Below are 115,343 nucleotides of genomic sequence, written 5' to 3'. Positions count from 1 at the left end.
GGGCATCGCGAACGGTGTCGTATCCATGATGGGCGGACTCGGCGGATTCTTCCCCCCGATCATGCTGGCAGCCATTCACGGCATCACGGGACAGTATTCGATCGGCTTCATGCTGCTGTCGCAGGTCGCCATGGTGAGCATGGTACTGGTATTCTGGATGTACGTTCAGGATAAAAGAACGCTGGATGCGGTCGGCGGCCGAACAGCAACGAAAGCCCAGACCAAAACGATGAGCAAATAATCAACGCATCCAGAACAAGCAAACGAGGAACGGGAGTCTTCCCGTTCCGATACCCAACAGCCGTCCGGGCCACCCGGGCGGCTTCGCATGCAGGAGGGATAGAAGATGGAGACAAGAAGCGGCGAACGCTATTCGCGGCAGACGCTGTTCGGCCCGATCGGCAGCGGCGGGCAGCAAGCGCTGGAACGCGCCTGCGTAGCCGTAATCGGCTGCGGCGCGCTCGGCTCCGCGATCGCCGAGACGCTAACGCGCGCGGGCGTGGGCGAACTGCATCTGGTCGACCGGGATTACGTCGAATGGTCCAATCTACAGCGGCAGCAGCTCTTTACCGAGAGCGACGCGGAGCGGATGATGCCCAAAGTGGAAGCGGCACGAAAGCGGCTGCTGGACATTCGCTCCGATCTCAAGCTGCATACGCATTTTGACGATCTGGACGTGCCGCTGATGCGCAGGCTGGCCTCGACCTGCTCGCTGATCATGGACGCGACCGACAACTTCGAGACGCGGCTGCTGATCGGCGACGCGGCGCTCGAAGCGGGCATTCCGTGGATCTACGGCGCCTGCGTGGGCAGTTCGGGCACGGTGTTTCCTTTTGTGCCCGAACGGTCGGCCTGCTTCCGCTGCCTGCTGCCGACGCTGCCCACGGCAAGCGACACGTGCGACACGGCCGGCATCATCGCGCCCGCCGTGCAGGTGACCGCCGCGATGCAATGCGCGGAAGCGCTGAAATGGCTGAGCGGCAACGCGGATGCGCTGCTGACGAAAGTGCATCATTTCGATCTGTGGTCGGGCACGCGGATAGATGTCGGGATTGCCCGTATTCGCCGCGCGGACTGCCCGTCGTGCGGGCCGAATCCGACTTTCCCGGCGCTTGCGCGCACGGCAAGGCCGGCGTATGCCGCGCTGTGCGGGCGCGATACGGTGCAGGTACTGCCGGACCCCGCGCGGCCGCTGACGCTGGACGACGCGGAGCGGATCGGGCGGCGGATCGGCGAGAACCTGCGCCGCACGCCGCATTTTGTGCAGTTTCACGCGCTTGGCGCGCGCTTTATCCTGTTCGTCAACGGCCGGCTGCTTATTCACGGCACGGGCAGCGTGGACGAAGGACGCAGCCTGCACCGCAAAGTATTCGGATAAAAAACCAGGGGGCCGGGCTGCCGGGCTTCTGCCCGATTCGATTAGATTCGATCCGATCTGGCCCGGCCCCCAGCCAAAGGAGGCGCAGCATGAGCGAATTGGACCCCGCCCAAACCGCCGGGACGGTCGTTCGTCTGGCGGTATTGACCGTCAGCGACACACGCACCAAAGAGACGGACAAAAGCGGACAGAAGATTCTGGAATTGGCCCGGGAAGCGGGCATGCGGATCGTCAAGTATACGCTGTGCGCCGACGACGCGGAAGCGATTCATTCGATCGTCGCCGGCTGGCTGCTGCGGCCGGAGATCGACGCGGTCGTGACGACCGGAGGAACCGGCATCGCGCGGCGCGACGTCACGATCGAAGCCGTACGGCCGCTGTTCGAGAAAGAGATCGACGGCTTTGGCGAGCTGTTCCGGTATTTGAGCTTTGCCGAAGAGATCGGCACGAAGGCCGTGCTTAGCCGCGCTACGGCCGGCACGGCCGGGGAGAAAGCGATTTTTGTGCTGCCCGGCTCGACCGGCGCCGTGACGCTGGCCATGCGCCGCATCATCGTGCCGGAAATCCGGCATATCCGGCACGAGCTGACCAAGCACCGGTAAACGGCAAAAGCCGCGCAGGCTCGACGTGGAAAGGTCGAGTCTGCGCGGCCGGGGTGCGGCGGCAGGGAAGCAGGCAGGCGTGAAGCTAGGATTGGATGCCGGGCGGCGTAACGGATCGCAGGCCGCAAGACCGGGCAGGCAGGAAATCGGGCGCCCGGCGGTCTCTCCCCGGCAATCGGGGGATCTGCGCCCGGCCGGATTACTCCTGCCGGGCGTAATCGCCGGATTTGCCGCCTGTTTTCTCAAGCAGCATCGTCGGTCCGATCACCATGTCTTTGCCGGCGGCTTTGCACATGTCGTAGATCGTCAGCGCGGCGGCGCTGGCCGCGGTGAGGGCTTCCATCTCGACGCCCGTCGGGCCTTTGGTCCGCACGGTCGCGTAGAGGAACACTTCGTACGAAGCCGCGGCTTCGTCGATTTTCCATTCGAATTCGATATCGACCCCGCTGAGCATCAGCGGATGGCACATCGGAATGATCTGCGCCGTATTTTTGGCCGCCATGATTCCCGCGACCTGAGCGACGGCGAGCACATCGCCTTTTTTGCTGCCGCCGCTGCGGATCTGGCGGTAGATCGTCTCGTTTACGCAGACCGAAGTCGCCGCGCGGGCCGTGCGTACCGTTTCGTTTTTCTCCGAGACGTCGACCATGCGCGCGCGTCCCTGTTCGTTAAAATGAGTCAATTCGGACAAAACCATCCATCCCTTCATTGATTGAAGATGAACCCAGTATAGCATGAGAAAAGGAGCGGTCCACCATGGTCGAACCCCGACATCCGATTTCCGTCAGCGAGGCGATCGCCCGCATTCAGGGACATGTCCGCCGGACCGGCAGCGAGAACGTGCCGCTGGAACAGGCTTACGGCCGCATGCTGGCCGAGCCGCTGCGGGCGTCGCACGACGTGCCGTCGTTCGACCGTTCGCCGTACGACGGCTTCGCGATCCGGGCCGAAGATTCGGCCGGCGCGTCGGGTACGAACCGTATCCGGTTCGAAGTGATCGACCGGATCGGCGCCGGCTCCGTGTCGGCCCGCACGCTCGGCCCGGGCGAAGCGATCCGCATCATGACCGGCGCGCAGCTGCCGGCCGGCGCGGACGCGGTCGTCATGCTGGAGCAGACGCAGGAATCGCCGCCGGCGCAGAACGCCGGGGCGCAAGAGCACGCCGCCGATTCGGCGCGGCCAGCCGCGGACCCCGAATCCGCCGCGTCTGCCAACTCCGCAGCGTCTGCCGGTTCCGCCGATTCGGCGGACATGAGCGCCCGGGCGTTCTTCACCGTGCGCAAGCCGTTCCGGGCCGGCGAGAACATTTCGTTTCGCGGCGAGGATATGCGCCTCGGCGAACAGATCCTGCCGGCCGGCAGCCTGATCCATCCCGGCACGATCGCGCTGCTGGCCACGTTCGGCCAGCAGCAGGTGAATGTGTCGAAGCTGCCTCTGGTCGGCATCCTCGCGACCGGCACCGAACTGCTGGAACCGGGAGCGCCGCTTGAGCCCGGCAAGATCCGCAACAGCAACGGGCCGATGATCGCGGCCCAGCTCCAGCGCATGGGCATTCCGTACCGCCTGTACGCGGCGGCGGCCGACCGTCTCGGCGATATGCTCGATACGGTGCGGCAGGCGCTCGGCGAATGCGACTGCCTCATTACGACGGGCGGCGTATCGGTCGGCGATTACGATCTGCTGCCGGCCGTCTACGCCGAACTCGGCGCGGACGTGCTGTTCAACAAGGTCGCCATGCGGCCGGGCAGCGTGACGACGGTCGCCGTATGGGAAGGCCGCTTCCTGTTCGGGCTGTCGGGCAATCCGTCCGCCTGCTACACCGGCTTCGAACTGTTCGCGCGTCCCGCGCTGCTGCGCATGATGGGCGCGGAGCGGATCTATCCGCTGCACACCCGGGCGGCGCTCGGCGAAGACTTCGCCAAGCCGAATCCGTTCACGCGCTTCGTGCGTGCCGTGTACGACGGCGTCTCCGTCACGCCGGCCGGCTTCAACAAATCGAACGCCGTGTCGTCGATCGGACGCGGCAACGCGCTGCTCGTCCTGCCCGGCGGGACGCGCGGCTTCCAGGCCGGCGACGCGGTGGACGTGCTGCTGCCGGGCATGGAAGAAGGTGCGGCCGCATGGAACCTGTAAGCGGCGGGCAGCGCGGCGCGGTCAAGGCGCATGTTCTTCAGATCGTCGGCTTCAAGAACAGCGGCAAAACGACGCTGACCGAGACGCTGCTGCGCCTGGCGAGTCGGCTCGGATCGCGCGTGTCCGTGATCAAGCATCACGGACACGGCGGCGAGCCCGAAGCGCCGCCGGCCGATACGGACGCTTCGCGGCTGTTCGGAGCGGGAGCCGCGAGTTCGATCGTCAGCGGCGGCGGCCTGATGCTGATGCAGGGCCGCCTGCCGGAAAGCGACGACGGCTGCGGCGAGTTGGATGCCCTGATCGCGCTGACCCAAACGTATGCCCGTCCCGACCTGATCCTGATCGAAGGCTTCAAGTCGGAGCCGTATCCGAAGATCGTGCTGCTTCGCTCCGGCGAAGACTGGACGGAGCTTGGCACGCTGACGAATATCGTGCTGATCGTGACGCAAGAAAGCGAACCATCCCCGCATCCGGCGCTCTCCGCGAAGACGCGGCCGCCCGGATTGCCGAACGTACGCCTGCTGCATCGGCAGCAGACGGAAGAGATTGAAGCCTGGTTCGCCCATTGGCTGAGAGGAGTGCAGACTACCGAATGAAACTTTATGAGATCGTAACCGAGCCGATCGATCCGCAGCGCTACGCCGATAGCGTGCTGCGCCCGGAAGCGGGCGCGGTGACGCTGTTTACCGGCCATGTGCGCGAATGGACCCGCGGCATCCGCACGCTGTATCTGGCGTACGAAGCTTACGTGCCGATGGCGGAGAAAATGCTGGCGAAGATCGGCGGAGAAATCGAAGAGAAGTGGCCCGGCACGCGGTGCGCGATCGCGCACCGGATCGGCGAGCTGAAGATCGGCGAGATCGCCGTCGTCATCGCCGTCTCGTCCCCGCACCGCAAAGACGCCTATGCGGCGAACGAATACGCAATCGAACGGATCAAGGAATGGGTCCCGATCTGGAAAAAGGAAATTTGGGAAAACGGCACCGAATGGATCGGCGACCAGCGCGGCCAACCGCTGCCGGAATAGAAGCGGCCGGCCGGCGCGGACGTTCCAAATGGAGCCGCCGCCGATCTGAAGCCGATACGAATCCCATCTTCTAACTTCATTGAATCCTAACGAATTAAATCCTATAGAATCCCATCATCCCATCCCCAAGCGAGGAGAGGACGCCCATGATTACGCTGTACTATTTCGCCGGATTGCGCGAAGCGACCGGCCTCGCCCAGGAACAGGCCGAACTTGAAGGCTATACGGTCGACGAACTGCTGTCCTGGGTAAAAGACAAATATCCGCATCTTGCGCTCGACGCGGTGCGCGTCGCGGTGAACGAAGAGTATGCGCTGCCGGAAGATGTGCTGCGCGGCGGCGATGCCGCCGCGCTGATTCCGCCGGTTAGCGGCGGATGACGCCGCAGGGCGGAGAGCCGATCCCGCCGTATCCGGTCGGCACGGTCGGCCTTCTGCTCGCCGGCGGATTGTCGCGCCGTTACGGCTCGCCCAAAGCGTTCGCCCTTTACGAAGGGCGTCCGTTCCACGAACGCGCGCACGCGGCGCTGTCCGGCGCCTGCGACCAAGTGATTGTCTCGGCCAGCGCAGCGTTGGCCCCGCAATTTCCGGACGCCTGCGAAGTGTGCGTCGATCTGCCGGAACTTGCCGGCCTCGGGCCGCTGGCCGGGCTCGCTTCGGTCATGCGGCGGTATCCCGCGGAGCGCTATATCGCGCTTCCGTGCGATATGCCGCGTGTCGGGCCGCGGGAGATCCGGCGGCTGCGCTCCGCGACGCAAAACGGACCGTCCGCCGACGTCAAGGCGGTGCGCAGCGCGGAAGCGGGAGATCTGCCGCTGCTGAGCGTCTGGCGCGGCGGCTTGGCCGACCGGCTGGAAGAAAGTGTGCGCGGCGGACAGCTCGGCGTCATGAAGCTGCTGGCCGGGCTGGACACCGTCTGGCTGGACGCCGCGCTTCTTCATCCCGATCCGGCGATTTTCCATAACTTTAACGTTCCGCAGCTTTAACGTTTCGTATCCCTTTTCGGCCCAAGCCGAAAACCTGAATCACGAACAACCGAATCGCAATACGCCGGGCGCGAACCGAATCCGAAGCGCCGACGAAGGAGAGGAGAGAGGAGAAGCCATGAACCTGTATACGCCAACGGACCGGCTTCGCCGGCCGATCCGCGATTTGCGCATTTCGGTCACCGACCGCTGCAATTTCCGGTGCACATACTGCATGCCCAAAGAAATTTTCGGCGACGATTTCGCTTTTATGCCCAAAGACGAACTGCTGACGTTCGAAGAGATCGAACGCCTGACGCGGCTGTTCGCTTCGATCGGCGTCAAAAAGATCCGGCTGACGGGAGGCGAACCGCTGCTGCGTCGGGGGATGCCCGACCTCGTGTCGCGCATCCTCAAAGTGGACGGCATCGAAGACGTCGGCCTGACGACCAACGGCGTGCTGCTCGGTACCAACGCCCAGCCGCTGCACGACGCGGGGCTGCGCCGGCTCAACGTCAGCCTCGACGCGCTCGACCCCGAGCTGTTCGGACGGCTGAACGGGCGGGGCATCGATTCGGCGCTCATCCTGCGGCAGATCGAGCAGGCCCGGCAGGTCGGCTTCGACGTCAAAGTCAACATGGTCGTGCAAAAAGACGTCAACGACGCCGAAATTTTGCCGATGGCCGCCTATTTCCGGGAACGGGGCATCACGCTGCGGTTTATCGAATTTATGGACGTCGGCAACGATAACGGCTGGAGCTTCAAGCGCGTCGTTACCAAAAAAGAAATCTACGAGCGCCTGAGCGCCGTGCACGAGCTGGAACCGGTCGAACCGGATTACTTCGGGGAAGTCGCTTCTCGCTATCGATACAAAGGTACGGAGGCCGAAGTCGGCTTTATCACCTCGGTGTCCGAATCGTTCTGTTCGTCCTGTACGAGAGCGCGGCTGTCTTCGAACGGCATTTTCTATACCTGCTTGTTCGCGTCGAGCGGCTTCGATCTGCGGGCTCCACTGCGCGGCGGCGCGAGCGACGAGGAGCTGCTGGCGCAGATCGTCGGCGTCTGGGAAAATCGGGCCGACCGCTACTCCGACGAACGCACCGAGCAGACGGCCAAAAATCGCAAAAAGATCAATATGTCGTATATCGGCGGCTGAGCGGCAGGCTGCGGCAGACGGCTGCAAACCGAGAGGTTCATGCGCGGATTCGCCCTTTTTTCGAAAAAATGCCCTGACTCGATCGTGCTGCCTACGCAAAAGACCCTTTCCCGAAAGTTTCGGAAAAGGGTTTTTTTTACTTTCTGCGTTCAAGCAGGCGCATGGGGCGCATGCACCTCATTTTCCAACATCCCGATATACGCCATCAGCTCGGAAATGGCCGCGTACTGCCGGGCGAGCCGGGCGTTCAGCTTCTCCAGCGCGATCCGGAACGATTGTTCCACCGCCGGCAGGTTCCCGGTATCGAGATCGTCCAGCAGCTGCCGGATCGCTTCGATAAAATAGACGGTCTGGCGCAGGCTGCTGATCACGATGATCCGGCGCAGCTCGCGCGGCGCAAACTGCCGATACCCGCTTTGCGGATGGCGGCGCGGCCGGATCAGCCCTTCTTTTTCCCAATGCCGCACGGCCGACGGGTTGACGCCCGCAATCTGCGACACCTCGCCGATGCTCATGCAATCCGTGATGCGGCGTCCGTTGTACGCGGAGAAATCGGTCCGTTCGATCAGCCGCATCATTTCGGTCAGCCGGCTGTTCTCCGCCTGAATCTGCGCCTGTTCGGCATTGAGCGCCCACAGCGCTTCGCCGATCTGCTGCTCCCGGATCAGGCGCATGACCGAATAAGCGGTCGGAATGCTGTACGCCGCAAGCAGCGCGCGGAGCGAGCGAAAAGCCTGCAGATGGATCTGCCCGTACAGGCGGCGTCCGGCGCCGATCCGCGGCACGTCGGGAATCAGGTGCTGCCGCTCGTAGCTGCGCAGCGTCGTCGTGCTGACGCCCAGCGCTTCGGCCGCCTGTTTGGGCGTCCACCGATCGACGGCGGAACGAGAATCGGTCATGGAGCAGGCTCCTTTCGCTTTTGGGGGATTGGACTTTCGTTTTGGATTTTATTTTCACGTCGGATTCCAATTTCGTTCCCGCGCAACCTTCAACTTCAACCTTCAAGCGCTACGACAACATTTAACCGGAAAAAGCGCCGCGGTGCAAGAGCCCGTTCTCTTTTAACCGAAAGATTGCCTCAATGTTATATGATCGAAGCAAGAACGTTCGCGAAGAAAAGGGAGGAGCATACCCATGAATAGAAACAGGCACACCCCGAACGATGCGATCCAGATCCGGGGAGCCCGGGAAGGTCAGTTGAAGTCGGTCGATCTGGACATTCCGAGAGAACGGCTGGTCGTCTTCACGGGCTTGTCCGGTTCGGGCAAATCGACGCTGGTCGAGACGATTTTCCGGGAAAGCCAGCGGCAGTACCTCGAAGCGGTCGGCTACCAGGGCATTCGCAAACCGAACGTGGACCGGATTCGCTTCCTGTCGTCCGCGATCCGGATCACGCAGAGCGAGTCGAACCGCAATCCCCGCTCCACGGTAGGCACGAAGACGAATATTTACACCGATCTGCGCATGCTGTACGAAAAGCTCGGCGAGCGCGACTGTCCGCACTGCGGAGAGCGGATCTCGGCGGCGGACTGCCGCGAGACGACGACCGTAATCGACGGGGAATTCCGTGTCTATATGGACTGCAGCCGCTGCGGGCAGCGCATGGACAAGCTGACGCGCAGCCATTTCTCTGCCAATACGCGGGAAGGCGCCTGCCCGGACTGCCAGGGACTCGGCAGCCGGCTCAGCCTCGTGCCGGAGCGCTGCATCGACGCATCGCGCTCTCCGCAAGGCGGAGCGGTCGATTATTGGGCGCAGGCGTACCAAGACTACCAGGTCGATCTGCTGCACAAAGCGCTGGCGCATTACGGCGTTCCGGCCGACCGGGAGACGCCGGTCGGCGAATACGGCGAAGCGCAGACGGCGCTGCTGCATTGGGGCGCGGATTCGGCGCAGGTCAAAGCGCTGTTCCCGCAGATCCAGCCGCCCAAAAGCGTCTCCGCCGGGCGCTTCGAAGGCGTGCTGACCACGCTGTGGCGGCGCCTGTCCGAGAAGGAAGGCGACGCCAAAGGGTTGAACCGGTATTTCGATTCGGTACGCTGCGCTTCCTGCGCCGGAGAACGGCTGAATCCTCTGAGCCGCAGCGTTACCGTCGCCGGGCGGAGGCTGCCGGAACTGAGCGTGATGTCGCTGGAAGAACTGGGACAGTGGCTGGCGGCTCTGCAAGGCGGGGAATCGGACAGGGCTTCGGGTGGGAAGCCGGGCGAGGATTTGGGCAGCAATTCGGGCGGACAGTCGGTACGCATCTACCTCGAAGACCTGCGGACGAAGATTAGCCGGTTGGAGCGGATCGGGCTCGGATATCTGTCGATCGACCGGCAGATGATCACGCTGTCCGGCGGCGAGAGCCAGCGGATCAAGCTGGCCGCGGCGCTCGATTCCGACCTGACCGGCATGATGTACCTGCTGGACGAGCCGACGATCGGCCTGCATCCCCGCGACACGGAAGGCGTGATTGCTGTTCTTCAGCGCCTGCGGGACTTGGGCAACAGCGTGCTCGTTATCGAGCACGATCCGGAAGTGATGCGGGCCGCCGATCATATCGTCGATCTGGGGCCGGGCTCCGGCAGGCACGGCGGCCGCGTCGTCGCGCAGGGCACGCTTGCGGAGCTGATGCGGAGCGAAGCTTCCGTGACGGGCGCTTACTTGAAGCGGGAGCAGCCGCCTCTGCGCCGGCTCCGCCAAGGAGACGGCGCGTCGATCGGCATCGCAAGCGCTTCGCTGCACAATTTGCAGGAAGTGAACGTGCGTATCCCGACCGGCTGCCTCGTTGCCGTGACCGGCGTATCCGGTTCGGGCAAGTCTTCGCTGATCTTCGGCGTGCTGGCCGCGGCGGCAGACCCCGGGAGCGCTCCCGATCGGCGCCGCGGCCAGATCACCGGCCTGGAGGCGTTCGACCGGGTCGTCACGATTCGCCAATCGGCGATCACGCGCATGAAGCGCTCCAACGTGGCGACGTATTCCGAAGCCTACGGCGAGATTCGCAAGCTGTATGGCAGCCTCGAAGAAGCGCGGGCGCGCGGGCTGTCGGCCAAAAGCTTCTCGTTCAACACCCCGGGCGGCCGCTGCGAAAACTGCGAAGGACTCGGAACGGTGACGAGCAGCATGCTGTTTTTCGAAAATATCGAGGAGATCTGCCACGTCTGCGGCGGACGCCAGTTCAGCGAAGACGTGCTCGCCGTGACGTACCTCGGCCGCTCGATTCACGAGACGCTGCGGCTGCCGATCGAGGAGGCGGCGACCGTGTTCGAGCGTCTGCCCAAGCTGCGGCGCATCCTGCATCTGCTGAACGAAGTGGGTCTCGGTTATTTGGAACTTGGGCAGACGCTGACCACGCTGTCCGGCGGCGAAGCGCAGCGGCTGAAGCTTGCGTCCGAACTGCTCGGCTCCAAAGCCAAACGCCTCCTGTACCTGATGGACGAGCCGACGACGGGACTGCATCCGGCTGATGTGGACCATTTTCTCAAGCTGCTGCACGCGATGGTCGATTCCGGCAGCACCGTGATAATCGTGGAGCATAATATGCAGGTCGTCGCGGACGCGGATTGGGTCGTCGATCTCGGACCGGAAGGCGGGGTGCGCGGCGGGCAGGTAGGCTTCAGCGGCACGCCGGCAGACCTGCTGTCGTCGGAAAACGGCGCTACGGCGGAACATTTGGGCAGGCATTCTTGAGCAAAAAGAACGTCTTCCTTGAGCAAAAAAGACGTCCTCGCCTCGCAGCCTCGGCATTAGGCCGGGGCGTGGGGGGCGAGGGGCGGAGTAGGAGCGAGACGAAGGGTCGGATGCGGGCGTTCGGGTCCAGGCGTTCGGATGTAGGCGTTTGAGTGCAGACGTTCCGGTTCAAGCATTTGAGTGCAGGCGTTCAGGCTGTACCGTTTCATTGTTAACCTTGTATGAAAATATAAGTTTACAATGAATCTTCGGCACGCTATACTGCTAGCAAGCCGGAACGGTACGCCCGTTCCGGACTTGACAGTATCCTACTCGGAGGTCGATTCCCTTGAAAACAAAAGAAATGGTATACGCGGCTCTGTTCGCCGCGCTGATCGCGGTGCTCGGCATGATTCCGCCGATTCCGCTCGGCTTCATTCCGGTCCCGATCACGCTGCAGACGCTGGGCGTCATGTTGGCGGGCGGTTTTCTGGGCAAAAAAACGGGCGCACTCAGCCTGATCCTGTTTATCGTCTTGGTCGCGATCGGACTGCCGATCCTGGCCGGAGGCTCCGGCGGATTGGCGCCGCTCGTCGGACCGACCGCCGGCTATATCTTCAGCTGGCCGATCGCGGCCTTCTGCATCGGCTGGGCGTCGGAGAAAGTCTGGCCCCGCCTGAAGACCTGGAAGCTGATCGCCATCAACGCCGTGTTCGGCGTGCTGCTGGTCAATCTGATCGGCGCGCCGGTCATGGCGCTTATTACGAACACGCCGATCTGGCCGGGACTCGCCGCTTCCGCCGTCTTCCTGCCGGGCGACCTGATCAAAGCGGTCGTAGCGGCCGTCGTCGTCATTCAGGCCCGCGCGGTCAGCCCGATCGAAGAGAAAGTGTACGGCGCCTGACATGCTGGAATTCGATCAGGTCTCTTACCATTACCGGCGGGGACAGGAAGTGCTGCGCGGCGTCAGCTTCCGTATCCGGGAAGGCGAATTCCTCTCGATCGTCGGCGGCAACGGAAGCGGCAAATCGACGCTGGCCAAGCTTATGAACGGCCTGCTGCTTCCGCGCAGCGGAACGGTCCGGTTCGACGCGCGGCCGACTTCCGACGCCGCCCACCTGCAGGCGGTGCGCCAGGGCGTCGGATTGATTTTCCAAAATCCCGACGACCAGTTCATTACGACCGGCGTAAGCGACGAGATCGTGTTCGGCCTGGAAAATATTCGCGTGCCCGCGGAAGAGATCGGCGAACGGGTGCGGCAGGCGCTTCGGGCAGTGCGGATGGAGCCGTACGCCGATTCGGCGCCGCACGAGCTGTCGGGCGGGCAGAAGCAGCGCGCGGCGATTGCCGCGGTGCTGGCTATGCGCCCCCGGCTGATCCTGTTCGACGAAGCGACGTCGATGCTCGATCCGCGCGGCAGAGCGGATATGCTGCATAGGATGCGCGAGCTGCACCGGCAGGGCCTGACGGTCGTGCAGATCACGCACCATATGGACGAAGTGCCGGCGTCGGACCGGGTGCTGCTGCTCGATCGCGGAGAGATCGCTTTCGACGGTACGCCGGACGATTTCTTCGCTTCGGCCGACCTGGAATCTTACGCGCTGGATACACCGTTCGCCGTGCGCGTTCACGAACATCTCGGCCTGACCGGTTCGCTGTCGGCCGATTGGAAGGAGCGTGTCGCTGACCAATGGAACACTCCACGGAAATAGGCAGTCCGGCCTTCTACGCATTGCGGAACATCGGGGTCGCGCTCGGCGGCCGCCCGGTGCTGCGTGACGTCACGTGCGAACTTCGGCAGGGAAGCTGGACGTCGCTGGTCGGTCCGACCGGCGCCGGCAAATCGACGCTGGCCCGCCTGTTCAAAGGAGTGATCCCCGAGTACACGGGCGACTACCGGATCGGCGGCCGCCCGGCCGCCACGGACCGCAAAGGCCGGGCGCAGGTGCTGCCGGAGATCGGATTCGTGTTCCAATACCCGGAACACCAAATTTTCGAGACGACGGTGGAACGCGAACTCGGTTTTGCGCTGCGGATGCGGGGCGATTCGCCCCGCGAGATCCAAGCGGCCATCGCGGACATCCTGCCGCGCCTCGGCCTCGGCGAAGAGCTGCTCCCGCAGTCGCCGCTGCTGCTCAGCGGCGGGCAGAAGCGGCGCATCGCGATCGCTTCGGTCCTGATTGCGGAGCCGCAGCTGCTCATTCTCGACGAGCCGACGGCCGCGCTCGATCCGCTCAGCCGGCGCGAGCTGCTGGACCTGCTGCGGGAGTGGCAGCGGCGAGCCAATCGCACCGTGCTGTTCATCTCGCACCGGATGGAAGACGTGGCCGAGTATTCGGACCGGGTGCTGCTGCTGAGCGAAGGCCGGTTGGCCGGCGATCTGGCGACGAACGAGCTGTTCCTGCGCCGAAGCGACCTGCTGGAGCAGGCCGGACTTGCACTGCCGGAGAGCGTGGAGCTGCTTAAGCTGATCGAGCGGCTCGCCGGCCGCCGGCTTCAGCCGGCGAACTGCCGCGAAGACGAGATCCTGCGCGTCGTGCGTGAAGCCTGGCAGGATCGGCATCGGGAACGAGGGCAGGAGCAATGGCGGGACGAACGATGGCAGAGAGAGCAGAAAGATCCACAGGAGGAACGAGGGCAGGACCGACAGGAAGGGCACGAGGATCTGCGGCAGGCGCGGCAGGAAGATCGACAGCAGGAACGGCAGCAAGAACAGTCGCAGAATCGGCAGGAAAATCGCAAAGGGAGCGGCGCCCATGGCGAATAGGCTGCTGATCGGTCAATTCGTCGAAGCGGATTCTGCGCTGCACCGGCTCGATCCGCGCACCAAGCTGCTCGGTATGCTGCTGCTGATGATCGTCCTGCTGAATGTCCGCGGCTGGGGCGGGTACGGAGCGGCGGCTTTGTTCGTTCTGGCCGTCCTGCTCGGCTCCCGCGTGCCGCTTCGCCGCTATGCGCGCGGCCTGCTGCCGATTCTGCCCGTGCTGCTGTTCACGCTGCTGTACCATATCCTGTTCGGACGCGGCGACAGCGTGATCGCCTCGTACGGCGTCATCCGGATCACGCGCGAAGGGACGGAAGAAGGGCTGCGCATCTTCGCGCGTATCGCCCTGCTGATCCTGCTTGCGTCCGTATTGACCGCCGCTACCCGTCCGCTGATTCTGGCGCAGGGATTGGAGCGGCTGCTGAAGCCGCTGTCGAAGCTTGGCGTTCCGGTCGAGCAGTTCTCGCTCATGATCGTGATCGCGATTCGCTTTATCCCGACCGTGCTGGAAGAGGTGGACCGTATTCAGCTGGCCCGGCGGGCCCGGGGCTTCGATCCGTCCGGCCTGAATCCGGTCCGCCGCCTGTTCGCGTTCGTGCCTGTGCTCGTCCCGCTGCTCGTCACGACCGTCCGCCGCGCGGACAATCTGACGATGGCGATCGACGCGCGAGCGTACGGAGACGGCCGCGGCCGGACCGTATACCGTCCGCTTGCGCTTCGGCGCCAAGACGCCGCCGCAGGTGCTGTGCTAACGATAGCCGCCGCGGCCATTTTGGCGCTCGACTTTTGGTTCGGGCGTTGAGTTTGTCCGCACCGCCAAACACCTCCCTTGCCGGGCGTTTGGCGGATTGCAGATGGGCCAACCCGCTCCAACGCCGTGGCACGCTTCAACGCCGTCGGCATGCTTCAACAGGAAAGCGATCTGCAGCCATAATGCAATCCGCGCCCGCCCTGCTACAAAGGTTGACTTTTGATCCACATTTTGCGGGCTGCGCCACCTTTTCAAGCCGAATGCTGACTTTTCGTCAGCATTTGGCCTGAAATTTGCTGTTTATACGCGGGACCGAAGCAAAATGCTGACCAATCGTCAACATTTCCTCTAACGGGACGCTTTTTCGGACAAAATGCTGCCTGTAGGTCAACATTAGATTCAAGTCGGCTGTGGCCTCAGGACACCTAACCGCAAAAAAGGAACCTCATTCTCCAAGTGGAGAGTAGGGTTCCTTTTTGCGCTCCGCTTTGAGTGCCGCATACGCGCCTACGTTAGGACGATCGCGCCTTTTGCGACAGCTTGAGCCGAGTTCGTCTGCCGATCTGCCAAATCCCGTTCTTTTGGACTCTGAAGTTTGTGCGTTCTCCCTATCTCCTGCGCCGCGCACAAATCCTAACGAACCTTCATATCGCTATTTGACACTATTTCGTCTTTTCAACTATTTAATGAATCCTCATAACCTTATTGGCTGTAAAAAGTCGATTTAAGGCCGTTTTAAGTCGAATAGCGTGCTGACGATTCGTTACAACAGGAAAAAGCGCACGAATGGGAAAATAGCGTGACCAGGCTTCGTTAGTGTGCCAAGTGGAGTCTACAGCGTTCTGCGAAGTGCCGCGGATTTTCGTGAAGTTTCGCGGAGTACTACCGATTCCTGCGAAGTCTTTTAGCCTCTTGTAAAGTTCGGCAGAGTTTCACAAAATCCCGTGGGGTCCTGTGGAGCTGCGCGGAAGGCTGCAGGGCCCCGCACACTTCAGGACACCAGCCGCAGTACGAGAATGCCCGCCAAAGCCAGCAGAATCCCGAACGCTTCGCGCCGGCTCATGCTTTCTTTGAGATAGAAGCGCGCATACAGCAGCACGATCACGATGTTGAGCGCGATGATCGCGGATACGAGGCCCGTAATGCCGACCTGCAGCGCGTTCAGCATCAGCACCATGCCGGCGATATTGGTCAATCCGACCGTCATGCCCCACAGCAGCGTACGCGGCGCGCTCCAGGCGGGAGGGGAGGCGGCGGCTGTACGAAGCGCCGACGAACCTCCCGGCTCCGCAGCCTGCGCTCCACGCCCAGCCCGTGCCCGGTCCAGCGCGTACATGCCGAGAAACAGCAGCGTGCCGGAAGCGAACATCGCGGTCAACACCGGAAGCATCGAAGCCCCGGACAGCACCGACTGTTTGGAGCTGAGGTCGGTGAAGCTGTAGAGCAGCATCGCAAGCGTGCCCCACTGCCAGCCGCGCAGTTGGCCGCCGCGCAGATCCTGTCCGTAGCGGACGACGACCAGCGCCAGCACCACGATCCCGAAGCCGACGGCCTGCGCGAAGCCGAGCGATTCGCCCCACAGCACGTAAGCGGCCAACACTACAATCACGGGCGTCAGCGCGGAGAAAAAAGCGACCACCGACGCGCGGCCCACTTCATATCCCCGATACAGCGACGCATTGGCGGCAAAAGAAAACAACCCCATCATCAAGCCGAACTGCACGCCGCCGTTCCACGGCTGACGCGCCTGCAGATTCAGCAGCAGCGAGATCAGCGCCCCGGATACGTACACGCCGACGAACAGCAGATTCCGGTCCGCCGGCCGCTGCGACGTCCATTGATACAAAATCCCTCTGACGCCGAAGCAGGCAGCCGCTCCGAGCGCATATAGAAACCACACGTTGACTCCAACCTCCCTGCGGATTCCACCCTTGTGTCGGGGGGAATCCGGAAATTACCGTTCTCTTGCGAGGAAGGCTTTATTTCATCCTTTCGCTTCAGCGCCCGTGGATTCCTTCATTCCCTGTATATTCGCCATCTAACCCAGTCGATCCAGCAGCGGCGCAATGTGGCGGATCTCAGGCAGCGCGGCCGGCTTAAGCGGCAGAGGCAGCCCCGAAGCATCCATCCAGCCCTGCCGGATCGCGATCGCCGCCGCTGCGCGCACGCTGCCGTGGCGCTCGAACAGCGCCCAGATCGGCGCAAGCTCCGCCGAGAGCCGCAGCGCTTTTTCGGCATCGCCGGCCTGCGCGCTGCGCACGATGTCCAGGCAGGCGGTCGGAAACAAGCCGCCGAGGACCGAATACCAGACGTCGCAGCCGGCGAGCAGTCCGGCCGCGCCCAGCCGGTCGCCGCTGACGCCGATCCGCATGGCGTCCGGCAGCAGCGCGCGCAGCGCTTCCACCCGTACGCGGGCCTGCGCCGCGTCGTCAGGCACGCCAGGAAGCTTGACCGAGCGCACCTGCGGCAGCTCGGCGATGCGGGCGTGCAGCTCGTCGCCGAACGCAAAGCGCGTCGTGCGCGGATTGTCGTACACGCACAGCGGGACGGACAGATGACGCGACACCTGCGCGTACAGAGCGTACACTTCCTCGTCCGTCAGCGGCTGGTACGACACCGGCGCCAGCAGCACCGCCGCCGCGCCCGCGCGCTGCGCGTCGTCGGCCAGCCGCAGCACATCCCGCGTGCGCAGCGCGCCGATCCCGGCCATCACGGGAACTCCCTGGGCCTGGCGTACCGCAAGTTCGACGGTGCGTCGGCGTTCTTCCCGGTCCAGGTACATATAGCTGCCGGTCGAGCCGAGCACGCCGATCGAATGTACTTCGGCTGCGGCGAGCCGGTCGATCAGGGCGGCAAACGCTTTTTCGTCAACGGTATCCTGAATCAGCGGCGTCAGGGGAAAAGCGGATAGTCCGGTAAACATAATGGCACGCTCCTTTACTGTTGGCTTTCAAGCTGTCGAACAGCGCGAATCGCATTCAGTATATCGGGTATCGGAAAGATTCGGTAGACTTATCGGCCAACTGAACAAAGGATCTCTTCAAAAAAAGCATGTTTCCCGCTGCGGGAAACATGCTTTTTGTTTCAAAGTAAAGATGGAAATTCTACCTACCCGTCCAAACCCAAACTCGTTTACTCGGCGGACCAGTCGGGAATTTGTTCTTCCCGGTGACGGCCTCCCGCTGCAATACCTTTAGGCGAAATCTCTTCGATACGCGCCATTTCGGAAGGGGTCAGTTGGATTTCGGCGGAAGCTGCATTTTCTTCCAAATACTTGACTCTTTTGGTGCCTGGAATCGGCGTTACGCCTTGCGCGATCATCCAGGCCAAGGCAAGTTGGGAAGCAGATACGCCTTTTTCACCGGCCAAAGATTCAATATGCCGAACCAGATCCACGTTGCGTTGAAAATTCTCGCCCGTGAAGCGGGGCAGATAACGTCGGGCATCGTCTTGTGCGAGATCTTCGAAACGCTTGATCTGGCCGGTCAGAAACCCCCGTCCGAGTGGACTGTACGCGACAAATTCGATCCCAAGCTGCTCACATAACGGGAAAAGCTCATCTTCGGCCTCGCGGCTCCATAGCGAATATTCGGTCTGAAGCGCAGTAATGGGATGGACGTCGTGAGCCCGCTTGATTTGATGGATCGAAGCTTCGGAAAGACCGAGATAACGGACTTTGCCTTCCTTGACCAGTTCACTCATAGCGCCTACCGTTTCTTCGATCGGAACGTTCGGATCAACCCGATGCTGGTAGTACAGATCGATATGATCTGTTCCCAAGCGCTTGAGGCTGGCTTCGCACGCTTCCCTAACATACTCGGGCCGTCCGCTGATTCCGAGAAACGAACCGTCTTCCCCGCGCATGGAGCCAAATTTGGTTGCCAGTACGATCTCGGAACGACGTCCTTTAAACGCTTTTCCAATCAATTCTTCATTGGCGCCCACGCCATACGTATCCGCGGTGTCCAGAAAGTTCACGCCAAGATCGGCGGCACGGTGAAGGGTACGAATCGATTCCGAATCTTCCCGGCCACCATAGTATTCTGACATTCCCATACAGCCAAGACCCAGTACGGAGATTTCAAGTTCACTGTTCTTTAAGCGTTTGGTCTTCATTTAAGCTCACTCCTCGAGTCGATTCAATTAAATGTTTGAAGTTATTGACTTTGTAATTCAGTAAATCGAGAGTCTTCTGCATCTCTTCGATTTCTTTCTCAAACTGCTGCTGCTGATTGTAAAGAATCCGGTAGCAATGTTCGTATTGTCGGGTATCCGAGTAAGTTAAATACTCTTTGATCTCTTGAAGGGTCATGCTTGTTTTTTTGAGCTGCACAATAAACTGAAGCCGATGCAGATCTTTTTCGCTATAAATACGATGTCCGTTTGCCTTTTTGCACGGTGCGGGCATCACTTTCGCTTTCTCATAAAAACGGATGGTATCGGAGGTTACTCCCGTAAGCTCACCCAGCTGTTTGATCGAATAGGTGGGATTTGGATTCATTTTCGTTCACTACTTTCCGGAAAGTATGGAGGGTATAACTCCCTGCGCATCGGGATATCCTCATCCTACTACTTGGAGAACACTCCAAGTCAAGCCGTCTTTTTCGGATTTTTTAAACACTCAAGTTCACGGCATTTCGGTAGCTTTTTGGCGTCAGTCCCGTCAGCGTCTTGAACACCCGGTAGAAATGCGCAGGGGTCTCGTAGCCGCAGCTTCGGGACACTTCTTCGACCGTCAGTTCCGTGGCCCGCAGCAGTTCTTTGGCGCGGATCATCCGTTTGGCATTAACGTATTGGGTCAGATTCATGGTCGTCAGCCGTTTGAATACGCGAGAGAAATGCGGAGCCGATACGTTGGCCTGCTGCGCCAGTGCGGCCAGACCGTTCTGCGCTTCGGGAGATTCGTCGATTCTGCGCAGCACATCGTTCATCCAGACGGGGCCGACGGAAGCTTCGGCGGCGAGATCGAAGTCTTTTTCCGCCCAAATCAAACGATTGATCGCAAGCAGCAGCCGGGAAGTGATCCCTCTGACCGCTTCCCGAAAACCGGGCTGCCGCTCCCGCAGTTCGTTCTCGATCTGCTCCAGTGCCGATTCGACAACAGAAATCAACGACTCGGTCAGCTCGATCCGGTACGTTCTGCGCTGCCGCGCAAACTCGAACGCCAGCAGCGGATCGTACCCGTCTCCAAGCGAAGGTGCCGCAAGCAGCGACGGAGCGAAGAACAGCGCGGACGATACGATCGGATCTTCGTCGCGGGGCAGGGACCGGTGAATCGTATTGCCGGGAATGAGGAACAAGTCCCCGCGCTTTTTCTCATACCAATCCTGATCGATAAAAAACACGCCCTGACCCCGGTGGATATAGACCAACTCATAGCGGTCGTGCAGATGATCGGGCAGTTCGTCGTTTTGCTTTTTGGTAGTGAGATGGATCAATTCGAAAGGAAATAACGGTTCGCCTTCAAAAGGCTTGCGAATAGGCGGCATCGGCAGTTCTCCTCGGCGAAAAAATCAAAAAAGGTTATAAAGATGCGGGAATCGGATATTTTCTAGCTCATTTTCTTACTATACACTGTTTATAGAACGCTTTCATTAGAAAGGGGGAGCCTTGATGCGTATTGACGCCCATCAGCATTATTGGAAAATAACGCGCGGCGATTACGGATGGATTACGCCGGAGCTGCCGATTCTGTACCGCGACTTCCTGCCTGGCGATCTGGAACCGCTGCTGCGGGAAGAAGGATTGGACGGCAGCATTCTGGTGCAGGCGGCGCCGACGCTCGACGAATCGCGCTATCTGCTTGAACTTGCGGATCAGGATCCGTCCGTGCTTGGCGTCGTCGGCTGGCTGGATCTGCTGGACCCCGAGCACCGTATCCATTACGACGAACTGAGCGGGCACGCCAAATTCGCCGGATTCCGCCTGATGATCCAGGACATGCCGGATGTCTCGCGCATTCTGGAACCGGCGTTTATCGAAGCGCTGCGCAGTTATGCCGACGAAGACGTCCCGGTCGATCTGCTGCTGACAGCGGATCAGCTGGACCCGGTGCTTGAGCTGCTGCGGCAGGTGCCGCATCTGCGGGGCGTCGTCGACCATCTGGCCAAGCCGTGCATCCGGCAGCGGCAGTTCGAGCCGTGGGCGAGCCGGTTAAGCGAACTTGCGCTTCTGCCGAATCTGTTCTGCAAAGTGTCCGGAGTCGTGACGGAAGGAGATCATAACGGCTGGAAAACGGAAGACTTCGTGCCGTATCTGCGTCATGCGCTGGAGGTGTTCGGGCCGGAGCGCGTCATGTTCGGCAGCGATTGGCCGGTCTGCCTGCTCGCCGCTTCGTACGAACAGGTGACGGATATTTTGCTTCGCGCGATTCCGCAGGAGTGGGGCGAGCGGGAGCGGGCGCTGCTGTTTGGCGGGAACGCCAAAATCTTTTACAAACTGCAAGCGAAACCATTAACCCGATGAATGACTCCAAGCAGAGAGGAAGATGATGATGCAAACACGTACACTCGGCCGCACCGGACTGGAGGTGTCGGCGTTAAGCTTCGGCGCGTCCTCGCTCGGCTCGGTATTCCGCGAGACGGACGACCGCGAAAGTATCCGCACCGTGCATAGCGCGATTGACGCGGGGATCAATTATATCGACGTGTCGCCCTACTACGGCCTGACCAAAGCCGAGACGGTGCTCGGGCAGGCCATCTCCGGGCTGCCGCGGGACAAGTTCCTGCTCTCTTCCAAAGCCGGCCGCTACGGCGACGCGGAATTCGACTTCACGGCGGAGCGGATCGTGCGCAGCGTCGAAGACAGCCTGAAGCGGCTGCATACGGACTACCTCGATATCCTGTTCCTGCACGATATCGAGTTCGCTTCGGCGGACGTCATCGTCGAAGAAGCGGTTCCGGCCATGCATGCGCTCAAGCGGCAGGGCAAGATCCGCTTCTCCGGCATTAGCGGACTGCCGCTCGCGCTGTTCGAGCAGGTGCTGCCGCGAATCGACGTCGATGCGATTCTGTCGTACTGCCATTATTCGCTCAACGACAATTCGCTGCTGGCGCTGCTGCCCCTGCTCGAAGAACGGGGCGTCGGCGTCGTCAACGCGTCGCCGCTATCGATGGGACTGCTCGGCACCCGCCCGATCGCCGATTGGCATCCCGCGGGCGAGACGTTGAGAGCCGCCTGCCGCAGAGCGGCGGAACACTGTGCGGCGAGAGGCGGCGACATCGCCAAGCTGGCGATCCAGTATTCGACGCGCCATGACAACATTCCGACGACGCTCGTCAGCACGGCGACTCCGGCCAATATCGCCAAGAACGCGGCCTGGGTCGACGAACCGCTCGACGAAGAACTGCTGCTTGAAGTGCTGGACATCCTCAAGCCGGTCCATCGTCTCTCCTGGCCGAGCGGACGCCCGGAGTATAACGTCGCGGCCGACCTATCGGCGGCCGCGACGGAAGAAGGCCGCCCATGACCCGGGGCATCGTCTGCGAAGAGATCGGGCGCCTCGTATGGCGCGAAGACCTGCCGGAGCCGACGATTGCGCCGGGCCGCGCAATCGTCCGCATTCGCCGGATCGGCATCTGCGGCACGGACCTGCACGCGTACCGGGGCCGGCAGCCTTTTTTCGACTATCCGCGTATTCTCGGGCATGAACTGGCGGGCGTCATCGAAGAAGTCGGCGATAACAGCGAGGGGCTCCGCGCCGGTGATCAGGTGAGTCTGATTCCGTATATACACTGCGGCCGATGCGGCGCCTGCCTAAGTGGGAAGACCAACTGCTGCCGGCAGATGCAAGTGTTCGGCGTCCACACGGACGGCGGGATGCGCGAGCGGGTCTCGATGCCGGTCAGCCATCTGATCCGCACCGAAAGACTGACGCTCGACCAGTCGGCGATGCTGGAGCCGCTTGCGATCGGTGCGCACGGCATCCGGCGCGCCGGCGTGCAGGCCGGCGACACGGTGCTCGTTATCGGCGCGGGGCCGATCGGGCTCGGCGTCATGGTCCTCGCCCGGCATGCCGGCGCGAACGTGATCGCGATGGACCTGAACGCGGAGCGGCTGGGATTTTGCCGCTCCTGGGCCGGCGTCGGACAGACGCTGACGGCGTCAGGCGATTCGCTTGCGCAGCTGGAAGCGCTGACGAACGGCGAACTTGTTCCGATCGTGATCGACGCGACAGGCAGCGCGGAATCGATGCAGCAGGCGTTCCGCTTCGTCTCGCACGGCGGCACGCTCGTCTATGTCGGCCTGGTCAAAGGGCAGATCGCGTTCGACGATCCGCATTTTCACAGCCGCGAGCTGACGCTGTCGGCCAGCCGCAACGCCACGCGGCAGGACTTCGATTTTGTGCTGGACGCAATGGCCGCCGGTGTGATCGACGCGGATCGGTATATTACGCACCGGGCGCCTCTGGAAGAAGCGGCGGAACGATTCGAGTCGTGGCTGCGGCCGGAATCGAAAGTGATCAAGGCGATGGTAGAGATCGGCGATTGAGCAAGAGCCGCGAGGCAGAGGAGGAGAAACCGCATGAATCGAAACGGCTATACGCTGCATCGCCCGGCTTCGCGCTGGGAAGAAGGGGCACTGTGCGGCAACGGCACGATAGGTGCCATCGTTATGGGCGAGCCGGAGCGCGAACGGCTTATTTTGTCCCATGAGCGGTTGTTCGTCCCGATGAACCGGGAGGAACGGCCGATCGAAATGGGCGATCGGCTGCCGGAGATCCGGCGGCTGATCGCCGAAGGGCGGGAAGACGAGGCGGCGGAGCTGCCGGTCGGGCTGTTCCGCCAGACGCACGGCGGCGATGACGGCCTGCTGTGGACCGATCCGTTTCTCCCGGCGATCGAGCTGCGGATCGACACCCGGCTGCCGGATCTCGATGTATCCGGCGAAGCGGACGATTACGCGCGGTCGCTCGATTACGCAAGCGGCGAAGCGGCGGTCGGCTTCCGTCTGGACGGCCGGAAGCTGGAACGTCGCGTCTTCGTATCGAGGCGCGACGCCGCCTGCGTCTTGCGGCTGGGCGCCGAAGACGCGCCGGCCGATTACGAATTGTCGGTCGGGCTGCCGCCGGTCACGCCGGAAGGGCGGGACTTTTACGCCGACTATTTCGGCAGGCAGCCCGTCTTCACCGTGCATCCGCACGCTTCGGCGGAAGCGGCGGTGTGCGTATGCGAATTCGGCGGCACGGGCGCCGGGTACGCCGCGATCGTGACGGTCGCTTCCGGCGACGGCGAGGCGTCGATCGCAGGCGGCACGCTCTCGATCCGCTCGGCCGGCTCGGTGACAGCCTTGCTGTCGCTGATCCCGGTCGCGGACGTGCGCGCGTTCTCCGCGGAAGACGAGATCGCGCGGCTGCGGGCGCTGCCCGCTTCGTACGGCGAACTGCTGCAGCGGCACGAAGCCGTGCACGCGCAGCGGTACGGCCGGATCTCGCTGCGCCTCGGCGAAGAGGTCCGCGGCTTGCGGACGCCGTCCGCCGCCGGGGACCGCGAAAGCGGCGGCGGCGAAGCGCTGTGGACCGAAGCGCGCGCGGCGGCCGAAGCGCCGCCCGCTTTTCTCGAGCGTATGTTCCACGCGGGACGTTACGAGACGCTGTCGAGCTGCGGCGAATGGCCGCCGAACCTGCAGGGCGTCTGGGCAGGCAGCCACAACGTGCCGTGGTGCAGCGATTACACGCAGGACGGCAATCTGCCGACCGTGATTTCCGGACTGCTGCCGAGCGGGGATTTCGAGAGCCTGCTCTCGTATTTCGATTACCAGGAAGACATGCTGGACCATTACCGCGAGAACAGCCGGGCACTTTACGGCTGCCGGGGTATCCATATTCCGACCCGATCGAGCGGCAGCGGCTACGATATCCATTTCAGTCCGGAATATCCGATGACGTTCTGGACGGCGGGCGCGGCATGGGCTTCGCGTTTCTACTACGACTATTGGCTGTATACGGGCGACGACGCCTTTTTCCGCGACCGGGCTCTGCCGTTCATGCGGAAATCCGCGCTGTTCTACGCGGATTTCCTGATCGAAGACGGAGACGGACGCTGGCTGTTCAGCCCTTCGTATTCGCCGGAGAATACGCCGCTCGGCAGGAGTAATTCGACGACGCTTAACGCCACGATGGACATCGCCGCGGCCAAAGAACTGCTTCAGCATCTGATCACCGGCTGCCGGACGCTCGGGATCGAAGACGTAGCGCTTCCCGAATGGAGCGCCATGCTCGCGAAAATGCCCGATTACCGGATCAACGCCGACGGCGCGCTGACGGAATGGGCTTCGCCGCGCTATGAAGACTGCTACGACCATCGGCACGCTTCGCATTTGTACATGCTGTATGCCGATATTCCCGAAGAGATCCGGCGCGATCCGGCTCTGTACGCGGCCTGCGAGCAGGCGTACCGCCTGAAGCGCGAGCTCAAGAAGAACGAACAGGGCACGATGTCGTTCGGCCTCGTCCAGACCGGCCTGGCGGCGGCTCATCTGCGCGACGCCGAGATGGTGGAAGCGATGCTCCAGTCGATGGCGCTCAACAATTATTACGTGACGTTCGCGTCTTCGCACGATTACGGTCCGACGCTGTTCAACGCGGACATCAGCGGCGGCATGCCGGCCCTGATGCTCGAAGCGATCGCGCAGTCCAGTCCGCGCACGGACGGGCAGGGGGTCATCCGCAGCTACGAGATTCGTCTGCTGCCCGCCGTTCCCCGCAGCATGCACAGCGGACAGGTCTCAGGGCTGCGGCTGCGCGGCGGCTTCTCGCTGGATATGACGTGGCAGAACGGACAGATGAGCGAATACCGGATTCACAATCCGCTGGAACGCGCATACGAAGTTCGGTAAGCGCGCTTCGCGGAGCGATCCGGTCCGTAGAACCGTACAAATCGGCAAGAAGCCTGGTATTCGCCAGGCTTCTTTTTGATCCATACAAAAAGAAGTTGCACACCAACCGAATCTCGGCTATGATGTTGACATATCAACAGTTGATACATCAACATAACAGAAGGAGCACACTCTCATGACAAAAACGGCATTGGTTACAGGCGCGAACAAAGGAATCGGTTACGAGATCGCCAAGCGGCTGCTGGAAGCGGGCTTCCGCGTATTGGTTGGAGCGCGGGATCGGGAGCGGGGAGAGACGGCCGTGCAGGCGCTGCGCGAATTCGGCGACGCCCACTGGATCTCGCTCGACGTAGCGGACCTTGCGAGCATCGAGCGTGCGGCAGCCGCCGTGAAGCAGCAGTATCCCGATCTCGCGCTGCTCGTCAACAACGCGGGCATCCCGGGCGACATGCACAAGGTCGGCTGGGCGTTTGAAGCGGAGGAGCTGGCGGCGACGCATCAGGTGAACTTCGTCGGCCCTTTCGCATTGTCCAAAGCGCTGCTTCCGCTGCTGATCGCGAATTCCGGCACGATTCAGAACGTCACGATCCCGATCGAGCCGCTGCCTTATTTCAATGCGTTTGCCTACGCGACGTCCAAAGCTCCGCTGAACGTGATGACAAAATCGTGGGCGATGAGCTTTGCTGCCGAGAATATGCCGGTGCAGATCTTCGCGGTCATGCCGGGCGCCGTATCGACCGATCTCAACGGCCGCATGACCGGCGATTTCGTCAAGACGCCGGCTCAAGCGGCGCAGTTCATCGTCGGTTTCCTGCTCGACGGCGAGAACCGTAACGGACAGGTCATCAACGACGACGGTACGCTCGCGGTCTACTGACGCATCCAAGCGCGGCCGCCTGGCGCGGCTCCGACAAGCCTGCGACACGCCAAGCCCTTTCTCCCGCGGAGAGGGCTTGGCTTTTTACATCCTTTTTTCACATAACCTTTTTGCATGCTTAAGATGGACTCCCGCGAAAAAAAGAGTGTACAATGGATAAGGTCCGGTGCGCCGGGAAGCCCCGGCCGTCCAATAACGCCAAGAAAGACGTGATGGTTTTGAGCAAGGATTGGTCGCAGGAGTCCACGTTGTTATACGAGATCTACCGGGTCAACAACGCCATCAACACCACGTTCGACGCGTACATCAGCATCAGCCAATCCCGCTTCGAGATCCTCGCCCTGATTGCCCAGGAGGCCGAGATCCGTCAAAGCGACCTGCAGCGCAAAGTGACGCTCGACAAAGCGGCCGTCGCCCGGCACCTCAAGCAGCTGGAAGAGCACGAGATCGTCGCCCGGCGCAAAAAAGACGGCAACAACCGGGTCACCTGGATTCGGTTAACCGACCGCGGAAGGGCGTTGATCGAGCATTCCCAAACGGAAAAGGAACATTTCGCCAAAGAGCTGTTGACCGATATCGACGAGGCGGAACTCGCGGTGCTGCGCAAGGTATTGGGTCGATTGAATACGAACGTGGAACGGCTCAAAGCCAAAGGGTAACGGAACACGAAGGAGGAACGAACATGGTCATTCCAAGTCTTGAACGCATTAACGAATTGTCGAAAAAAGCAAAAACGGAAGGCTTGACGGAAGCGGAAAAAGAAGAGCAGCTGCGGCTGCGCAAAGAATATCTGCGGCTGTTCCGCGGTTCGGTCAACGAGATTCTGCTGAACTCGACGATCGTCGATCCGAAGGGCGACGACGTCACCCCGGAGAAGCTCAGAGCCAAGCAAAGCGAGCTCGGGAAAAACAAAAATCATTGATCCGTCGGAACTACGGACGGTGACGCATTCTCTCTTTTCGGGATGCGACAAAAACGGTTTTTCGGACAGAAGCGGCAGGAGCCATCCGCTGCTTTTGTCCGGAAACCGTTTTTTTTATTTTTTTACTAAAATCAGGAGAATTGTCAAGAGTATAAATAACGGTTTTTCCCGGTTATTACGATCGGAAAGTTCCTTATTTTCCCTCTTGTGCGAAAGTATTCATTCCTTTACGATGATGGCGTATCCTTGATCCGGGGATCACGAACGGTTCCTTGTCGGACAATCACGGCACGCCCAAGATCCAATTCGAGAGGATGAATCCCATGACTTTGATCGTATCCAACCCGCAGCAAACTCCCGGCAGCAGCGTTCAAGCGTTTATCGACCTCACTTTGCTGAACTGCAAGCTCAAAGGCGTCTACCAGTATCAGGCGACTCCGGCGGCCGGAGACAAGAAGGGACAGACGCGGACGCAAATTCTCGTAATGCCGACCGACACGGAGCCGCAGGGCATGACGCTGACGAGCCTGATTTATGAAGTCAACCAAATCATCACCTCGTTCGGCGGCGGAGAAGAGGTCACCGAAGCCGAGATGAAGCAGACGCTGGATTCGATGGGACTACCGGATTTTTCGAATATCTTCGTCCAGATCCGGCAGCTGTTTATCTACACGGATACGCTCAAGATCGAGGAAGGCACGTCTTCCGGCACGTGCGAATACGCGTTCAACTTCGTGATCACGAATCCCGTCAAGCCCGACGAGAGCCTGAAGCTGTTCCATATCAATCAACTGGGGCTGGCCGTCTACAAGACGAACCGCAAGAAGATCATCGAACGGATGCAGCTTGAAGACATTGCCGAGCTGCTGGCCTGATCCGGGGGAGGCGCCAACCGATGGAAGTCTACGATGACGAATCCGCTCCCTCGTTAACCGTCGCGTTATCCGCCAGGTTCCAGATCAAGGACGCGTTGTTTCAAGTCGTGCTGCTAAGCGGCGAAGCCGGAACCGAAGTGTCGGGGGAATGGGTCAATCGGGACCGCTCTTTCGAGCTGAACGACGCGGCTGCTTACTTCGATATCGTACTGCCCGATTTTTTGAACTTCGACTGGCGGATCGCCAAGATCCGGCTTCGCTATTTCTCTTCCGACAGCCGCCTGAGCTTCCAGGCGGTCATCCGCGACTTCGGCGAACTGCAGTTGGAATCGTCCAAACTGCCCGGCCGGCTGCCGCGCAGGTATGAACTGAACCTGGCTTTTCCCCGCACGCTGGAGCTGTCGGATCTTCCGATCATCGGCAGCTTTTGCGATCCCGGAGACGGCTTCCGCTTCGAGGCCATCGCTCTTCGGTATATGCCGAACGTCGAAGTTGTTTTTTCCCTGCGCTCGAAGCTGGTCATCCAGGGAACGACCGTGCCATTCGACGTGGATTACGTCCAATCGCTCAAGCCGCCGCTCCCGCATGTCTCTTCTTCCGCGCTGACCGGCACGACTTCCCTTCCTGTCCACACCATCCATTGGCTCGATATCGACAAAAGCTTCAGTGTGCTGTACGTATCCAAAATCGGCTTCAGCCTGTTCGAATCGGAGATCGAGCTGTATCTGGACGCCAGCTTTACGATCGCCATGCTGCGTATCGATTTTTACGCGCTCAGCGTCTCCGCCCCGCTCAAAAAGCTGACTGACGTCCGGTTCGAACTGGGCGGCTTGACGGTCAGTGTCGAGCGGCCGAACTTCAGCTTGTCCGGCGGTCTGTATCATTCGCCGACGGACGAGACGCTGTATAACGGTTCGCTCGGCTTGAGAATCGGCGCGTACCGCTTTCAGGCGCTCGGTTCGTACGGCGAGCTGCCCGGCAGCGGAGAGAAAAGTTTTTTCGCTTATCTGATGCTCGGTCTGCCGCTTGGCGGACCGGCTTTCTTCTTCGTCACCGGGCTTGCGTTCGGCTTCGGGGTGAATCGTTCGATCCGGCTGCCCGATCTGCAGGGCGTCCGCGCGTTCCCGCTCGTCTCGGCCGCGATAGGGGATACGTCGCCGCTTGCGCCGGATACGCCGCCGAGGCAGGCGCTCGGCGCGCTGAGCGAATTCGTCGTGCCGGAATCCGGCCAGTATTTCATCTCCGCGGGGCTTCGTTTCCTGACGTTCGGCGTGCTGGACAGTTTTGCTCTGCTCAATATCGAGACGGGCGGCCGAACGGTCATTTCGCTGCTCGGCTTGTCTACCGCTTCCATTCCGCCCAAGCTGGCCGACACGCATCCGATCATGCGGGCCGAACTTGCGATCAAGGCGGTATTCGATCCGGGTCAGGGCGTTTTCATGCTGACGGCCGCTTTGACAGACGCTTCCTTTTTGTTCGATCCGTCCTGCAAGCTAACCGGCGGGTTTGCGATCGGATTCTGGTTCAAAGGCGTTTACAGCGGCGATTTTATCGTCACGCTGGGAGGATGCCATCACCCGAATTTTCAAAACATACATTATCCCGAGATTCCGCCGCTCGGCGTCTCTTGGATCGCGAGCGACCGCGTGTCGGTCAAAGGAGAAGCGTATTTCGCGCTGACGCCGTCCTGCCTCATGGCGGGCGCAAGCCTCAAGCTGCTGTTCGAATGGGGCAATCTCAAAGCGTGGTTGTTCGCGGCCGCCGATTTTATCCTGCAATGGAAACCTTTTTTCTATCAGGCGAGAGCGCAGATCAGCGTCGGCGTATCTTACCGGATCAGCCTGTTCGGCATCGGCAAAACGTTCAAGGTCGAGGTCGGCGCGGGGATCAAGCTCTGGGGACCGGACTTTTCCGCCAAAGTCTACGTGGACTGGTATATCATCTCGTTCACGATCGGCTTCGGGGCGGGCAGCGAGCAGGAACCGCAGGCGATCGGCTGGGACGACTTCGCCGCGAGCTTTTTGCCGGGCGCTTTCGGCGCCGACCAGCGGATGCCGGCAGGGATGCCGACAGGCTTTTCGGCGGCGGATACGGCCTCGGCCCTATCCCCGGAAACGTCTTCGGAACCGGCAAGCCTGAGCAGCATCGGCGTAACCGACGGGCTGCTGGATCGCTACCGGGATCACAACGGCCGCGACGCTTACGTGGTCGACGGATTCCGGGCGGCGTTCCGGATCGAACACAAAGTGCCGTGCACCCGGCTTGCGTTCAACGGCCGATCCTTGCTGAGCCGGGAGTACCGTCTGGATCTGCCGCCGATGAAGCGGGAGCACGTCCGCATGGACGTCGACGTGAATATCCGCGACGCCGCGACCGGCCGGCTCGTCGAGGGAATGGACGCCGCGGCCGAATACCGCAACGTGCCGGCCGCGCTGTGGGGGAGGAATGACGGCGACCACGATCTTCCGCTCATGCCGGTCGGCGGGTCAGTGAGTGTACGGCGCTTCGCTTCTCCGGTGCATCTGCTGCCGGAACGGGGCGCGTACGAAGAGTCGGCGTTAAACGCGAGAGAGTCGATCACGAAGCACGTCGTCACCCGCGTCCCGGTGTTCGCGCCGGCGGTCCCTTACCCGACCGACCGTGCGGCCGCTCTTGAGCAGATCCGCCGCACGCTCGGCGTTTCCGCCGAGCGGGAGCGGCTGCTGACGGAGACCGCGGCCGCGTTCGGCACGTGGGATCAGGCGCGAATCGGCACGTTGGCCAGCGATCCGCAGGCTGTCCTGTTGGCCGTCCCCGCGCTGCGAACGACCGGCTCGGCGGCAGGGACGGTGCATGGATGCAGACCGGGGTAATCCGGTTACCCCGAAAGAGAGGCGAGAAGACGATATGGGAAAATCGATTCGTTTGGCCCAACGGTGCGAACCGGCTCTGACAGCGGGCACGTACGGGATCGAAGTCCAAGCGGTCACCGACCTGACCGCTACCTTAACGGACGCGTTCACGGAATTTACGGTCGCGACCGAGCGGTTCAGCCTGCCGCCCGATCAGGTCTATTCCGTCTACCCGCCTCGCGAAGCGGTCGGCAGCTATACGGAATGCCTGCCGCATATCGTGCTGAACCGCCGCACGCTGCCGTGGGAGAGACAGCTGATTAGCCGGCTGCCATCCATGCCCTGGCTGGCGCTGCTCGTGTTCGACGAGACGGAGAGCTTCACCTTGACCGAGAGCACATGCGAGCAGGCGCTCAAGCCCGAAGCCGGAACTTTCGTCCCGGCTCTTGTGCGCGAAGCGTACGAGAAGCCGGACGCGCCGTGCAGCTATGTGCAGTTGGACGCGAAGCTTGCGGCCGGCGTGCTTCCGTATGCGGAAGCGCTGGCGCTGCTGGCGCACGGCAAAGGCGTGAGCCTGGACCCCAAAGTGACGGACGCTTCCGTGCAGGACGAGTGGTTCGCGACGATCGTGACGAACCGCTTCGGGCTTGAACCCGCAGGCGATCGGGCGGTTCGCCACACCGCCTGCCTCGTCTCGCTCGAAGGCTACGAAGCGTGCCTGGAAAACGAACAAGGCAGACGGCAGGCGCTGGACGGCTGCCGGGAAGTGCGCATGATCGTGCTGGCGAGCTGGACGTTCTCGATAGCCAAATCGCCGTTCGATTTCGCGTCCGCGTTCGCTTCGCTGGATGCCGCGATGCTGGCGACGCCTTACTCCGGCGCCAACGAGACGGTGCGCCAACTGTCCGACCTCGGCTATATGCCAATGAATCATCAGGTGCGCGACGGCAGCCGAACCGTCTCCTGGTACCAGCCGCCGCTTATTCCTTACGCCGAACCAAAAGAGCCGTTGATCTGCGCGCGCTTCGCCGATCAATGGCTGCGTTACGACCCGGAGATCGGCATGATGGATATCCGCTTTGCCGGCGCGTGGCAGGTTGGCAGGTCGATGGCGCTGGCGGATCAATCGTATGCGCAGCGCTTGTACGCCTGGCGGCAGAGCAACGTGCGGGCGGCCCGCAGCGCGGTGTACCGCGGGCTGCTCGGCGCGCATCTGTCGGCGCCTTCGGACGAAGCGACGCTTGCGCCGGGACCGGGCGACGATTCGATCGGACATGAATTCGTCCTTGCGGCAGGCCGCGATCGGCGAACCGGAGGTTCGGACAGCGGCCGGGAGCGGCTGCGGCAGCAGCTGAACGAGCGGTATCGCTCCCTGCTCGGGGAGGGCATCGACGATGAACCTGCGGACTGAGTGGGAACGTTCGGCGCCTGATCTTCGCGCGCAGGTCGGCCGCGTCTTCGGCACGTTGGCCAAAGAGCTGCCTCAAGACCCGGACAGCCAAGGCGGCGAACTGATCACCTGGCTGAGCGAGCTATGTCTGCTGGTCGACGTGCCGTTTCATTATTTGGTTCCGTCCGAAGCCCTGCTGCCCGCCAATGCGATTCGACTGTTCTACGTCAATCCCAACTGGCAGCAGGCTTTGGTCGACGGAGCGTGCAGCCCGGGGCGACAAGCTTCGCTCGACCTGGACCACGATCGGCAGCTGATCGACGCGGTGTTTGCGCAGATCGGCAAACAGGTCAAAACGGTCCGCCCGCGCCTTCAGAAAAAAGCGGTCGCGCCGGAGGAATTGGCAGAAGGGGTGACGACGGTTTTCGGCTTCCTGCTGCGCTCGCCGTTGGTACGCGGCTGGCGGGGCCTGGAATTTCAGGCACGTTCCGCAGCCGGCGAACCGCTGAAGGCGCTCCGCATCGAGCAGCTGTCCGACGACGTGCTGATCGGGCTGTTCGACGGCGTGCCGCATACGCTGGACATCGCCCAGCCGCCGGAAAGCTTTTTCTTCGGTTTCCAGGCGATCGACGGACATTACCGCAAGCGGCTCCGAAGCTTTGAGACCGGCGCGCTGCTGGAAGAGAGCGACACGGTTGACGTGGTCGTGCAGGACGCCAAGCTGCGCACGCTCGACATTTGCGCGACCGCCCAAAATATCGAGCGCTTTTTCCGGGTGCCCGTAACTTCGGCCGAGTTCGCGCTGCAAATGATCAAGACGCCTTATATCGGCCGGGTCGTCCGCAGAGATGCTGCGGACTGACCGACAGACTCGGCGCCAGGCTTCATCACAGGCTCACATGGAGAGAGGGGAAGAATCGCGATGTATGGATTTTTACCGGAACTGCACAACAAGGTACTGAATCAAATCGATCCGAAGACGGGCATGCTGGAGCTGGATTTTTCCGACGACGAGCACTACCATTTTTTCCTGGAACAGATCGGCGGCCTCGAATCGTTCGAACAGAAGCATGCTCATCTCCTGCCGGTGCTTCAGGAACTTCGTACCACTCCGCTGCTGCGAGCATCCAAGCTGTCGGAGTACGGCTTCCACGAAGGCCCGGACGACAAGATGGCGATCCAGAATCTGCTGTTCCAGCCGGCGGCGCAGACGGCTTCCGGATGGACGGCAGGCGCCGATCCGAAAGGGTTGACGCTTGCGGAGATTACGGCCGACTACATCGAACGGAAAGATCGGATCAGCGTCGTCTCCTATCTGTACGACGTGACGAGCGGGGAGCTGCTGCACACGACGGCGGACGAAGTCGAACATTCCCGCCAGTATAACGGCAAGATCCAGGCCGATTATCCCAATTACCTCGAAGATACGCCCCGACAGTTCATGATTCACAGTACGTTTTATTGTTCCGCCAGCGCGAGCGCAAGAGACGAGGTCGCAGCGCCCCGTTTGAATGCGTACGTGACCAAAAACACGGGATTTACCCTGCAGGGCAATACGAATATCATCAAATCGTTCACGCTGAACGACCCCGTGATCCGACCGGACCATCTGAACGACCCCAACCACAAGGAAGTCAAAATCTCCTATATCCGCGAAGGTTCTATTCCCGATTACGATTACACGAACGACGACCAGCCTTTTGTGGACGGAGACCATACGAGAATTTTGGTCCGCGTTCCGTTCTCGGTCACGGTCGAAGCGGCAGACAAATGGTGGATCAAAGGCATGGACGAATCGTACGGCTATCGCATGTGGCTGAAAAACATGATCAACGGCACGGTCAATTTTTACGGCGACCCCGATGCGATCATTCAGCACAAGGACGCGTTCGACGACCAGAACCGGTGTATCCGCATGACGTTCACGTTTCCCCAATCGTGGAACAATATTTTGGATTTCTCCAAGGTCGGCTACCAAGCGTACACGGACGTGGACTTCTATTCCTCGTTCGCCGTTCTTATGTCCGGTCCGTACGATCTGCCGGTCGGCATCTCGGTCAAAAGCGACGGCAAAGACTACGACCCGCTCAATATCCAATCGGCCAAAATTTTTATTCAATGGGGCTGCGTCGCCCGCGAGACGAAGATCGCGATGGCCGACGGCACGTTCAAGCGGGCGGACGAGGTTCGGATCGGAGATGACGTGCGCGACATGAACGACGCAGCGGTTACGGTCCGCAAAGTGCTGACGGGACCCGAAGCCAAACTGTATCGGCTGTCCACGGACTCCTACAGTGTGCGAGTGACGCCCGATCATATCATGTGCACCGAGCATGGCCTGCTGCGCGCGATTGAAGTCATCCCCGGCATGCGGCTCCATACGGTCGACGGACTGCAAACGGTCACGAAGACGGGCTGGTCGGATTACGGCGATACGGTCTACAATTTTGAATTCGATACCGAGACGGTGATGATTGGCAGCGGCTTCCTGATGGGCGACTCGATGCTGCAAAACCGTACAAAGGAGCTGGACATCCATGAACATTAATTTCCTGTACTTTACGGTCAAATATATCGCGTCCCGCTCGGGCTACACCGATCCGGAAGCGCAGTCGATCGCGGCCGCCTGCCAGTTTATTGCCGACAATAATCAGGACGTACCCGTGTATCTCAAAAAAGACCGGTTGTCCGAAGCGATCAAGCAGCGCCATCTGTACCAAAACGAACCGTCCAAAGGACCCGATATGTGCAAGGTTCCGCTGCTGCTGTCCGCGATCGACGCGGAAAGCGACACGGACGCCTGGAAAGCGGAGCTCACAAACGTGCACAATCAAAAAGAGCGGCTGATTCCGTTCGACTATTTTACCGATTCCGCGCTCACGGACGACGGGGAAGAGGACAATACGGACTACCGGGTCCATCCGATCCAGACGCTGCAGAGCAGCGAAGCTTTTGCCCGGCTGTTTCGCGCCGCGGCGAAGCGGTATCGGCCGGTCAGCGATCCCGATTCGACGCAGGCGCTCCGGCGTCTGGGCGTGCTGCTGCATATCGTCTCGAACAGCTTCGCTTACGTGCCGTTCAACGGCTACGCAGGCGATGTGAACGACTGGACGATCGTGGAAGTGAAAGACAGCCGGACGTTCGCCGACATTACGGATCGGTATAAGCTGGCTAAGGACCAAACGTATCCGAAAGTAGGCCATTTCAGAACGGGCCGCGTATGCGAAGATTACAATATCCAGTTTATTCTGAAAAATAACACGTTGATGAACAGCCATACCCGGCTCAGCAACGACTATTTTGCCAAAACGGCCAAAGCGCTCTACGGGTTCTTGTGCCAGTTCAGGGGTCAGTCTCCGTCCGATACGGATTGGCGCGACAATGTGCTGCCGTCGCTGATTCAAGGATGGAATACGGACGCCGGGAGCTATGCCGATCTGCAAAAGCATTGGAACGAAGCGACGGGCGTGACGTACGGCTACGACGAAAACGCCGTGCGGCAGTCGATCGTGGATCTGGATTCGGCTTTGAAGCCGGATCAGCAGGGTTATTTCGATTTTCTGCTCATGATTCAGGACGTCCGGGATACGGTGCTCGGCAAATTGAAGGGGGCAGAAGACATGCAAAGCGAGAATCAAAACGGGGCCGGCGGATGGAACATCGCGGTGTCCCCTCCCAATTTTGCCGGAGACGATTACGAATTGTCCTTTGCCGCCGCTCTGCCCGCCAAGCTGGATTCGCTCGCCCTGATCGCGACGGTGATCGACACGAACACGCAGGAGCAGATCAAATCGCAGACTTACACGTATAAAAGCGTCAAATCGATCGCCGAAAAAATGCGCCTGAGCATTCCGGACGACGATCAGCAGCTGACGGCCCGGCTCGTCTTCGTGTGGAGCACCGAGAAGGGGCGGCAGCAAAAAACGTTTGTCCAAGACTACGCGGTGCGGGGCAATTCGTCCGTGCTTGCGCAGCTCGACCGCATTCATCCGGTCAGCCGCACCGGCCGGCCCGCGATCCAGATCGTGAACGGCACGCCCAGCGAGACCGCGGATTACAATTATCCGCTGAACGCGATGTACATCGACCAGGACAGCGTCAGGCGGCTCGATCTGTACGCGCCGATCGAACTGCGAATGAAGCTGGCCGACGGCTTCAAGCTGCTGGACTACAGCGATCTGCAGCTTACGCTGACGCCGCCGTCCGGGTCCGCGCTGCGGTACTGCAACAACTCCAAGTTCGTCAGCTTCAAGCCGGACCCCGATACCGGGCTTCTGCAGCTCACCGCTGTCGAAGAATGGAAAAACCGCCTGGTCGCGTCGGATTTCAGCGCCAGCCTCGCGAAGATGAGACTCGGTATTCAGGTCACGCTCGAAGTCGGTTCGGAATCCGAAGAAGGCTATCGGAACGTTGCGATCGACACCGGCAGGGACGCCAAGCTCGCGGTCGGGATCGAATACCTGTGGAACCTGTAGAGGGAGGACGCCATGACGCAAAGCGAGCTTGAAGCGAACCGGATCTGCGTGCCGATCCGGCTCGAAGCGATGCCGGTCGGAGCAAGTCCCAAGCCGACGGTATTCGCGAATATTCCGGACGACTTTTCCCGCTTGAGCCTCGACCTGCTGGGCAGCGCCGTACCGTCCGATCTTATGGGCACGCAGACGAGGCAGAAGCCCGGCGTGCATCTGAACTGGAGTCTCCCGGAAGGGTTGAGACAAGGCTTCCAGGCACGCGAAGAGACCGAACCGGAATACCCGAACGTGCCGGAGCGGTGGATCGTAACCCGGCTGTGGTCGACCGAAGCGCAGCCGGATCTGCTGCTGGCCCGGCATTGGATCGTGGAGAGCGACGCGCTCGAAGAAGGCGCGGACCTGAGTCTTCATAACGCGGACAGTTTGACTTATCCCAGACCGGAAGATCCCCGGAGACTTTACCGCATTCTCGGCCGGTCGTACCCGCACGAAGCGACGGTCGCCGAGCCGGCCGGACGATTATCTTCGCTGACCGCGCTCGGTCCGGGCAACCCGGCCTTTTCGGCGATGTATCCGTATCACGTGAACGTGTTAGGCTTCTACGACGACCTGACGGACGAGACCGGCAGTCGCCTGGAACACGTATCGATCGGATACGTCGTCCGCGGGATGTACCGGGACGGCCGGGCGCTGCTGCGTTCGGCGGAAGAGTGCCGCGAACGTTACGGCTGGCAGCCGCCGGAAGCGCTTGTCTATCCGGCGTCGCCGGTGCTGCACGGCATGCTGAGCGATCTGCGCTGGATCGACGACCGGACCGATTATAACGGTCCGACGATTCGCAATCTGCCGATGCCCAAGCTTGCGGTAGGCAATACGTCCGCCGAAGCAGTCGCGGCGCTGCACGGCCAGCACGAACGATCCGGCGAGCGCCTGATGAGCGTGCTGCTGCACGATCAGAGCCACAAGCTGCTCAACCTCAACGGCATCTACCAAGCGGACTACGCGCAGCACGACCGGCGCTTCGTCGTCCATGCCGAACAGAAGGCGTACAGGCTTCAGCCCGACCGTCCGGAGTCGGACGAATCCGACCGGTCCGATCTGTCGCCGACCGACCGGATGGTATACCGCAATTTGCAGCGCGGCATCGACGAGAGGTATCGGTTGTCGTTCGACGCGGACGCCAAGCGGTCGTCAATCTACGATCTATGGTGCAAATACATGATCAAAGCGCAAAACAAAAATCCAAACGAAAAGCCCGCGATCCGAAAATGGATGACGGCGTACCGGGAGCAGCTCTATCAACGCATCCTTGAGCTGGACAATGCCGAGATCGCGCTCGAACAGGCGGAGGAGCATTTGCGGCTGCTTGAGCGACAGCTGGCGGCTGCCGTGCAGGGCGCGTACGAATTGAAGCAGGCTTCCGGCAGCCGGTATTACGTGCCGAATCCGCCCGTACTGCTGCTGTCGGGCGCCGGCCGCGGGCCGCTGTTCGATTCGCAGTCGCCGGAAGGCGGGCAGGCGGCGCTGCCGTGCCGGACGCTGCGGGAGACGATCAGCGCGCTGCGCTTCGAGATTACGGTAAGAGGGCAGGCTTACGCGCCCATCATCCAGGCCGCGGCGCTGCTGCCTATCGCGATGGTGCAGGGCGAGTATCCGCGGCTGCTGCTGGAAGGAGCGCTGCTCTGCCCGGGCAGCGCCGACCGAATCGTTACGCGGATTGCCCAGCAGCTCGGGCTGACGCCTTTTTCACCGGAAGAACGCGCTCAGGTCAAAGCGCAGGTGCGCCGCATGCAGCGCGAGCTTACGGCGAAGCCGGTCGACCCGGAAGAACGGCTGCCCAGTGCAATCTTCGCCGCTGTCTGGACGCCGCCGTGGAATCCGGTCCTGCTCTGCTGGCGCGGCTTGTATTACCCGGACTCAGCATTGATCGGCAGCCGGCCGGCGCTGGACCACTGGACGTTCGGCGAGTCGGACTATGTGTTCAGCGGTCCTCCGGTCGATACCGGCAATCCGGTAGCCCTTAGCGGCCGTATCTTCCTGACGCCGCATATCTCGCGGCAGCTGCAGGCGATGGCCGCCAAGACGCTCGGGGACGATCTGCCGGGGAGTCTGGGCACGCTTCACCAAGCGGATTACTTGTCGCAGGCGCTCGACGGATTCAACGAAGCGTTCCTGATGAGCCTGCTGTCGCTGTGCTTCCCGGTGATGGTTCCGCCTGCCGGAAGCGCCGAACTGGCGGACGACGTGGCGAACGCGCTGACCGGCTATGCGGTGGAGCAGCCGCGCTTCGATACTTTTTTCTCGCCTTTGCGCGGCGGCTTCTTCAAGTTCGACCAGCTCCGGCTGATCGATACGTTCGGACAGTTTCAGGAGATCGACTGCGGCGAATGCGCACGGGCCGAAGATCTGCGGGACTCGGCGGACGTGCTCGGACAGTATGTGATGCTTCCGCCGCGGTTTATCCAGCCGAGCCGGCTCGCGTTCGACTGGATTCAGGCGAGGAGCGCGGAGATTTGCGATTTCGACCTCGCGGATTCGCCGGTGTGCGGCTGGTTGATGCCCAATCACGCGGACCAGACGCTGATGATCTACGACGAGCGGGGGTCCATGCTCGGCTATTTGATCGCGACCGCATTCGACGGGAACGGCGTGCAGTGGCGGGACGCCCCCGGCAGGCCGGCGGCTCCGGCCGCGGCGGGCCTGCCGGGTGAACTGCCGGCTGCGATGAATGCGGAGATGCAGGGATTTCTCGGCGAGATGCTGCGCCGCAGCCGCGAGTTAGGCGAAGACGTGCTGACTCCGTTTCTGCGGACGGTCGATTCGGCGCTGTGGGACGTCGACCGCCCTTCATCGGCGGCGCCCGGCGGCCTGAGCCTGTTCGTCGGCCGGCCGCTGGTGCTCGCCCGGGCACGCATACGGCTCGTACAGGCCGGCCCGCCTGCGGCGTACAAGCAGTTGGAACCGAACAACAAGCCGGTTCCGCCGATTCCCGATATCTCGATCCGGGCGTTCGAGATGCCGCTCTGGATCGGGGAACAGCGGCATACCGAAGACGGCACGATCGGCTTTTTCGTGCAAAGCGGCGATTCGGCGCAGCACGGCTACAGGCAGTTCAACAGCGCGTATGCGCCGGAGAACGTACAAGAGCATACACCGGAGAATGAAGCTTCCGGTTATTTCCGCCGCAATCGCCGGATCGATATTCCGGCGGACGAACGAGCGGAAGGCACGACCGTCTCGCTGATCCTGGACCCGCTATCTTCGATACGCCTGATCAGCGGCATACTGCCGGTCTCGGAGCAGCGCATTCCGCAGGAGCGGATCGAGTCCGCGCTGAATCGCCTCTACGTGATGCTGTACACGGGTCCGCTGCTGCTTGGCGAAGGCCGTCCGCTGCTGCCGCTGACCCGGCTGCCGGACCGGGAATGGGCGTTGATCACGCCCGGCGAGGCCGAAGACTGGATCGAGACGCAGCCGCTCCAACCGTCGAACGGGAACGCATTTCTGGCCGCACCGCCGATTAGGGCGGTCGAAGGCTGGCTGCAATCCAAAAAGGGAGGCGACCATGAATCCAAACCTTCAAGCTGAATCCGAACGGCTCGACAACTGCCGGTATCTGCTCGATGTCGAAGACAACCGTATCGAAGTGAACGAACCACCGACGCTCCTGAAGCGGGATTATCCGGTACGGGACCGATTGACGTTTCAACTGTTGAACCCGGAGCGCGCCAGCCGGCTGGTGTTCGATAACCCGGCCAAGCTTACGGCGGAACAGATTCTCAATAAGCTGCAAGCGCGGGAACCGGTCAGCGATACGTCTTATGTCCGGTTCTTTTTCCCCTACGGGGATGGGCAGGGAGACTTCATCGACGCGCAGCGGGGACAGCTCATCTCGTTCGAGACGGAATCGGGCGATTGGTCCGTCGCGCAGGGCGTCGTGGAAGACGGCTTTCTCAGCTTCGTCGTGAGCTGTTACAACCGGTATGTGATCGAGACGCTGTTCAGCGTGTACTTCCGCTGCCTGAACATCCAGTCGTACGCGCCGGCAGGACTTACGTACGTCTATGCGGATATCCGCAACGTGGTCGGGATCGAGAACGTGATCAAAGTGTTCCCGATTCAGAAGACCGCCGCGGTACCGCAAATCAATCGCTTCTTCGGCGAACCGACCACGGTGGGCGTCGCCGGACCCGTCCGGTTGAACTGGCAGATCCGCGGCGCGGACAAAGGGCAGCTTACGCCGGGCGAGATCGATATTTTCTCTCTGCCGGCTCCGGGTACGGACGTGGCACTCAGCCGGAATATGGCGTACCGCTTATCGATCACGGGCAGCGGGTCGGAGACGGACGCGTGGGTGAACGTCTACGTGCAGCCCCCTGAGATCGAGCGGCTGGATTACGATCCGTCGACCGGTCTGGCAAACTGGCACTCCCGCTACGACAATCCGCTGCGGCTTGGTCTGGGGAATGAGTGGAGCGCCGTCGAGCAGAGCGGCAGTCTGCAGCTCGCGCTGCCGGTCAAGCCCCAGCTTACGCTGCGTGCGGACGGCCGCCTCTATAGGGAAGCGGTCGGGCTGAACCTGCAAGGGTTGACGCTGGAACGACCGCAGCGGTTTCGCAGCCGTATTCGCGTCTACGCCGGTTACGTGCAGAGCCGTTGGACCTGGGTGACGCAGGGCGCGGCGACCGTTTCTTTTGAAATTACCGAAGACGGTCTGCTCTGGCATGCCGCCTCCGCGGACGCTTCGGGCACGTTCGAATACGTATCCGACGCTCCGCTGCCCGCCGCCCGGCTCGTCTGCACGAAAAGCGACGGCAGCACGTATCCGATTTTGCGTTTGGAAGGGGAGGCGGCGGAATGGATCGTTTGATTCAGGCGAACGTGCAGGGCAGCAAGACGCTCCGGCTGAGCGAGCGCAGCGCGCATACGGATCTGCTGTTTGCGAATACGCTGAATATCGAGATCGTCAATGTCAGCTGCGCCGAGACGGCTTCGTTTGTGAACGATCTGCCGGAAGGGTCGCCGATTCCCGGGATCGAAGAAGAACAGAACGTCGTCTCGGTCATCTATGTATATTTCCCGCTCGGCACCGGCGAGGCGTATCTGACGACGGAAGAGTGGGCTTCCAAAATGGTTGCGTACGCTCCGTACAACTGGGCCGTCGAGCGGGCGTTCGATCCGGCTTACGGCATGTACTTCAAGCTGTATCCGCTGTATGCGTACGATCTGGCTCCGAGAGACAAGTTTTATATCAGCATCGGCAGTGTGATCGCGTTCGGCGAATTGGAGAAAATGGTATATACGGCTGTCCGTTTTCCCGCTGTGGCGATGTACGGCGGACCTGAAGATGCGAAGCGGCAGGCGGAGGGAGAGAGCGTTACGGCGGGCGGAACGGACTTTTTGGCCTTTTTCAAAAAAAGGGCGCCGCTGCATATTCCAAGCTTCGACTGCGATCGGACCCGCGTGGCGGTAGGCGACACGGTCACGCTCCGCTGGGCCGCTGCCGGCGACGTCGAACGATGCGTGATTACGCCGGGCGATACGGTCGTCGACCGCGTAGGCAGTCTGGAGGTCCAGGTATTCGAAGATACGCCGTTCCGGTTGTACGCATTCGGCGAGGATCGGCAGGTCGCCCGTACGGTCACGGTGTATGCGGAAACTCCCGCGATTACCCGGTTCGTCTCGGATTGTCCGCACAACGAAACAAAGTACGGCGAGCGGGTCACGCTGTCTTATGCCGCGACGAACGGCTGCGATCTGTATCTCAACCAAGGGATCGGACGGGTGCGCGGCAGTTCGATCTCCGTGCTGCCCGCAAGACCCGAGACCGTGTACACTTTGAGCAGTATGGGAGCGGAAGGGCTGATCCGGCAAAATCTCACGATCACGGTGACCGATTACTTGAATGTGCAAGAATTCACTTATTACCGCACCGGTCGTTCGCCGGACACGTACCGATATTACTTGTCGTGGAAAGTGTGTAACTGTACCACAATCCAGCTGACGACGTCCGACGGACAGCTCCGCAGCTCCGGTCAAGACGCGGGCAGCCTTCAATTTTCCGATCCATCGCAAGTTCCGCTGACGCTCACGCTGTATTGCACGGGCACTTCGGGGCAGATTCTCGATCAAGTGTATATTGTGTGAAAAAATAGACAGCGGAGATCGGCGGCGACTCGCATAAAACGGCACTTCAGCGCAGCCAAGCACAATCAAAGCGCAGCAAAAAGGCTGTTTCCCGGCAGTATGCCGAGAAACGGCCTTTTTGGGACGATACGGATTCGACGCGGATCTATGGAATGACTTGCAGCCGCCACGACGACCAAGCAAATACAATCGGCAAAATGATAAGCAGACAATCCGAAACTATTCGCTTATTTTTGATATATTTCTTCACAAAATCAGTATTTTGTACATATGTCTATAAGCAGCCGAAAAGCCTCATCGTCCCGGTAATCCGGCTTTTCGGCTTTCTGCTTTTAATTACGTTACATATTTCCGTTTATGCTTCGTTCAACGGCGCCCAGACCGCTCTAGTCCACGCGATTTGCAGGCCTACCCGTTCCATATTATTTTGGCTGGAGCTGCCGAAGGATGCTTGAGCCACGACCAGTTCGCAGTTCGCTTTATGGGCTTCGTGCATTCGATGCCGCAGCAGCGCCGTTTGCAAGCCTTTGCGTCTGAATGCGGGAGCCGTGGCCGCCAAGGTCAGAGAAGCGATACGGTCGCTGCCGATATGCATAACGGCTACGGCAGCCGGTTCTTCGTCCCATGCAGCCAAGAACATTTTCCAACCCGGACGATGCAGTAGCCCGATATTGTTGTTCGCAAAATGATGTGTATGTACGGGATCCATCCCGGCGCCGATACAATGAATGCCTGCATAGAGATCAAAATCCGCTTCGGTCTCGATCTGACGGATCTTGATCCTTGAAGGCAGTTCGGGCAATTCGGCGCTGGGCAGCCCGTACAGCACGGAATGAAAACCGTCCTGATATAAGCCTTGTTCGGTTAACTGCCTCAACATCTCCGGATGACTGCCTGCCGGATTGACGTCCAACTGAAACGCCCTGTTTCTGGATCGGTAAAAAGCAATAATTCCTTCCAGTTGGTCGGCATCGCTTTGCGAGAAACCTTTGACCGAATTGAACAATCCCCACGGCATCGTTTGCACGTAAAAAGCGGTCGTATGTCCGAACTGCGCGATCTCGACGCCTTCCGGATTGCCGTCCCGCTCGCCGATCGATCTGATCCTTGAAGCCAAATATTCCGTTTCGCACGCTACCAGACATTTAGCCAATGTTTCGTTTATAACGGGTAATCCCACGAATTGTCCACTTCCTTTTCATTGATTAAGTGCCGTTTGGATCAGCTCTGCCATTTCCGCGCTGCCTTTCGACGAGGCATACGCCAACGGCGTCAACGATTCGCTATTGGGAATCGAGAGATTTGCGCCCTGTGCAATAATCAACTTGGCGATCTCTAACCGGTCAAAATGCACGGCGACATGCAGCGGCGTAAATCCTTTGCGCAGCTCCCCTTCGCACCTCGAATCGATGTCCGCCCCTTTTTCAAGCAGCATGTGGACAAGGTTCATATGATTGCCGGCTATCGAAGCGTGCAAAGGCGTATTGTTGAGCTTCCCGTCTGTTCCTTTGAGATTCGGATCCGCGCCATGACTTAATAAATAAGCCGCTGCTTCTTCCTGCCCGAAATGAGCGGCAAGTCCAAGAGGCGTATATCCGTCGAAGCTGTGGCTGTTCACGAGCGTCGGTGTCTCGCCCACGATTTCCGCGATCCGCGCCGTATGACCGACCGCTGCCGCTTCGTACACGTTAAGTTCGGCGCCTTTTTGCAGAAGCAGTTCCCTAATCTCGTGAGCCCGGTCATATGCAGACATCAGTACGGCCGTCTGCCCTTCTTCCGACTTGGCATCTTTCAGCTTCTCGTCGATCTCAAGCAAATATTTGACTTGATCGAGATTTTGGCTTTTGACCGCTTCCAGCATCTCATTTTTCAACCGCTGCACGCTCTGTTCCAGTTCCTTGGCTTTTATGATCAATTCTTCCGACAATTGCACGCCGATAGCGATAAACTGCGAAGCGGCTTCCGAACGGCTCTGCGCAAGACCGGCGTTCACCAGCAGATCTACTGCCGTGAGCGTCGTTTCGTCCAGCCTTACCGAGATCACGACGCTGCGGGTTGATTTTTTGCTCATCTCCTCCACTCCTTTTGTTGTAATAAGTATTACGATGTTAGATTATCATGATGCAGCGTTTATTGTCAAAAGCAAAAACGGACCGATACGTACCGGTCCGTTTGATATAACCCTGTTTTGATCTAAGCCTATCTTGACGTAACCTTATCGCCCAACGTTCACGATCTGTCCGATCCAGGTCGGTTCGCTCACGGCAGCTCGCGCCAGGCAGTCGGCACAATCGGCAAAAGACAAAGGGCGAAACGGAGCGATCCGCGCGGAAGGACCTGCCGTATAATCCGCCGTAGCCGCGGACTCGTTCAATCCCGCCGGCCGCACGATCACCCATTCCAGGCCGCTTCCCCGCACCGACTGTTCGGCAGATGCTTTATCGTGAATCGCTTTGGAGAAGACGCGCCGATTAAGTCCGAGCATGCACCGATCCAGAGCAGACAGCTCTTTCCCGTCGCTCAGGCCGATTCCGCTCTGCATGACGAGACGATGGACTCCGGTACGCCGGCAGGCTTCGACGATATTGCGCATCCCTTCCGACATCACGGTGCCGGGCGAGAAGTTGGCCGCCATGATATCCAGCACGCTTTTGGACGAAGCCGGGCCTGCGGAACGTCCGCTTGGGCCGATGCAACTGATCACCGCATCCGTGCTTGCGACAGCTTCTGCCAGGCTTGCCGCGTCATAGACGTCGGCCTGCATAGTACAAAGTCCTTTGGCCGCCCGGATATTTTCCGGCCGCCGAGCGACCGCCACCACTTCATATTCCCATTCCAACAGCCGCTCCACCACTTTTCGGCCGGTACTTCCCGTTGCTCCGATGACCGCGATTTTCATCCCTATTCCCCTTTCGACAACCGATCCTGCTCAAATGCACATTCGTGCACCGAGAAGCCGTTAGGTATAATTGTAGGGAAATGCAAGTCGGCGGCAATGATCAAACAGGCCGCTTTCGTGCATTCATGCACACCCGAGCGGATATTGTGCACGATTTTCCGAAAAGCGGGAGGTTTTTATAAAGTGGGTATCGATCGAAGAACGCGCAAGTCCCAAGAAGCGATCAAACAGGCCGTCGTTGAACGGATGGCGGTCAAACCGTTCGATCGGATTACGATCCAGGAGATTGTCGACCACGCGGACATCAGCCGAAGAACGTTCTATCTTCACTATATGGACAAGTTCGACCTGCTCGATCAGCTGATCGAAGAACAGATCGACCGGATGCGCCAGCTCTGCGAGTCGACCGAACAAGACGCCAGCTACCGGGAAATGGGCTTGGTATGGTTCGAGTATCTGGAACGTCATGCCCTGTTCTTCTCCGCCGCACTGACGAATAAAGGCAGCTCTTTTTTTCGAAGCCGGCTGCTTGATTTTTTCCTGCATGAATTGAAAAAAAACGAGGTCGCCTGCCCGGACGAGGTCGATATTCAGTTTTTGGGAGCGGCTATCGTAGGGATCGTCGAATGGTGGTTTGAACAGGGCATGCCGCTTGCTCCCTCCTTGATGGCTCAACGAGTCGGCTCTTTGCTGGAACGGAATCTGGACATGCACTAAGCCGCCAAAAAAACAGTCGAATCAACAAAGAACCGTTTTGCCCGACAGGTGTCGGAAGAAACGGTTCTTGGTGATCACTCGCCAACACTTATCCATTCGGATGCCGTGTTCAACCCACTTCCAACCCGTAAGCCCGGCAGGCTTCTTCCAAACCGCCGGCGAAGAACGTCTCCGACGTCGTGAACGCCCATTCTCCGTCGATTTTGCGGAATTGGCCCAGCACCAGCGTGTCGCATACGGCGCTCGGCATATATTCGAACGTGTGGTACAGGTCCAGTTGGTTGTCGATCGTCAGTTCCACTTTGCGCTTGTACGTATCCAGCGAGCCGACGATCACGATACGCGTACAGTGCGCCGGCAGCTTAGCCAGGTCGAGCATGAGCAGCTTTTCCCATACGTTGTCATTGATCAGCTGCACGCAGCCGCTCGGATGTTCCGCCTGATTGTAGAAAATGAAGTCGTCTTCGCCTGCGCATACGTCGTGCTCGTTCACGAGGAACGCCGACAGGTCGATATCGACTTCGTCTTCCGAATTGAGCTTGGACAGCTTGAGGGTCAACGCATTCTCCGCCGAGACGCCGATCCGCGACCGCAGCCGCTCTTCCGTCTTGTCGAGCTGCGTCTTGTCCCACACTTCCACGCCGAGCTGCTCCGCCATCTGCAGCGCCGCGCGGCTGAAATAGCTCGTCGCCACGACCATATAGCTCTGGCAGTCGTACATATTCGCGCCCGCGTACACTTCCTGGATCGCTCTTACCGGCACGACGTTGCTGAAACATTTGAGCTGCACCGCTTTGCGGACGCCGCTTTTGACCAGAATGAGATCCACCCCGTAGTCCGGCGCGTACGGATCGCTCGTCGGCACTTCGACGTCATAGCCGAGCTTGGTAAACAGGTCCTGCATATGGTATTCGAACGTACGGCCGTCGAGCGCGATCTCTTCCAGCACTTCCGGGGTAAACGAATACGTCGTCGTCAGATCGGGGATGCCGTAGCTCTGCGCCACCTGCTCCATGCCCGCCTCGTAGCCGTTGCCGATCGCGTTGAAGCGCCATTCGTCTTTGTAGGCGTACAGCGCTCCCAGTTCCAGAGCCGTATTGCCGGAACCGTTCTCCATCTCGACGTCGTAGCGCAGCATTTCGCGGTTATCATACGTCATGACGCGGAGATACAGCTCTTCCGGAACGCCGTTTGGCATGACGAGCGTAAACAGGATTTTGTCCAGTCCCGCCTGTCCAAGCGCCGCCAGATTGACCGTATACACTTCCATGTCTTCCGTCGGCAGCTCGCGTCCGTCCACATGCGTCACCCCGACCGTCGACTTGTTGCCGAAAAAGGCGATGCTTTCCGCGTCAGGCAGCCGATTGTTCGTCAGCAGCATGCCCGCCGTCAGGCATTCGCCTTCCGACGTTTTCCAGCCGATGCCCACCTTCAGGCTGCTGTGTCCGACCGGCGTTTTGGAACCTTTGACGACGCTTTGCGAGTCCGAACGGTCTTCCGTTCGAATGACGCGTACCCGTCCGCTCATCGGCAGATCCGTTTTGTTGATGTACTGGGTAAATTTGTTGAAAATTTTGCGGTAGAGGACCGACGTCGCCAGACCCGAAATTTTCGGGGCGTGCGTCAGCGTGACGTTCTTGGGCGTCTTCTGCGTGCAGCGCAGCGGATAGCCTTTGATCGAGATGAAGTTCCAGAACAGATGCGGGGCATTCATGGAGGCGATCGGATTCAGGTAAGGCGTCACTTCCTCGTCCGTGAACCAGATAATATGCGTCAGTTCGCTCGTCGTAAACAGTTTGGAAAAGAGGTCGATCCGCTCGCCGCGCAGCGGGTCTTTGGCGTAAATCTCGTCTTTGAGGTAGGTGTGCGTATTCTCGTGCGTGAACGGCGGCAGCCGGTAAAAGGAACCGTCCGACTGCGCCACCACTTTGACCGGTCCGGCAAACGTCAGCGGGGACAGCTTGTTGAACACCGTCTGCATATTGCTGCGCTTCATGTATTTTTGCAAGCCTTCGGCGGCGTTGACGATCAGGATCACGTTCATCTTGTCGGCTTCCACGCCCTGGCGGCTTAAGTAGGATTGATACGAACTGCGGTAACTGCTGGATCCCATAATGGTTCCCCCTTGAGGAATTTTCTTTATAAACATGAATGTTACGTCCTGAATATCCATTTACTTTCTAAATAGTACTCTCTTTCTTGCCGGAAGTGAATGTCTAAATCGAAAAAACCCACCGATTCGGCACAACCGAATCGATGGGTTGAAGACTGGGCGGGTTAAAGAGCGGACGGGTCGAAGCATAGACGGGTTGAAGATCGTCTATAGGCGGCTTCGATTTTCCGGAACCCCGAAGCCATGCGCTAACTGCCGGATACCGTTACCGTGATCTTCGCCGTCCGGGTCTCTCCGGCGTCGTTGATCAGCACGCCCTCGTACTCGTAAGCGCCCGGCGCCCGATCGGCAATCTCGGTCATCGCCGACTGCGCGCCGGGCGTCTTGCCTGGCAGCGTCTGCGTATCTATGAGAACGCCGTTCTCGTACAACTCATACTCCGAAGCCTGGGTCCCCCACCACAGATTCATATCGATGCGGTAGCTGCCGCCCTCATCCCAGTTATCGTGCGACAAAACGGCCTGCGCCGGGTTGGCATCCGTGACCGTCACGGTTAGCGGCGCGCTTGCCGTGCTTCCCAAAGCGTTGACCAGCTCGCCGGTGTAGACATACGTACCGTTCGGCTTGCCGGCGATATCGATCCGCACCGACTGCGCGGCCGGCGACTGTTCGGCAAGCTTCCGCTCTTCGATCAGTTTCCCGTCCTCGTACAGCTTGAACGAACTGCCGTTGACGCCCCACCACAGATTCAGGGTGACCGCGTAATCGCCGTCTTTCAGGCCGGTGTCGTGACCGTTATCGTCGGACAGCACCGGCGTTCCCGGCACACCGGCCGGCGGCTCCGCGGGTTCTTCGCCCGGTTCTTCGATCGGCTCGTCGCCCAGCGTCACGGCAGCCGACAGCGGAATATTCAGCTCTTTGACCAGACCTGCTACAAGCCTGGACACTTGAATCGCGCCGTCCATTTGCAGATGCGTATTGTCTTCTTTCGTTCCGACCCACATAAACAGGCTTTTGGTCCCTTCGGGGCCGAGTTCGCGGAAATAGTCCCAGCTCGCCTGATTGAGATCGACGAGCAGCGTATCAGTCTCCCCGGCGACTTCGGTCATCGCCTGTACGTATTCCGGGAAGCTTTTGTTCAGCACGTCTCCGGTATAGTCGCGCCGGTTCACCGGCGTCACGAGCACCGGCGTCGCTCCCCGCTGCCTTGCGCCTTCGATATACGTGTTCAGGTAGACTTTGAACTGTTCCGGCGTCACATAACGTTCCGGTCGGGACGGCGTGGAGTCGTTATGCGACCACTGCATGAACAGATAATCGCCTGCGCGTACGTCCAGCAGCAGCTCGTTTAGGTGTCCGCCGACGAGGAACGTCTTGCTGCTGAGGCCGCCGACGGCCCGGTTATCGATCTTCACTTTCCGCGGATCGAAGAATTGACCGAGCGTCTCGCCCCATCCCGCCTGCGGGCGGTAGCTGTCCGCGTAAGGGGCGACGGTCGAATCGCTGGCCAGATAGATCGTCGGCTGATCCGCCGATCCTTGATCCGGCAGCCGTTCGATCGTCAGCGCGTTGATCTTCGGCGCATGGCCGGCAAATTCGAAATCGAACACGCCGTCGATCAGCGCCACGTCATACGTGATGTCGCGGAACTCGCCTGCCGGGATCGCCGTCAGCGGCAGCTTGGGCATCTGCTCGGCGATGACGCTTGCGCCCGTCGCTTCTTCGGCGTCGCCGACCGTCATCGATACCCGGTAATTGGCCGGCTCCAATTCGACCCGAAACGAAGTGCCGTTGACCCGGACGAAGTCTCCGGTGAGCGCGTCGCCCGCTGCCCGGTTGCCGTCTTCGGTCAGCGCCGTATCGGCAAAGCCGTACCCGTTGCCTTCGATATAGGCATGCGCGGCCTGAACTGGCGTGTACCCTTCCGCCGCTTCGCCGGAGCCGAAGTCAAACCGGTAGCCGCTAACCGGCGCGATCTCTTCGCGGGTGAGCGAATCTTTGGCGACCTGCAGCGTATGGCGGGCATGGTCGACTTGGGCCTGCGTCGCGGCGGCCGTATCCAGTATCTCTTGCGCAGCCGCCAAAGCGCGGCGGAGCACCGCTTGGGAAGCGTCGGTGTACGGCGACAGATCAAGCGCCTGCAGCTCTGCATGCAGCTTCATGAGCGCTTCCTTGCTGCCGGTCTGCGGCGGCAGCTGCGTGCCTTCGATCCGCACATTGTCGATCGCCGTCGTCCAATTCAGCGTCCCGGAACCGCTTTTCCTCGTGCCGAGGAAGCGGATCGAGCGGACGTTGTCGGCATAAGCGGCCGGGCTGAGCGCAAGACCTTCGACCGTCTGCGTCACCGACGGGTCGCTCAGGCTGCGCAGCGTCAGATCCATTGTGCGGCTCGCGAAGTTGATCGCGGCGTCCACGCGGACCCACTGGTTTTTCGGAATCGTCGTGGCGACGCCGCCGCCGGGAATCGCCGTTGTGCCCGTGCCGTAATCCGCCGCGTACGGACCGACGAAGTAATGCAGCTTGTCGTCGCTAGTTTTGGACACCAGCGTAACCAGCGCATTGTCATTGGCATCCTGCAGCGTCAGATGGCCTTCCGACGGGGAGGCACCTACGCTGCCGGAGTTCCAATCGAACTGTACCTGCACCTTGTCGCCGTTCACGGCATCGAACAAACGGAACGTTTTGGCCCGATGGCCGGAACCGCTGCCGCTCAAAGACAGCACTTTGCCGCCGGCTTGCTCTGTCACGGCGCCTGCCATCGTGCCCCCGAATCCGGCTGCATTGACCAGCGCGTACCGGACGGCGGCCGGATCGCCTTCGAAATCTTCTTCATACCGCTGGGCTTGCGGCTGCGGCTCCGGTTCTTCAAGATTCGGGTCGATGACCAGCGGGGACAGGCCGAGATTCAGACCTTTGACCGCTTTCGCGACCAGGCCGGCGATTTGCTGCGCTCCGTAGCCGCTGAAGTGCGTATTGTCGCCGACTCCGTTCGGGTATTTGGGATATTCGCCCGGATTGGCGTACAGGAACAATTTCTCCGCCGCCGCATTGCCGATCGAATTATAATACGCGAGGCTGAGCGCGCTGAGGTCGATCAGCGGCACATCGAGTTCCTGCGCGACTTCCTTGGCGGCCTGCACGTACTCCGGGAAGCTGACGTTAAACGTCTGCGTCGCCGGATTGAAGTCCCGGCGTCCTACCGGCGTGAGCAGCACCGGAGTCGCGCCGCGCTGCTTGGCCCCGTTGACGTAGCGGGCCAGATAAGTCTTGTAATCCGCCGGCGGCGCGTAGCGGTCCGGAATGCCGGCGCTGGCGTCGTTATGCCCGAACGACACGAAGACATAATCGCCCGGCTTGATACGATTCAAGATTCGATCGAGCCGTCCGTCGACCAGAAACGATTTGCTGCTGCGCCCGCCGATCGCTTCGTTCGCGACCACGGCGCCGTTTGCGAAGTAACGGCCCAAAGACTGGCCCCAACCGGCTTGAGGCGCCTGGGATTCGCTGTACGCCTGCATCGTCGAATCGCCGGCCATATAGATCGTGGCGGCGGCTCCGGCTTCTTTTTCCGGATACCGCTCGATCTCAAGTTCCTGAATATCGATCGCCGTGCCGGTGAAGACAAATTCAAGCCGGCCGTCTACCAGCGCCGCGTCGTACGCATAGGTCAGCGGTTCGCCCGCCGCGACCGAAGTCTGCGCCAGCCTCTGCACGAATTCCGATTTCACGCCGACGTTCGCATCGCGCTCGTCGCTGCCAAGCTTGAGCGTCACCTTATAATTGGCGTTCGGCAGATCTACCGCAAACGTCGCACCGGCCGCGGCGGAGACGTGATTCGCCCCTACGCTCAAGCCGCCGGTCTCCGTGAATCCGTATCCCTGCTGCCCGGTATAGAGCGTATCCTGCACGCCCGTATGGCCTTGCGCGGCATCCGTGCCGAAGTCGAACCGGTAGACCGGTTCCGCCGCAGGACCTCCGCCGGTCAGCGCCAGATTGGCTTTGGCAAATTCGGAAGCTTCCGCGCCGATATAAAAGCCCGGGTGCGGCGGCTGGTTATACGCGACGTTCTGCCACGCCACCCCAAGCCGATAGACCGGGTCCTGCATCAGCGCCGGGATTCGGTATTCGCTCGGGATCGTCGTCGTATACAGGCGGTATTCCGAACTGTCCGCGCTGCGCACCAGAATCTCTTCGCGCCAATCGCCCAGCAGATCCGCCTGAAGCGCCGGATTGCCTTTGGTATGGTTGTTCGTCAGCGCGCCGCTTGCGCGGAAGATTTCGTTCAGCTTTTTGCCGGCGGGGTCCCACTTGTAGACGAGCGGGGTGCCTTGGGCCGCAGCCGCGTCCCACTCATGGTCCAGCAGTTCGCGCTGCAGGTCGCCGTCCCACCAGATCGCGAAGTTCGCGCTTTTCGGCGACTGTTCCGGCGTGTAGACGGCGGCTCCCGCCGCCGAATACGTACTCGTGACCGGAACGCTTTGACCGTCCGTAATCGTCGTGGCCCACGATTCGTAGCCGGGATAGTTCGGATCGATGTCCGCCGACATCCCGCGCCCGGTATCCCGCCCCGTGTATTCGCCCCAGAGAATCTCGCCCGTGCCGGCGTCGCGCATTTCGAGTCCGTAAGCGGCCGTCTTGTGCTCATGCACGCTCATGACCTGATAACCTGCGCGGTTCGGGTCCAATTTGCCCGCATGAATCGCATCGCCGTGGCCGAGCCCGGTGCTGTACAGCAGCGTGCCGTCGTCGTCAATCGCAAGCGCGCCGAACATGATCTCGTCTTTGCCGTCTCCGTCGGCGTCCAGCACGCTCAGATTATGGTTGCCCTGCGATTCGTACGCTTGGCCGGCTTCGTTCGTATCGAACGTCCAGCGCCGCACGAGCTGCCCGCCGACGTAATCGTAAGCGGCCACGACCGTGCGCGTATAATAGCCGCGGCTCATGATAACGCTCGGCTTGGAGCCGTCCAGGTAAGCGATGCCGCCGAGGAAGCGGTCTACCCGGTTGCCGTACCCGTCGCCCCAGTCGCTGACATTCCCCCGGGGCGGATCGTACGCCACCGTCGAGACGGCCGCTCCGCTCTCGCCGTCGAACAGCGTGAGAAATTCCGGCCCCGACAGAATATACCCGCCGTCGTTGCGGTAATCTTTGGAGGCGTCGCCGATGACCTTGCCCTGCCCGTCCACCGTGCCGTCCGCCGTTTTCACCACGACTTCGGCTTTGCCGTTTCCGTCCAGATCGTACACCATCAGCTGGGTATAGTGGGCGCCGGCCCGGATATTGACGCCGAGATCGATCCGCCACAGCTTCGTGCCGTCGAGCTTGACCGCGTCGATATACACGCTGCCGGTATAACCGGCCTGCGAATTGTCTTTGGCGTTGCTCGGGCTCCACAAAAAGACGATCTCGTATTCGCCGTCGCCGTCCAGATCCGCGACGGACGCATCGCCCGCATAATACGTATAGGTGCCGCCGTCTTTGGTTCGCCCGTCCGCCGGCTTGTCCAGCGGGATCGGCAGGTAGTCGTCGTGCCAGACCGACGCGACTTCCGGCTGCATCTCTTCACGGCCCGCGGTCACGGCCGAGATCTGATACTGCGAACTGTCGAAGCCGGTCGGATCGACATAGTTCGTCGCGCCGCCGATCGGAGCCGCGTTTACTTTGATTCCGTTTTTATATATATTGAAAGCGATCTCATCGGAATCCGTGTGCAAATACCTCCAGCTTAGAAACACGCCTTCGTCCGTGAGCACCGCGACCAGCCCCCGGTCGAGGGACTCCGCTTGGCGGGCCGACGGCGAAGAGGCGCTTTCGGCGCGCGCAGGCGCGGCCGGAACAGCGATCGTCACGGCCATCAGGAAGGCAAGAAACGCGGCGAATACGGATTTCCGGACGGCACGTTGGGTACGATTCATCAAATAAAGACCTCCTGTTTGTGAACATATTTTTTTGGTTCGGACAAAAAATCTGCGATTCGGTCAGTACGCCTCCTTTTTTGATAGCGTTTACATTTATTCTACAAGGGTCTAAAAAGCCGCACAATCTTAAAAATAAGACTTCCACTCTAACAAAATTGACTTTTTACGGGAGATGAGAAGATGAAAAATACGGTCTCTTATGCTTTTCGCAGCGACGATTTGTCGATCATGACCGTCGATTCCGTAGGTTGGCAGAACATCTCGCGCGCCAATTACCGCTGTTCGAGCGACACCAGGCCGGACCACGGACATGTCGTTTTTCAATACACGCTCAGCGGTCAGGGTTATGTGGACATCGCAGATCAGGTACTGCCGCTGCCGAAGGGACACGCGCTCGTCGTGCAAGTGTCCGAGCCGCATTGTTATTACTACAAGGCAGACAGCACCGAACCGTGGGAATTCGTATGGATCAATATCCGGGGCGAAGAAGCAAGCCGAATCTGGAGCCTGGTTATCGAGCGGGAAGGACATGTCATCAAGCGCGGCGCGGACTCGCCTCTGATCCGGCAGCTGTGGGACATCATCGGCTTGATCAATCGGGAGAACGTAACGGACAAGTACCGCTTGTCCGTGCAGGCGTATCAGTGGATGCTGACGCTGGTACAGACAAGCCGCGAAGCGGAGAACGAGATCGGCGTCGTCGCGATCACGACGATCGAGAAGTGCAAGACGTTCATGCGGGAACATTACGCGTCGCCGGTCACGCTGGACCTGCTCGCCGAGCACTGCGACCTGAACAAACATTATCTGTGCCGCCTGTTCCAACGCTCCGAACGGATCTCGCCGCTTGCGTATCTCAAAAACAGGCGGATCGAAGCGGCGCTCAAGCTGCTGCGCACGACCGAACTGCCGATCTCCCGCATCGGGCGGCAGTGCGGCTTCGAGAGCCCGAGCTATTTTGGCAAAGTGTTCAAACAGTATATGTCCATGTCCCCGACGGAATATCGCCTGAACACGCTGGAGTTTCCTTACGACGCCATTTATTACGAATAACGCAAAAAGAGTCCGGAACACGCGTCGCAGCCGCGTCTTCGGACTCTTTTCCATCTTCAAATTCCATTTTCTATCTTCTTAAATTCCGGCCTGGCCTACGTTCAACCTCGCAGGCCAAGCATAACCGCTATCTCGCGAGGATAACCCGCCATGTCTCCCGCGATACGACTTTGACGTCCGTGTCCGACAGACCCTGCCCCAGCTCTTCAATCCGGACGTACAGCGTCCGGGTATGCGGATCGACCCGCAGCTCGGTAATGTGGCCGCGCTTCGTCTCAAGGCTCCAGGCGTGGACAGTGTCGTGGATACGCACGTTCACGCCGTCTCGCGGACGGATGACCCATTCCCGCTCGTTCGTCTGGACATCGCACCCGAAGCCGTAGATGCCAAGGATCGGGTGATCGATCACGACCGAAGCCGCCATTTTGAGTGCCATGAAATAGCCGAGGCTGCTCTCGCCGGACATCTGCCAGGCGTTTTTGATCAACGGGACCTGCCCGGGCCTGATCTCCTTCGTGTTCGCCCAGCCCGTATGCAGCACCCAGCACGAACTTCCGATCGTCTCCGGGTCGTCGTTCCACTGTCCGGAATTGATCAGAGACCATCCTGCCAGGTACGACGCATACGCCGATTTGATCAGTTCGTAATCCGCGCGGCCTTCGTTCAGGGCGTAATCGTACAGCACCCAGCCGCCCAGATGCGTCATATAGCTGACGTTCCAATACGTTTCGCCCTGTTGGCGGAGGTCGGTGTTGTAAAAGCGCCAATCCGGCTGATGGCCGCGGTTGGCGAACGACGCCTGCACCGCTTTTTCCATCGTCTGCGTGTCTCCGGCGCTTTTGGCATAACCGTAGACCGCTTCGTACGCCGTGGAATCGTAAGCCATTTCCGAACCGAACGGGTAAGCCGATTTTGTGAAGAAAGAAGCTTTGGAAGCCGCCGTCTCCCGAACCCATTCCGCTTCTTCGGTCATGCCTTTGCCAGCCAGCGCGTCGGCGAGATACAGCGGAATCGTCGACTCCCCCATATTGCCGTATTCGGTCGCGCCGACCCCGTCCGGAAACATCCAGAACCGGAACATCGCCTGCGTATACAAGAAAGCCTGGCGCAGATAATCTTCGGCCGTTCTCAGATGCGTATAACCGAACCGTTCCTGAATGCGGTACATATTGAAATACGTGTTGATTACATGCACGTAATTGAACGCCCGCCAGACGTCGTCGGCGCCGTGGCCTTCCCACGGCTCGAACATCGTATGCCACGGCACCATGCGGTGCACCCGGTATCCCGGCTGCTCCGTCAAGCGCTCTTCGACGAAATCGGACAGATAGGCTTCCAGAATGCGCAGCTGCGCTTCGTCCGGGCGATAGACGTTTTTCTCCGACAGGAACAAGCCGCTGACGAGTCCGATCTCGTCGCTTCCGCCTGCCCACCAGTCGTCGCCGAACGGATTGCAGGTCGAGTTGATCCGGCTCTTCCTCGTCATGTCCCACATGAGCAGGCCGTGATAACACGGATCGCCCGGATTCGTCTCGTACTGGTGCTCCGCGATAAAGGCCGCATGCCCGGTAATCAAACGCTCCAGCGTGTCGATCGCAAAAAAGTGCAGCACGCTCCGCTCTCCGTCCCCGTAATGGATCGTCACGTCATTCTCGCCGAGATGATGGAAGCGAATGCGGTACAGGCGGTATCCGCCTGCCTGCTCGCCTTCGTCCCGAATATCCGTCAGTTCGGGAACGGACGCCGTCACGGCATGGATCGTCTTCGTGGAACGAAGCAGGACGACCGCCTGATCGTCGCGCGGCACGACCAATCCCGGCAGCACCTCGATATCGATCTGTCCGCTCTCATGGGCGAGGCGGCCGATATCCGCGAAGCTTTGCGCCCAGGCGAGTTTGAACCTGTAAGTCAAGCGGTTCCCCGGAGGCAGGGTCAACGCGCGGCTTCCTTGCAACACCGCGGTGACCAGGCCCTCCCAGCTTTCGTCGAACGAGGTGTACGGACCGAACGGGCTGCCCGTGCCGGGTTCCGCTTTGAGATTATTCCGGTCGTCTCTCTCCGTGCCTTCAAGACCCGTCCCGTCCCCGGTCAGCATGACGAGAAACGGCGGTTTGCCGCTTGACCTCGCCCAGTACACGTACGACCCTTCTTCGCTAATAAAAGTATGGCGCAGCACGTTCTGTTCGTATTTGTAGACGGAATCGTTCCTGAAGATCTGATTGAACAGCAGCGGCACGCCGATCGAATCGAATTCAAGCGTATGCTCCGAGCGGTTGGTCAATCCGATCGTCCAATACAATCCGTCGTCTTCCAGACGGAAATCCGTCTCCAGATCGAAATGCCGGATACCGTCCGCATGCACCGAATCGCCCTCATAAGTCACGTTCACGGTGTTCCCGCGCTGCCGAACCGTGCGGATATCCGACGAAGGAGCGGTATTTCCCGACGTCCATTCCCTATTCCCGATCCGGTATCGGGTGACGATATGGCCGAACCATTTCGCGTCCGGAATGTCCATCTCCGGGAACTCGGTAGGATCAAGCAAATATTCGGTCGACTGCCGGTCTTCCCGGCAGCGAAGAGAAACAAATCCTCCCCGGCCGGTATCGAATTTGGCGACGAAAGTCTCATTTTCCAGCGTGATGCAGCGTTCTGACAGCGGACCGTCCGGTTTCATAAGCCGTGCTCCTCTCCCTGCGATCGTGCTTCTGCTTCGCTTATTTCTCGTCGACCCATACGCGCATCTCGCCTTCGCCGCGGTTCGCCCACGCGAAATACGGGATAAATTTCAGCTGCGTCTCCACTTCTTGCTGCGCCGTATCCCGTCTGTACAGCTCTTCCCCCCAGCTATCGGGATCCCGTCTGAGACCTGCGGCCGTAATGAACGGGATACGGCCAAACGACGTATCGTCTTCCTTGACTTCGAACGCCGCTTGCGGAGGCAGCAGAACCTGATGCAGATTCGCGCCATTGTCCGCTTCCTCCAGACAGTAGACGAGCGGGCCGCGCTGCAGCGCCGTTTTGCCTGCTGTCTGCCGAACGAGAGGGTGGCCTTTCATGCGCGCGACCGTCATCGGCAGCGCAAGCTCAACGCTATCGCCCGCTTGCCATTCCCGCTCCAGCTTGACGTAACCGGCGTGAATCCGGCCATCGAACGGCACTTTGACGCCGTTGATCGAGAGCGCCGGATGTTCGCACCAATTCGGGATCCGCAGCGCCAGTTCGAACGTGACAGGCGTCTCCGCCTCGACCGTGAAGCGGATATCGCCGTCCCACGGATAGTTGGACTGCTGATGCAGCACGAACGCCTGACCGCCGAGTTCCAGCTTCGATTCGCCGCTGATATACAGATTCGCGTACACCGTATGGTCCTGCACGGTGTAGATATATTGGCCGAGCGAAGCGAGCAGGCGGGCTACGTTCGGCGGGCAGCACGCGCAGCCGAACCAGCCCTGCCGAACCGTCTTCACGTGATGGTATTTATGGTTCGCGCAGCACGCTTTGGGGTGAACTTCAAGCGGATTGACGTAGAAAAAGCTTTTGCCGTCCATCGACATGCCGCTGATTACGGTGTTGTACAAAGCCCGCTCCATCGCGTCCGCGTAACGGCCCTGCGGCTGCAGCATCAGCATCCGCTGCGCGAAGAAGATCAACCCGATCGACGCGCACGTCTCGGCATAGACCGTATCGTTGGGCAGATCGTAATCCATGCTGAACGCTTCGCCGTGGCTCTGGGAACCGATGCCGCCGGTAATGTACATCTGCTTGCGTTCCATGTTGTCCCACAGTCTTTTGCAGTCTTCGAGCAGCTTGACGTCGCCGGTCGCCGCGGCCAGATGCGCCATACCGGTGCACATATAGACGAACCGCACCGCATGGCCGACCGCTTGATCCTGCTCGCGAATCGGCTTGTGGGCCTGGCTGTACGTCTTGTCGTCGATCACCCAGCGGCCGAAATGCGTCGATCCGTCTCTTTGCTCCAGTTCGGCATCGTAGAAGTGCGGGTTCTGCCGCCGTCCTCTTTCTTCGACGAAAAATCGGCATAGGCGCATATACTTCTCGCTGCCGGTCGCGTCGTACAACTGCATAAGCGCAAGCTTGATCTCCTGATGCCCGTCGTAGCCCTGAAGCTTGCCGGGAGCCGAGCCGAACACCTCGTCGATATAATCCGCGAATTTGCAGACGACTTCGAGTATTTTGCGTTTGCCGGTCGACTGGTAATAAGCGACGCCGGCTTCGATCAGATGGCCCGCGCAGTACAATTCGTGGCACTCCGTCAAGTTCGTCCACCGTTTGCCGGGTTCTTTTAACGTATAATACGTATTCAGGTAACCGTCTTCATGCTGGGCCTGCGCAATAAGGTCGACGACGCCGTCCGCGATGGCTTCGAGTTCGTCGTCCCGCTGCGTCGTCAGCAGGTAGGCGACGGCTTCGAGCCACTTGGCGACGTCGCTGTCCTGAAATACCATGCCGTAGAATTCGCCTTCCGCAAGACCCGCGGCGATCTTGAAATTCTGAATCGCACGGCTTGGCTCGGCGTTCGGAATGCGGTCATTCAGCGCTTCCCACTGGTACGGAACGACGACGCCGCGAACGAGGTCGACATAGGCCGACCAGAACGGGTCGCGAATATGGACATCGGCCAGAGGCAGCATGCGGGATGAAGACAACGTATGGTTCAAAATAAATCCCTCCAGAGTGTATCGGATCGGTGTATCGGATCGGTATCCATGATCCCGGCAGGGCGACGATCAACCTTTGACCGCGCCGTGCAGCAGACCTTTGACGAAAAACTTTTGCAGGAACGGATAGACGAGCAGCATGGGGAGGATCGACACCATGACGACGGCCGCTTCCAACTGCCGGATATCGACGGCTTCGGCATCGCCGAACACCTGCGTCGCGGCGCTCATCGCTTCCTGCGGCCTGTTCTCGATCAGGATGCGGCGGATCACGAGCTGCAAGACCCATTTGGTCGTATCCGACATGTACAGGAAAGCGTCGTACCACGCCAGCCAATGTGCGACGCCGACCCAGAGCGCGATCGTGGCGAGGATGGGCACGGACAGCGGCAGCACGATGCGGAAGAAAATTTTGAGGTGGCTCGCGCCGTCGATGACGGCCGACTCTTCCAGTTCCGCCGGCAGCGAACGGAAATAGTTGCGGATGATGAAGACGTTTACCGGAGCGATCAGGCCGGGAAGGACGAGCGCCCAGATCGAATTCATCAGTCCCAGACTTTTGATCAGCATGTACGTCGGGATCAACCCGCCGCTGAACAGCAGGGGGAATAACACGAACAGCGTAATCGTCTTGTTGAACGGCAGTTTGGCTTTGGATAACGGATACGCCGTAATCGAAGTGAACAGCAGGCTCAGTACGACCCCAAGTACCGTCCGGGTAATCGTGTTCCAGTAGCCGCGCCAGAAAGCGTCAAAATGAAAAATCGCGATGTAACTGTCGAAATTCAGACTTTTCGGATACCAGAGCGTTCCGACCGTGTACAGAAATTCGCGGGAACTGAGCGAGATCAAGACCTGATTCCAGAACGGGAACAACGTGACGATCAGCAGGAAACTCATAAAAGCGTAATTGAAAATATGGAAAATACGGTCGCCCAAAGAGTTCGATTTGTCCATGAGGCTCCTCCTTCCTACCACAAGGTGTTGTGATCTTTGTTGAATCGTTTGGCCAGCCAGTTCGTGAACAGAATCAGGATCAGCGCGATGACGGATTTGAAAATGCCGACCGCGGTGGAACGGCTGTAATCGAGGTCCTGTATGCCGACGCGGTACACGTACGTATCGATAATGTCCGAGACGTCCATGACCGACGAGTTGTACAAATTGAAGATCTGGTCAAACCCGGCGTCCAGAATGCCGGCCATGGACAGGATCAGCATGATCACGATAATGTTGGCAATGCTCGGCAGCGTGATATAGATAATGCGCTGCAGGCGGGTAGCGCCGTCGATCGCGGACGCTTCGTACAGGCTGTTGTCGATTCCGGCGATGGCGGCGAAATAAATGACCGCTCCCCAGCCGAAGTTTTTCCAGATGTCGGAAAGGACGAGGATCGCCCGGAAGTAATCCGGTTCCGCCATGAAAATCACCTTCTCGAATCCGAACAGGCCGATGATCGTATTGACCGTCCCTTCCAGCGAGAGCAGGCTCTCCATAATGCCGGCAAGCGCGATCCAGGAAATGAAATGCGGCAAGTACGACGCCGTCTGAACGAATTTTTTGAACGCCAACTGACGAACTTCGTTCAGCAGCACGGCGAACAGGATCGGAACCGGAAACCCGAGAAACAGTTTCAGGAAGCTGATAATCAGCGTATTTTTAAATACCGTGTAGAAATAAGGATCGGAGAAAAGTTCCCTAAACTGCTCGAATCCGACCCAGGGACTGCCCAAGATACCGTCCATCATTCTGTAGTCCTTGAACGCGATCAAAATGCCGTACATGGGCGCATAACAGAAAATAATAAAATAGACGATCCCGGGAAGGAGCAACAAGTACAAAGGAAGATAGGTTCCATACCGTTTCTTGTTCACCGTTCCGTTCCCCCTTCATGTGTGGAAAAAGAAAGGGAGCCTGCGCTCCCTGTGGGTATGCTTCATTTGTGCGCTTTATTTGTATACTTTGTCGTAAATTTGCTGCGCTTCTTCCATCGCTTGATCGCCGCCCAGCTTTTTCCACTCCGCCACGTAAGCGTCGAATTCGGATATCGGGCGTTTGCCCGTAATAAAGTCCGTATACGCCTTGGTCGTCAAATCCGTCAGTTTCGTCGACACTTTGTCGTATTCGGGCTTCGAGAACGGAGTCAACAAATCGTATTTGCCTGTCGCGATCGTCTGGGCTTTGATTTTGTATTCCCGGTCTTTGGCCGTCGGCAGCAGCTCGTTTTCTTTGTACACGTCGAGGAACGGCGGTTCCAGCGTCGGGAAGCGGGCTTCTCCCAAGCCGAGCTTTTGTCTCTCGTCGGCTTTGTCGTACGGCGGCAGCCAGGTGTATCCGCCGTTTTCTTTTTTGAACGTTTTGCCTTCTTCGCCGTACGAGCGTTTTTCCAGCCAGGCGATGTCGTTGTTCACCTTGTCGAAGATCTGCAAATATTTTTTCATTTTCTCCGGATTTTTCTCCAGCTGCTTGCCGAACATGATGCCCATGCCCGCAATCGGATTGAAGTGCATGATGCCGTGATCTCCGTTTGGCCCTGTCGGCCCCGGCGACAGCGCCCACGAAGCTTTCGGCGCCACGTCTTTGATCGGGGCATACCAGCCTGTCCCTTCCTGTCCGGCGTTGATGTTCTGCCAGGTGGCGCCCACTTTGGAACTGATAATTTTGTTGCGGGCCTGATCGAAGTCCAGCGCGACCCATTCCGGATCGATCAGGTCTTTGTTGTACCAGTCGTTCAGAAGCGTCAGGACCTCTTTCATCTTCGGATCGATTTCGTCACGGGCGATTCGGCCGTCCTTCTCTGTCCAAAGACCCGGGTACATGCCGTAGGCGCCATAGATCGGGCTGAACGCCCACATCGGGTCTTTCTGGATGCCCAGGTAGCCGTACGTATCTTTTTGCCCGTTGCCGTCCGGATCGTCGTTGCGGAATTTGACGAGCGCTTCTTCCATCTCGGCCAGCGACTCCGGCGTTTTCTTGATGCCGACCGCGTCCAGCCAGTCTTGGCGGTAGTACATGACGAGAAATTTGGTCAGATCCGGGTTCGCGGTCGGAATCGTGTAGTTTTTGCCGTTCCGTTCGAACAGGGCAAACGGATCTCCCTTGAAGATCTCTTTGTATTTGTCTACCCAGGCCATGTAATTCGGCATGTTCGCCTTGATCATCTCGACCGGGACCTCGGCCAGGATGCCCTGCTCGACGTATTTGTCGAACAACCCTACGTTGACGGCGTAATCGTTGATCCAATCCGGAATCTCGCCGCTTGAAATCTGAACGTTAAGTTTGTCCACATAATCCTGGGCGCCTACGCCCCGCATTTTGACGTTGATGTTCACGCCGAACTCTTTTTCGATTTCGCTGAACAGATACGCCTCGCTCGTCACTTTTTCGTTGCTGACCCACGCTTCGAGCTCTGCCCCGCTTGTGCTTGTGTCCGCTTTGTCGCCTCCGCCGGAGCAGCTGGCCAGAATGGCGAGCAGAACGACACTGCTCATGGCCAAAGGAATCTTTTTGCCGGATCTCATCGTGAAACCCTCCCTTTTTTCTTTTTTTGCAAGCTTGTTTAGCACGGGCTTTTTTTGTTTTTCAATCAACGGGAAATACGCTTATCTCTTTCGGTAAAGTTGAATGAAAGCGATTAACTTGTGTGATTACCTGTAGTATAGTGAATGAAAGCGCTATACACTATGGCTGTTTGCAACCTGTTTTTTTGAATTCCACACAAAAGGAGGACGAGGATTTTGGAAACCGCCGTACTTAATTTTATGTCTCCTCCCATTCCTTACTTCGTGGGGTGCGGCAATCAGCCGTACGCGGCCGGAGAACGGCATATCCATCGTCACGCGATCGGAATCTTCGACATCATCGTCGTCGCGACGGGCAGCCTGCATATCGGCGAAGAAGAGAATCGGTGGCGGCTCGGGGAACACGAAGGGATCATTCTTCGGCCGGACCTGTATCATTACGGAGTGGAAGGCTGCGAGACCCCCACCGAAATCATGTGGATCCATTTTAATACGGTAGGGATCTGGGCCGAACATCAGAGCATGGGCGAATATCTGCTTCGGCAGCAGGATATGAAGAGCAAGCATTCCATTCACGGCATCTATGCGAGCTATATCAATCCGATCTCGCTGCCCAAGCGGTTCCGGCTGTCCGACAAGGGACTGTCTCTCATGCGGGAACTGCTGCGCCTGCAGGACGAACCGCGCGCGATCGCGGCGTGGGCGCAGCAGACCGTGTTCCAGCAGCTGCTGCAGGCGATGGATTGCGAGCAGTCGCTGGAACAGGATCTCACGTCGATCCGCGTGGCGGAGAAAGTGCAGCGCTTTTTGCACGAGCGCTTCAACCAACCGATCAACAACGGGCTGCTCCAGGAAACGTTCAATTTCCATCCGAACTATATCGCCCGCTGCATGCGCAAGCAGTTCGGCGTGACGCCGCTGGAATACCTGATGGAACACCGCTTGAACATCGCCAAAAAGATGCTGTTGAATACCGGGTATTCGATCGAGAAAATTGCCGAGGAAGTGGGTATGGAACTGTCCACTTTTTCCAACGCATTCCGGAAAAGGGAAAGCGTATCTCCGCTCAACTACCGCAAGAAATACGCTAAACATGTCTAGGCCATGCCCAAAAGGGCAAGCCCGACGCGGCGAACCCGCGTCATGCCTACCCTGATCGTTGCCTATTCCGAAATCGAGGAGCTGAACCGATGACCTTCCCCCCGTCCCTGCCCGCTCTTGACGTCGAACATATGCAGATGCACGCTGCGGTCGGCGGACTGCGGCTGAACGTGCTGTATATCCGCTCCGGCACTTTTTTGCAGTCGATGCCCGCCCATGCGCACAGCGGCAAAAGTTACGAACTGCATTACGTGCCGGCCGGACGCGGACAGCTGATCGCGGACGGAGTCCGCTATCCGATCGGGCCGCATACGCTGTATATGACCGGTCCCGACATTGTGCACGAACAGATTCCCGATCCCGGCGATCCGATGCGCGAATACTGCATCTGCTTCGAAGCGCTGCCGGCCGGCGAACACGCCGATCCGGATTCGTCGGCGATCGCGGAGCTTTTTCTGCGGACTGCGTTCTGGCACGGCACGGATACGCAGCAGCTGTCGGACTTATTCGAACGGCTGTCGCGCGAAGCGGACCTGCAATCGATCGGGTATTATATGTCGATCCGCAGCCTCGTCGAGCAGATCGTAATCGCCGCAGTTCGCAATTACGCGTGCAACCGGCTGTCCGCTCACGCCGCGCCGCAGAAAACGCTGGACGACAAACGGCTCGTGCTGATCGAGCACAGCTTCCTGTCCGCTTCCGACACGCTGACGCTGCCGGGTCTGGCGCAGACGCTAGGGCTCGGCATCCGGCAGACGGAACGCACGCTCAAGCAGCATTACGGATTGTCTTTTACGCAAAAAAAGCGGCAGGCGCGCCTCAGCGCAGCCTGCAGCCTGCTTGTGACGACGACGCTCCCGATCGGTCGGATCGCCAGGCGCGTCGGATTTGCCACATTGGAAAGCTTTTGCACGTTTTTCAAAAAAGCGACCGGAATATCGGCGGGCGAATACCGCGAACGCCGGCAGGAAGAACGCTGAGATCATCCGTCAGGGATAGAGCGCGTCTATTAGGGCGAAAGCGCGTCCAGGCTCCAGACCTGTCGGGGACGTCGGAGCCGTCCGGAACGTCCCGTCAGGACGTCAGGAGAGCACGAACTCGACGGTAATCTCCGTCCCGGCCGCAAGCGTCAGCGACAGACCGGGTTCCGCCCCGCCCGAAGCGGCGTCGGCCGATCGGCCGTCCACGCGGGCCGACGTCCAGGCGCGGCCCGACGTCAGCCGGACGACGTTGCCGTCGACGAGCGACTTCAACGTCACGCTGGCCCGGCCGGCCGCCAGATTCCACGCCAGCGCCGCGACCTCGACCCGGGTGCGGGCCATCAGCCCTTCCACGCGGCCTTCGTTCCAGTCCGGCGGCAGTGCCGGCAGGATCTCGATCTCGCCGCTGTTCGAGAACAGCAGCGCTTCGTTGATCGCGCCGACCGTACCAAGCAGCGTATCGGTGCAGTACGTGTCGCAGCGGCGGTTCGTATCGTGATCCGTCATAAGAGACGAGTAGCATCCGTCTCCCGCGATCATCGGCAGCAGCGAAGCGGCGACGCCCGCGCCGTTCTTGAGCCGGGCGTAGACGAGCGCTTTGTGCATCCAGCCGTGCCCCGCCGTCGCGTCTCCGGTATTGAACCGATCCCGGTTCGATACCGCGATCCGGCACGCTTCGGCCAATCGGCGATCGTTCTGCACCTCGTACGCCGGCCACGCCGGGTAGAGATGGCTGAGATGCCGATGGTCGTTATTTTCTTCATACTCTTCCATCGCCCATTCGCGCAGCGCGCCGGAGACGTCGAACCGGTAATCCGGCAGCTGCGCAAGCAGATCTTCCCAGCGCCGCACGGCGGATTCGTACCCCGGACGCCGGACCGCTTTTTCCATGTCGATCGTCATGCGCAGCCCGTCGCGCGCCGCCGAAATATCCATCGTCGCGTTGGCCGTCAGCGTGCTCGTATAGCCGAGCGGCGCATTTTCCGGCGAATACGCCGGAATGAGCATGTAGGTTTCGCCGGGCGCAAGCGCGGTCTTGCCGGGTTCGTGCCGCGACCGGCCCGACGTATCCGTGAAATATTCCGGCGTGCACAGCTGCTCCCAGAAGCGACTCTGCCGGGTCAGCAGCGGCAGCAGGATATCCGTCTCCAGATCCAGCTCCCCGCCCCGAAGCAGCGCTTCCCATTCGGCTTCGCTCCGCTCTCCATCCGCCACGTTCAGCACCGATCGCAGCGCTTCCATATTCATCCGCTCCGTGATCGGAATACGCCTATTGCCGAAGCACTGCCAATATTCGTAGATCGGCAGCAGGCACCAGCTCGCTCCGGCATTCCAGTATTGGAACGGATAATCGTTGTCGTATTCCACGTGCATGGCGCGGTCCCCGTCCGAGTTGACCGACACCTGCAGCGCATCGTGCATGCCGTAGGCCATCCGCGCATTGTCCGCGAAGTCGGGCGCATTTCTCAGAAAAAAAGCGATATACCCGAGCGGCGCATGCGTCAAATGCCCGGTATTCATCGGGGATACCTGCAAATTGACGTTGGCGTCCAGCGTATGGATGCCCCGCCAGCCGGGATTCCATTCGCCGGTCCACAAGCCGCACAGCCGCGGCGCGTTGATCCCCCCGCAGCAGATCAGCGCGTACCGCCCCTGATCGTACAGCCGGCGGATCAAGGCCGGAACAATGCGCTCCGGAGAGTTCCGCTGCGCGCCGATCAGCGCCGCGTTGTCCGCGCTTTGCAGCGCCCCGCCTTCAGGCAGCGCGAAGCGGACCGCGTTGAATTCGGCCGCATGCAGCCGGACATGCGCGGCCAGCGCCCGGCCGTAATCGAAGCCGGCCGGGGCGCTGCCGTATTCGGCGGCGACCGCTTCCGTGGATACGGCCAGTCGATCCACGAGGCGATACGCCGTATCCGCGACGAAGTCTTCCATGCGTCCAAGCTCGAACGTCCGGTCGCACTGCGTAATGAGATAGACGGCGTCCGCACCGGTTACCCGGATCGCGGGATTGGGCGCCGCGCCCACGTTCAGCGCTTCGTTCGTGTCTTCCAGCCGGATCGCTTCCCGGCTGCCGCCGACCGTAACGACCCGCGTCAGCCCGGCATACCCGCCGTGGCTCAGTTCGCTGCCCGGATAAGCCGGATAATGCACGACCTGGGCGAGATAATCGGCCTCCGGACCTGCAAGCTTCTTGTAACGCAGCGCCGACACTTCCGACAGATCGTCCCGCGCTTTGCACATATGCGAGATGTCGTCGATCGACAGCATCAGATTGACTTTGGCCCCGGTCGAGGACGATTGAATCCGCGTAATCGAGACGTTGTCGACGCGGGACGTGAACGACGTCCGCGTCCACTCCCCGTCTTCGTCCGTATAACGCACGCCGGTCTCGGCCGTCTCATGGTTCGTCCATCTGACGTAACCGGACAGTTCTCCCCGGCGATCGGCGTTCAACCGAAGCTGATGCCCCGGATGGTAGGCATACAGAAAAGTCCGCTCCCGCTTCGTGCCGTCCGGGAATTTGATCGTCCACGCCTCGTTTTGCCGAAACACATTTTTCCGCGCTTCGCCCAGCTGCCCGGTCAGCTCCGCCGGAATCTCCCGCGGATGCGCCGACGGATAATTAAAAGCCATATGTTGAAAAATAAACGTGTCCGCGTAAGGCGCGCCCGACGTGACATAGCCGTTCTCGCCATTGCCGCTGACCATGCCTTCCCGCCACGCCCGGCCTGTATCCGGCAACGGCAGTTCCGCGTAGGTCGCGGCATGGTTTCCTTTTTCGTACAATCCGGCTCCTGCGTTTGCTTCACCCATGCTTGCACCTCCCGATTCAACCTGAATGATCGTGTTCCTTCACGACTTCAGTATAGCGGCGGGAAGCGTTACCGGGAATCGCCGGCGGCGACAAGCTGCGCAGGCCGCACGTCGTAATCGGACAGGTCGAGCCCGAACGGAAAACAAATACCTATCCCGTTGCGTTGGATAACTTGTTCCCGAGACCTGTTCCGAACACCCCTTCTTCTAACGAGTCTGTAAACCGGCGATTCGGCAAGCGCTTTACGCGCCCCCGTCCAAGCTTATCCGATCTTTTTTGAAAAAGGAAATGCCGCTCCGCGCCCGTTCTGCGCCATGCGCAGCCCGTTCGCCGTCATGCCGAATACGACGAACAGCAGACCTCCGAGCACGACGTAACGCGTGTCCATCCCGGCCAGCAGCAGCCCGCATACGCTCGTTCCGAGCGTTGTGCCCAGATTGGCCGAAGTGAGAAACAGTCCGTTGGCGAATTCGGGCGCTTCCGGCGCCGCGGACACGATCCAATGCTGCATCAGATTGCCGCCGAGTCCGCCGAGCATGCCCCACAGCACGAGCAAGACCGCCATCACGACGCCAGATTGCCCGAACAGCAGCATCAAAGTATAGACGCCGCCCAGCGCAAACGGATAAATCCGGCTCAGTCGCCGCGGATTGCCGGTTAACAGACGACCCGCCAGCAGGTTGCCGGCGATATTGGACAAGCCGTACACGAACAGCATGACGCTGATCGTCCGCCAATCGTACCGCGTCACGAGTTCCAAATATTCGGCCAGATAGCTGTACAGGCCAAACAGCGCGCCGTTGATGCCGATCACCGCGGCCAGCGACAGCCATATGACGCTTCGCTTCAAGACATGCAGCTGCGCGGCGCCGGAGAGGCGGCCGGATGCCGGCATGGACGGCACGAACCGCAGCGTCGCGGCGAAAGCGACCGCCGTCACGGCGGCGAAGAACAGCATCGCGTACGTCAGCGAAGCCGCGTTCGCGATCAGGCTGGAGAGCGGTACGCCGAGCACCATGCCCGCGGATACGCCGACGAACACTTTGGCGACTGCCCGGGACGATTCTTCCCGGGGCACCGATTCCGCGGCGACGCTGAACGCCATCGAGCAGTAGACCGGGTGGAACAAAGCAGGCACGATCCGGGCAATCAGCAGGACCGCAAAGTTCGAAGTGAACGCCGAGACCAGATTGCCGGCGACAAACAGCCCGAGCACGAACAGCATCAGGTGTTTGCGATTGATCCGCGAGAGCAGCAGCGGCAGAATCGGGCCGGATACGGCCACGGCCAGCGCGAACGAGCTGACGACCCAGCCGGCGGCCGAGATGCTGACGCCGTACCGCTCCGCGATCATCGGCAGGATGCCGATCACGCCCATCTCCGTATTGAGGAGGCCGAACACGCCGAGCATGAGAATAGGGACGAGCGGCGGCGTGCGCTTTGAGGCGTCTTGTCGATGCGGTGGCATAAGCGTATTCCTCCTGTTTGTCGAATACTTTTAGTTTAACGAGCGGCACGGATATAGCCAATACTCATACCAAATAGTAAACTATGCCTATCAGGCATAATATAAATAAAGACAAACACCCGTGAAGGAGGGTCACAGATGGAAATCCGCGTACTGCGTTACTTTTTGGCGGTCGCCCGCGAAGGCAGCCTGACGGGAGCGGCCGAACGGCTGCATCTCACGCAGCCTACGCTGTCAAGGCAGCTCAAAGACCTGGAGCGGCAGTTGGGCAAACCGCTGTTCACGCGCGGCAGCCGCCGCCTGAGCCTTACGGACGAAGGCCGTCTGCTGCGCCGCAGGGCGGAAGAGATCGTCGAACTGGCCGACCGGCTGGAAGCGGAATTCGGCTCGATGGAAGAGAAGATCGGCGGAGACGTGCATATCGGCGGCGGCGAGACGCAGGCGATGAAGCGGATCGCGCGCGCTGTAGGCCGACTGCGGACCGACCATCCGAATATCCGGTATCATCTGTACAGCGGCAACGAAGACGACGTGACCGAGCGGCTTGACCAGGGGCTGCTCGATTTCGGGGTGCTGATCCAGCCGGCCGACGTAGCCAAATACCACTACCTCCCTCTGCCGGATACCGATACGTGGGGCGTCGTCATGCGCAAAGACAACCCGTTGGCCGCAAAAAAGAACGTTCATCGGTCGGACCTGATGAACGTTCCCCTCATTTGTTCCCGGCAGGCGATGAAGCAGACGTTTTCCGAGAATCGCTTTACGGCGTGGTTCGGCGCAGACTTCGACAAGCTGAACGTCGTGACGACGTACAATCTGGCTTACAATGCCGCGATCCTGGTCGAAGAAGGAATCGGCTGCGCGCTTGCGCTCGACCGGATCGTGAACACGTCGCGCGAAAGCCCTCTTTGTTTCCGTCCGCTGGCCCCGCCGCTGGAATCCGGCTTGAACCTTGTCTGGCGCAAGCACCAGACGTTCTCCGCCGCGGCCGAACTTTTCCTCGAAACGCTGCGCCGGACTCTCTCCGGAGATGATCCGGCGGATTGAAGCGGCAGCCGCGAGATCGCGGCGCCTGATCCGGGGCGGCCGCGCGATGCCTCGAACCGAGATCTGTCCAGAGGTTCCGGCGGACGCTTATTCGTGTCCCACGATCCCGTGCGGCACATACGGTTCTTCCAGAAAAGCGACTTCCCGAGCCGTCAGCTGCACGTTCAGCGCGCCGAGCGCATCTTCGAGATGGGCGATCTTCGTCGCGCCGACGATCGGGGCCGCGACCGGCTCTTTTTGCAGCAGCCACGCCAAGGCGATATGGCTGCGCGGGACGCCGCGTTCGGCGGCAAGCGCCGCGACCCGGTCGACGATCAGACGGTCGCCGTCTGCGGTCGCGTCGTATTTGGCCTTCTGTACCCGGTCGGTCTCCGAGCGGTGCGTGGTCTCGGCCGCGCTGCGCGTCAATCTTCCGGAAGCGAGCGGACTGTATGGCGTCACGCCGATCCCTTTTTCCCGGCACAGCGGCAGCATTTCCCGTTCTTCCTCGCGGTAGATCAGGTTCAAATGGTTCTGCATCGAGACGAATTTCGTCCACCCGTGCTTGTCCGCCGTATGCAGCGCTTTCTGGAACTGCCACGCGTACATGGCGGAAGCGCCGATATAGCGGGCTTTGCCGGACTTGATCACGTCGTGCAGCGCCTCCATCGTCTCTTCGATCGGCGTATGCGGGTCCCAGCGGTGAATGATATACAAATCGACGTAATCCGTCCCGAGCCGGGCCAGGCTTTTGTCGATTTCGCTCAGGATCGCTTTGCGGGACAAGCCCGCGCCGTTCGGTCCTTCGTGCATGCGCCCGTGCAGCTTGGTGGCGAGCACCACTTCGTCGCGGTTGGCGTAGTCGCGGATCGCCCGGCCGAGAATTTCCTCGCTGGCGCCCAGCGAATACACGTTGGCCGTATCGAAAAAGTTGATACCGAGCTCCAGCGCTTGGCGGATGACCGGCCGGCTGTCCGCTTCGTTCAGCACCCACGGATGCACCCATTTCTTCGCGTCGCCGAAGCCCATGCAGCCGAGGCAGAATCTGGAGACGTCCAATCCCGTGCGTCCAAGCTTGACATATTCCATTGCTGTTGTCCTCCTTCTATCGAGCCGCTGCAACCGATCCGGCTTCCGATTGCTTCCGATTATGCCATAGATCGCCCTTCGTTTCGACGTCCATTTCGCGCGAGTTTTTGCCCAATCCTCTCGGCGCTCTTTCTCAAGCGGCGAACATCGGTTACAGTGGAAGCATCGGACAGATCGGACAGAACCCGGAAGAGGTTGAAGCGCACAGACGAATTTTTTTAGAAAAAGGAGGAAGCCGCATGACGAGCATGACGACCCTTTTGACGCACACAGCCGGAGCGGTGCACGCTTTGAGCCGGCTGATTCAGCGCCATGCCTTGCAGGACGGCGTACATGACACCGCGATTGCGCGGCTGTTCCTGATCCGCGAATCGGCTGTCACGGAGCCGATCGCGCGGGTAAGCGAAAGTTCGTTTTGCCTGATCGTGCAAGGGCAAAAAGAAGTGCTGCTCGGCGAAGAACGTTTCCGCTACGGGACCGGCGATTATATCGTCACGTCGATGGAACTGCCGCTGACCGGCCAGGTGACCGAAGCGGCGGCCGACGTCCCTTATCTGGCGATCAAATTCGAATTTTCGCCGGGCGAAGTGCTCGACCTGCTGACGGAGCGCGATCTGCGCCCGCCCCGCCGCTCCCAGGCCAAGCGCGCCTTGTTCGTCGGCCAGAGCGAGCCGATGCTTGCGGACGCCATGCTTCGCCTCGCCTCGCTGCTGGACCGACCTCAACATATCCCGACGCTCGCCCCGCTGTACAAAAAAGAAGCGCTGTACTGGGTGCTGCACGGTCCGAGCGGCGAAGCGCTGCGGCAGCTGGCGCTGGAAGCCGGCAGCGCCAAGCGGGTCCGGCAGGTGATCGACCATATCCTCGTCCGTTACGCCGATCCGTTTCGGATTCAAGAATTGGCGGAACTTGCCCATATGAGCGTGTCTTCGCTGCATCGGCAGTTCAAGGAAGTGACGGCCATGAGCCCGATCCAATTCCAGAAGCAGCTGCGGCTGCAGGAAGCCCGGCGCCTGCTGCTCTCGGAATCGGCGGACGTGGCGGAGATCGCGCTTCGGGTCGGTTACGAGAGCCAGTCGCAGTTCAGCCGCGAATATTCGCGGCTGTTCGGCTTGTCGCCCCGCGCGGACATCCGGCGGATGCGGGAAGGTTAGCGGGACAGTTGGGCGCGGCTTGCTCCCGGGCTCACCCTTTGGTTGCGCCGCCGAAGCTGAAGCCCTGCGACATATAACGCTGGCCGATCACGTACAGCGCGACGGCCGGAATCGTGTACAGTACCGAGAACGAAGCCAGCATGCCGTACTGCACCATGCCGTTTTGCCCGAAATACTGATAGATCGTAACGGCCGCCGGCAGTTTATCCGCACTTTGCAGCAAAATGAACGGGACGAGAAAATTGCCCCAGCTTCCCGAAAAAGCGAAGATTCCGACCGTGAAAATGCCTGGCAGCATCAGCGGCACGACGATCAGGCGCAGCGTCGTCCAGACCGATGCCCCGTCGACCCAGGCCGCTTCTTCCAGTTCCAGCGGCACGGAATCCATAAAGTTTTTCATCATCCAGATCGAATACGGCAGCGCCGAAGCGGTCAGGAATAAAATGGTGAAAAACAGCGAGTCCTGCATTCCGAAAAAGAGGAAGAATTGGTACACCGGCACCATGACCGCGGTAAGCGGCAGTCCCGTGGCGAACAAAATCACGTACATGAACGGACGTTTGTACCGCATCTGGTAGCGCGACAGCGGATAGGACGCCAGCCCCGCCACGATTACCACGAGCAGCGCCTGCCCGAGCGCGAGCAGCAGGCCGTTGGCGAACGACAGCCGGTTCTCGGAGCTGGAGAGCGTGTCCCGGTAGTTGTCGAGCGTGAACTGAACCGGGAACTTGAGCGCGAGGCTCGCTTCCTTGTCGAACGACGCGAAAATGAGCCATAACAGCGGCAGCAGGAACAGCAGGCCGATCACGCTCAAGATGAGGTAAGGCAGCACGCGCGCGACCGCGTACCGGTTCGGCTTGCGCTTGCGCGTTCCGACACGGGGAACTTTGTGGACGGTAGTCATCGGGTTGTCCTCCTTTTCTACAACTTCACTTTAAGCATCCGCATATAGAGCAAACTTGCGACGATGCCGATCACAAGCAGCATCAGCGAGATCGCCGTGCCGTAGCCCAACTGGTAATTCACGAACGCCTGATGGTACATATAGATCGGCAGCGTCTCTGTCGCCAGGCCCGGCCCGCCGCCGGTCAGCGCATAGATCAGCGTGAACGAACCGAGCGTTTGCAGCGTGACCAACACCATGTTGGTCGTGACGGAGCTTATGATCATCGGAAGCGTGATGCGGGTCAGCCGCTGCCAGGCGTTCGCGCCGTCGATCATGGCCGACTCTTCCACCTCGCGCGGCACGTCGCCGAGCGCGGCCTGGAATACCATCATCGAAAAAGCGGTCCCGTGCCAGATGTTGGCGATGATGACCGAGACCATCGGGAAGGTGTACAGCCAGGCGATCGGTTTGATATCGGCCGACTGCAAGAAAGCGTTCACCGTGCCCGTGTCGTTCAGAAAAGCGAACCAGACGAACGCGCACACGACTTCCGGCGCGACCCAGCCCGCGATCACGATCGAGCCGATCACGCTGCGAAACGTCCGGCTGCGCCCGTTCATCAGCACCGCGATGATAAAGCCCATCACCTGCTGGCCGATCACCGCCGAGAAGATCAAGAAGATGAGCGTATTCCAGACCGAAGTGCGGAAGCTGTCATCCTGAAACATGTTTTTGAAATTTTCAAAGCCGATAAACTGCGTGTCCACCGCCGCGGCTCCGGTCAGCGCCATGTTCGTAAAAGCAAAATAAAACGTCAGCAGGGTCGGAACGAAAAAGAAAGCGAGCAGCAAAACAAAGCTTGGCGACAAAAAAACGAATGCGCGCCATTGTTCGGCATTGCGGCGGCGCTTCATCCCGGAATTGTGCGCTTGTCCGGTCTCCATCTGCGGTCTCCTCCTCGGTAGCTGGCGTGACCGCCTCCGCCGCGGACCGTCTTGCGTCCGCCTGCGGGGGCCGCTCACGGCCTGTATGTTGCGCCTCTTCCGGCCGTACACCGGACAGGCGGCCCGTCTGCCCGCTTGCCCGGCGACCGGCCGCCTGTCCGGATCGGCGGGGAGTGCTTACTTCGTCATGACTTTGTCGGCCCCGACGCTTCGCTGCACGCTCTGCGTGAATTGGGTCATCGCATCCTGCGGATCGGCTCCGCCGGTCACGACTTTTTCGACCGTTTCCTGAATTGCGGTCGAGACGAGCGGATAATCGGAGTTGCTCGGGCGAACGTGGGTATACTCGATCACGTCGGCCGCTTTGGCATACAGCGTGCCGGGCTGATTGACGTATTCGGTATCCGCGGCTACGTCGGTGCGCGGCGTCAGCGCGCTATCGAGCATGGCATAGGTCTTGTTATGCTTTTCGTTGACCGCCATCTGGATAAATTTCCAGCCGAGGTCTTTCTCGGCGGAGTTGGCTCCGACCGCAAGCGTCCAGCCGCCGGACATCGACGTATAACCGGGCGCTTGGCCGGTTTCGGTCGGCATTTTGACGAAATCGTACACGTCCAGCGCTTCCGGCCAAGGCTTGCTGCCGGTCGAAGCCCATGTAGCCGGCAGCCAGCTGCCGTTCAGCACGATGCCCACTTTCTGGTTTGGCATCAGGTCGGTCTCCAGCACCTGCCCGGCCTGCGCGGTCATGACCTGCGACAGCTGCGGACCGAGGCCCTTGCTGTAAATGTCGTCGATAAATTGCAGGGCGCTCATGACGCCGGGGCTCTGCGTGACCCATTTGCCGTCTTCGAACAGCGTATCCTGCGTGCCGTACAGCAGCATCTCGAACGTCTGCATCGTCGTCGCTTCCTGTCCGGCTTTGCCGGAGTTCATCCAGAACGGGATGATGTCGGGCTGCGTATCTTTGAGCGCCTGCGCGGCGGTCAGAATATCCTGCCAGTTTTTCGGTTCCCACGGGACGGGCAGGCCGGCTTTTTCGAACAGCGCTTTGTTGTAGTACAAGCCGCGGACGTCGGTCGAGAACGGCACGCCGTAACTTTTGTCGTCTTTGCCTTGAACGGCCGCTTTGATTCCTTCGTTGAATTGGCCCCAATCGCTCCACTCGTCGACCGCGAGCGGTTCCAGATACCCGGCCGCGCTATCGGCGTTGATCATGAACGAGTCTTCGGCCAGCACTTCCGGGGCCGTCTTCGCATCGGACATCAACAGCGGGATTTTGGTCGCGTACTGCGCGCCCTGGATCGGCTGAAGTTCTACCGTGACGCCCGGATTTTGCTGTTCGAATTCGCTTTTGACCCCGGTAAGCCATTTGCCCCATACGTCGGTATCGTTCCATTTGCCGTAGGCCACTTTCACTACTTTGCTGTCGGCCGCCGAACCGCCGTCGGCCGTATTCGCCGGCGTCGTCTCCGTACCCCCGGAAGAACAAGCCGCGGTGAACACGGACAAGCTGAGCAGTACGCCGGCCGTCCATTTGTACGTTTGCTTTTTCATCATAATCGCCCCTTTGCCTAATTGGTTGGCCAATCGGTTATTTCATTTGCATCCCGGGCACGTCGTAGCCGCAATAGGTCAAGACCAGTTCGCTGAACAGCGCGTTCGCCCACGAGAACCATTCGCGGGTATATTGGGCAGGGTCGTCGGCGTGAAAGCCTTCGTGCAGAAATCCGGTGTCCGCGTCGGTGTTCTCAAGCAGCAATAGCAATCGTTCCCGCTCTTCCCGATCCGTGGAAGTCAGCGCCTGCATCGCCAGCGATATATGCCAGATGTAGCGCGGCGGCGTATGCGGGCTGCCGATCCCCTGCGCGGCGGTGCCGCTGTAATAATAAGGATTATGCTCGCTGAGGACGAAGCGCCTCGTGTTGACATACAGCTCGTCATCCGCCCTGCCGTAACCGAAGTAAGGCAGCGAGAGCAGGCTCGGGACGTTGGCGTCGTCCATCAGGTTGTAATTCCCGTTCCCGTCCGTCTCGTACGCGTACATCGGGCCGAATTCCGGATGGTCCACGACGCCGTGCCGCTCGACGCCGCCGCGAATCTCCGCCTGCAGCTCGGCCGCGGAGCGGCTCAGCTCCGCGTCGTCGTACACGTCGCTTGCAATCCGCTGCATGCAGTCGAGCACGACGACGGCAAACAGGTTCGCCGGGATCAGATACCCGTACTCGCACGCATCGTCGCTCGGGCGAAAACCCGACCAGGTCATGCCGGTCACGGCAGCGGGATTGCCCCTGCCCGCATGCGGCAGCGTATCGGAAGCCGGACCGTGCAGCCGTTCGAAGCGATAGCCGGACTCTGCTTCGTGGTGCTGTTCGGTCCGCCACACGTCCAGAATCGTCAGGCAGGCCAGGCGGAATTCGTCGTCGAAATGGTCCGTACGTCCCGTCTTTTGCCAGAGCAGATACGCGAGCTGCAGCGGATAACAGAGCGAGTCGATCTCGTATTTGCGTTCCCAGATCCACGGCGTCATCTCCGTCCGATCGTCCTGGTGTCCGCTGCCGTTCGCGCTCTCGTTAAACGCATTGGCATACGGATCATGCAAAATGCAGCGAATCTGCCGCTGCACCACCCCTTTCACGAGATCGCTGATCGCTTCGTCTTCGTTCGCCAGCAGCAGGTACGGCCTCACCTGCGCCGCCGAATCCCGCAGCCACATGGCCGGAATATCGCCGGTAATGACGAATACGGTCCCGTCCTGCTGCGGGCGAAGCGTCGTCGTCAGCGTGTTGCGGATACAGTTCCCGAACATGCAAGCCAACTTCGTGCGCGTTCCCAACTTTTCGGTCACGTCCGCGATAAGTCTTTCCACCGACAGAGGAATAATTTTGTTCTTCTGCTCACTCATGACAACCCTCCTTATATAGAGCGCTTACATTTATGCGATTATCATAGTCCGCTCTAAATAGTATGTCAATACATTATAATATAATATTTAATTGAACAACGGCAGAAAAAGCCGGACAGGATCTAGATCCCGTTCGGCTTTTTGGAGGTGAAGTTCAAGCTGTCGTTCATTGAATCAGGGGTCAAGTGTTCCGATTGCCTCCCGCGTTCGATCCGACGTTCGGAGCCGGCGCGGTGGACAGACCGTCGATCAGTTCGGCCGTCAGCGAGATACGGCCGGGCAGCGTGTCGCCGGCGATCAGTTTCAGAACGTTTTCCACGGCGAGGCGGCCGAGCGAATGCTGATCCTGCTGCAGATGTGTAAACGGATACAAAGCTGCGCTTGCCTGCGGGCTGTCGAAACAAATCAGCGAGATTTGTTCCGGAATCCGGATACCCGCATGATCCAGCGCTTCTTTGGCGAACAGCGCAAGTTCGTACTGCATCGCGAAAATAGCCGTCATCTGCGGATGCTGCTCCACCATGCGCCGGATCAGCTCCACGTTGCCGCGAACGTGCTGCAGTTCTTCCGCTTCCGTCTCCGCGTTCCAGGCGAGATCGGTCAGCCAGTAGCTGCGATCCAGCACGACGCCGCGCTCGGCATGCGCCCGCACGAATCCTTCGATCCGCTCTTCGATCGCCACGTTGTCCGTCACTTTGGAAGCGAGCAGCCCGATATGGCGATGTCCCAGATCCAGCAGATGGTTCATGCCGGTCCGCGCCGCCTCTATGTTGTCCGTGCTGATCGAAGCCGATTCCGTCCCTTTGAAATAGCGGTCGACGAGCACGTGAGGGAAGCGGTCGATCACCAGCCGCAAAATTTCCGAGCTGAAGCTTTGCCCGCGCGTCGGATAGATAATCAGTCCGTCCACTCCGTATTCGCGCAGGCTGCGAATCGCGTTTTCTTCGATCGTCGGCTGCGAAAACGACAGGCGGATCATCAGATAGACGTTCAGCCGCTGGGCGGTCCGCTCCATCTCGGCCAGCATCTCTTTGCCGTAGCTGTCGCTGAAATCTTCGAGGATCAAGCCGATTACGATCTGCTTGTTGGCCGGGCGCCGCCGGGCTGCGGCCTGTTCCCGCGGATCAAGCGGCTCGCCTGCCGGGTCGGGTCGGGTCGGCTCTTCATCCGCGCGGATGACAAACGAACCCCGGCCGGGCTGGCGAACGATATATCCTTCCTGTACCAGCATATCGAGCGCCTTTTTCGAAGTGATGCGGCTGACGTCGAACTGTTTCATCAGTTCTTTCTCCGACGGCAGCTTGTCGCCCACTTTGTAGAGGCCCTGCCGCAGACGTGCCCGAAGTTCGATATACATGCGTTCATATCTCGGTTTTAAAGACAAAGACAAGTCTGGCATAACATCACCTTTAGATTGGATTTGTATGGAACAACCATATAACATATCCTATCATATCATTTACAGCCATTTTTTTCACACAAAAAAACACCTTTAGCTTAAGCTAAAGGTGTTTTGATAACGGAATTACAGTTTTACAACATTTTCCGCTTGTGGTCCACGGCTGCCTTGAACAACGTTGAATTCTACGCGTTGACCTTCGTCGAGGGTTTTGAAACCTTCGTCTTGGATTGCGGAGAAGTGAACGAATACGTCGTTGCCGCCTTCGATTTCGATGAAGCCAAATCCTTTATCCGCGTTGAACCATTTTACTGTACCTGTTTGCATGTGAGGTACCTCCAAATATTATATTTACATGACTTTGTTTATTCAGAAAGAATCCGATAAAATAAAAAATCACATATTTCACAAGGTTATTGCTCTACCAAACCATAACCCTCTGAAATAAGTGAGTTTAGATTGCGTTTGCATTTGCTATACCCTTACTATAACCTATCTTTTCCTTAAACGCAATCCTTAACGGGGTTTTTTTATTTATTTTTAAAAAAGAAGCCGAACGCCGCTCGCGCCCCGCTTCTTTTTCACTGTCGATTCCGAAGGTTAATGCGGGTTTACTTCAGGTTCTGAAGCAGCTCTTTGTACTTCTTGTAATGCCCGCTGACCCGGTCGGAGACGTAATTGTACATCAGTTGGTTCTCCGACAGCGTCGCCATTTCCTTGTCGATGTCGACGCTGTTGTTGTTATTGTTCATCTTGGCGTTCGCGTCCTGGACGACCCGGTAAGGCACGAGCGCCTCGCCGGGAGCCCGAAGCGTGATATGCCGAGCATGCGTGCGCTTGAGATCCAGTTCTTTGCCCTGCTCGCCTTCGACCGCGCGCCGAAGCGCGTCTTCGAACTGCACCGTCTTTCTTTTGTAATGCGGCGTGTCGGCGTTGGCGATATTGTTGACCGTAACTTCGTGCCGCGCGTTCAGGGCCTGAAGCAGCGACTGGTGCAGCTTGGAATTGCTTGATTGGATCATGTCTGTTCTCCTCTCGCGGGAATCCGGATCACGACTTCCGTCCATTCCCCGTATAGACTGCCGAGCTTGAGCTCTCCGCCGTACAGATCCAGCAGCCGCCTGGCGATCGCGAGCCCCAGTCCGTTCCCGCCCTGCTTGCGGCTGCGCGATTTGTCGACCCGGTAGAACCGGTTCGTCACCAGCGGCAGCTCGTCTGCGGGAATGCCGGTGCCGTAGTCTTTGACCGCAAGGTACAGCTGCCCGTCTTCGATCGCCGCCGTCACTTCGATCCGTTTGACGTCTCCGGCATACTTGATCGCGTTATCGAGCACGATGATCAGGATTTGCTGCAGATGGCTTTTGCGGATCGGCAGCGAGGCTTCTTCGGCCAGTTTAAGCCGCGCGCGAATCTCGAATGATCGATGCACGGTCTGGAAATTCTCGACGATCTCTTCGATCGCCGGCTTGACCCGGATCTGTTCCGGCCCGCTGCCGAGCGCCGAAGCGTCTTCGTCGATCCGGGTCAACACAAGCAGTTCCGATACCATCTGGATCATCCGGTTCGTCTCGTTCAAGCTGAGCTGGATCGAACGCTCCAGCACGGCGGGATCGTCTTTGCCCCACCGCTTGATCAGCGACAGATGGCCGTGGATGATCGACAGCGGCGTCTTCAATTCGTGCGAAGCGTCTTCGATGAACCGCTGCTGCTGGTCGAACGACTGGGACAGATTGTCCATCAGTTCGTTGAACATCGTCGACAATTCCGTCAATTCGTCGCGCGGATCGCCGATCTGCACGCGTTCTTTGAGTCCTTTTTCCCGAATACCCTTCATTGTACGGATCATCTCGTTGATCGGGCTGAGCAGTTGATAGGACAACAGGCGGCCGCCGACGAGGCTGAGCGCGATCGAGACAAAAGCGGTCACGACGAGCAGGCTCGCGATCAGGTGCAGCAGGCTCTCGAAATTTTCCGGGTTGCGCACGATCTCGACCGACAGCGCCGCGGATCCGAATCGGATCGGCTTGCGGTAGAGCAGCAGCGTATTCCCTTCGGTCGCTACGCTCTCCAGGGTTTCCGAAGTGCCATACACCGCAGGCACTCCGTTTGCGGGCATCTGATCCGAGACGGACACGACCGGCGTGCCGGATTCGTCCACGATGCGGATCATCTGGTAGCGCTCGTTCAGGACCGCGAGAAAATCCCGGCTGTCCGCAAGCTTCCCGCCCGGCTCGATCATTTCGAGGTACGCGGCGACTTCTTCCATGTTTTTGCGAATAATGTCTTTCTCATGGTTGTGTACCCAGCTCTGCAGCACGGAGAACTGGATCAGGTTATAGAACAGGAACAGCAGAATCAGGTGAAAAGCGCCCCACAGCGTAAGTTTCCATTTGAGTTTCAACTTGGTCCGCACGGCGCCCTACTCGTTCTCGTGCCGCATGACATAGCCGATTCCCCGGACGGTCCGGATATACGTCTCGATATCGCCGCCGGTATCCAGCTTGTTGCGTACGTGCCGGACATACACGTCGACGATATTCGTCTCGATGCCGACGTCGTGTCCCCAGATCCGCTCCACCAGCAGGTCGCGCGGCAGCACCCGGCCGACGTTTTTCATGAACGTAAACAGCAGCTCGTATTCTTTTTTGGTCAACTCGATCCAGCGGTCGCCCTGCCTGGCCATGCGCGACTCGATATTCAGTTCCACGTCTTTGAACGTCAGCGTCATCGGGGCGGAAGCGCCCGCTTTCTCCTGCCGCCTGCGAATGACCCGGATCCGGGCCAGCAGTTCCTCGATCGCGAACGGCTTGGGCATGTAATCGTCGGCGCCCGTATCGAGTCCCGTCACCCGGTCCATGACGCCGCCCCGGGCCGTGATCATGATCACCGGCGTGTCTTTGGCCGCTTTGAGGCGTCTGCACACTTCGATTCCGCTCAGACCCGGCAGCATCAGGTCGAGCAGCACCAGATCCCACTCTCCGTTTAGCGCCGTTTCCAGCCCTTCCCGCCCTTCGTACACAGGCACGGCTTCGTACCCTTCATGCCTAAGCTCCAGCACGACGAAATCGGACAGGGCTTCTTCGTCTTCTATGACCAAAATGCGCATGTGCGTCCTCCTCCATCCCAGTCTATCGTACTTCAATAAAAGGCCGCTGAAGACCGGATTAAATTTTTTTCATACAAATCATCAGGGACTCATCACGGACGAAAAGCTTTGCCCCGCATACGTTCCAGCACGAAAAAGTAACTTTTGTCGCTATTCAGGCTTTTGACGTCCATGACGGCGAACCGCGTATCTTCGTCCACTTTGCGGAACACGTCGATGATGTCTTTATGGTCGTAGACCATCGCGGCGCTGACGGTTCCCCGGTATTCGATCTGCCGCAGCCGGGCGGCGCTTTTGCGCGTTCGAACGAACGGGCGGGCAAGCGTCATCGCCGGACGGATCGGACCGCGCGGGATTTTGTCGAACGGCAGGTTCATCGGAATCCAGATCGGATTGACTGCGTACAGATCGCCGTTCTTTTTCTGAAAAACAAGCGGGTGGACGTGCTCGGCGCTATCGAACTGTTTGCCGTACCAGCCCGATACCGTCAGCAGCCCTTCGAGCGGATGACCGGTCGCGATCTCGCTGCCTCTCCACAAATCCAGCATGCCGGGCGAGTCGGCCGCTTCCAGGCTGTCGAACAGCGCAAACGCTTCTTCCTGCGACGCGCCTTCGCTGCGCATCCGGTTCAATCTTTCTCTTGCCGAAGTCATGTTCCTTCTCTCCTTTGCCGGGGCAAAATCGGGCGCGGATGCCGGATTCCGCTTGGTCTGGGTCTTCCGCATATTTCGCGTGTTTCGTCCGCCGCGCCCGCCGTGGTTTGATCGTATCACGGGGCGAATGCCTGTTCAACGAGCCCGGAGCCCCGCACCGATAACCGCAATCCAAAAAAGGACCCCGCCAAAGTTTCGCGGGGTCCTTGTGCTCAAAGTATTCAGTCAAAGCATTCAGTTCAGCGTCTGCAAAGCGGTCGGCGAGAACGCGACCAGCTCATCTTGGTGTCCGCCCTCGACTTTGCTCGCCCAGGCCGGATCGGCGAGCAGCGCGCGCCCGATCGCGACCAGATCGAATTCGCCGTTCTCCAGACGCTTCAGCAGATCGTCGATGCCGCTGACGCCGGCGCCTTTGCCTTCCTTGAACAGGCTCAGGAATTCGCCGTCCAGTCCGACCGATCCGACGGTGATCGTCGGTTTGCCGGTCAGCTTCTTGGTCCAGCCGGCCAGGTTCAGGTCGGAACCTTCGAACTCCGGCTGCCAGAAGCGGCGCGTGGAGCAGTGGAACACGTCGACGCCCGCCGCGCTCAGCGGCTTGAGGAAAGCTTCCAGTTCTTCCGGCGTCTGCGCAAGCTTCGCCGTATAATCGCTTCCTTTCCACTGCGAGAAGCGGAACACGATCGGGAAGTCCGGGCCGACGGCTTCGCGGCACGCTTCGATCACTTCGACCGCAAAGCGGGTCCGTTCCACCATGCCGCCGCCGTAACGATCGGTACGCGGATTCGTTTTGGCCCAGAAGAATTGGTCGATCAGGTATTCGTGCGCGCCGTGCAGCTCGATCCCGTCGAAGCCGAGTTGTTTGGCGGCCGCGGCCGACAGGGCGAACTGGCGCACGAGTTCTTCGATCTCCGACTCGGTGTATTCACCGACCTGGCCGCGGGCGCCCATATGCCAGATCTGCGGAATGATCCTGCCGCCGGCCGCATGCACGTCTTCCACGACTTTGCGCCAGCCGGCCAGGGCCGCTTCGCCGTAAAAATGCGGCACGTTCTTCTGGTTCGAAGCGTCGGCATGGTCGATGACCGTGCCTTCCGTGACGATCAGGCCGACCTGGTTCTCGGCTCTGCGGCGGTAATAGGCGGCGACGTCTTCGCCCGGTACGCCTTCCGGCGAAAATTGGCGGGTCATCGGCGCCATCACGATCCGGTTGGACAGCGATAGACCTCCGCCTTGAAACGGTTGAAACAACGATTGAACGGATGGATTCTGGGTCATTGGGTACAGCCTCCTGTGTGTAGGGTTGGTATCAAATCGTTAAATCGTTCTCATCAATGCGACCGCCGTATGCAGCACGGCCGCGATCTCTTCCCGGGAAGCGCCGGATTTCTCCATGATCTTCGCTCCGCCGAGCGCATTGTTCAGATGGGCGGCCAGAGCCCGGCTGCCGATCTGCCGCGTGATCGTTCCTTGTTCCTGTCCGCTTCGGACGACCTGTTCGATCATCTCTTCTAACCGGATCAGCATGGTGCGCACTTCCTGCGCGACTTCCTCGTCGGCATCGCCGAATTCCAGCGACGAATTGATGATCAGGCAGCCTCGCCTGGCTTTCTCCCCGCTCTCCTGCATCGTCGCCTCGCAGATCGCTTCCAGCTTCGCGGCGGGCGTCTTCGCCGAAGCGACGCGGCGTTCCAATTCTTCCAGGACTTGCTGCCGGTACATGCGCAGCGATTGCAGAAACAACTGCCGTTTGTTCTTGAACGCGCCGTACAGACTCTGCTTCTTCACCTGCGTGCTGCGGGTCAGGTCTTCGTAGGAAGTGGCATGGAAGCCTTTTTCCCAGAAAACCTCCATACATTGGTGAAGCGCGGTGTCGGCGTCAAACTCTCTAGGTCTGCTCATACCCGGATCTTATCAGTTGTTGACCACGCAGTCAAATATAAATCGAAACTCTCCATGCTTTAGTCGGCTGCTCGGTTAGCATGGTATCTTGGTAGTCCAAGTTCTTGAGAACGTGCGGAATTCCGTGCTTAAATGAATGCAGATTCGTGCGGGCGCATTCGTTAAGGACGCGGCATCGCGGAAAAGAGGACTGCGGATCATGAAAAGAACGGTTGGGGACATTGCCATCATCGCGCTCGGCGCGTTTGCTTTTGCGCTCGGGATCAACGTATTCGTTATCCCCCACGAACTGGGCGAAGGCGGCGTGGTCGGGATCACCATCATTCTATATTACTTACTGGACTGGTCGCCGGGCTGGAGCAGCCTGATTCTGAACCTGGCGCTGCTCGGCATCGGCTGCCGGCTGCTGCCCAAGAAGACGGTCGGGTATACCGTAATCGCCGTGGCGCTGCATTCGCTGTTCTTGCACCTGACGACCGGCTGGCAGGTGGCGTCGGACGACCTGATGGTCAACGCCCTGTTCGGGGGCGCGATCATCGGGCTCGGGATCGGGCTGATCCTGCGCGTGGAAGGGACGACGGCGGGCACGGTCATCATCGCCCGGCTGATGCACAAGTTCTGGGGCTGGAAGATCAGCTACGCGCTGCTGCTCTGCGACGTGCTGGTCGCGGCTTCGTCGTATTTCATCATCGGTGCGGAGAAGCTTATGTACACGATCGTCATGCTGGTCGTCGCGACCAAGATCATCGATCTCGTGACGACCGGGCTGAATCCGCAAAAGTCCGTTACGATCATCTCCCGGCAAAAAGACGAGATTGCCCGGCAGGTCAGCACGCTCATGGACCGCGGCGTCACGGTCCTGAGCGGCCAAGGGTATTACACGCAAAATGCGGTGGACATCCTCTACATCGTCGTGAGCAAAAAAGAACTGCCGCTGCTCACAACGATCGTCAAAGCGGCGGACCGCGAAGCGTTTCTGACGATCCACAGCGTGCAGGACGTGTTCGGCAAAGGGTTCGTCGATTTGCAGAAGTCGTAAACGTGCAGAAGCCGCAAGCGTCCGGCTTGGCTGACCGGCGGCAGCATGACCGGCGGCAGCAGCCCGATTCTCTCGGAGAGAGTCGGGCTGTTTTTTTGTATGCCGTGCTTTGTGATTGAAATCACGAGGCTGCTCCCGATCTCTTTTATAATGAAAAAGCAAAGACTTTTGTTCGCAGCTGTTATCCGAATCCGGGGAGTGGATCTTATGCACCAGCAAGCGCTTCAAGCTTTTCAGGAATACCGGGAAGACCGGTTCACCAAAAAAATCGTCTTCAAAGAACAAGACCATGTCGTCTTCGTGCTGAATTTCGCGCCCGGCCAAACGCTGCCCGCGCACAACCACCCCGGCGCTACCGTCTATCTGACGGTGCTCGAAGGCCGCGGCTTCATGATCGCGGACGATCGGGAGACGCCGGTTGCGGTCGGCGATCTCGTGCAGGTCGCCGGCCACGAATCGTTCGCTTACCGCGGCGGCGTCGTCAACTCCAGCTTGTCGGTCGTGCTGATCCGCACGCCGGGCGACGCTTACGCGCAGGAGATTTGAGCGGCAGCGAACCCAAACGAGACTTCAGGAACGATCGGCGCTCTGGCGCCCGTTCGTTCCTGAAGTCGTTTTCCGTTTTTGCTTACAGAGATTCGTGTCCGAAATGATGCAGCACGACGGAGCGGAATTGCTGCGCCGCACTCGACAGGTAACGCCCTTCTTTCCATAACAGCGCAATTTCCCTCGATAACTGCGCTTCTTCCAAGTGCAGATAGCTCACCGACTCGTAGCGGCCGCGCGCCGTTTCCGGCAGGATCGCCAGGCCGATGCCTGCCTCGACGAGCGCCAGCAGCCGGGTCGGTTCATCGCCTTCATAGACATAATCGAGCGCAACGCCCAGGGAATCGCAGACCGTGTCCACCAGATCCCTCGTTCCGTAGCCCTTTTTTACACCGACAAAAGATTCTCCCTGCAGCTGCGCCAAGCCGACTCTATCCTGACCGGCCAGACGATGTTCGGCAGGCACGGCCAAAATAAGCGGGTCGTTATGCACGATGCGGCATACAATCCCGTCTTCCCGCACGGGCGGCGAGGATAATGCAAAATCCACTTCGTTTCGCGCCAAAGACTCTGTCATCTCCCGCGTCGTCTGCATTTGCACGTAAAACTGGACACCGGGCCGGCTGCCGCGAAACGCTTTGAGAATGTCGGGAAGTCGGCTTCCCGCCGTGACCGCAAGTTTGAGCGTCTCGTCGGACCGGGCGGACAAATCGCGTACTTCCTGCCGGGCCTGCTCCAGCTCGAACAAAGCTTGCTCCGCCCGGCGCATGAACAGCCTCCCGGATTCGTTCAGGCGCAGGCGCCGGCCTGTCCGGTCGAACAGCGGTACGCCGAGGTCTTCTTCCAGGCGCCGGATCGTTTTGCTCAGCGAAGACTGCGTCACATGAAGGGCACGAGCCGCTTCGGTCATATGTTCCAGCCGCGCAACGACCCTAAAATACTCCAACTGCAAAAGTTCCATTATTCATTCCTCCAGATCCATGAAATCATAGCATAAAAGGCGTTGGAAGCCATGGAAAATTCGCGTTATCCTCTAAGCAGGACAGCTCGGGACACGGGCCTGACCTGAAGGGGGTCTTCTGAATGAATAGACGCAGCCAAACTTTAATGATTGCCGTCGGCCTTGGCGTTATGCTGAATCCGCTGAATTCTTCAATGGTATCGATGGCGCTGCCTTCGCTGCAGGAAGCGTTTGCGCTTGATTTCGCGTCGGTATCCTGGATAATCTTTGCGTTTTATGTATGCAGCGCCGCCGCGCAGCCCGTGATGGGCAGGATGAGCGACGTGCTGGGGCGGCGCCGGATTTTTTTGACCGGCCTGTTCGTGTCGATGATCGCTTCGTTCGCTGCCGCGTTCGCGCCGACTTTCGGTTGGCTCGTCGCCCTGCGTATCCTCCAGTCGATCGGCACCAGCATGATGATCGCGGTCGGCATGGCGATCGTACGGGTTCACGTGTTGGGTAAGCAAGGCTCCGCTTTGGCGATCTTGTCGATCTTTCTGTCCGGTGCGGCGGCCATCGGGCCGTTCGTCGGCGGGTTCTTGATCCACGCCTGGGATTGGCGGGCGATCTTTCTCGTCAACGTGCCGGTGGCCGCGTTCGCGTTCCTGCTGGCTTGGCGCGTGCTGCCCCGCGACACACCGAAAAAGGCGCTCGACGGGCCGCCGCCTTCGCGGCGGACACGGATGCGTCAGCTTGATCCCGTGGGCATTCTGTTGTTCGGATCGGGCCTGACCGCGCTGATGCTCGGGCTGTTGGCCGTCTCCTCTTCCGGCACGTTGTCCGCGAAATCCGTCGGCTTGGGACTTGCCGGCATGGTCCTGCTGGCGATTTGGGTGCGGCATGAATGGCGGCATCCTTCGCCTTTTGTGCCGGTTCGGATGTTCGTCCGGTATCCCGAATTGAGCCGGGTGAACCTGGAGTTCATGCTGGTCAATCTGTTGTTCTATTCGATCTTCTTCGGACTGCCTTCCTATTTGCAAAGCGTGCGCGGTCTAAGCGAACTCCATGCGGGCTGGCTGATGCTCAGTCTGGGCTTGTGTTCGCTGCTGGCTGCCCCGTTCGCCGGCCGCGGGGTAGACCGCCTCGGTCCCCGGCCGCTCCTGCTATTGTCCGCCGTCTTGATGGCGGGCGGCTCGCTCGGTCTTGCCGTAATCGGTACGCAGGTATCCGTTCTCTGGTTCGTCCCGATCCTGGCCGCGTTCGGCATCGCCAACGGGCTAAACGGCGTGGCGATGCAGGCGGCTTTGTTCGAACATACGCCGGCGGCCATGGCGGGCGTGACGTCCGGGTTATTCCATACATCCCGGTATTTGGGCACGATTCTGTCTTCGCTGCTGATCGCTTCCGTCATGGGGGGCGCGTTCACGCATGACGGTCTTCACCGCCTGGGCTGTATCCTGTCGGTTTGCACTCTGGTTCTTGTGTGGACGGGTAGAGCCGGATTTGGTCGAACTTCGCGTTCGCCCAATCGGTAAATTCTTTTTTCCAATAGGCGTACGAGGTGAGACCCAGCACTTTGTCCACGAAGGTTCCGCGTTCGCAGTCCCCGAATCCGTGGTCGGCGCCTTCGATCGCAAGCATGCGGTTCGGGACGCCGTGCGCGTCCAGCGCCCGCTGATACGCCTGCACGCCTTCGCTGCCGAGCAGGTGGTCATGGTCGCCGTAACAGAGAAACTGCGGCGGGTCGCCCGGTCGCACATGCTGCGCCAGCGAATAATGCTTCAGCAGCCGCTCGCGTTCCGCCGGATCTTCGGCATCTTCCCGGCTGAACATCGAGATCGCGATCGACGGAAGATCCGTGCACGAGATCAGCGGATAGATCAACCCGGCCAGCGCGAGGGAATCGTCTGTCCGGTCGATCGAATCGGCTTCGTACCCGGCGTATTCGACAGGCAAGCCGCGTCGCAGCGTTATGAGGGAAGACACCAGATGGCCGCCGGCCGAAAAGCCGACCGCTCCGATCTTGGCCGGATCGATGCCGTACCCCGGCGCATGATACCGCACGTAACGGACGGCGCGCTGCATGTCGAGCATCGGGATAGGTGCTTTGTACGGATTCAGCCGGTAATCGAGCACGAAAGCGGAAATGCCGGCTTCGTTCAACGAACGGGCGACGCCTTCGCCTTCGTGCTTGATGTCTTTGGTCATGTAGCCGCCGCCCGGCACGACGATGATCGCCCGATCGCTGCCCGGCGCCATGTACGGGGTCAGCGTCGGTTGATCGTCATACGTCTCCCTGCCTTCTCCGTGCCGAATCTCGGCCGCATACGTCGCCTCGTGAATCCAGTGGCGGCGTTTGCTGTTGTACTCGTCTTTTTTCAGCACCGCAAGCGCTTTGAGTCCGGACAACGCTTCGGAAGGATGCTTGTTTTTGAGCTCCAGCTCGTCGAATTTGCTTTGTCCGGTGTTGTGCGGAACGGAGTCGCCCCAAATAGGAAGTTTGATTGCCATGTTGTCAGCCTCTCTTTCTTGGTGTATGCGGTGCGAGTGGGACGGGGACTCTTTTATTCCTGCCTAAACGCCTTAACCGGAGAAAGTCCCGTTGACTCAATCTGGCGAATGAGGGTTTTTTTATTTTATAAAACAATATATTTATATTGTTTTACGATAAATTCTACGATAAGATAGAGCCAGCATTTCTTATCTTCTGCTTGATGAACGGAGGCCTTTTTGCGATGAAAATAAAACGGTCTGCCCATCCCGACGGCCGGATCGGCTTCGCGGCAGGCACCGCCGCGCATGCCGGGCGGCAGCTGCTGCGCTTTGTGCGCTTTGGCCGGGAGCAGGCGCTCTCGTGCCTGTTTCCCGTCGCGATCTTCGCCGCGCTGGCCGTGACCCGGATGCTGCCGCTTCCGCTGCTGCCCCGATACGACTGGCTGCTGATTCTCTGCCTGCTGATTCAGGTCGCCATGGTTCGCTCCGGCCTTGAGACGCGGGACGAATTAAAAGTGATCTGGATCGACGTTCGCGGGTGGCTGTTCGCTCTGATGCTGATCGTGTTCGCCCGCTCCCGGGTGACTTACCGGGTCGGGACGTCGCGGTACCGTATGCCGATCGTCGCGTCGTTTGCGCTGATCGGGTTCTTCATCTGGATCGCCGAAAATATCGCGACCTTCTTCGGCGCCTGGACGTATCCGAACCAGTCGGCGGCCTGGACGCTCGTTCATCCGGTCAAAGTCGGCTCTTGGCTGCTGCTTGTGATCGTCAGCTTCCTGATCGTGGCGACACTCAAGCGGATCAAAGTTGCGCAGCCGGGCCTGAGGAAGTCCGAACCGGGGAAAGTCGAATAGAAGTGAAAAAGAATTAGAAGAGACGGACAAATTAAAAACCCGCGTTTTCCCTGATCGGGAGAACGCGGGTTTTACGTATGATAACGCTTACTCTTATGCTCGCCGACAGGGACGGCGCAGTTACTCGGCCGCCGCGCCGGCTCTCGCGCTTTCTTCGAGACGATCCTGCCGGTATGCCTGCATGACCGTGTCGATCAGTCCCGGAAAACGGGCGTTCAGATCGTCGGTTCGCAGCGAAAGCAGCCGCTGGGTGCCCTGCGCCCGGGTATGGGTAATGCCGGCTTCGCGCAGCGCCCGGGCATGCTGGGACAGCGTCGATTTGGCAATCGGCACGTCGAAGCATTTACAGGCCTGTTCTTCGCCGCTCTCGTAGATTTGCGCGACCATCTGGAGCCGAACCGGGTCGCTCAGCGCATACAAAACGGACGGAAGCCGGATGTCTTTGCGGTCCGGATGATGAAGAAGTTTCATGCGAAGTCCTCCTTACGGGCGTTCGATTGACGGATGAAGTTTCAATTGTATTTTACAGGATCGCCTGCTATACTTCAAATGTTCGTTTATGACCGAACTATAGAAAAAGGAGCAATCACCATGAACCCACCCGCAAATCCGCCTGCCGAGGAGATCTCGCAGGACTCGAACCACCCCGTTCTGGCCCGCGAAGGCCTGACCATCCTCGTGTTCAGCATCGCCATCATTCTGGTTATCATGAATACGGCCATGTTCAATATGGCGCTGCCCGACGTGACAGCCGAGTTCGGCATCTCCGGCACCTCGGCTTCCTGGATCGTGACCGGCTACTCGATCATGTTCGCGATCTCGTCGATCACGTTCAGCCGCCTGTCGGACTTCGTGCCGCTGCGCCGGCTGCTCATTACGGGACTGATCGCGCTTGGCCTCGCCGGCGTCGTCGGATTCTTCAGCCAGAGCTTCGTCGTGCTGCTGCTCTGCCGGATCGTTCAGGCCGCGGGCGCAGGCGGCGCCGTCTCGCTCTCCATGGTGCTGTTCACCCGGTATATTCCGCTCAAGCGCCGCGGCGGTGCCATGGCAACGATCATGTCCGCCGTGTCGCTCGGACTCGGGCTTGGCCCCGTGGTCGGCGGACTGATCGTCGAGAACCTCAGCTGGCATTGGCTGTTTGCGATTACGGCGGCCGTGCTGCTGCTCGTGCCGTTCTTCGCCTGGCTGCTGCCCAAAGAACTGCCGCAGCGCGGATCGTTTGACGCGCTCGGCGGCGTGCTGCTCGCCGTCGGCATTACCTGCCTGCTGCTGTTCCTGACCAGCCGGGCGTGGATCGTTCTGCTGATCGGCATCGTCTCGCTTATCCTGTTCGTGCTGCGCATCCGCAAGACGCCGGACCCGTTCGTCCTGCCTTCGCTGTTCGCGAACCGCCGCTACATGCTGCTCGTGCTCGCCGGCATGACGGCCTATATTTGCAACTTCGCGACGCTGTTCCTGCTGCCGCAGATTTTGACCAAAAATTTCGAGTTCACGGCCGGCTATGCCGGATTGGTCATCTTCCCCGGTTCGCTGCTCGCGATCATCGCGTCGCGCAAAATCGGACGCATTATCGACCGGCACGGCAACCACGGCATTCTGCGCCTCGGCCCGGTAATGCTGCTGCTCTCGACGCTGCTGTTCGCGCTGTTCATCGGCCATTCCTGGATCGCCGCAATGCTGACGTACATGATTCTCAGCCTCTCGTTCGCCGCGCTGTCCAGCAGTCTGTCGAACGAACTGTCGCGCGTGCTGCCGGAATCGTTTATCGGTTCGGGCATGGGCTTGTTCCAGCTGCTTCAATTTTTCAGCGGAGCGTTCAGCGTCGCCATGGCGACGACGGCGCTGGAATGGCAGCATACGCTGCCGCTCGGTACCGCCTACTCCAACATCTATTGGGGCCTGTCGGTCGCCGCGGTCGTCGCGATCCTGTGCGCGCTGTGGTATCGCCGGCATGCCCGTCTGGCGCTCGGCTGAACGCGGCCGATCGGATCGCTTGTCACATTCACTGATTCAAAACCAAAGCCAAAGCCCCATTCATGCGGGCTTTGGCTTTTTTGGCGTTACTTCGATCCATACGCGGATGACATAATCGGACGGATCCGGCTCGGCCAGGTAGCTGAGTAGATCAACAGAATACGTATCTCCGTTCACGGCGTAACCCTGCTCTTCGATAAAAGCGTTCATCCGGGCGTACGTATCCGGCATCGTCTCGTAGGAACCCCAATGATTCGCCGCCGCGTAGAGGCCGGCCGGCTTGATCCGCACGTCCGCGTCGGCATTGGGGTTCGCCAGCTTGTTGCCGGTATAATCCGGGTAATACTGCCCCGCAGCGAAGCGTTCCTGCCCGATGATGCTCCAGATCGCGGATTGGCAGTCGATCTGCCGCTCCTCGCAGACTTTCCGGTGCTGGCCGAGTTTGCGGATAAACTCTTTGTCCCCGCCTTCCGGACGAATCTCGACGCCGACAAGCGTCTCTTCCCCGCACTCCTCGATCCGGATTCCGTGTTCCAGACCGTCCGAAGCCTGCTGCGCCATCGTCAGCGTATCGACCAGAAAATGCTGCATCCACTCGATTTTACGCCGTTCCTTTTCCAGATCCCCGAGCTTTTGACGGACTAACCCGATCAACGCGTCCTTGTTCCGGTTTTGCAAAAAAGTTCCGATTTCTTTCAACGGCGTTCCTGTCTGCTTGAGCACGTTGATGATGTCGAACGCGTACGTCTGGTGCACGGAATAAAATCGATAGCCTTTGTCGTTCACGAACTCCGGCTGCAGCAGCCCGATTTCGTCGTAATGAAACAGCGTATGTTTGCTTACCCCGCAGATCTCGGCGAATTCGCCGGTCGTCAGATAAGGTTCGTGCGATTCCGGCATCGGTCGGCCTCCTCTTCGGCATCCGGTCGGTTCGAGTTGCTGCTTGACCCGTGCCTGTATTCTCTTTATTGTAGCCGTCAAAAAGAAGATTGACTATAGGGTAACCCGATACTTTATGCTGCAAGAGTGAATCGAAACGGATTCAAATCGGTTGGATACGGAGGATAGACATGACTGCTTTCAAACGCTGGATTATTCTTGCGATCGTCTCAAGCGCGCTGCTGCTGATCGTGATGGATATGACGATTCTGTACACGGCGCTGCCGATCCTGACTCGCGACCTCGGGGCGTCCGCTTCGGAGAAACTGTGGATCCTGAACGGGTATTCGCTCGTCATGGCGGGACTGCTGCCCGCGATGGGCACGCTTGGCGACCGACTCGGATACCGCCGCATTTTCACGCTCGGCCTGCTCGTGTTTCTCGCAGCTTCGCTTACGGCCGCGTTCTCGCCGGTTCCCGCCGTGCTGATCGCTTCGCGCGTACTGCTGGCTGTCGGCGCTTCCATGATGATGCCAGCCACGCTGTCGATCATTCGCGTCACGTTCACCGACGAACGGGAACGGGGACTTGCGATCGGCGTCTGGGGCGCGATCGCTTCCGGGGGAGCCGGGCTCGGCCCGATCGTCGGCGGGCTGCTGCTGGCCCATTTCCATTGGGGCTCGGTCTTCCTGATCAATCTGCCGATCGCGCTGGCCGCCCTGCTGTTGACCTTGTGGATCGTGCCCCGACATCAAGGCGATCCGGGGAAAAAGTGGGACCTGTTCGGGTCGGTCCAGATCATGGTCGCGATGGTCGCCCTGATCTACGCGATCAAGGAATTTGCCCGGCGAGACGGTTCTCCGGCGCTTGCCGCGGCAGGCGCCGCGCTGGGACTAGTCGCTTTGGCCTTGTTTGTCCGCCGGCAGATCCGCAGCGCAGACCCGCTGATCGACCTGTCGCTGTTCAAGATTCCGCGCTTTGCCGCCGGCTTTATCGTGGCGTTCGTCGGCATGTTCGGCCAGATGGGCCTGCAATATCTTGTGACGCAGCGGCTTCAGCTCGTCGAGAACCTGAGCCCGCTGCAGGCGGGCTGGTTCACGGTCAGCATTCCGCTGGCCGCAGTCGTTGCGGGCCTGTTCGCCGGCATGCGGCTGCACCGGGCAGATCCGATCCGGCTCAAGGTGTTCGCCCTGTTCGCCGCCGCTCTCGGTACGGGTCTCTACGCCTGGCGCTTCGACGGAGAGCCCGCCTTGCAAATTGCGGGACTGCTGCTGCTCGGCGCCGGTCTCGGCGCGGGCATGACGGCGGCTTCGCATTCGATCATGAACGAAGCGCCGCCCCACAAAGCGGGCATGGCCGCTTCGATCGAAGAAGTCGCCTACGAGATGGGCGGGGCGTCCGGCATTGCCATTATCGGCAGTCTGTCGGCGCTGCTCTACACGCTGTCCATGCGGATTCCGGCAGGGCTGAATGTCCCGGCCAACGTCAGGGACAGCCTGGACGAAGCGCTGCTGGCCGCGGACAGCCTGCCGGCGGCATCGGCGGCAGCGCTGCGGGAAGCGGGACGATCCGCGTTCGATGTTTCGTTCGTCGTCGTCGTGGCCAGCATCGCGGCGTTCCTCGCCGCAGCGGCCCTGATCGTGGCCGTGATCGGAGCCCGGGCGAAGTCGCGCGAACGAACCGGCTCTTGAACGTGTTTAAAAAGAAAGAGCGTCCCAGCGTTTGTCGTCACTGACGACGCGCTGCGGCGCTCTTTTTCCGTATGTCCCTTGATGTACCGAGTGTCCCCTATGCCGATCGAATAGTCAAAAAGAAAGCTTCGCAATCGGCGGCACAAGCGGACAGATCGGCAGCGGCCGTCCTACCGGTTCCAGGTATACGAAAGTGTTAATCCAATCGACGAAGTCGTCGGGACCCTGAATATATCCCCATCCTTCGAACGTTCGCCTGCCTTTGTGCAGATGCTCGTGATGCCAGCGAAACGGATGAATTCCTTTTTGCCCGTACATCCAGTCGTAAAAGCGGGTGTGCAGCCATTCGATGCACAAAGCCGCGTCTTCCCTGAATTCATAATACGTATAGAGGCAGTCGCTATTGTCCATGCTTACGATCAGCGTAGAAGAGGTTGTGAATTCAGGCGGTTCTTCGGCTTCCAGCGCCTGCCGCACCGGATCGGGCTCCCTGTCGAACAGCGGCGCGGCCGACCCGGACGTTCGATTGGGCGCTTTTTGCAAGATACTCATGCCGAATTCGAACGGTTTCCCGTCTGACGTACAGCGGCACAAGTATCGGGAGAGCTTGTCCCGGCTCCAAAAAGCGTTGAATGCCGCGTAGCGTTCAAGCAGCCGTTCTGCCGATTCGTATAAAGGGAGCGGGTACGGAGAAGAATTGTAATGGCCGGTCGCTTCACTGTCGAATCTTTTGCCCATACCGGTATCTCCGATTTGTGCGCAGGCGTAGATCAGAATGAGCTGCGGCCGCGTGAAGCGTTCCAGCCAACTCGCGAAATCCCGGTAAGCTTGACGGGCTGCATCCCGGTTTCCTTCATGCGGCTGCGCTTGATAAAAATCCGCCCATGCCGCGACCTCGCTCAGTTCTGCCTGTATGTTCAGCAGTTTTTGATATAACGTCATGCCTCGCTCCTCTTCTTTTTCAAAAATTCAGTACGGTAAGCCCTGCCTTATTTGCCGGAACCGGAACTTCCCGGCCCACATACTGTCCGTACCGGGCATTCAGCCAATCGACGAAATGGGAGGCACCGTACTGCGCGCGGTAAGCACGGTCCATCAACTCGCCTTCTTCCGAATACTCTTCGTACAGCTGGTGCAGCGGGCTGACGTAATTCAACCCTCCCAACCATCGGTCAAACTTCAACTGCAATTCCGGAAGCTGCCGTACCAGATCCTCACGAAGCGCGTACGCCGAAGGAAAATCATCGAAGATTCCCAACAGGACAATCTCCGTCGGCATGGTCGGGTCCGGCTCCAATGACGCCGGTTCCGGCCAGGGCCCGGAGGCTTTGTCATCTTTGTCGTGATGCAGTTCTGTCAGCAGCCGGAGTCCTTCTTCCAGCTCGGCCGACACCCCGCGATAGCGGGTCAAACGGGTAATGAATTGCTTCTCCGTTTGATATTCGAGCAGCTCCGCGTATCGCTTCAGCAGCTCGTCGACGCTCTCTTCGATCGGCACGGCAAAAAATTCCAGCGTAAACCCACCCGGCTCGCCGGTATGCACGGTTCGGCAGCCGCGTCCGCTGAAACCGATCTCCCGTACTGTCTCGATCACCCATAGTTCCCGGCGGTCCAATGAAGCAAGCGTATTTGCCGCCGCATCCCTCCGCTCTTGCTCATCCGGACCTTTATCCGGTTCAAGCTTCTCGATCACCTGCCGGATGATCGGCTCCAATTCTCGTACCGCTTCGTATCTGCTGCCCATGCTTCACCGCCTGTTCTTTTGAATAGGAATGAGGTTTGTTCCTTGTGGAGGTAGACGCTGCGTCGGACGGATTAGTTGGCACGCGGTTTTCTTTTTAATTTTTTCTGGTTTTGATTTTGGTTTTATTATTGTGAATTTTTCATTACATTAAATATTTTTTATAATCTTACTCTCTTTTTAGGCTTTCTCCTCTCCTCTCTCCGCTCACAAAGTCGCCGGGTTTGTTGTGCGCGGAATCACAAGCTTATCTGTTTAACCTTTTACAATGAACACATAGGCTTACGGATACGCGCACACATCCCGTCATTTCCATACGAATCGGAGGAATTTCATCTTATGACCATCCACCCCCGCCCGGCGCGCTTGATCGCAGAGCCTGCCGCATCGGAGATCGCCCCGCCGTCCATGTTTTGTTTTCAATGCCAGGAAGCGTCCCAAGGAACGGGCTGCACCGTCGTCGGCGTATGCGGCAAGCCGCATGACGTCGCCAATCTGATGGATCTGCTGATCTACACGCTCAAAGGCCTCTCGTTTCTCAGCCTGGATCTCGATCTGCCGACCGAACTGGAGCGCCGGGTGTCACTGTTCATCATGGATTCGCTGTTTGCGACCATTACGAACGCCAACTTCGACCGGGACTATTTTGTATGCAAAAATAGCGAAGCGCTGAAACTGCGGGACGAAGTCCGGGCACTGCGCGGCTCCCTGTTCCCCCATGCTTCCGCTTCTCTGCCCGACGCCGCCGTATGGACAGCCGACGAGCACGGCTTCGACGGCAAAGCGTGGACGGTCGGCGTGCTGCGCACGGCAAACGAAGACATTCGTTCGCTGCGCGAACTGCTGACCTACGGACTCAAAGGCATGGCCGCCTACAGCTACCATGCCGGCCAGCTGGGCGAGATCGATCCGGCGCTTGACGCGTTCGTTCGCCGGGCGCTGGCCGCGACGCTCGACGATACGCTGGAAGCCGCCGACCTCGTCGCGCTCAATCTCGAAGCCGGCAAATACGGCGTTGACGCGATGGCGATGCTCGACAAAGCCAACACCGGCGCCTACGGCCATCCCGAGATCACGAAGGTCAAGATCGGAACGGGCAGCCGGCCGGGCATCCTGATCAGCGGCCACGATCTCAAAGACCTGGAGGAACTGTTGATTCAGACCGAAGGTCAGGGCATTGACGTCTACACCCACAGCGAGATGCTTCCGGCCCACTACTATCCGGCGTTCAAGCGGTATGAGCATTTCTACGGCAATTACGGCAGCGCCTGGTGGAAGCAGACCCAAGAATTCAAATCGTTCAACGGCCCGATCCTGATGACGACCAACTGCATCGTGCCGCCCAAAGATAGCTATATCGGGCGGTTGTACACGACCGGCCATACCGGCTACCCGGGCGTGGCACATATTTCAGACGAAGTGGACGGCGCACCGAAAGACTATTCCGCGCTGATCGAACAGGCCCGGTCCTGCCCGCCGCCGACAGAGATCGAGACCGGCGAGATTACGGGAGGCTTCGCGCACCATACGGTGCTCGGCGTCGCCGATCGGGTCGTCGAAGCCGTCAAGAGCGGCGAGATCCGGCGTTTCTTCGTCATGGCCGGCTGCGACGGACGGATGAAATCGCGCAATTATTACACGGACTTCGCCCGCGAACTGCCGCAGGACACGGTCATCCTGACCGCCGGCTGCGCCAAATACAAATACAACAAGCTCGATCTCGGCGAGATTGCCGGTCTTCCGCGCGTGCTCGACGCCGGACAGTGCAACGATTCCTATTCGCTCGTCGTGATCGCGATGAAGCTTCAGGAAGCGTTCGGCCTGGACGATATCAACGATCTGCCGATCTCCTACAACATCGCGTGGTACGAGCAAAAAGCGGTCATCGTCCTGCTGGCTCTGCTGCATCTCGGGATCCGAAACATTCATCTCGGCCCGACTCTGCCGGCTTTCCTGTCTCCGAATGTCGCGCAGGTGCTAATCGACAGCTTCGGAATCGGCGGAATTACGAACGTCGAAGACGATATGAAGAGATTTCTCGAAGTTTGACTGGGAAAAGAGAACCCACCCAAAAAGCGCCGGATCGGGAATACCGATCGGCGCTTTTTCACATGTTATCTTCAAAAAAATATTATTGCTCTAAAAAATCTTTTTCCGCCTACCGATAAGAAAAGGGTAGTTTTAAAATTAAGGAGGAACAGAGATTGAATTCCAGCAAAAAAATGATAGCCTCTTTGCTAATCGCAACGAGCCTGACTTCCCCATTGACCGCGTTCGCGGCAGAGCCTGCACCGGCTTTTAAAGATTTGGACAAAGCGGCCACCTGGTCCCGGGATGCGATTACCCAAGCCAAATTATTGAACTTGTTTGCCGGAGACGTGAACGGAAACTTCCGGCCGAGCGATCAGATCACCCGGGAAGAAATGGCAAAAATCATCGTCAATCTGTTGGAACTGCCTCTGAACGAAGATACGGATACCCGGTTCAAAGACGTACCCGCTACCGCCTGGAGCGCGCCTTATATCGCAGCGGTACAGCAAGCCGGCATCATGCTCGGCACCGGCGACGGACGCTTCAACCCCAAGCAGCTTCTCACGCGCGAGCAGCTCGCGATCGTGATCGTCAAGACGCTCAACCTGCCTTTGGAAGCCAACGCTGCATCTCTGAGCCAATTCGAAGATGCCGATACCATACATGATTGGGCGGCTCGTTACGTAGCCAGCGCGATCAAGTCCGGCCTGATGGTCGGTAACGGTTCCAAGTTCGAACCTACCGTGCGCACGCAGCGTCAAGAAGCCGCTATGGTCGCGATTCGTACTTATGCGGTCAAACAAGAACAAGCGTCGGTTCCCGCACCGGTTCCGGTACCTGCTCCAACGCCTGCTCCTCCTCCCGCGCCTGTACCAACACCTGCTCCAACGCCCGTTCCGACACCGGACCCGATACCGGTCTATATCCCGGACCCGACGCCGGTTCCGACTCCGGCTCCAACACCGGTCCCTGTACCGGAGCCGACCCCGGTTCCCGAGCCTGAGAACGCCGCGCCCAAAGCGACGCATTTGAAAATCAGCGGCAAGCTCAAAGTCGGCGAAAAGTTGAGCGGAGGATATCTGTTCGAAGATGCCGAGCAGGACAAAGAACAAGGAACGTCGCTCAAATGGTATCGCGTAGACCTCCAAGGCAAACGCACCGAAGTCGGCGCCGGCCCGACCTATACGCTGGTTGCGGAAGACGCGGATCACGGCATTGCTTTTGAAGTGACGCCTGTCGACGCTGCAGGTAAAATCGGCCTGGCTTATGCGGTAAGTTCCTCCTTCACCGTGCTGCCGGCCGAACCAGTTGTGCATGCGCCGAACGCTACCGAGGTCACGATCAAAGGCACTTTTGAAGTCGGCCAACGGATTAACGGCAGCTACTCGTTCCAGGATATCGATCTCGACCGGGAACAAGGCTCGACCTACAAATGGTACAGACAAGAAAGCGACGGTTCGAAAGTAGAGATCAGCGGGGCGACCAGTACGTTGTATATCCTGACGGTCGCGGACGCCGGCAAAAAAATCATCTTCGAAGTGACGCCGATCGACGCTTCCGGGCAAACCGGCCAGCCGGTCTCTTCCGAAGCTTTTGCGGTAACGGATCCGGCTCCCGTATTTACGGATGCGGTGCCTACGATTGCTCAACCAGAGAACCAGTTGTTTTCGCCCCGCCCTTTGACTCCGGATTCCAAAGACGGAGATCTGAAAAGCGTGATGTTGGAGAGAAATCTCGAGACAGACATTTCATATATTCAAGGACATCCTTACGAATACACTTATCCGGTAACCAATTACAAGCTGGGCAGCCCAATCACGGCAAACGGCTCTTACAAACTGACGATCATGGATTATGCCGGTCAAAAAACATCCACGTATTTTACGATCGATCAGAGACAACCTATGCTTACAGACGTGTATGTCCCACAAGACACCAGTTATAAGCCCGGACAGGGCATTACCTTAGCCTTTACTTATGGCACCGCAGTTAAATTACCTGCTGGAACTGCTCAAACCATGCAAAATTTCGAACAGGCGTTAAAAGAGGTAAATTCGAGCTATACTTTTGGAGTAGGAAGCAAGCTTGAGTTTTCGGGATATAATAGTAGCTATTCCCCGGACTTCGCGACATCCCTCATGATCACTTTGGGAGATCATGCTTTTATCCCTGATGAAGGAGTCATTCTTACCGTCAGTCCGTTCCTTATTCTATCTCCTTCCGAAATACCCGTAGGACCGATCGATACAAGTACCGGTAAATTCACCATTGCGATTCCTTCCCTTGTTCAACCTTAAATAAAAGACCAGAAAAAGAGCCGCCGAATTTTTCGGTCGGCTCTTTTTCTGGTTTTTGTTGTTTTTCTATTGTGAATTTTTCATTATGTTAAATATTTATTTAAGCGGATAAATGACTTCAACTTGCTCCAGCTTCCGCAGCTCCTCGTTCAGCACATGATTATGATCGGCTCCAACGATACACAGCATTTTCTTGCCCGGATGCCGCTTGATCGCATTCTTGATCCGCTGCATCATAATGATGTGTCTCCCCGTCCAGCGAAATACATGCGCTTCGGCGTCCAACTGCTCCAGCCATCTATATTTCAGGCTTGTCGTTTCGTCAAAAGCTGCGCAGTTGAACGCGATTTCTCCTTTTCCCGCCGCCGTAAGCTGCTTGTCCCACCATTTGTCCGACTCGGCCTCAAGGTCGGCCCGTTCTTCCCCCGAATAGTGCCGCATAGGATCGAAATCGTTCCATACGTCGAGTTCCACCCAATCGATCGGCTCGAACGCGTATCCTTTCTCTTCGCACAATGGCAAAATCAGCTCGTAATATTCGCTCGGCGGTTCTCCCCAGTATGCCCGATCAAGCGGGTTCTGTCTGTATTTTTCCCAGCTCGCCGGCAGCACTTCCCCACAGATTACGTCCGGATCGAATTCAAGAATGAGCGCCTGAATTGTCTCCAGTGTGAGCCCGTGCTGCATCCGCAGTTCTTCGTTATGTACCACTCCCAAAATACCTATTTGGTTCATTGTTTTGCCTCCATTTACGTTTTCCTTTTTACTAATGGATAGTAAAGATTCGGTCTTTAAGTCCTTATTTTCATTTTAAACACACGATAAACTAAGTATTGGCCGTACGCCAAATTCATAGAAATCAGTGCCACGCCTTCTCTTGAAGCGCCTTTGATCATCCCTATTCCCCGAGCCGAACCCGACGAACCTTTTGAAATTATAAGAGGCGCAGCTTTTTAAAGCTTGATCGTTTTTCCCGGCAGCTCTACGTAACCAGACAGCAGTTCGATCGTGACGCTCCCGCCAAACTCTTTATCTACCGGACCCACCATGCCGATTCGACTGTTTAAACCATGGGGTCCCAACTCCCGGTCGGATTTGAAAAACAAGGCCAGATCACCACTCCCCGATCGGGATCGAGGTTTTGCATCCAAATGATCTTGTGCATAAAAATTCAACTGCACGTTATCTTCGGATTCGTATTCGACCAGAACCAGCTCTTCATTTTTGGAATACGCGGATTCAAGGCTTTCCCTATATTGATCTTGGTAAGACTGCCATTCTTTGTCCGTGTATCCCTGCGGCATCGGTTTTTCGAAGGTTGTTAACGCTTCTTGCCAAATATCGTAGCGGGTCACGGCGTTGATGTAGAAGAAACGAGATTTGTCGTGAACAGAATCGTGGAACGAATACTGGATTGCTGGCTGAACCTCTCCGAATTCCAGCACGATCGGTTCGATCTGCACAGGGACGCTGCGAACGGTACCGTCGAACTTCAGCGTGATATCGAGCTCTTTGTCGAGATCAAAGTCCGGGAAAGGCAAGGACGGGTCCTGCTCGTTGACGGTCAGACACAAGCGGTTCAATTCAACGTCCGCAAAACTTGTAAAATCCGCCCCTTTTTCGACAAAATGCTGCAGCTTCATATAGGCTCCGAAGTCCTGTTCCGTAATGAAATTGGACTCCGACGAATGGAACGTCAAGGTCTGGCCTTGAATGATCATTTGGGAAATAAAATCTTCTTGATGTCCAAAATCGGTTTGCTGCTGGATCTTTTCCCGATTTGAACGAGGCTCTTCGGATCTGTACACCGTTTCTTGCGTATCCGGCGTTTCCGGCATTCGGCTCAGCATCCACAGTCTATGACCCTGCTGCTCCGACGTGATCGAAATCAGCAGAACTTCGGTATTGTTGATTGTGACCAGACGGTTGAGCAGAATTTCGCGATCGGGGATTAGCATCATTTCTTGCAGTTCTTTTAATCGCATAGGGACCTCCCTGATTGAATTTGACTTTAACGAGGCTCATCCAAAAGCTTATCAATATCCTCTTTTTTTAAAATATTCCAGTCACGAGTATGATGTTTCCATCCTTCGCTTTTATACTGTTCAAATGTCTTTCGATCGACGGCTATATGATCGCAATCCTTACTTCCAAGAAAAACCAGTGTCCCTCTTACTCTTTTCACTACGTCTTCAGAAGAACAGAAAAAGAGTTCTTCTTTGGAATACTCGAAATCCAAAATGATTTCGGAATAACGGATGACTTCCTTCAAGTCTGCTTGTTGACAATATTCAAAAAGATAAATACTGTAATGGATCGCCTTTAATTCTTCTGCACTTATATTTGGATTTCGAATACATTCAAGCATCCTCGCTTCAAAATACATTTTCAGCGTCGGAGAAAACATATAACCTCTTTTTAAAATTTTAATGCCATCCTTAATAAAACGGGCGATTTCCGGAGAAACCGTTTTTTGCAGCTGCTTTTCTACTTCTTCTTCTGAAACGGCTAGTATTCCTATTCTTCTCATTGTGAACGTCAAATAGCAAAGCTCCGTTACAACTTCACTCAAAACGCCAATTTCCCCCATTTGATCAGCCCTTTTATTCTTATTTAAATGAAAATGCAGCTTGGTTGTACGTTTTTCATTTACAACTGGATCGTTATTTCAGGGAACTCCGCGGTATACGACAGCAACTCGACAACAAGGTCACCTCTAAACTTTTTCTCCACCGCAGCGATCATGTGTTTTCGACTCCTTAATTCATAGGTTCCTTCGCGATCAGATCTGAAAGACATGGACATACCCAATCCATATGATGCCGAAGGTTTGGCGTCCAAATAACTTCTCGCATAAAAATCCAATTCGATATTGCCTTCCGCCTCGTATTCGATCAGGGCCAGGTTCTTTCCTTCGGGACAAGTCGCTTGAAGACTCTGGAGACGTTGATCTTTGACCTGCTGCCATTGTTCATCCGTAAATCCCGGCGAGGAAGGCCTGGACAATAGTTCTTCGGATTCTTTCCAGATATCGTAGTGGGTCCATCCGCGAATGTAAAAGAACCGATTTTCCTCGTGAATGTGATCGTAAAAATACCGTTTGATTTTTTGTTTCGAACCGCCGAATTCCAGTATGATCGGTTCGATCTGCACAGGGATTCTGCGAAAAGTACGATTGAATTTTAACTTGATCTCCAGCTCTTTGTCCAAATCCAGATCCGGGAAAGATTCGGATGCATCCTGCTCGTAACCAGTCAGAAATAAACGGTCCAACTCGGCTTCCGCAAAGAAGGAGATGTCCAGCCCCTTTTCGACAAAATGCTGAAGCCTCATATAAGTGTCGTGGTCCTGCTCCGTGCAAAAACGCGCCTCCATACCATTGAACGTCATAAGCTGGCCTTGAATGACCATCCTGGAGATGTAATCTTCCTGGTCGTCAAAAACCGTATCCCCCTGCAAATAAAGCTGGATACGATCACGATTAGAAAGAGGTTCTTGAGGCTCGCAATCCGATTGTTCTTCATACAGGTAATCCGGAATTTTGCGCAGCGTCCATAATTTATGCCTCTGCTGCTCCGACGTGATCGAAATCAGCAGAACTTCGGTATTGTTGATTGTGACCAGACGGTTGAGCAGGATTTCGCGATCGGGAACCAGCATGCTCTCTTTCAGTTCTTTTAGCCGCATAGAGACCTCCCTGAATAGATTATGGTTTTACGTTCGGCTCTGCGCATCCCGCACCATCCGAATCGGGCCCTGCACGTTGAGCTCGATCATCTGCCGCGTCATTTCTTCGGGCGTCTGCTGCATGCCTCCGCCGATCCAGCCGTGAATGACGCCAACGTAAGCGGAACCGATATAGCTTGCGATGACGTCTTTTTGCACCGGCAGCCGGCTCTCGTCCAGGTTCGCGAACTTCTCTTCATAAAAACGGGCAAAATAACGCTTCATGTACTGGACGAAGTCCGTCATCGCTTTGCGCTCGAACATCACTTCGAAAAAGGAGCGATGTTTTTTGACGTACGCAAAAATACGGCCGGCGATATAGCGCTGCTGCTCCTCGATCGACAGGTCGCGCGGCTGCGACTCTCTCGCTTCGCCGAACAAATCGTCCAGAATATGGTCGGTTACGCTGCGCAGCAGATGGTCTTTGGTCTCGTAATGCAGGTAAAACGTTTTGCGGTTCACGGTTGCCCGCCCGGTAATATCCGCGATCGTGATCCGCTCGTACGGCTTTTCTTCCAACAGTTCCAAAAAGGCGCCGCGCAGCAGCTCCCGCGTTCTCGTGACCCGCGGATCGGGGCGTTTGGGCATTTCTTGTGAGGGATCGGGCATGGGGACACGCTCCTTTTCCGGTATGGATATACGATTTCGGGTTGATATTCGCCACAGCTTCGTTCCATATGAGGCATAAGCCCCGATCGTGTATAACGTGACCATTGTAGCACAGTTCAACTCGTTTTATACTGGTTATACATTGAATACAACTTAATTGTTAGAAATTTAAAAAGAAACCTCAATAGACAGGAGATTGAACTTCCATGACGACTCAACCGAACACCGCTTCTTTGACCGATTCGATTTCCGCGCACGATCTCGTTTTGCGGCAGCGCCGCTTTTTCCGTACGGGTCAAACGAAAAGCGTCGCGTACCGCATCGAGGCGCTCAAGCGCCTGCGGCAGGGCATCGAAGAGTACCAACCGCGCATTCTGGCCGCGCTGCGTGCCGACCTGAACAAATCGGAAGCCGAAGGCTACAGCTCGGAGATCCGTTTGGTTCTCGGCGAACTGGATTACACGCTTGCGAATCTGGAGCAGTGGGCCGCTCCGCGCGTCGTGCCGACTTCCGAACAGATTGCCGGCGGCGCAAGCGCGATTCACCCCGAGCCTTACGGCGTCGCGCTCGTGATCGCGCCGTGGAACTATCCGTTCCAACTCGCGTTCTCTCCGCTGGTCGGCGCGATCTCCGCGGGGAACTGCGCCGTGCTCAAGCCGTCCGAATTGACGCCGTCCGTCTCGAAGCTCAGCGCCGACCTGATCCGCGCCTGCTTCCCGGACGAATATGTCGCCGTGATGGAAGGCGAAGTCGAGACGAGCACGGAGCTGCTGCGCGAAAAATTCGACTATATCTTCTTCACCGGCAGCACGCCGGTCGGCAAAGTGGTCATGCGCGCCGCCGCGGAACATCTGACGCCGACCACGCTCGAACTGGGCGGCAAAAGCCCGGCGATCGTGCACAAAGACGCCAACTTGCAGCGCGCGGCCCAAAGCCTCGTTCGCGGCAAGTTCCTGAACGCCGGCCAGACCTGCGTCGCCCCGGATTACCTGCTGGTCCATGCAGACGTGCAAGAAGAACTGCTGCGCGAAATCAAGCTTGAGATCGAAGACAAATACGGCGCGGACGTGACGCAGAATCCGGACTTCCCGCATATCGTCAACGACCGCAATTTCGACCGGCTGAGCCGCTTCCTGAATGACGGCGAAGCGCTGCTCGGCGGACGCACTGTGCGCGAGCAGCGGCTGATCGAACCTACGCTGCTGCAGGGCATCGACTGGAATTCCCCGGTGATGCAGGACGAAATCTTCGGTCCGATTCTGCCGGTCATGACCTATACCGAGCTGGACCCCGTGCTGGAACAAATCGTCGATCGGCCGAAGCCGCTTGCGCTGTACCTGTTCACCCGGGACCAGGAAGTGCAGGATCTCGTGCTGAATACGGTCTCCTTCGGCGGCGGCTGCGTCAACGAGACGCTGCTGCATATGAGCTCGCACGAGCTGCCGTTCGGCGGCGTCGGCGCAAGCGGCATGGGTTCGTACCACGGCCGCCAGAGCTTCGAGACGTTCTCGCACCACAAGTCGATGCTCGTGCGCAGCGTATAAGTTTCGCCTGCCGCTTTGCCTTGCCTCCCCGCTTCTCTTCCCTCTCATCTTCTCCCCTTGCACCGAACGCGGTCTTTCGCCAAGCAGCGAAGAGACCGCGTTTTTTTGCGTTTTTTCGCGCATAGGTCGCTCTGATTGCCGGGCCTGCCTCCTGCTGCGGCGTCTATTTTTTTATCCCATACGAAAGATCCGATGTAACCGAACGGCCGCTTCGCCCATCTAATGTCTATCTTCACTTCCCAAAAAGAACAAGACACGCCCAGAAAGGAACGATGCCGCATGGAAAACGAAGAATGGATTCGGCGAGCGAGAGACGGGGACCGGGACGCTTTCGTCGCTTTGATGCGCCAGCAGGAAGAAGCGCTGCACCGGATGGCCTGGTCCATGCTGAGAAAAGACGAAGACGTGGCGGACGCCATGCAGGAAACGGTGCTGAAAGCATATCGGTCGCTGCCTTCCCTGCGGGAGCCGAATTATTTCAGGACGTGGTTGTTCCGCATCCTGATCAACGAATGCAATACGCTGCTGCGAGGCCGAAAACGTACGGTATCCGTCTCCGACTTCCCGATCACCGCCTCCCCTGCCAACGAGTATGACCGGATCGATCTGCGCGACGCGGTCGACCGGCTGGACGAGAAGCAGCGAACGGTCGTCATTCTGCACTATTTCGAAGACCTGAGCGTGGCGCAGACGGCGCAGATGCTGGAATTGACCGAAAGCGCGGTCAAAACGAGGTTGATGCGGGCCCGGGCCGCTCTCATGCAAAAATTCAAATCGAATCCGAAAGGGAGTATGCATTATGAATCGATCTAACGCCGAGCAGCAGTTGGAATACGAATTGAAACAGGTTGGCCGGACCTCCGTGCCGGTCTCCCCGCTTGTCCGTTCCCGCTTGGAGGCGACTTACGCGTCTCTCCCGGCTGCGGCAGCGACGAATAACAGTTCGGCGGCCGCCGCGACGATGCACGGGCGTTCCGCCACGGCAGACAGAGAAATCGAAGCTCCGAAGGCCGGACGCCGTCCGGGTACGGCCCTGCGCAAAGCGGCCGCCGTCGCCGCTTCGGTCGTCGTTCTCTCGGCCGGGCTGTTCGCTTCCGGGTTCGTCTCGCCGGCGATGGCGGACACGATCCGCGACCTTCCGGTCATCGGCAGCCTGTTCAGCCAAATGGAAAACGATGCGGGACTGCGCACCGCGGGCGAACGCCATCAGGGATCGCTCGTCGACGCGGCCGCCACGTCCGGCAGCGCACGCCTGAACGTGCGCGAGACGATCTTCGACGGGACGCGAATCGCTTTTGCTGTCGAGTTGACGGTGCCGGGCATTCAAAGCGCAAGCAAACTGGAAGAAAACATGCAGACGGTACACGTGAAGCTGGACGGCATCGGCGAATTGGACGGCGTCTTCTACGATACGCCGGAACATCAAGGCGGCGACACGTACGGCGTGCTGATGAACCTGCCGCTGAATACGGATCAGATTCGGCAGCTCGGCACGCGCTTCGACGGCAAAATCTCGATCTCGATTGCCGGCCAGCCGCAGCCGCTGAGCGTGACCGTTCCGTTCGAGCGAATCGACGGAGGCCGCGAACTGCACCTGAATCCGGGGCCGTCCGCAAACGACGACCGCTATGCGCTGAGCATCGATACGCTCGACGTGACGGCGTCGACGGTGCAGCTCCGCACGTCGCTCTCGCTTCGCGACCGGTCCGCTTCGGCGGCCAAGCGGGAAGCGGCGCTGCTTCGCAGCGCTTACGATATCGTCGACGACCGCGGGCAGACGCTCGACGTCGTAGGCGGCGAAGGCTCGCTCGTAGACGGCAAGATGACCTACACGTCCAACTACGGCGCCGATCTGAGCCGGGCGAAGTTCATCGTCGTGAAGCCGTATATCCGGGGGACCGGAGCAGGCCGCGCGGGAGATACGGCGAAGACGTATCTGACAGGGCTGGAGATCCGGATCGATCTGCAATCCGCGGCCGCCAAGTAAAGCGGCGGGTGCCGGCAACTTCGACAGCCGTCCGCCCTCACCTTCCGTGCAAGACCAAAAAACTCCGCGAGTACAAACTCGCGGAGCCTTTTTCGGTTTCTTTTGGCAGACAAGCTTCAATCGGCACGTATTCGCGTTTGCCTTAGATGGCTTTACGCGCTTCTTCGAACAGGATGTTGTTCTCCATATGGATATGCTCGAACGTGTCTTTTTCCAGCGCTTCCAGGCGGTTCAGCACGAGGCGGTGCGTGCCGCAGGCATCGATCGGAGGCACGAAATCGCCGGTGATCTCGCGCAGTTCCTTAAGCAGCTCGCCGGCCTGCGCATGTTCGCTTTCCAGTTCGTTTAGATACGGTTCAAGCGCCTGCGCGGTGTCTGCGGCAGGGCTGCGGAAATACGTTTCCAGCAGCGGGAACACGTTCCGGTCTTCGTCTTCGGTATGTTCCAACAGCTCTTTTTTGAGCAAAGAGAAGATCTCCTGCACCCGCAGCAGATAAGGCCGGCTGCCGCCGTGCACGCGTGCAAGCTTCGTCACGTAAGGCGTCAGCGCCGGCAGTTCCTGACGCAGCGCCTCGTGATACTTGCGCTGGATATGCGCGATCAGTTCCTGCGGTTCAAGCGAAGCCGGCTGCATCTCCCGGTGTTGGGCCGCCTGCTCGTCGATCTGTTCGATCCGGCGCAGCACTTCCGCGGTGTCGAGTCCCCGCTGTTCGGCCGCCTGCCGGATCGGCATTTTGCCGCCGCAGCAAAAGTCGATGCGCAGCTCGCGGAACAGGTCGCCCGTACGCGGCTGCCGGCTGACAATGTCCGATACCCAGGTGTCTGCGTTGAATGCGTGTTGCTTGGTAGTCATGATCGTTTCCTCCCGTATATGAAGATGAATGCCGAGATCCGGCGTCGATTTCTTCTTCAGTATAGGCGGGTGCGGGAAGCGGACTTGTGATTCCAAGCACTTTTTTCACAAGTATTATTTTCTAAACGTCCGCTCGTAATCTTCGAACCGGATCTTGCGAATCCAACTGCGATCGACGGTCCGCACGATAAGCCCTTCCGCTCTCCCGGCGACTTCCATACCGACCTGCGTCTGTTCGAATCTTTGCATATAAGCAAACGTATCGGCAAAAGACACCGGGAATTCACTGCGGTCGATCTGATCCAGCAGCGGCGCCGTCTGTAGATTAAGAAGGTCGGTCAGATTTTTTTTGGCAGTTTCGTCGTAAAAAGGTTGATTCCCGCGGTCACGCCAGCTTGCGATTTGCTCCTGGGGCAGCGCCAGCATGGCGTCCAGTTGTTCCCGGTCCAGCGAAAAGACGTCGAATACCCGGTAGTTTTGCGTTTTGTTATCCGAATAGTGTCTGGACGCTTTGGTCTTGCCGCCGTACGATTCCTGATACAGCACGGTCAGCGCCCATTCACGGGGATCGGACTGCGCCAGCCCGGCGATGATCCGTTCGGCGACCGGCCGCAGAAATTCCGCGATATTGCCGTAGGGATTGCCGACCCGGTCTCCTTTGGCGTACAACAATTCTTCTCTTGATCCGATCAGGTAATCGATTTCGCCCGACGGTTGGCTCAGCAGAATAATTCTGGAGTTTTCCCCATCGACCTTCTCGTAGACGTACAAGTGCTCCGCCGCGCCGAATCCGGCCGGTTCGGTCAGCGCCTCGTTCAACCGCCCTTTCTCGCCCAGCTGATGATACGTCAAAATACTCGGGTATTTGGTCAACGAATTGATTTTGTGCAAATCCATGTTCTTGTTCATGTTCCTGTCTCCTCTTCGTTACGAATTGATTCGAAACAGCAGCGCGAACTGCTTGGCCATAAACGACGGCGTATACGGCATATCGCTGCGCAGCCAGCCTCCGATCGTGCCGATCAGGGCGGCGGAACCGAACCAGACCGCAACGTCCGGCTGGACCTGACTGTTCTTGACCGGCATGTCCCGGATTCCCGCCGTGATCTTGCTGACGAAGACGTTGAGCAGCCGCTCGTGAAAAATCGGGGCTTTGCGCGCTCCGAGAATCACTTTGTAAAAGTCGGCGTTGGCCGCGATATGTTCGAGCAGGCCGAGCAGCATCATCTCGTTCGTGCCGCTGCGGTGCTGTTCGATCGTGCGCGTCATGACGCGCTCCACGTCCCGCGCCATTTCGTCAGCCATCGTCTCCAGCATGTCGTGAATATCCTTGTAATGGAGGTAAAAGGTGACCCGGTTGATCGTCGCCCGCTCCGCGATCCGGTTGACGGTAATCTTGTCCACGTCCATTTCCTGCATGAGTTCGATCAGGGCATCCTTCAGCAGTTGGCGGGTGCGCAGCACTCGGGGGTCGATCCGTTTCTGTTTCGATTCGCTCTTCGGTTCGGTCATGGTTGCGCTTCCTTTTCATATGTTTTTATTTACACATCACGAACTTGTGTATATTATTCAAATTTTAAACAACATTCTGGCGGACTTGTGCAAACTAATCGACATTTACGAAAAAAGTGTAGCTTGTAAGAAGGGTCCGTCCTTGACTATAATCTGGTTTATGCAATGTCGATTATCCGACACGTTGTAAAAAAAGTCTAGCCCAGAATGAGAGGACGGAGAAAAATTGAGCAGTACCCCTACCATCAACACCGGATCGGCCAAACGAGGACCGATCATGTTCATCATGATTCTGGGTGCCTTCCTGGCGACCCTGAACCAGACGCTGATGAGCGTCGCCACACCGGAGCTGATGAAAGACTTCGACATTACGGCCGCGACGGCGCAGTGGCTGACGACCGGCTATCTGCTCGTTAACGGCGTGCTGATTCCGATCACCGCCTACCTGATGCAGAAGTTCTCGACGCGTCAGCTGTTCCAGGCTTCCATGATGATCTTCCTCGTCGGCACGGTCGTGTCGGCGCTCGCCGGCGACTTCCCGATGCTGCTGACCGGACGGTTGATCCAGGCCGCCGGCGCCGGCATCATCATGCCGCTGCTGATGAACGTCATCCTGGCCCTGTTCCCGCCCGAGAAACGCGGATCGGCCATGGGCCTCGTCGGTCTGGCCATTATCGTCGCTCCGGCGATCGGACCGACGCTTGCCGGTTACACGCTGGAACACTACTCGTGGGAAACGATGTTCTACGCCATGATTCCGCTGGCCGTCATCGTCATCGTGCTTGGCTTCATCTATCTGCGCAACGTCGGCGAACGCGTCAACGTCAAGTTCGACGCCTTGAGCGTGGTTCTGTCCACGATCGGCTTCGGCGCGCTGCTGTACGGCTTCAGCCGCGCAGGCAGCCTCGGCTGGTCCAGCGCCGAAGTGCTGATCATGATCGCTGTCGGCTTAATCGGACTGGTCGCCTTCTCTGTGCGCCAGCTCAAGATGAAGACGCCGCTGCTCGACCTGCGCGCGTTCAAATTCAACATGTTCTCGCTGACGATCGTGATCAGCATCGCGGTCACGATGATCATGTACGCGGACATGATGCTGCTGCCGCTGTATCTGCAAAGCGCCCGCGGCTATACGGCGATTGAATCCGGTCTGCTTCTGCTGCCGGGTGCGCTGCTTATGGGCCTGCTCATGCCGATCACCGGACGGCTGTTCGACAAGTTCGGCGCCAAATGGCTGACGATTATCGGCATGGCGATCGTCATCGCCACGACGCTCGGCTTTATCAACCTGACCGACACGACCAGCTATAACTATCTGGTCCTCATGTCCACCGCCCGCCGGATCGGCATGGCGTTCATGATGATGCCGCTTCAGACGGCCGGCCTCAACCAGCTGCCGCCACGCCTGAACGCGCACGGCACGGCGATCAGCAACACGACCCGCCAGGTTGCCGGCGCGATCGGCACCTCGCTGCTCGTGACGGTCATGTCCGACCGCGCGAAAAGCCATGCGGCCGACCTGATGCAGAGCGGCACCGATCCGTCGCAGATCGCCGTTCAGGCGCAGATCTCCGGCATCAACGACGCTTACGTCGTCATCGTCGGCATCGGCGTCGTCGGCCTGCTCCTCTCGTTCTTCATCAAGAACGTGAAGCGCGGCACGGAAGAGACGGTCGTCGTGCATGGAGACAAGAGAAAGACGGCGGAAGTCTAAGCGTCCTGCCTTTCGGACTTTCGAGTTCTCGGCACTATAAAAAAACGGCCCTCCAACAGGAGGGCCGTTTTTTGCGTGCTCTATTTTAAAAACCAAAATTTTAAAGATCAAAGTCCGAAAGCCCAGACCGACCCGAATCGCAGATTGCGCCTGCGCTTAAACGGGACGGTCGCTAATCGACGGACGCCAGTTTAAGCTCCAACCCGCTTTTCACCGCTGCCCATTCTTCGTCCAAAATAGCGTAAAACACCGAATCCCGCACATACCCGTCATGCAGGATGACATGTTTGCGCAGCACGCCTTCTTTTGTCGCGCCGAGACGTTCGATTGCCTGTTGGGACCGCAGATTGCGGCGATCCGTCTTGATCTGCACGCGGATCGCGCCCAGCGTCTCGAACGCGTGCCGCAGCAGCAGAAATTTGCATTCCGTATTCACGCTTGTCCGCCAGACAGCCGGAGACAGCCATGTCCAGCCGATTTCCAGACTGCGGTTGGGCCGCGAAATAGCCAGAAACCGCGTGCTACCCACGACCTTTCCCGACTCCCGATCAACGATGACATAAGGGAACTCGCTGCCGTCTTTTTTGGCCGCAAGCGCTTGGCGCACCAGCTCCCGCATCTGTTCCGGAGAACGGATAGACATCGGCATATACGTCCAGATCGACGGGTCGCGGCCCGCTTCGAACAACGCTTCCGCGTGCCGCTCCTCCATCGGCTGAATTCGGGCCCGCTTCCCGACCAGCGCAACCGGCGTAATCTCCATAAGGCGTCGCTCCTTTTTGAATATCAGTATATAAATAAAGCGAGCGCCGTAAAAGAGCCAGTTTGCGTTTGGGGCACGGGGGCAGACAAGTTTTAAGCGGGGTTCAAACAAGATTCAAATAAAATTCAAAAATCCGCCGGCTGCCGCTTGCCCCGAATTTTGGGACGGGTCAGCTCGAAGCTGTGGCGGACAAGATCCAGAATGTCTTCTTCGCCAAGCGCGCCGTCCGCAATGACGGTGTTCCAATGTTCTTTGTTCATATGGTAGCCGGGCCGGATCTCCTCGTGCAGGTCGCGCAGCATGGCGGCCCGCATCGGATCGCATTTGAGATTTGCGCACAGATGGCCTTCCCGCTCGTAGATGAGGGCGAACGATTTTTTGTTGCCGCCGTGGCGCATCACCGTCCAGCTCTCGTCGAACGGGTAGTCTTCGTACGCGCCCGGAAGTTCCAGGCAGCGGTCGATCAGTTCCTGCTTGTGCATGATAGTCCTCCGTCAGTCGTTACCGTCGTTATTGTCATCCGTATCGTTGTTGTCATCCATGTCGTTCATATCGTGGTTCTCCATATTGCTGTCCATGTCGTCGTCTCCGTTGTCGGCCCCGCAGCCCATAACGACCGACAGCACACCGACCGCAAACAGCATACTCCATCTTTTTCGCATCGGATTTCCTCCTTTTTGGCCAGTCTGATCCGTTCCTTACTGTCCATTAACCCGCACAGCAGCCCTTTGAACGAGAAAATGCCGTTTCGTCAGGCTCGCTTGTATCGGCCTCGGTCCGCTTCCGTAATCTCGCGGATGACCCGGCACGGGTTGCCTGCGGCGACGACGCCCGGCGGGACGTCCCGGTTGACGACGCTGCCCGCGCCGATCACGCTGCCGGCCCCGATTGTCACGCCGGGCAGAACGACGACGCTGCCGCCGATCCAGACGTTGTCTTCCACCGTGATCGGGTACGCATACTCCAACCCAAGGTTGCGCTGCTCGACGTCGAGCGGATGGCCCGCCGCGTAGAAGCCGCAGTTCGGCGCGATAAAGACGTTGTCG

At 59.0% G+C, this 115,343-nt stretch carries 97 protein-coding genes and 2 pseudogenes (2 of these 99 running past the window's edge); 48 read left to right on the top strand and 51 right to left on the bottom strand.

Annotated elements, in window-relative coordinates; genetic code table 11:
- The 3 genes from FFV09_RS21945 to FFV09_RS21935 form a co-directional block, all read left to right on the top strand.
- On the top strand, positions 1–241 hold the 3' portion of the coding sequence (locus FFV09_RS21945; protein ID WP_141449830.1) for a nitrate/nitrite transporter. The gene continues 965 nt to the left of window position 1, outside the view; only the last 241 of its 1,206 coding nucleotides appear in the window; its start codon lies off the left edge, out of view; the stop codon is at positions 239–241.
- Positions 242–346: 105 nt separating this feature from the next.
- On the top strand, positions 347–1,378 hold the full coding sequence (locus FFV09_RS21940) for a ThiF family adenylyltransferase (RefSeq protein ID WP_141449829.1): 1,032 nt from the start codon (positions 347–349) through the stop codon (positions 1,376–1,378).
- An 89-nt stretch (positions 1,379–1,467) separates the two neighbouring features.
- On the top strand, positions 1,468–1,980 hold the full coding sequence (locus FFV09_RS21935; protein WP_141449828.1) for a MogA/MoaB family molybdenum cofactor biosynthesis protein: 513 nt from the start codon (positions 1,468–1,470) through the stop codon (positions 1,978–1,980).
- A gap of 199 nt (positions 1,981–2,179) precedes the next feature.
- Here the strand turns inward: FFV09_RS21935 and moaC are convergent, their stop codons facing one another.
- Positions 2,180–2,671, bottom strand: a complete 492-nt coding sequence (gene moaC / locus FFV09_RS21930) for a cyclic pyranopterin monophosphate synthase MoaC (RefSeq protein WP_141449827.1) — start codon at positions 2,669–2,671, stop codon at positions 2,180–2,182.
- Positions 2,672–2,736: 65 nt separating this feature from the next.
- Between moaC and FFV09_RS21925 the strand changes: the two genes are divergently transcribed.
- From FFV09_RS21925 to moaA, 6 genes are all read left to right on the top strand, one after another.
- Positions 2,737–4,113, top strand: coding sequence for a molybdopterin molybdotransferase MoeA (locus FFV09_RS21925; protein WP_141449826.1), 1,377 nt, complete (start codon positions 2,737–2,739; stop codon positions 4,111–4,113).
- Positions 4,101–4,709, top strand: a complete 609-nt coding sequence (gene mobB / locus FFV09_RS21920; RefSeq protein WP_141449825.1) for a molybdopterin-guanine dinucleotide biosynthesis protein B — start codon at positions 4,101–4,103, stop codon at positions 4,707–4,709. The genes FFV09_RS21925 and mobB overlap by 13 nt, the downstream gene beginning before the upstream one ends.
- The gene (locus FFV09_RS21915; RefSeq protein WP_141449824.1) at positions 4,706–5,140 is read left to right on the top strand and encodes a molybdenum cofactor biosynthesis protein MoaE; all 435 of its coding nucleotides are present in this window, start codon (positions 4,706–4,708) and stop codon (positions 5,138–5,140) included. Before mobB ends, FFV09_RS21915 begins: the two co-directional genes overlap by 4 nt.
- A gap of 146 nt (positions 5,141–5,286) precedes the next feature.
- Positions 5,287–5,520: a molybdopterin converting factor subunit 1 gene (gene moaD / locus FFV09_RS21910; RefSeq protein WP_141449823.1), complete on the top strand. Its 234-nt coding sequence runs from the start codon at positions 5,287–5,289 to the stop codon at positions 5,518–5,520.
- Complete coding sequence (locus FFV09_RS21905) at positions 5,517–6,125, top strand: molybdenum cofactor guanylyltransferase (protein WP_141449822.1); 609 nt, start codon at positions 5,517–5,519, stop codon at positions 6,123–6,125. Before moaD ends, FFV09_RS21905 begins: the two co-directional genes overlap by 4 nt.
- A gap of 118 nt (positions 6,126–6,243) precedes the next feature.
- A complete protein-coding gene (moaA, locus tag FFV09_RS21900) occupies positions 6,244–7,260 on the top strand; it encodes a GTP 3',8-cyclase MoaA (RefSeq protein ID WP_141449821.1) in 1,017 nt (338 codons plus the stop codon).
- A gap of 149 nt (positions 7,261–7,409) precedes the next feature.
- On the opposite strand, the gene FFV09_RS21895 is transcribed toward moaA, so the two are convergent.
- Positions 7,410–8,159, bottom strand: coding sequence for a MerR family transcriptional regulator (locus tag FFV09_RS21895; RefSeq protein ID WP_141449820.1), 750 nt, complete (start codon positions 8,157–8,159; stop codon positions 7,410–7,412).
- A 235-nt stretch (positions 8,160–8,394) separates the two neighbouring features.
- On the opposite strand from FFV09_RS21895, the gene FFV09_RS21890 reads away from it, so the two are divergent.
- From FFV09_RS21890 to FFV09_RS21870, 5 genes are all read left to right on the top strand, one after another.
- Positions 8,395–10,932 carry an ATP-binding cassette domain-containing protein gene (locus FFV09_RS21890; RefSeq protein ID WP_141449819.1) on the top strand — a complete coding sequence of 846 codons (2,538 nt, stop codon included), beginning with the start codon at positions 8,395–8,397 and terminating at the stop codon, positions 10,930–10,932.
- A gap of 328 nt (positions 10,933–11,260) precedes the next feature.
- Complete coding sequence (locus tag FFV09_RS21885) at positions 11,261–11,815, top strand: biotin transporter BioY (RefSeq protein WP_141449818.1); 555 nt, start codon at positions 11,261–11,263, stop codon at positions 11,813–11,815.
- Position 11,816: 1 nt separating this feature from the next.
- The gene (locus FFV09_RS21880; protein ID WP_141449817.1) at positions 11,817–12,623 is read left to right on the top strand and encodes an ATP-binding cassette domain-containing protein; all 807 of its coding nucleotides are present in this window, start codon (positions 11,817–11,819) and stop codon (positions 12,621–12,623) included.
- On the top strand, positions 12,602–13,678 hold the full coding sequence (locus tag FFV09_RS21875) for an ATP-binding cassette domain-containing protein (protein ID WP_141449816.1): 1,077 nt from the start codon (positions 12,602–12,604) through the stop codon (positions 13,676–13,678). The genes FFV09_RS21880 and FFV09_RS21875 overlap by 22 nt, the downstream gene beginning before the upstream one ends.
- Positions 13,668–14,477 (top strand): energy-coupling factor transporter transmembrane component T family protein, encoded by an 810-nt coding sequence (locus tag FFV09_RS21870; protein WP_141449815.1) that lies wholly within the window; start codon positions 13,668–13,670, stop codon positions 14,475–14,477. Before FFV09_RS21875 ends, FFV09_RS21870 begins: the two co-directional genes overlap by 11 nt.
- Positions 14,478–15,417: 940 nt before the next feature.
- On the opposite strand, the gene FFV09_RS21865 is transcribed toward FFV09_RS21870, so the two are convergent.
- The 5 genes from FFV09_RS21865 to FFV09_RS21845 all read right to left on the bottom strand — a co-directional run bounded on the left by FFV09_RS21865 (position 15,418) and on the right by FFV09_RS21845 (position 19,915).
- A complete protein-coding gene (locus tag FFV09_RS21865; protein ID WP_141449814.1) occupies positions 15,418–16,326 on the bottom strand; it encodes a DMT family transporter in 909 nt (302 codons plus the stop codon).
- Between the two features lie 138 nt (positions 16,327–16,464).
- On the bottom strand, positions 16,465–17,349 hold the full coding sequence (locus tag FFV09_RS21860; protein WP_141449813.1) for a dihydrodipicolinate synthase family protein: 885 nt from the start codon (positions 17,347–17,349) through the stop codon (positions 16,465–16,467).
- Positions 17,350–17,558: 209 nt separating this feature from the next.
- The gene (locus FFV09_RS21855) at positions 17,559–18,542 is read right to left on the bottom strand and encodes an aldo/keto reductase (protein WP_141449812.1); all 984 of its coding nucleotides are present in this window, start codon (positions 18,540–18,542) and stop codon (positions 17,559–17,561) included.
- A complete protein-coding gene (locus FFV09_RS21850; protein ID WP_141449811.1) occupies positions 18,514–18,927 on the bottom strand; it encodes a MerR family transcriptional regulator in 414 nt (137 codons plus the stop codon). The genes FFV09_RS21855 and FFV09_RS21850 overlap by 29 nt, the downstream gene beginning before the upstream one ends.
- Positions 18,928–19,039: 112 nt before the next feature.
- Complete coding sequence (locus tag FFV09_RS21845; RefSeq protein WP_141449810.1) at positions 19,040–19,915, bottom strand: helix-turn-helix domain-containing protein; 876 nt, start codon at positions 19,913–19,915, stop codon at positions 19,040–19,042.
- A 124-nt stretch (positions 19,916–20,039) separates the two neighbouring features.
- Between FFV09_RS21845 and FFV09_RS21840 the strand changes: the two genes are divergently transcribed.
- From FFV09_RS21840 to FFV09_RS21765, 16 genes are all read left to right on the top strand, one after another.
- Positions 20,040–20,891 carry an amidohydrolase family protein gene (locus FFV09_RS21840; protein WP_141449809.1) on the top strand — a complete coding sequence of 284 codons (852 nt, stop codon included), beginning with the start codon at positions 20,040–20,042 and terminating at the stop codon, positions 20,889–20,891.
- 28 nt (positions 20,892–20,919) lie between these two features.
- Entirely contained in the window at positions 20,920–21,894 is a 975-nt protein-coding gene (locus FFV09_RS21835; RefSeq protein ID WP_141449808.1) for an aldo/keto reductase, read from the top strand.
- Positions 21,891–22,916, top strand: a complete 1,026-nt coding sequence (locus tag FFV09_RS21830; protein ID WP_141449807.1) for a zinc-binding alcohol dehydrogenase family protein — start codon at positions 21,891–21,893, stop codon at positions 22,914–22,916. Before FFV09_RS21835 ends, FFV09_RS21830 begins: the two co-directional genes overlap by 4 nt.
- Before the next feature lie 33 nt (positions 22,917–22,949).
- Positions 22,950–25,262 (top strand): glycosyl hydrolase family 95 catalytic domain-containing protein, encoded by a 2,313-nt coding sequence (locus FFV09_RS21825; RefSeq protein WP_141449806.1) that lies wholly within the window; start codon positions 22,950–22,952, stop codon positions 25,260–25,262.
- A 175-nt stretch (positions 25,263–25,437) separates the two neighbouring features.
- A complete protein-coding gene (locus tag FFV09_RS21820) occupies positions 25,438–26,139 on the top strand; it encodes an SDR family NAD(P)-dependent oxidoreductase (protein ID WP_141449805.1) in 702 nt (233 codons plus the stop codon).
- 218 nt (positions 26,140–26,357) lie between these two features.
- The gene (locus FFV09_RS21815; RefSeq protein ID WP_141449804.1) at positions 26,358–26,798 is read left to right on the top strand and encodes a MarR family winged helix-turn-helix transcriptional regulator; all 441 of its coding nucleotides are present in this window, start codon (positions 26,358–26,360) and stop codon (positions 26,796–26,798) included.
- A gap of 23 nt (positions 26,799–26,821) precedes the next feature.
- Complete coding sequence (locus FFV09_RS21810) at positions 26,822–27,061, top strand: DUF896 domain-containing protein (RefSeq protein ID WP_141449803.1); 240 nt, start codon at positions 26,822–26,824, stop codon at positions 27,059–27,061.
- Between the two features lie 323 nt (positions 27,062–27,384).
- The gene (locus tag FFV09_RS21805; RefSeq protein WP_141449802.1) at positions 27,385–27,936 is read left to right on the top strand and encodes a hypothetical protein; all 552 of its coding nucleotides are present in this window, start codon (positions 27,385–27,387) and stop codon (positions 27,934–27,936) included.
- A 20-nt stretch (positions 27,937–27,956) separates the two neighbouring features.
- On the top strand, positions 27,957–30,788 hold the full coding sequence (locus FFV09_RS21800) for a DUF6603 domain-containing protein (RefSeq protein ID WP_141449801.1): 2,832 nt from the start codon (positions 27,957–27,959) through the stop codon (positions 30,786–30,788).
- 34 nt (positions 30,789–30,822) lie between these two features.
- Positions 30,823–32,178, top strand: a complete 1,356-nt coding sequence (locus FFV09_RS21795; RefSeq protein WP_141449800.1) for a hypothetical protein — start codon at positions 30,823–30,825, stop codon at positions 32,176–32,178.
- On the top strand, positions 32,162–33,019 hold the full coding sequence (locus FFV09_RS21790; RefSeq protein ID WP_141449799.1) for a hypothetical protein: 858 nt from the start codon (positions 32,162–32,164) through the stop codon (positions 33,017–33,019). The genes FFV09_RS21795 and FFV09_RS21790 overlap by 17 nt, the downstream gene beginning before the upstream one ends.
- 60 nt (positions 33,020–33,079) lie before the next feature.
- Positions 33,080–34,705 carry a Hint domain-containing protein gene (locus tag FFV09_RS21785; protein ID WP_141449798.1) on the top strand — a complete coding sequence of 542 codons (1,626 nt, stop codon included), beginning with the start codon at positions 33,080–33,082 and terminating at the stop codon, positions 34,703–34,705.
- A complete protein-coding gene (locus FFV09_RS21780) occupies positions 34,695–36,632 on the top strand; it encodes a DUF6765 family protein (protein WP_141449797.1) in 1,938 nt (645 codons plus the stop codon). Before FFV09_RS21785 ends, FFV09_RS21780 begins: the two co-directional genes overlap by 11 nt.
- Positions 36,633–36,644: 12 nt before the next feature.
- Entirely contained in the window at positions 36,645–40,217 is a 3,573-nt protein-coding gene (locus FFV09_RS21775) for a hypothetical protein (protein WP_141449796.1), read from the top strand.
- Positions 40,195–41,499, top strand: a complete 1,305-nt coding sequence (locus FFV09_RS21770) for a hypothetical protein (protein WP_141449795.1) — start codon at positions 40,195–40,197, stop codon at positions 41,497–41,499. The genes FFV09_RS21775 and FFV09_RS21770 overlap by 23 nt, the downstream gene beginning before the upstream one ends.
- Positions 41,487–42,776, top strand: coding sequence for a hypothetical protein (locus tag FFV09_RS21765; RefSeq protein ID WP_141449794.1), 1,290 nt, complete (start codon positions 41,487–41,489; stop codon positions 42,774–42,776). Before FFV09_RS21770 ends, FFV09_RS21765 begins: the two co-directional genes overlap by 13 nt.
- A gap of 355 nt (positions 42,777–43,131) precedes the next feature.
- Here the strand turns inward: FFV09_RS21765 and FFV09_RS21760 are convergent, their stop codons facing one another.
- The 3 genes from FFV09_RS21760 to FFV09_RS21750 all read right to left on the bottom strand — a co-directional run bounded on the left by FFV09_RS21760 (position 43,132) and on the right by FFV09_RS21750 (position 45,675).
- Positions 43,132–43,893, bottom strand: coding sequence for a GNAT family N-acetyltransferase (locus FFV09_RS21760; protein ID WP_141449793.1), 762 nt, complete (start codon positions 43,891–43,893; stop codon positions 43,132–43,134).
- A gap of 81 nt (positions 43,894–43,974) precedes the next feature.
- A complete protein-coding gene (locus FFV09_RS21755; protein ID WP_141449792.1) occupies positions 43,975–44,847 on the bottom strand; it encodes an ankyrin repeat domain-containing protein in 873 nt (290 codons plus the stop codon).
- Between the two features lie 144 nt (positions 44,848–44,991).
- Positions 44,992–45,675 (bottom strand): NAD(P)-dependent oxidoreductase, encoded by a 684-nt coding sequence (locus tag FFV09_RS21750; RefSeq protein WP_141449791.1) that lies wholly within the window; start codon positions 45,673–45,675, stop codon positions 44,992–44,994.
- Positions 45,676–45,858: 183 nt separating this feature from the next.
- Here FFV09_RS21750 and FFV09_RS21745 point away from each other — a divergent pair, with 183 nt between their 5' ends.
- Positions 45,859–46,392, top strand: coding sequence for a TetR/AcrR family transcriptional regulator (locus FFV09_RS21745; protein ID WP_246098409.1), 534 nt, complete (start codon positions 45,859–45,861; stop codon positions 46,390–46,392).
- 109 nt (positions 46,393–46,501) lie between these two features.
- Here the strand turns inward: FFV09_RS21745 and FFV09_RS21740 are convergent, their stop codons facing one another.
- The 3 genes and pseudogenes from FFV09_RS21740 to FFV09_RS24615 form a co-directional block, all read right to left on the bottom strand.
- Positions 46,502–48,505, bottom strand: coding sequence for a TerD family protein (locus FFV09_RS21740; RefSeq protein WP_170315112.1), 2,004 nt, complete (start codon positions 48,503–48,505; stop codon positions 46,502–46,504).
- Positions 48,506–48,753: 248 nt separating this feature from the next.
- Positions 48,754–52,035: pseudogene (locus FFV09_RS24620) on the bottom strand (GDSL-type esterase/lipase family protein); the annotation flags it as partial.
- Positions 52,036–52,482: 447 nt separating this feature from the next.
- Positions 52,483–54,360 (bottom strand): annotated as a pseudogene (locus FFV09_RS24615) (rhamnogalacturonan lyase); the annotation flags it as partial.
- A gap of 243 nt (positions 54,361–54,603) precedes the next feature.
- Here FFV09_RS24615 and FFV09_RS21730 point away from each other — a divergent pair.
- Positions 54,604–55,476 carry an AraC family transcriptional regulator gene (locus FFV09_RS21730; RefSeq protein WP_141449787.1) on the top strand — a complete coding sequence of 291 codons (873 nt, stop codon included), beginning with the start codon at positions 54,604–54,606 and terminating at the stop codon, positions 55,474–55,476.
- Positions 55,477–55,603: 127 nt separating this feature from the next.
- On the opposite strand, the gene FFV09_RS21725 is transcribed toward FFV09_RS21730, so the two are convergent.
- The 5 genes from FFV09_RS21725 to FFV09_RS21705 all read right to left on the bottom strand — a co-directional run bounded on the left by FFV09_RS21725 (position 55,604) and on the right by FFV09_RS21705 (position 63,679).
- The gene (locus FFV09_RS21725) at positions 55,604–58,153 is read right to left on the bottom strand and encodes a DUF5695 domain-containing protein (RefSeq protein WP_141449786.1); all 2,550 of its coding nucleotides are present in this window, start codon (positions 58,151–58,153) and stop codon (positions 55,604–55,606) included.
- A gap of 40 nt (positions 58,154–58,193) precedes the next feature.
- Complete coding sequence (locus FFV09_RS21720; protein WP_141450579.1) at positions 58,194–60,131, bottom strand: glycoside hydrolase family 127 protein; 1,938 nt, start codon at positions 60,129–60,131, stop codon at positions 58,194–58,196.
- Positions 60,132–60,227: 96 nt separating this feature from the next.
- Entirely contained in the window at positions 60,228–61,115 is an 888-nt protein-coding gene (locus FFV09_RS21715; protein ID WP_141449785.1) for a carbohydrate ABC transporter permease, read from the bottom strand.
- A 14-nt stretch (positions 61,116–61,129) separates the two neighbouring features.
- Positions 61,130–61,999: an ABC transporter permease gene (locus FFV09_RS21710; protein ID WP_246098408.1), complete on the bottom strand. Its 870-nt coding sequence runs from the start codon at positions 61,997–61,999 to the stop codon at positions 61,130–61,132.
- Between the two features lie 108 nt (positions 62,000–62,107).
- Positions 62,108–63,679 carry an extracellular solute-binding protein gene (locus tag FFV09_RS21705; protein ID WP_141449784.1) on the bottom strand — a complete coding sequence of 524 codons (1,572 nt, stop codon included), beginning with the start codon at positions 63,677–63,679 and terminating at the stop codon, positions 62,108–62,110.
- Between the two features lie 216 nt (positions 63,680–63,895).
- Between FFV09_RS21705 and FFV09_RS21700 the strand changes: the two genes are divergently transcribed.
- Positions 63,896–64,780: a helix-turn-helix domain-containing protein gene (locus FFV09_RS21700; protein WP_141449783.1), complete on the top strand. Its 885-nt coding sequence runs from the start codon at positions 63,896–63,898 to the stop codon at positions 64,778–64,780.
- Positions 64,781–64,869: 89 nt separating this feature from the next.
- Positions 64,870–65,760 (top strand): helix-turn-helix transcriptional regulator, encoded by an 891-nt coding sequence (locus FFV09_RS21695; protein WP_141449782.1) that lies wholly within the window; start codon positions 64,870–64,872, stop codon positions 65,758–65,760.
- Between the two features lie 102 nt (positions 65,761–65,862).
- Here FFV09_RS21695 and FFV09_RS21690 read toward each other — a convergent pair whose 3' ends face one another.
- Together FFV09_RS21690 and FFV09_RS21685 are read right to left on the bottom strand one after the other, a co-directional pair.
- Positions 65,863–68,577 (bottom strand): glycosyl hydrolase family 95 catalytic domain-containing protein, encoded by a 2,715-nt coding sequence (locus tag FFV09_RS21690; protein WP_141449781.1) that lies wholly within the window; start codon positions 68,575–68,577, stop codon positions 65,863–65,865.
- A gap of 263 nt (positions 68,578–68,840) precedes the next feature.
- Complete coding sequence (locus FFV09_RS21685) at positions 68,841–70,046, bottom strand: MFS transporter (protein ID WP_141449780.1); 1,206 nt, start codon at positions 70,044–70,046, stop codon at positions 68,841–68,843.
- Between the two features lie 138 nt (positions 70,047–70,184).
- Between FFV09_RS21685 and FFV09_RS21680 the strand changes: the two genes are divergently transcribed.
- Positions 70,185–71,093, top strand: coding sequence for a LysR family transcriptional regulator (locus FFV09_RS21680; RefSeq protein ID WP_141449779.1), 909 nt, complete (start codon positions 70,185–70,187; stop codon positions 71,091–71,093).
- 87 nt (positions 71,094–71,180) lie between these two features.
- Here FFV09_RS21680 and FFV09_RS21675 read toward each other — a convergent pair whose 3' ends face one another.
- Complete coding sequence (locus FFV09_RS21675; RefSeq protein ID WP_141449778.1) at positions 71,181–72,161, bottom strand: aldo/keto reductase; 981 nt, start codon at positions 72,159–72,161, stop codon at positions 71,181–71,183.
- Positions 72,162–72,400: 239 nt separating this feature from the next.
- On the opposite strand from FFV09_RS21675, the gene FFV09_RS21670 reads away from it, so the two are divergent.
- On the top strand, positions 72,401–73,315 hold the full coding sequence (locus FFV09_RS21670) for an AraC family transcriptional regulator (protein WP_246098407.1): 915 nt from the start codon (positions 72,401–72,403) through the stop codon (positions 73,313–73,315).
- Positions 73,316–73,346: 31 nt separating this feature from the next.
- On the opposite strand, the gene FFV09_RS21665 is transcribed toward FFV09_RS21670, so the two are convergent.
- The 12 genes from FFV09_RS21665 to FFV09_RS21610 form a co-directional block, all read right to left on the bottom strand.
- Positions 73,347–74,219, bottom strand: coding sequence for a carbohydrate ABC transporter permease (locus FFV09_RS21665; RefSeq protein WP_141449777.1), 873 nt, complete (start codon positions 74,217–74,219; stop codon positions 73,347–73,349).
- A 17-nt stretch (positions 74,220–74,236) separates the two neighbouring features.
- Positions 74,237–75,145 (bottom strand): carbohydrate ABC transporter permease, encoded by a 909-nt coding sequence (locus FFV09_RS21660; protein ID WP_141449776.1) that lies wholly within the window; start codon positions 75,143–75,145, stop codon positions 74,237–74,239.
- A gap of 177 nt (positions 75,146–75,322) precedes the next feature.
- The gene (locus FFV09_RS21655) at positions 75,323–76,702 is read right to left on the bottom strand and encodes an extracellular solute-binding protein (protein ID WP_141449775.1); all 1,380 of its coding nucleotides are present in this window, start codon (positions 76,700–76,702) and stop codon (positions 75,323–75,325) included.
- Positions 76,703–76,736: 34 nt separating this feature from the next.
- A complete protein-coding gene (locus tag FFV09_RS21650) occupies positions 76,737–78,047 on the bottom strand; it encodes a glycoside hydrolase family 125 protein (protein ID WP_141449774.1) in 1,311 nt (436 codons plus the stop codon).
- A gap of 181 nt (positions 78,048–78,228) precedes the next feature.
- Positions 78,229–79,404, bottom strand: coding sequence for a GntR family transcriptional regulator (locus FFV09_RS21645; RefSeq protein WP_170315111.1), 1,176 nt, complete (start codon positions 79,402–79,404; stop codon positions 78,229–78,231).
- A 168-nt stretch (positions 79,405–79,572) separates the two neighbouring features.
- The gene (locus FFV09_RS21640; RefSeq protein WP_141449772.1) at positions 79,573–79,773 is read right to left on the bottom strand and encodes a cold-shock protein; all 201 of its coding nucleotides are present in this window, start codon (positions 79,771–79,773) and stop codon (positions 79,573–79,575) included.
- A 284-nt stretch (positions 79,774–80,057) separates the two neighbouring features.
- Positions 80,058–80,468 carry a flagellar basal body rod protein FlgB gene (gene flgB, locus FFV09_RS21635; protein WP_141449771.1) on the bottom strand — a complete coding sequence of 137 codons (411 nt, stop codon included), beginning with the start codon at positions 80,466–80,468 and terminating at the stop codon, positions 80,058–80,060.
- Positions 80,465–81,859, bottom strand: a complete 1,395-nt coding sequence (locus FFV09_RS21630) for a HAMP domain-containing sensor histidine kinase (protein WP_141449770.1) — start codon at positions 81,857–81,859, stop codon at positions 80,465–80,467. Before FFV09_RS21630 ends, flgB begins: the two co-directional genes overlap by 4 nt.
- A 6-nt stretch (positions 81,860–81,865) precedes the next feature.
- Positions 81,866–82,552, bottom strand: coding sequence for a response regulator transcription factor (locus FFV09_RS21625; protein ID WP_141449769.1), 687 nt, complete (start codon positions 82,550–82,552; stop codon positions 81,866–81,868).
- Positions 82,553–82,644: 92 nt separating this feature from the next.
- On the bottom strand, positions 82,645–83,205 hold the full coding sequence (locus FFV09_RS21620; RefSeq protein ID WP_141449768.1) for a DUF4334 domain-containing protein: 561 nt from the start codon (positions 83,203–83,205) through the stop codon (positions 82,645–82,647).
- Positions 83,206–83,439: 234 nt separating this feature from the next.
- Positions 83,440–84,480, bottom strand: a complete 1,041-nt coding sequence (locus FFV09_RS21615) for an NADH:flavin oxidoreductase (RefSeq protein ID WP_141449767.1) — start codon at positions 84,478–84,480, stop codon at positions 83,440–83,442.
- Between the two features lie 39 nt (positions 84,481–84,519).
- A complete protein-coding gene (locus FFV09_RS21610; RefSeq protein ID WP_141449766.1) occupies positions 84,520–85,104 on the bottom strand; it encodes a TetR/AcrR family transcriptional regulator in 585 nt (194 codons plus the stop codon).
- A 199-nt stretch (positions 85,105–85,303) separates the two neighbouring features.
- Here FFV09_RS21610 and FFV09_RS21605 point away from each other — a divergent pair, with 199 nt between their 5' ends.
- Positions 85,304–86,143 (top strand): YitT family protein, encoded by an 840-nt coding sequence (locus tag FFV09_RS21605; RefSeq protein WP_141449765.1) that lies wholly within the window; start codon positions 85,304–85,306, stop codon positions 86,141–86,143.
- 207 nt (positions 86,144–86,350) lie between these two features.
- A complete protein-coding gene (locus FFV09_RS21600; protein WP_141449764.1) occupies positions 86,351–86,689 on the top strand; it encodes a cupin domain-containing protein in 339 nt (112 codons plus the stop codon).
- An 82-nt stretch (positions 86,690–86,771) separates the two neighbouring features.
- Here FFV09_RS21600 and FFV09_RS21595 read toward each other — a convergent pair whose 3' ends face one another.
- Positions 86,772–87,650: a LysR family transcriptional regulator gene (locus FFV09_RS21595; protein ID WP_141449763.1), complete on the bottom strand. Its 879-nt coding sequence runs from the start codon at positions 87,648–87,650 to the stop codon at positions 86,772–86,774.
- A 122-nt stretch (positions 87,651–87,772) separates the two neighbouring features.
- On the opposite strand from FFV09_RS21595, the gene FFV09_RS21590 reads away from it, so the two are divergent.
- Complete coding sequence (locus tag FFV09_RS21590) at positions 87,773–89,164, top strand: MFS transporter (RefSeq protein ID WP_141449762.1); 1,392 nt, start codon at positions 87,773–87,775, stop codon at positions 89,162–89,164.
- Here the strand turns inward: FFV09_RS21590 and FFV09_RS21585 are convergent.
- Complete coding sequence (locus FFV09_RS21585) at positions 89,052–90,140, bottom strand: alpha/beta hydrolase (RefSeq protein ID WP_141449761.1); 1,089 nt, start codon at positions 90,138–90,140, stop codon at positions 89,052–89,054. The genes FFV09_RS21590 and FFV09_RS21585 overlap by 113 nt on opposite strands.
- Before the next feature lie 224 nt (positions 90,141–90,364).
- On the opposite strand from FFV09_RS21585, the gene FFV09_RS21580 reads away from it, so the two are divergent.
- Entirely contained in the window at positions 90,365–90,979 is a 615-nt protein-coding gene (locus FFV09_RS21580; protein WP_141449760.1) for a DUF817 family protein, read from the top strand.
- Between the two features lie 120 nt (positions 90,980–91,099).
- Here the strand turns inward: FFV09_RS21580 and FFV09_RS21575 are convergent, their stop codons facing one another.
- Positions 91,100–91,450: an ArsR/SmtB family transcription factor gene (locus FFV09_RS21575; RefSeq protein WP_141449759.1), complete on the bottom strand. Its 351-nt coding sequence runs from the start codon at positions 91,448–91,450 to the stop codon at positions 91,100–91,102.
- Between the two features lie 120 nt (positions 91,451–91,570).
- Between FFV09_RS21575 and FFV09_RS21570 the strand changes: the two genes are divergently transcribed.
- Positions 91,571–92,953 carry an MFS transporter gene (locus FFV09_RS21570; protein WP_141449758.1) on the top strand — a complete coding sequence of 461 codons (1,383 nt, stop codon included), beginning with the start codon at positions 91,571–91,573 and terminating at the stop codon, positions 92,951–92,953.
- Positions 92,954–93,013: 60 nt separating this feature from the next.
- Here FFV09_RS21570 and FFV09_RS21565 read toward each other — a convergent pair whose 3' ends face one another.
- Positions 93,014–93,853: a MerR family transcriptional regulator gene (locus tag FFV09_RS21565; protein ID WP_141449757.1), complete on the bottom strand. Its 840-nt coding sequence runs from the start codon at positions 93,851–93,853 to the stop codon at positions 93,014–93,016.
- A gap of 170 nt (positions 93,854–94,023) precedes the next feature.
- Here FFV09_RS21565 and FFV09_RS21560 point away from each other — a divergent pair, with 170 nt between their 5' ends.
- Positions 94,024–95,523 (top strand): MFS transporter, encoded by a 1,500-nt coding sequence (locus FFV09_RS21560; RefSeq protein WP_141449756.1) that lies wholly within the window; start codon positions 94,024–94,026, stop codon positions 95,521–95,523.
- A 114-nt stretch (positions 95,524–95,637) separates the two neighbouring features.
- On the opposite strand, the gene FFV09_RS21555 is transcribed toward FFV09_RS21560, so the two are convergent.
- Both FFV09_RS21555 and FFV09_RS21550 read right to left on the bottom strand, forming a co-directional pair.
- Positions 95,638–96,465, bottom strand: a complete 828-nt coding sequence (locus tag FFV09_RS21555; RefSeq protein WP_141449755.1) for a hypothetical protein — start codon at positions 96,463–96,465, stop codon at positions 95,638–95,640.
- Between the two features lie 19 nt (positions 96,466–96,484).
- Positions 96,485–97,267 (bottom strand): hypothetical protein, encoded by a 783-nt coding sequence (locus FFV09_RS21550; protein ID WP_141449754.1) that lies wholly within the window; start codon positions 97,265–97,267, stop codon positions 96,485–96,487.
- Between the two features lie 405 nt (positions 97,268–97,672).
- On the opposite strand from FFV09_RS21550, the gene hcp reads away from it, so the two are divergent.
- Both hcp and FFV09_RS21540 read left to right on the top strand, forming a co-directional pair.
- A complete protein-coding gene (gene hcp / locus FFV09_RS21545) occupies positions 97,673–99,313 on the top strand; it encodes a hydroxylamine reductase (RefSeq protein ID WP_141450576.1) in 1,641 nt (546 codons plus the stop codon).
- Between the two features lie 155 nt (positions 99,314–99,468).
- Entirely contained in the window at positions 99,469–101,592 is a 2,124-nt protein-coding gene (locus FFV09_RS21540; protein WP_141449753.1) for an S-layer homology domain-containing protein, read from the top strand.
- Between the two features lie 96 nt (positions 101,593–101,688).
- Here FFV09_RS21540 and FFV09_RS21535 read toward each other — a convergent pair whose 3' ends face one another.
- The 5 genes from FFV09_RS21535 to FFV09_RS21515 all read right to left on the bottom strand — a co-directional run bounded on the left by FFV09_RS21535 (position 101,689) and on the right by FFV09_RS21515 (position 105,927).
- Positions 101,689–102,327 (bottom strand): hypothetical protein, encoded by a 639-nt coding sequence (locus FFV09_RS21535; protein WP_141449752.1) that lies wholly within the window; start codon positions 102,325–102,327, stop codon positions 101,689–101,691.
- 218 nt (positions 102,328–102,545) lie between these two features.
- Entirely contained in the window at positions 102,546–103,577 is a 1,032-nt protein-coding gene (locus tag FFV09_RS21530; RefSeq protein WP_141449751.1) for a hypothetical protein, read from the bottom strand.
- Positions 103,578–103,603: 26 nt separating this feature from the next.
- Positions 103,604–104,182, bottom strand: coding sequence for a hypothetical protein (locus FFV09_RS21525; protein WP_141449750.1), 579 nt, complete (start codon positions 104,180–104,182; stop codon positions 103,604–103,606).
- Between the two features lie 59 nt (positions 104,183–104,241).
- Complete coding sequence (locus FFV09_RS21520; RefSeq protein WP_141449749.1) at positions 104,242–105,279, bottom strand: hypothetical protein; 1,038 nt, start codon at positions 105,277–105,279, stop codon at positions 104,242–104,244.
- Positions 105,280–105,306: 27 nt separating this feature from the next.
- The gene (locus FFV09_RS21515; RefSeq protein WP_170315110.1) at positions 105,307–105,927 is read right to left on the bottom strand and encodes a TetR/AcrR family transcriptional regulator; all 621 of its coding nucleotides are present in this window, start codon (positions 105,925–105,927) and stop codon (positions 105,307–105,309) included.
- A 206-nt stretch (positions 105,928–106,133) separates the two neighbouring features.
- On the opposite strand from FFV09_RS21515, the gene FFV09_RS21510 reads away from it, so the two are divergent.
- The 3 genes from FFV09_RS21510 to FFV09_RS21500 all read left to right on the top strand — a co-directional run bounded on the left by FFV09_RS21510 (position 106,134) and on the right by FFV09_RS21500 (position 109,458).
- Positions 106,134–107,471 carry an aldehyde dehydrogenase gene (locus FFV09_RS21510; RefSeq protein WP_141449747.1) on the top strand — a complete coding sequence of 446 codons (1,338 nt, stop codon included), beginning with the start codon at positions 106,134–106,136 and terminating at the stop codon, positions 107,469–107,471.
- A gap of 279 nt (positions 107,472–107,750) precedes the next feature.
- Positions 107,751–108,284, top strand: a complete 534-nt coding sequence (locus FFV09_RS21505) for an RNA polymerase sigma factor (RefSeq protein WP_141449746.1) — start codon at positions 107,751–107,753, stop codon at positions 108,282–108,284.
- Positions 108,271–109,458: a DUF4179 domain-containing protein gene (locus tag FFV09_RS21500; protein WP_141449745.1), complete on the top strand. Its 1,188-nt coding sequence runs from the start codon at positions 108,271–108,273 to the stop codon at positions 109,456–109,458. Before FFV09_RS21505 ends, FFV09_RS21500 begins: the two co-directional genes overlap by 14 nt.
- A gap of 142 nt (positions 109,459–109,600) precedes the next feature.
- Here FFV09_RS21500 and ric read toward each other — a convergent pair whose 3' ends face one another.
- From ric to FFV09_RS21485, 3 genes are all read right to left on the bottom strand, one after another.
- Entirely contained in the window at positions 109,601–110,311 is a 711-nt protein-coding gene (gene ric, locus FFV09_RS21495) for an iron-sulfur cluster repair di-iron protein (protein WP_141449744.1), read from the bottom strand.
- A 114-nt stretch (positions 110,312–110,425) separates the two neighbouring features.
- Positions 110,426–111,220, bottom strand: a complete 795-nt coding sequence (locus FFV09_RS21490) for an RNA ligase family protein (RefSeq protein WP_246098406.1) — start codon at positions 111,218–111,220, stop codon at positions 110,426–110,428.
- An 18-nt stretch (positions 111,221–111,238) separates the two neighbouring features.
- Complete coding sequence (locus FFV09_RS21485) at positions 111,239–111,823, bottom strand: TetR/AcrR family transcriptional regulator (RefSeq protein ID WP_141449743.1); 585 nt, start codon at positions 111,821–111,823, stop codon at positions 111,239–111,241.
- 277 nt (positions 111,824–112,100) lie between these two features.
- On the opposite strand from FFV09_RS21485, the gene FFV09_RS21480 reads away from it, so the two are divergent.
- Positions 112,101–113,534 (top strand): DHA2 family efflux MFS transporter permease subunit, encoded by a 1,434-nt coding sequence (locus tag FFV09_RS21480; RefSeq protein ID WP_141450574.1) that lies wholly within the window; start codon positions 112,101–112,103, stop codon positions 113,532–113,534.
- Positions 113,535–113,706: 172 nt separating this feature from the next.
- Here FFV09_RS21480 and FFV09_RS21475 read toward each other — a convergent pair whose 3' ends face one another.
- From FFV09_RS21475 to FFV09_RS21465, 4 genes are all read right to left on the bottom strand, one after another.
- Positions 113,707–114,297: a GNAT family N-acetyltransferase gene (locus FFV09_RS21475; RefSeq protein WP_141449742.1), complete on the bottom strand. Its 591-nt coding sequence runs from the start codon at positions 114,295–114,297 to the stop codon at positions 113,707–113,709.
- 125 nt (positions 114,298–114,422) lie between these two features.
- A complete protein-coding gene (locus FFV09_RS21470; RefSeq protein ID WP_141449741.1) occupies positions 114,423–114,779 on the bottom strand; it encodes an MmcQ/YjbR family DNA-binding protein in 357 nt (118 codons plus the stop codon).
- Positions 114,780–114,791: 12 nt separating this feature from the next.
- Positions 114,792–114,959, bottom strand: coding sequence for a hypothetical protein (locus FFV09_RS23915; protein WP_170315109.1), 168 nt, complete (start codon positions 114,957–114,959; stop codon positions 114,792–114,794).
- Positions 114,960–115,048: 89 nt separating this feature from the next.
- Positions 115,049–115,343, bottom strand: the 3' portion of a protein-coding gene (locus tag FFV09_RS21465; RefSeq protein WP_141449740.1) for a sugar O-acetyltransferase. 344 nt of this gene lie beyond the right edge of the window; 295 of the gene's 639 nt are visible here — the last part of the coding sequence; its start codon lies beyond the right edge, outside the window — the gene reads right to left on this strand; the stop codon is at positions 115,049–115,051.

Source organism: Saccharibacillus brassicae (assembly GCF_006542275.1).
GTDB classification, from domain to species: Bacteria; Bacillota; Bacilli; order Paenibacillales; family Paenibacillaceae; genus Saccharibacillus; species Saccharibacillus brassicae.
Note: the sequence above shows the minus strand (reverse complement) of the source record. Positions and strands in the feature narration are given on the sequence as shown.

What these genes read in the sequence shown, in the direction of transcription:
- FFV09_RS21845 (WP_141449810.1), bottom strand. Translation starts at nt 19,915, where the DNA reads ATGCCGCCTATTCGCAAGCCTTTTGAAGGCGAACCGTTATTTCCTTTC.
- FFV09_RS21580 (WP_141449760.1), top strand. Translation starts at nt 90,365, where the DNA reads ATGAAAATAAAACGGTCTGCCCATCCCGACGGCCGGATCGGCTTCGCG.
- FFV09_RS21655 (WP_141449775.1), bottom strand. Translation starts at nt 76,702, where the DNA reads ATGATGAAAAAGCAAACGTACAAATGGACGGCCGGCGTACTGCTCAGC.
- FFV09_RS21565 (WP_141449757.1), bottom strand. Translation starts at nt 93,853, where the DNA reads ATGCCGGAATCGCACGAACCTTATCTGACGACCGGCGAATTCGCCGAG.
- FFV09_RS21730 (WP_141449787.1), top strand. Translation starts at nt 54,604, where the DNA reads ATGAAAAATACGGTCTCTTATGCTTTTCGCAGCGACGATTTGTCGATC.
- FFV09_RS21755 (WP_141449792.1), bottom strand. Translation starts at nt 44,847, where the DNA reads ATGAGCAAAAAATCAACCCGCAGCGTCGTGATCTCGGTAAGGCTGGAC.
- FFV09_RS21875 (WP_141449816.1), top strand. Translation starts at nt 12,602, where the DNA reads ATGGAACACTCCACGGAAATAGGCAGTCCGGCCTTCTACGCATTGCGG.
- FFV09_RS21560 (WP_141449756.1), top strand. Translation starts at nt 94,024, where the DNA reads ATGACTGCTTTCAAACGCTGGATTATTCTTGCGATCGTCTCAAGCGCG.
- FFV09_RS21705 (WP_141449784.1), bottom strand. Translation starts at nt 63,679, where the DNA reads ATGAGATCCGGCAAAAAGATTCCTTTGGCCATGAGCAGTGTCGTTCTG.
- FFV09_RS21530 (WP_141449751.1), bottom strand. Translation starts at nt 103,577, where the DNA reads ATGCGATTAAAAGAACTGCAAGAAATGATGCTAATCCCCGATCGCGAA.
- FFV09_RS21870 (WP_141449815.1), top strand. Translation starts at nt 13,668, where the DNA reads ATGGCGAATAGGCTGCTGATCGGTCAATTCGTCGAAGCGGATTCTGCG.
- FFV09_RS21570 (WP_141449758.1), top strand. Translation starts at nt 91,571, where the DNA reads ATGAACCCACCCGCAAATCCGCCTGCCGAGGAGATCTCGCAGGACTCG.
- FFV09_RS21640 (WP_141449772.1), bottom strand. Translation starts at nt 79,773, where the DNA reads ATGCAAACAGGTACAGTAAAATGGTTCAACGCGGATAAAGGATTTGGC.
- FFV09_RS21830 (WP_141449807.1), top strand. Translation starts at nt 21,891, where the DNA reads ATGACCCGGGGCATCGTCTGCGAAGAGATCGGGCGCCTCGTATGGCGC.
- FFV09_RS21790 (WP_141449799.1), top strand. Translation starts at nt 32,162, where the DNA reads ATGAACCTGCGGACTGAGTGGGAACGTTCGGCGCCTGATCTTCGCGCG.
- FFV09_RS21665 (WP_141449777.1), bottom strand. Translation starts at nt 74,219, where the DNA reads ATGACTACCGTCCACAAAGTTCCCCGTGTCGGAACGCGCAAGCGCAAG.
- FFV09_RS23915 (WP_170315109.1), bottom strand. Translation starts at nt 114,959, where the DNA reads ATGCGAAAAAGATGGAGTATGCTGTTTGCGGTCGGTGTGCTGTCGGTC.
- FFV09_RS21940 (WP_141449829.1), top strand. Translation starts at nt 347, where the DNA reads ATGGAGACAAGAAGCGGCGAACGCTATTCGCGGCAGACGCTGTTCGGC.
- FFV09_RS21600 (WP_141449764.1), top strand. Translation starts at nt 86,351, where the DNA reads ATGCACCAGCAAGCGCTTCAAGCTTTTCAGGAATACCGGGAAGACCGG.
- FFV09_RS21650 (WP_141449774.1), bottom strand. Translation starts at nt 78,047, where the DNA reads ATGAGTGAGCAGAAGAACAAAATTATTCCTCTGTCGGTGGAAAGACTT.
- FFV09_RS21510 (WP_141449747.1), top strand. Translation starts at nt 106,134, where the DNA reads ATGACGACTCAACCGAACACCGCTTCTTTGACCGATTCGATTTCCGCG.
- FFV09_RS21765 (WP_141449794.1), top strand. Translation starts at nt 41,487, where the DNA reads ATGGATCGTTTGATTCAGGCGAACGTGCAGGGCAGCAAGACGCTCCGG.
- mobB (WP_141449825.1), top strand. Translation starts at nt 4,101, where the DNA reads ATGGAACCTGTAAGCGGCGGGCAGCGCGGCGCGGTCAAGGCGCATGTT.
- FFV09_RS21520 (WP_141449749.1), bottom strand. Translation starts at nt 105,279, where the DNA reads ATGCGGCTAAAAGAACTGAAAGAGAGCATGCTGGTTCCCGATCGCGAA.
- FFV09_RS21895 (WP_141449820.1), bottom strand. Translation starts at nt 8,159, where the DNA reads ATGACCGATTCTCGTTCCGCCGTCGATCGGTGGACGCCCAAACAGGCG.
- FFV09_RS21880 (WP_141449817.1), top strand. Translation starts at nt 11,817, where the DNA reads ATGCTGGAATTCGATCAGGTCTCTTACCATTACCGGCGGGGACAGGAA.
- FFV09_RS21840 (WP_141449809.1), top strand. Translation starts at nt 20,040, where the DNA reads ATGCGTATTGACGCCCATCAGCATTATTGGAAAATAACGCGCGGCGAT.
- moaA (WP_141449821.1), top strand. Translation starts at nt 6,244, where the DNA reads ATGAACCTGTATACGCCAACGGACCGGCTTCGCCGGCCGATCCGCGAT.
- FFV09_RS21610 (WP_141449766.1), bottom strand. Translation starts at nt 85,104, where the DNA reads ATGAGCAGACCTAGAGAGTTTGACGCCGACACCGCGCTTCACCAATGT.
- FFV09_RS21515 (WP_170315110.1), bottom strand. Translation starts at nt 105,927, where the DNA reads ATGCCCGATCCCTCACAAGAAATGCCCAAACGCCCCGATCCGCGGGTC.
- FFV09_RS21775 (WP_141449796.1), top strand. Translation starts at nt 36,645, where the DNA reads ATGACGCAAAGCGAGCTTGAAGCGAACCGGATCTGCGTGCCGATCCGG.
- FFV09_RS21575 (WP_141449759.1), bottom strand. Translation starts at nt 91,450, where the DNA reads ATGAAACTTCTTCATCATCCGGACCGCAAAGACATCCGGCTTCCGTCC.
- FFV09_RS21860 (WP_141449813.1), bottom strand. Translation starts at nt 17,349, where the DNA reads ATGTTTACCGGACTATCCGCTTTTCCCCTGACGCCGCTGATTCAGGAT.
- FFV09_RS21855 (WP_141449812.1), bottom strand. Translation starts at nt 18,542, where the DNA reads ATGAAGACCAAACGCTTAAAGAACAGTGAACTTGAAATCTCCGTACTG.
- FFV09_RS21785 (WP_141449798.1), top strand. Translation starts at nt 33,080, where the DNA reads ATGTATGGATTTTTACCGGAACTGCACAACAAGGTACTGAATCAAATC.
- FFV09_RS21505 (WP_141449746.1), top strand. Translation starts at nt 107,751, where the DNA reads ATGGAAAACGAAGAATGGATTCGGCGAGCGAGAGACGGGGACCGGGAC.
- FFV09_RS21850 (WP_141449811.1), bottom strand. Translation starts at nt 18,927, where the DNA reads ATGAATCCAAATCCCACCTATTCGATCAAACAGCTGGGTGAGCTTACG.
- FFV09_RS21720 (WP_141450579.1), bottom strand. Translation starts at nt 60,131, where the DNA reads ATGCTGCCTCTGGCCGATGTCCATATTCGCGACCCGTTCTGGTCGGCC.
- FFV09_RS21915 (WP_141449824.1), top strand. Translation starts at nt 4,706, where the DNA reads ATGAAACTTTATGAGATCGTAACCGAGCCGATCGATCCGCAGCGCTAC.
- FFV09_RS21780 (WP_141449797.1), top strand. Translation starts at nt 34,695, where the DNA reads ATGAACATTAATTTCCTGTACTTTACGGTCAAATATATCGCGTCCCGC.
- FFV09_RS21925 (WP_141449826.1), top strand. Translation starts at nt 2,737, where the DNA reads ATGGTCGAACCCCGACATCCGATTTCCGTCAGCGAGGCGATCGCCCGC.
- FFV09_RS21625 (WP_141449769.1), bottom strand. Translation starts at nt 82,552, where the DNA reads ATGCGCATTTTGGTCATAGAAGACGAAGAAGCCCTGTCCGATTTCGTC.
- FFV09_RS21685 (WP_141449780.1), bottom strand. Translation starts at nt 70,046, where the DNA reads ATGCCACCGCATCGACAAGACGCCTCAAAGCGCACGCCGCCGCTCGTC.
- FFV09_RS21740 (WP_170315112.1), bottom strand. Translation starts at nt 48,505, where the DNA reads ATGGGATCCAGCAGTTACCGCAGTTCGTATCAATCCTACTTAAGCCGC.
- FFV09_RS21670 (WP_246098407.1), top strand. Translation starts at nt 72,401, where the DNA reads ATGACGAGCATGACGACCCTTTTGACGCACACAGCCGGAGCGGTGCAC.
- FFV09_RS21470 (WP_141449741.1), bottom strand. Translation starts at nt 114,779, where the DNA reads ATGCACAAGCAGGAACTGATCGACCGCTGCCTGGAACTTCCGGGCGCG.
- FFV09_RS21690 (WP_141449781.1), bottom strand. Translation starts at nt 68,577, where the DNA reads ATGGGTGAAGCAAACGCAGGAGCCGGATTGTACGAAAAAGGAAACCAT.
- FFV09_RS21770 (WP_141449795.1), top strand. Translation starts at nt 40,195, where the DNA reads ATGAATCCAAACCTTCAAGCTGAATCCGAACGGCTCGACAACTGCCGG.
- FFV09_RS21805 (WP_141449802.1), top strand. Translation starts at nt 27,385, where the DNA reads ATGACTTTGATCGTATCCAACCCGCAGCAAACTCCCGGCAGCAGCGTT.
- FFV09_RS21595 (WP_141449763.1), bottom strand. Translation starts at nt 87,650, where the DNA reads ATGGAACTTTTGCAGTTGGAGTATTTTAGGGTCGTTGCGCGGCTGGAA.
- FFV09_RS21475 (WP_141449742.1), bottom strand. Translation starts at nt 114,297, where the DNA reads ATGGAGATTACGCCGGTTGCGCTGGTCGGGAAGCGGGCCCGAATTCAG.
- FFV09_RS21715 (WP_141449785.1), bottom strand. Translation starts at nt 61,115, where the DNA reads ATGGACAAATCGAACTCTTTGGGCGACCGTATTTTCCATATTTTCAAT.
- FFV09_RS21795 (WP_141449800.1), top strand. Translation starts at nt 30,823, where the DNA reads ATGGGAAAATCGATTCGTTTGGCCCAACGGTGCGAACCGGCTCTGACA.
- FFV09_RS21645 (WP_170315111.1), bottom strand. Translation starts at nt 79,404, where the DNA reads ATGTATATCGAACTTCGGGCACGTCTGCGGCAGGGCCTCTACAAAGTG.
- FFV09_RS21485 (WP_141449743.1), bottom strand. Translation starts at nt 111,823, where the DNA reads ATGACCGAACCGAAGAGCGAATCGAAACAGAAACGGATCGACCCCCGA.
- FFV09_RS21890 (WP_141449819.1), top strand. Translation starts at nt 8,395, where the DNA reads ATGAATAGAAACAGGCACACCCCGAACGATGCGATCCAGATCCGGGGA.
- FFV09_RS21590 (WP_141449762.1), top strand. Translation starts at nt 87,773, where the DNA reads ATGAATAGACGCAGCCAAACTTTAATGATTGCCGTCGGCCTTGGCGTT.
- flgB (WP_141449771.1), bottom strand. Translation starts at nt 80,468, where the DNA reads ATGATCCAATCAAGCAATTCCAAGCTGCACCAGTCGCTGCTTCAGGCC.
- ric (WP_141449744.1), bottom strand. Translation starts at nt 110,311, where the DNA reads ATGACTACCAAGCAACACGCATTCAACGCAGACACCTGGGTATCGGAC.
- FFV09_RS21835 (WP_141449808.1), top strand. Translation starts at nt 20,920, where the DNA reads ATGCAAACACGTACACTCGGCCGCACCGGACTGGAGGTGTCGGCGTTA.
- FFV09_RS21935 (WP_141449828.1), top strand. Translation starts at nt 1,468, where the DNA reads ATGAGCGAATTGGACCCCGCCCAAACCGCCGGGACGGTCGTTCGTCTG.
- FFV09_RS21660 (WP_141449776.1), bottom strand. Translation starts at nt 75,145, where the DNA reads ATGGAGACCGGACAAGCGCACAATTCCGGGATGAAGCGCCGCCGCAAT.
- FFV09_RS21550 (WP_141449754.1), bottom strand. Translation starts at nt 97,267, where the DNA reads ATGGGCAGCAGATACGAAGCGGTACGAGAATTGGAGCCGATCATCCGG.
- FFV09_RS21525 (WP_141449750.1), bottom strand. Translation starts at nt 104,182, where the DNA reads ATGGGGGAAATTGGCGTTTTGAGTGAAGTTGTAACGGAGCTTTGCTAT.
- FFV09_RS21695 (WP_141449782.1), top strand. Translation starts at nt 64,870, where the DNA reads ATGACCTTCCCCCCGTCCCTGCCCGCTCTTGACGTCGAACATATGCAG.
- FFV09_RS21810 (WP_141449803.1), top strand. Translation starts at nt 26,822, where the DNA reads ATGGTCATTCCAAGTCTTGAACGCATTAACGAATTGTCGAAAAAAGCA.
- FFV09_RS21725 (WP_141449786.1), bottom strand. Translation starts at nt 58,153, where the DNA reads ATGAAACCGGACGGTCCGCTGTCAGAACGCTGCATCACGCTGGAAAAT.
- FFV09_RS21480 (WP_141450574.1), top strand. Translation starts at nt 112,101, where the DNA reads ATGTTCATCATGATTCTGGGTGCCTTCCTGGCGACCCTGAACCAGACG.
- FFV09_RS21490 (WP_246098406.1), bottom strand. Translation starts at nt 111,220, where the DNA reads ATGAACAAGAACATGGATTTGCACAAAATCAATTCGTTGACCAAATAC.
- moaD (WP_141449823.1), top strand. Translation starts at nt 5,287, where the DNA reads ATGATTACGCTGTACTATTTCGCCGGATTGCGCGAAGCGACCGGCCTC.
- FFV09_RS21615 (WP_141449767.1), bottom strand. Translation starts at nt 84,480, where the DNA reads ATGACCCAGAATCCATCCGTTCAATCGTTGTTTCAACCGTTTCAAGGC.
- FFV09_RS21680 (WP_141449779.1), top strand. Translation starts at nt 70,185, where the DNA reads ATGGAAATCCGCGTACTGCGTTACTTTTTGGCGGTCGCCCGCGAAGGC.
- FFV09_RS21605 (WP_141449765.1), top strand. Translation starts at nt 85,304, where the DNA reads ATGAAAAGAACGGTTGGGGACATTGCCATCATCGCGCTCGGCGCGTTT.
- FFV09_RS21820 (WP_141449805.1), top strand. Translation starts at nt 25,438, where the DNA reads ATGACAAAAACGGCATTGGTTACAGGCGCGAACAAAGGAATCGGTTAC.
- FFV09_RS21620 (WP_141449768.1), bottom strand. Translation starts at nt 83,205, where the DNA reads ATGACTTCGGCAAGAGAAAGATTGAACCGGATGCGCAGCGAAGGCGCG.
- hcp (WP_141450576.1), top strand. Translation starts at nt 97,673, where the DNA reads ATGTTTTGTTTTCAATGCCAGGAAGCGTCCCAAGGAACGGGCTGCACC.
- FFV09_RS21535 (WP_141449752.1), bottom strand. Translation starts at nt 102,327, where the DNA reads ATGAACCAAATAGGTATTTTGGGAGTGGTACATAACGAAGAACTGCGG.
- FFV09_RS21825 (WP_141449806.1), top strand. Translation starts at nt 22,950, where the DNA reads ATGAATCGAAACGGCTATACGCTGCATCGCCCGGCTTCGCGCTGGGAA.
- FFV09_RS21500 (WP_141449745.1), top strand. Translation starts at nt 108,271, where the DNA reads ATGAATCGATCTAACGCCGAGCAGCAGTTGGAATACGAATTGAAACAG.
- FFV09_RS21585 (WP_141449761.1), bottom strand. Translation starts at nt 90,140, where the DNA reads ATGGCAATCAAACTTCCTATTTGGGGCGACTCCGTTCCGCACAACACC.
- FFV09_RS21905 (WP_141449822.1), top strand. Translation starts at nt 5,517, where the DNA reads ATGACGCCGCAGGGCGGAGAGCCGATCCCGCCGTATCCGGTCGGCACG.
- FFV09_RS21675 (WP_141449778.1), bottom strand. Translation starts at nt 72,161, where the DNA reads ATGGAATATGTCAAGCTTGGACGCACGGGATTGGACGTCTCCAGATTC.
- FFV09_RS21555 (WP_141449755.1), bottom strand. Translation starts at nt 96,465, where the DNA reads ATGACGTTATATCAAAAACTGCTGAACATACAGGCAGAACTGAGCGAG.
- FFV09_RS21750 (WP_141449791.1), bottom strand. Translation starts at nt 45,675, where the DNA reads ATGAAAATCGCGGTCATCGGAGCAACGGGAAGTACCGGCCGAAAAGTG.
- FFV09_RS21800 (WP_141449801.1), top strand. Translation starts at nt 27,957, where the DNA reads ATGGAAGTCTACGATGACGAATCCGCTCCCTCGTTAACCGTCGCGTTA.